113 protein-coding genes and 1 pseudogene (2 of these 114 running past the window's edge) are annotated in these 115,024 nt (G+C 57.1%); 65 read left to right on the top strand and 49 right to left on the bottom strand.

Annotation, left to right across the window (positions count from 1 at the left end):
• The 4 genes from VGR81_09080 to VGR81_09065 all read left to right on the top strand — a co-directional run.
• Nucleotides 1-36 carry the final stretch of a PilZ domain-containing protein gene (locus VGR81_09080; GenBank protein HEV2289092.1) on the top strand. Its footprint begins 294 nt before the window's first position, so only the last 36 of its 330 coding nucleotides appear in the window; the start codon falls outside the window, past its left edge; the stop codon is at nt 34-36.
• A gap of 43 nt (nt 37-79) precedes the next feature.
• On the top strand, nt 80-307 hold the full coding sequence (locus VGR81_09075; GenBank protein HEV2289091.1) for a hypothetical protein: 228 nt from the start codon (nt 80-82) through the stop codon (nt 305-307).
• A gap of 118 nt (nt 308-425) precedes the next feature.
• Nucleotides 426-1,112: an HAD family hydrolase gene (locus VGR81_09070; protein HEV2289090.1), complete on the top strand. Its 687-nt coding sequence runs from the start codon at nt 426-428 to the stop codon at nt 1,110-1,112.
• A gap of 34 nt (nt 1,113-1,146) precedes the next feature.
• Entirely contained in the window at nt 1,147-2,280 is a 1,134-nt protein-coding gene (locus VGR81_09065) for an aminotransferase class V-fold PLP-dependent enzyme (GenBank protein ID HEV2289089.1), read from the top strand.
• 276 nt (nt 2,281-2,556) lie between these two features.
• Here the strand turns inward: VGR81_09065 and rsmD are convergent, their stop codons facing one another.
• Both rsmD and recG read right to left on the bottom strand, forming a co-directional pair.
• The gene (gene rsmD, locus VGR81_09060) at nt 2,557-3,117 is read right to left on the bottom strand and encodes a 16S rRNA (guanine(966)-N(2))-methyltransferase RsmD (protein HEV2289088.1); all 561 of its coding nucleotides are present in this window, start codon (nt 3,115-3,117) and stop codon (nt 2,557-2,559) included.
• 3 nt (nt 3,118-3,120) lie between these two features.
• Entirely contained in the window at nt 3,121-5,229 is a 2,109-nt protein-coding gene (gene recG, locus VGR81_09055; GenBank protein ID HEV2289087.1) for an ATP-dependent DNA helicase RecG, read from the bottom strand.
• A gap of 153 nt (nt 5,230-5,382) precedes the next feature.
• On the opposite strand from recG, the gene VGR81_09050 reads away from it, so the two are divergent.
• The 6 genes from VGR81_09050 to VGR81_09025 all read left to right on the top strand — a co-directional run bounded on the left by VGR81_09050 (nt 5,383) and on the right by VGR81_09025 (nt 10,691).
• Nucleotides 5,383-5,598, top strand: coding sequence for a hypothetical protein (locus VGR81_09050; protein HEV2289086.1), 216 nt, complete (start codon nt 5,383-5,385; stop codon nt 5,596-5,598).
• A 148-nt stretch (nt 5,599-5,746) separates the two neighbouring features.
• Nucleotides 5,747-6,385 carry a sigma-70 family RNA polymerase sigma factor gene (locus VGR81_09045; protein ID HEV2289085.1) on the top strand — a complete coding sequence of 213 codons (639 nt, stop codon included), beginning with the start codon at nt 5,747-5,749 and terminating at the stop codon, nt 6,383-6,385.
• Between the two features lie 16 nt (nt 6,386-6,401).
• Nucleotides 6,402-7,421 (top strand): HEAT repeat domain-containing protein, encoded by a 1,020-nt coding sequence (locus VGR81_09040; protein ID HEV2289084.1) that lies wholly within the window; start codon nt 6,402-6,404, stop codon nt 7,419-7,421.
• Nucleotides 7,422-8,735 carry a hypothetical protein gene (locus tag VGR81_09035; protein ID HEV2289083.1) on the top strand — a complete coding sequence of 438 codons (1,314 nt, stop codon included), beginning with the start codon at nt 7,422-7,424 and terminating at the stop codon, nt 8,733-8,735.
• 25 nt (nt 8,736-8,760) lie between these two features.
• Complete coding sequence (locus VGR81_09030; GenBank protein HEV2289082.1) at nt 8,761-9,543, top strand: DUF4097 family beta strand repeat-containing protein; 783 nt, start codon at nt 8,761-8,763, stop codon at nt 9,541-9,543.
• Between the two features lie 203 nt (nt 9,544-9,746).
• Nucleotides 9,747-10,691 (top strand): PDZ domain-containing protein, encoded by a 945-nt coding sequence (locus VGR81_09025; GenBank protein HEV2289081.1) that lies wholly within the window; start codon nt 9,747-9,749, stop codon nt 10,689-10,691.
• A 73-nt stretch (nt 10,692-10,764) separates the two neighbouring features.
• Here the strand turns inward: VGR81_09025 and VGR81_09020 are convergent, their stop codons facing one another.
• The 6 genes from VGR81_09020 to VGR81_08995 all read right to left on the bottom strand — a co-directional run bounded on the left by VGR81_09020 (nt 10,765) and on the right by VGR81_08995 (nt 14,878).
• On the bottom strand, nt 10,765-11,409 hold the full coding sequence (locus tag VGR81_09020) for a hypothetical protein (protein HEV2289080.1): 645 nt from the start codon (nt 11,407-11,409) through the stop codon (nt 10,765-10,767).
• Nucleotides 11,410-11,504: 95 nt separating this feature from the next.
• Nucleotides 11,505-12,101, bottom strand: coding sequence for a shikimate kinase (locus VGR81_09015; protein ID HEV2289079.1), 597 nt, complete (start codon nt 12,099-12,101; stop codon nt 11,505-11,507).
• Nucleotides 12,094-12,978 carry a DUF4097 family beta strand repeat-containing protein gene (locus VGR81_09010; GenBank protein HEV2289078.1) on the bottom strand — a complete coding sequence of 295 codons (885 nt, stop codon included), beginning with the start codon at nt 12,976-12,978 and terminating at the stop codon, nt 12,094-12,096. Before VGR81_09010 ends, VGR81_09015 begins: the two co-directional genes overlap by 8 nt.
• Nucleotides 12,978-13,640, bottom strand: coding sequence for a hypothetical protein (locus VGR81_09005; protein HEV2289077.1), 663 nt, complete (start codon nt 13,638-13,640; stop codon nt 12,978-12,980). Before VGR81_09005 ends, VGR81_09010 begins: the two co-directional genes overlap by 1 nt.
• On the bottom strand, nt 13,637-14,281 hold the full coding sequence (locus VGR81_09000) for a sigma-70 family RNA polymerase sigma factor (protein HEV2289076.1): 645 nt from the start codon (nt 14,279-14,281) through the stop codon (nt 13,637-13,639). Before VGR81_09000 ends, VGR81_09005 begins: the two co-directional genes overlap by 4 nt.
• Before the next feature lie 177 nt (nt 14,282-14,458).
• A complete protein-coding gene (locus tag VGR81_08995) occupies nt 14,459-14,878 on the bottom strand; it encodes a hypothetical protein (GenBank protein ID HEV2289075.1) in 420 nt (139 codons plus the stop codon).
• Nucleotides 14,879-15,275: 397 nt separating this feature from the next.
• Here VGR81_08995 and lysS point away from each other — a divergent pair, with 397 nt between their 5' ends.
• The 13 genes from lysS to truB all read left to right on the top strand — a co-directional run bounded on the left by lysS (nt 15,276) and on the right by truB (nt 35,954).
• Nucleotides 15,276-16,868 (top strand): lysine--tRNA ligase, encoded by a 1,593-nt coding sequence (gene lysS / locus VGR81_08990; GenBank protein ID HEV2289074.1) that lies wholly within the window; start codon nt 15,276-15,278, stop codon nt 16,866-16,868.
• The gene (locus VGR81_08985) at nt 16,865-18,091 is read left to right on the top strand and encodes an ABC transporter permease (GenBank protein HEV2289073.1); all 1,227 of its coding nucleotides are present in this window, start codon (nt 16,865-16,867) and stop codon (nt 18,089-18,091) included. The genes lysS and VGR81_08985 overlap by 4 nt, the downstream gene beginning before the upstream one ends.
• Before the next feature lie 371 nt (nt 18,092-18,462).
• Nucleotides 18,463-19,251, top strand: a complete 789-nt coding sequence (locus VGR81_08980) for an ABC transporter ATP-binding protein (GenBank protein ID HEV2289072.1) — start codon at nt 18,463-18,465, stop codon at nt 19,249-19,251.
• Nucleotides 19,252-19,287: 36 nt separating this feature from the next.
• Complete coding sequence (locus tag VGR81_08975; GenBank protein ID HEV2289071.1) at nt 19,288-21,681, top strand: ATP-dependent Clp protease ATP-binding subunit; 2,394 nt, start codon at nt 19,288-19,290, stop codon at nt 21,679-21,681.
• Between the two features lie 77 nt (nt 21,682-21,758).
• A complete protein-coding gene (gene bamA / locus VGR81_08970) occupies nt 21,759-24,653 on the top strand; it encodes an outer membrane protein assembly factor BamA (GenBank protein ID HEV2289070.1) in 2,895 nt (964 codons plus the stop codon).
• An 87-nt stretch (nt 24,654-24,740) separates the two neighbouring features.
• On the top strand, nt 24,741-28,325 hold the full coding sequence (locus tag VGR81_08965) for a YncE family protein (protein HEV2289069.1): 3,585 nt from the start codon (nt 24,741-24,743) through the stop codon (nt 28,323-28,325).
• A gap of 177 nt (nt 28,326-28,502) precedes the next feature.
• A complete protein-coding gene (locus VGR81_08960) occupies nt 28,503-29,105 on the top strand; it encodes an OmpH family outer membrane protein (protein HEV2289068.1) in 603 nt (200 codons plus the stop codon).
• A 231-nt stretch (nt 29,106-29,336) separates the two neighbouring features.
• The gene (rimP, locus tag VGR81_08955) at nt 29,337-29,828 is read left to right on the top strand and encodes a ribosome maturation factor RimP (GenBank protein ID HEV2289067.1); all 492 of its coding nucleotides are present in this window, start codon (nt 29,337-29,339) and stop codon (nt 29,826-29,828) included.
• Nucleotides 29,829-29,841: 13 nt separating this feature from the next.
• Nucleotides 29,842-31,416 carry a transcription termination factor NusA gene (nusA, locus tag VGR81_08950; GenBank protein ID HEV2289066.1) on the top strand — a complete coding sequence of 525 codons (1,575 nt, stop codon included), beginning with the start codon at nt 29,842-29,844 and terminating at the stop codon, nt 31,414-31,416.
• Nucleotides 31,417-31,420: 4 nt separating this feature from the next.
• On the top strand, nt 31,421-34,216 hold the full coding sequence (infB, locus tag VGR81_08945) for a translation initiation factor IF-2 (GenBank protein HEV2289065.1): 2,796 nt from the start codon (nt 31,421-31,423) through the stop codon (nt 34,214-34,216).
• Between the two features lie 41 nt (nt 34,217-34,257).
• Nucleotides 34,258-34,539 (top strand): DUF503 domain-containing protein, encoded by a 282-nt coding sequence (locus VGR81_08940; GenBank protein HEV2289064.1) that lies wholly within the window; start codon nt 34,258-34,260, stop codon nt 34,537-34,539.
• 24 nt (nt 34,540-34,563) lie between these two features.
• Complete coding sequence (gene rbfA, locus VGR81_08935) at nt 34,564-34,926, top strand: 30S ribosome-binding factor RbfA (protein ID HEV2289063.1); 363 nt, start codon at nt 34,564-34,566, stop codon at nt 34,924-34,926.
• 53 nt (nt 34,927-34,979) lie between these two features.
• Nucleotides 34,980-35,954 (top strand): tRNA pseudouridine(55) synthase TruB, encoded by a 975-nt coding sequence (gene truB, locus VGR81_08930; protein ID HEV2289062.1) that lies wholly within the window; start codon nt 34,980-34,982, stop codon nt 35,952-35,954.
• Between the two features lie 51 nt (nt 35,955-36,005).
• Here the strand turns inward: truB and VGR81_08925 are convergent, their stop codons facing one another.
• Together VGR81_08925 and VGR81_08920 are read right to left on the bottom strand one after the other, a co-directional pair.
• Nucleotides 36,006-39,005, bottom strand: coding sequence for an FG-GAP-like repeat-containing protein (locus VGR81_08925; GenBank protein ID HEV2289061.1), 3,000 nt, complete (start codon nt 39,003-39,005; stop codon nt 36,006-36,008).
• A 247-nt stretch (nt 39,006-39,252) separates the two neighbouring features.
• Nucleotides 39,253-40,020 carry a dienelactone hydrolase family protein gene (locus tag VGR81_08920; GenBank protein HEV2289060.1) on the bottom strand — a complete coding sequence of 256 codons (768 nt, stop codon included), beginning with the start codon at nt 40,018-40,020 and terminating at the stop codon, nt 39,253-39,255.
• Between the two features lie 173 nt (nt 40,021-40,193).
• On the opposite strand from VGR81_08920, the gene VGR81_08915 reads away from it, so the two are divergent.
• The 5 genes from VGR81_08915 to VGR81_08895 are packed head-to-tail and all read left to right on the top strand — an operon-like array spanning nt 40,194 to nt 45,379.
• The gene (locus VGR81_08915; GenBank protein ID HEV2289059.1) at nt 40,194-41,456 is read left to right on the top strand and encodes a Fe-S-containing protein; all 1,263 of its coding nucleotides are present in this window, start codon (nt 40,194-40,196) and stop codon (nt 41,454-41,456) included.
• Between the two features lie 12 nt (nt 41,457-41,468).
• On the top strand, nt 41,469-42,761 hold the full coding sequence (locus VGR81_08910) for an ABC transporter permease (protein ID HEV2289058.1): 1,293 nt from the start codon (nt 41,469-41,471) through the stop codon (nt 42,759-42,761).
• Nucleotides 42,761-43,897, top strand: a complete 1,137-nt coding sequence (locus VGR81_08905) for an FtsX-like permease family protein (GenBank protein HEV2289057.1) — start codon at nt 42,761-42,763, stop codon at nt 43,895-43,897. Before VGR81_08910 ends, VGR81_08905 begins: the two co-directional genes overlap by 1 nt.
• A 4-nt stretch (nt 43,898-43,901) precedes the next feature.
• On the top strand, nt 43,902-44,993 hold the full coding sequence (locus VGR81_08900) for an ATP-binding cassette domain-containing protein (GenBank protein HEV2289056.1): 1,092 nt from the start codon (nt 43,902-43,904) through the stop codon (nt 44,991-44,993).
• A complete protein-coding gene (locus tag VGR81_08895; protein HEV2289055.1) occupies nt 44,993-45,379 on the top strand; it encodes a DUF971 domain-containing protein in 387 nt (128 codons plus the stop codon). The genes VGR81_08900 and VGR81_08895 overlap by 1 nt, the downstream gene beginning before the upstream one ends.
• Nucleotides 45,380-45,414: 35 nt before the next feature.
• On the opposite strand, the gene VGR81_08890 is transcribed toward VGR81_08895, so the two are convergent.
• Nucleotides 45,415-45,579: a hypothetical protein gene (locus VGR81_08890; GenBank protein HEV2289054.1), complete on the bottom strand. Its 165-nt coding sequence runs from the start codon at nt 45,577-45,579 to the stop codon at nt 45,415-45,417.
• Between VGR81_08890 and VGR81_08885 the strand changes: the two genes are divergently transcribed.
• Nucleotides 45,566-47,752, top strand: coding sequence for an APC family permease (locus VGR81_08885; GenBank protein ID HEV2289053.1), 2,187 nt, complete (start codon nt 45,566-45,568; stop codon nt 47,750-47,752). The two genes, VGR81_08890 and VGR81_08885, sit on opposite strands and share 14 nt — an antisense overlap.
• Nucleotides 47,753-47,762: 10 nt before the next feature.
• Here VGR81_08885 and mscL read toward each other — a convergent pair whose 3' ends face one another.
• Together mscL and VGR81_08875 are read right to left on the bottom strand one after the other, a co-directional pair.
• Nucleotides 47,763-48,200 carry a large conductance mechanosensitive channel protein MscL gene (gene mscL, locus VGR81_08880; GenBank protein ID HEV2289052.1) on the bottom strand — a complete coding sequence of 146 codons (438 nt, stop codon included), beginning with the start codon at nt 48,198-48,200 and terminating at the stop codon, nt 47,763-47,765.
• A 201-nt stretch (nt 48,201-48,401) separates the two neighbouring features.
• Nucleotides 48,402-49,451, bottom strand: a complete 1,050-nt coding sequence (locus VGR81_08875; GenBank protein ID HEV2289051.1) for an FHA domain-containing protein — start codon at nt 49,449-49,451, stop codon at nt 48,402-48,404.
• A gap of 227 nt (nt 49,452-49,678) precedes the next feature.
• On the opposite strand from VGR81_08875, the gene trxB reads away from it, so the two are divergent.
• Nucleotides 49,679-50,602: a thioredoxin-disulfide reductase gene (gene trxB / locus VGR81_08870; GenBank protein HEV2289050.1), complete on the top strand. Its 924-nt coding sequence runs from the start codon at nt 49,679-49,681 to the stop codon at nt 50,600-50,602.
• A gap of 81 nt (nt 50,603-50,683) precedes the next feature.
• Nucleotides 50,684-51,598: a proline dehydrogenase family protein gene (locus tag VGR81_08865; protein HEV2289049.1), complete on the top strand. Its 915-nt coding sequence runs from the start codon at nt 50,684-50,686 to the stop codon at nt 51,596-51,598.
• Between the two features lie 42 nt (nt 51,599-51,640).
• Here the strand turns inward: VGR81_08865 and VGR81_08860 are convergent, their stop codons facing one another.
• Nucleotides 51,641-52,270, bottom strand: a complete 630-nt coding sequence (locus VGR81_08860; protein ID HEV2289048.1) for an O-methyltransferase — start codon at nt 52,268-52,270, stop codon at nt 51,641-51,643.
• 171 nt (nt 52,271-52,441) lie between these two features.
• Between VGR81_08860 and VGR81_08855 the strand changes: the two genes are divergently transcribed.
• Entirely contained in the window at nt 52,442-52,972 is a 531-nt protein-coding gene (locus tag VGR81_08855; GenBank protein ID HEV2289047.1) for a DinB family protein, read from the top strand.
• 1 nt (nt 52,973) lies between these two features.
• Here the strand turns inward: VGR81_08855 and VGR81_08850 are convergent, their stop codons facing one another.
• The 6 genes from VGR81_08850 to VGR81_08825 all read right to left on the bottom strand — a co-directional run bounded on the left by VGR81_08850 (nt 52,974) and on the right by VGR81_08825 (nt 63,213).
• On the bottom strand, nt 52,974-53,705 hold the full coding sequence (locus VGR81_08850) for a metal-dependent hydrolase (protein HEV2289046.1): 732 nt from the start codon (nt 53,703-53,705) through the stop codon (nt 52,974-52,976).
• Between the two features lie 39 nt (nt 53,706-53,744).
• Complete coding sequence (locus tag VGR81_08845; GenBank protein HEV2289045.1) at nt 53,745-54,332, bottom strand: TlpA disulfide reductase family protein; 588 nt, start codon at nt 54,330-54,332, stop codon at nt 53,745-53,747.
• 480 nt (nt 54,333-54,812) lie between these two features.
• Nucleotides 54,813-57,473, bottom strand: coding sequence for an ABC transporter permease (locus VGR81_08840; protein HEV2289044.1), 2,661 nt, complete (start codon nt 57,471-57,473; stop codon nt 54,813-54,815).
• A gap of 16 nt (nt 57,474-57,489) precedes the next feature.
• Entirely contained in the window at nt 57,490-60,195 is a 2,706-nt protein-coding gene (locus VGR81_08835) for an ABC transporter permease (GenBank protein ID HEV2289043.1), read from the bottom strand.
• A 16-nt stretch (nt 60,196-60,211) separates the two neighbouring features.
• On the bottom strand, nt 60,212-62,875 hold the full coding sequence (locus VGR81_08830) for an ABC transporter permease (protein HEV2289042.1): 2,664 nt from the start codon (nt 62,873-62,875) through the stop codon (nt 60,212-60,214).
• Nucleotides 62,872-63,213: a PadR family transcriptional regulator gene (locus VGR81_08825; protein ID HEV2289041.1), complete on the bottom strand. Its 342-nt coding sequence runs from the start codon at nt 63,211-63,213 to the stop codon at nt 62,872-62,874. Before VGR81_08825 ends, VGR81_08830 begins: the two co-directional genes overlap by 4 nt.
• A 221-nt stretch (nt 63,214-63,434) precedes the next feature.
• Between VGR81_08825 and VGR81_08820 the strand changes: the two genes are divergently transcribed.
• From VGR81_08820 to VGR81_08810, 3 genes are all read left to right on the top strand, one after another.
• A complete protein-coding gene (locus VGR81_08820) occupies nt 63,435-63,704 on the top strand; it encodes a ferredoxin family protein (GenBank protein ID HEV2289040.1) in 270 nt (89 codons plus the stop codon).
• Nucleotides 63,705-63,877: 173 nt separating this feature from the next.
• Nucleotides 63,878-65,608, top strand: a complete 1,731-nt coding sequence (locus tag VGR81_08815) for a VWA domain-containing protein (GenBank protein HEV2289039.1) — start codon at nt 63,878-63,880, stop codon at nt 65,606-65,608.
• 45 nt (nt 65,609-65,653) lie between these two features.
• The gene (locus tag VGR81_08810) at nt 65,654-66,184 is read left to right on the top strand and encodes a DinB family protein (protein HEV2289038.1); all 531 of its coding nucleotides are present in this window, start codon (nt 65,654-65,656) and stop codon (nt 66,182-66,184) included.
• A gap of 9 nt (nt 66,185-66,193) precedes the next feature.
• Here the strand turns inward: VGR81_08810 and VGR81_08805 are convergent, their stop codons facing one another.
• Nucleotides 66,194-66,601: a DUF393 domain-containing protein gene (locus VGR81_08805; protein HEV2289037.1), complete on the bottom strand. Its 408-nt coding sequence runs from the start codon at nt 66,599-66,601 to the stop codon at nt 66,194-66,196.
• 357 nt (nt 66,602-66,958) lie between these two features.
• On the opposite strand from VGR81_08805, the gene VGR81_08800 reads away from it, so the two are divergent.
• A complete protein-coding gene (locus VGR81_08800; protein HEV2289036.1) occupies nt 66,959-67,681 on the top strand; it encodes a methyltransferase domain-containing protein in 723 nt (240 codons plus the stop codon).
• Here the strand turns inward: VGR81_08800 and VGR81_08795 are convergent.
• Nucleotides 67,678-68,136, bottom strand: a complete 459-nt coding sequence (locus VGR81_08795; protein ID HEV2289035.1) for an Rrf2 family transcriptional regulator — start codon at nt 68,134-68,136, stop codon at nt 67,678-67,680. The genes VGR81_08800 and VGR81_08795 overlap by 4 nt on opposite strands.
• Before the next feature lie 222 nt (nt 68,137-68,358).
• On the opposite strand from VGR81_08795, the gene VGR81_08790 reads away from it, so the two are divergent.
• Nucleotides 68,359-68,790, top strand: coding sequence for a cupredoxin domain-containing protein (locus tag VGR81_08790; GenBank protein HEV2289034.1), 432 nt, complete (start codon nt 68,359-68,361; stop codon nt 68,788-68,790).
• Here the strand turns inward: VGR81_08790 and VGR81_08785 are convergent.
• Entirely contained in the window at nt 68,787-69,230 is a 444-nt protein-coding gene (locus tag VGR81_08785) for a DUF309 domain-containing protein (GenBank protein ID HEV2289033.1), read from the bottom strand. The genes VGR81_08790 and VGR81_08785 overlap by 4 nt on opposite strands.
• A gap of 60 nt (nt 69,231-69,290) precedes the next feature.
• Here VGR81_08785 and VGR81_08780 point away from each other — a divergent pair, with 60 nt between their 5' ends.
• The 5 genes from VGR81_08780 (at nt 69,291) to VGR81_08760 (ending at nt 74,573) form a co-directional block, all read left to right on the top strand.
• Nucleotides 69,291-69,944, top strand: coding sequence for a phenylalanine--tRNA ligase beta subunit-related protein (locus VGR81_08780; protein ID HEV2289032.1), 654 nt, complete (start codon nt 69,291-69,293; stop codon nt 69,942-69,944).
• A 111-nt stretch (nt 69,945-70,055) separates the two neighbouring features.
• Complete coding sequence (locus tag VGR81_08775; GenBank protein ID HEV2289031.1) at nt 70,056-72,164, top strand: alpha-amylase/4-alpha-glucanotransferase domain-containing protein; 2,109 nt, start codon at nt 70,056-70,058, stop codon at nt 72,162-72,164.
• A gap of 67 nt (nt 72,165-72,231) precedes the next feature.
• Nucleotides 72,232-72,405 (top strand): Trm112 family protein, encoded by a 174-nt coding sequence (locus tag VGR81_08770; GenBank protein ID HEV2289030.1) that lies wholly within the window; start codon nt 72,232-72,234, stop codon nt 72,403-72,405.
• Nucleotides 72,392-73,501 carry a glycosyltransferase family 9 protein gene (locus VGR81_08765; protein ID HEV2289029.1) on the top strand — a complete coding sequence of 370 codons (1,110 nt, stop codon included), beginning with the start codon at nt 72,392-72,394 and terminating at the stop codon, nt 73,499-73,501. Before VGR81_08770 ends, VGR81_08765 begins: the two co-directional genes overlap by 14 nt.
• 22 nt (nt 73,502-73,523) lie before the next feature.
• The gene (locus VGR81_08760) at nt 73,524-74,573 is read left to right on the top strand and encodes a PfkB family carbohydrate kinase (GenBank protein HEV2289028.1); all 1,050 of its coding nucleotides are present in this window, start codon (nt 73,524-73,526) and stop codon (nt 74,571-74,573) included.
• Here the strand turns inward: VGR81_08760 and VGR81_08755 are convergent.
• The 8 genes from VGR81_08755 to rocF form a co-directional block, all read right to left on the bottom strand.
• Entirely contained in the window at nt 74,566-75,018 is a 453-nt protein-coding gene (locus VGR81_08755; GenBank protein ID HEV2289027.1) for a hypothetical protein, read from the bottom strand. The genes VGR81_08760 and VGR81_08755 overlap by 8 nt on opposite strands.
• An 11-nt stretch (nt 75,019-75,029) precedes the next feature.
• Nucleotides 75,030-76,202, bottom strand: a complete 1,173-nt coding sequence (locus tag VGR81_08750; GenBank protein ID HEV2289026.1) for an ABC transporter permease — start codon at nt 76,200-76,202, stop codon at nt 75,030-75,032.
• A gap of 31 nt (nt 76,203-76,233) precedes the next feature.
• Nucleotides 76,234-77,217 (bottom strand): ATP-binding cassette domain-containing protein, encoded by a 984-nt coding sequence (locus VGR81_08745; GenBank protein HEV2289025.1) that lies wholly within the window; start codon nt 77,215-77,217, stop codon nt 76,234-76,236.
• A gap of 18 nt (nt 77,218-77,235) precedes the next feature.
• Complete coding sequence (locus VGR81_08740; GenBank protein HEV2289024.1) at nt 77,236-78,312, bottom strand: efflux RND transporter periplasmic adaptor subunit; 1,077 nt, start codon at nt 78,310-78,312, stop codon at nt 77,236-77,238.
• Nucleotides 78,309-79,007: a TetR/AcrR family transcriptional regulator gene (locus VGR81_08735; protein HEV2289023.1), complete on the bottom strand. Its 699-nt coding sequence runs from the start codon at nt 79,005-79,007 to the stop codon at nt 78,309-78,311. The genes VGR81_08740 and VGR81_08735 overlap by 4 nt, the downstream gene beginning before the upstream one ends.
• 7 nt (nt 79,008-79,014) lie before the next feature.
• The gene (locus VGR81_08730; GenBank protein HEV2289022.1) at nt 79,015-80,001 is read right to left on the bottom strand and encodes an aldo/keto reductase; all 987 of its coding nucleotides are present in this window, start codon (nt 79,999-80,001) and stop codon (nt 79,015-79,017) included.
• Between the two features lie 122 nt (nt 80,002-80,123).
• Nucleotides 80,124-81,269 carry a D-alanine--D-alanine ligase family protein gene (locus tag VGR81_08725; protein ID HEV2289021.1) on the bottom strand — a complete coding sequence of 382 codons (1,146 nt, stop codon included), beginning with the start codon at nt 81,267-81,269 and terminating at the stop codon, nt 80,124-80,126.
• A complete protein-coding gene (gene rocF / locus VGR81_08720) occupies nt 81,269-82,180 on the bottom strand; it encodes an arginase (protein HEV2289020.1) in 912 nt (303 codons plus the stop codon). The genes VGR81_08725 and rocF overlap by 1 nt, the downstream gene beginning before the upstream one ends.
• A 129-nt stretch (nt 82,181-82,309) precedes the next feature.
• Here rocF and VGR81_08715 point away from each other — a divergent pair, with 129 nt between their 5' ends.
• From VGR81_08715 to VGR81_08685, 7 genes are all read left to right on the top strand, one after another.
• Complete coding sequence (locus VGR81_08715; GenBank protein HEV2289019.1) at nt 82,310-82,507, top strand: hypothetical protein; 198 nt, start codon at nt 82,310-82,312, stop codon at nt 82,505-82,507.
• Complete coding sequence (locus tag VGR81_08710) at nt 82,501-83,274, top strand: tyrosine-type recombinase/integrase (GenBank protein HEV2289018.1); 774 nt, start codon at nt 82,501-82,503, stop codon at nt 83,272-83,274. Before VGR81_08715 ends, VGR81_08710 begins: the two co-directional genes overlap by 7 nt.
• On the top strand, nt 83,271-83,540 hold the full coding sequence (locus tag VGR81_08705; GenBank protein ID HEV2289017.1) for a hypothetical protein: 270 nt from the start codon (nt 83,271-83,273) through the stop codon (nt 83,538-83,540). Before VGR81_08710 ends, VGR81_08705 begins: the two co-directional genes overlap by 4 nt.
• On the top strand, nt 83,537-83,722 hold the full coding sequence (locus tag VGR81_08700) for a hypothetical protein (protein ID HEV2289016.1): 186 nt from the start codon (nt 83,537-83,539) through the stop codon (nt 83,720-83,722). Before VGR81_08705 ends, VGR81_08700 begins: the two co-directional genes overlap by 4 nt.
• 93 nt (nt 83,723-83,815) lie before the next feature.
• On the top strand, nt 83,816-84,298 hold the full coding sequence (locus VGR81_08695; GenBank protein HEV2289015.1) for a hypothetical protein: 483 nt from the start codon (nt 83,816-83,818) through the stop codon (nt 84,296-84,298).
• Between the two features lie 89 nt (nt 84,299-84,387).
• Entirely contained in the window at nt 84,388-84,570 is a 183-nt protein-coding gene (locus VGR81_08690) for a hypothetical protein (protein HEV2289014.1), read from the top strand.
• Complete coding sequence (locus VGR81_08685) at nt 84,563-84,751, top strand: hypothetical protein (protein HEV2289013.1); 189 nt, start codon at nt 84,563-84,565, stop codon at nt 84,749-84,751. The genes VGR81_08690 and VGR81_08685 overlap by 8 nt, the downstream gene beginning before the upstream one ends.
• A 737-nt stretch (nt 84,752-85,488) precedes the next feature.
• Here VGR81_08685 and asnS read toward each other — a convergent pair.
• From asnS to VGR81_08650, 7 genes and pseudogenes are all read right to left on the bottom strand, one after another.
• A complete protein-coding gene (gene asnS / locus VGR81_08680; GenBank protein ID HEV2289012.1) occupies nt 85,489-86,790 on the bottom strand; it encodes an asparagine--tRNA ligase in 1,302 nt (433 codons plus the stop codon).
• A 38-nt stretch (nt 86,791-86,828) separates the two neighbouring features.
• Nucleotides 86,829-87,680, bottom strand: a complete 852-nt coding sequence (locus tag VGR81_08675; protein ID HEV2289011.1) for a sugar phosphate isomerase/epimerase family protein — start codon at nt 87,678-87,680, stop codon at nt 86,829-86,831.
• Nucleotides 87,681-87,780: 100 nt separating this feature from the next.
• Complete coding sequence (ggt, locus tag VGR81_08670) at nt 87,781-89,670, bottom strand: gamma-glutamyltransferase (protein ID HEV2289010.1); 1,890 nt, start codon at nt 89,668-89,670, stop codon at nt 87,781-87,783.
• Nucleotides 89,671-90,186: 516 nt separating this feature from the next.
• Nucleotides 90,187-90,492 (bottom strand): PQQ-binding-like beta-propeller repeat protein, encoded by a 306-nt coding sequence (locus VGR81_08665; GenBank protein HEV2289009.1) that lies wholly within the window; start codon nt 90,490-90,492, stop codon nt 90,187-90,189.
• A gap of 96 nt (nt 90,493-90,588) precedes the next feature.
• A pseudogene (locus VGR81_08660) lies at nt 90,589-91,176 on the bottom strand (PQQ-binding-like beta-propeller repeat protein).
• 12 nt (nt 91,177-91,188) lie between these two features.
• Nucleotides 91,189-91,350, bottom strand: coding sequence for a hypothetical protein (locus VGR81_08655; GenBank protein ID HEV2289008.1), 162 nt, complete (start codon nt 91,348-91,350; stop codon nt 91,189-91,191).
• A gap of 124 nt (nt 91,351-91,474) precedes the next feature.
• Nucleotides 91,475-92,362 carry an MqnA/MqnD/SBP family protein gene (locus VGR81_08650; protein ID HEV2289007.1) on the bottom strand — a complete coding sequence of 296 codons (888 nt, stop codon included), beginning with the start codon at nt 92,360-92,362 and terminating at the stop codon, nt 91,475-91,477.
• A 443-nt stretch (nt 92,363-92,805) separates the two neighbouring features.
• Between VGR81_08650 and ybgF the strand changes: the two genes are divergently transcribed.
• Entirely contained in the window at nt 92,806-93,834 is a 1,029-nt protein-coding gene (gene ybgF, locus VGR81_08645) for a tol-pal system protein YbgF (GenBank protein ID HEV2289006.1), read from the top strand.
• Between the two features lie 16 nt (nt 93,835-93,850).
• On the opposite strand, the gene VGR81_08640 is transcribed toward ybgF, so the two are convergent.
• On the bottom strand, nt 93,851-94,801 hold the full coding sequence (locus VGR81_08640; protein HEV2289005.1) for a hypothetical protein: 951 nt from the start codon (nt 94,799-94,801) through the stop codon (nt 93,851-93,853).
• Nucleotides 94,798-95,151 (bottom strand): hypothetical protein, encoded by a 354-nt coding sequence (locus tag VGR81_08635; GenBank protein ID HEV2289004.1) that lies wholly within the window; start codon nt 95,149-95,151, stop codon nt 94,798-94,800. Before VGR81_08635 ends, VGR81_08640 begins: the two co-directional genes overlap by 4 nt.
• A gap of 235 nt (nt 95,152-95,386) precedes the next feature.
• Here VGR81_08635 and VGR81_08630 point away from each other — a divergent pair, with 235 nt between their 5' ends.
• Entirely contained in the window at nt 95,387-95,920 is a 534-nt protein-coding gene (locus tag VGR81_08630) for a DinB family protein (protein ID HEV2289003.1), read from the top strand.
• Nucleotides 95,921-95,925: 5 nt separating this feature from the next.
• Entirely contained in the window at nt 95,926-96,399 is a 474-nt protein-coding gene (locus VGR81_08625; protein ID HEV2289002.1) for a glutaredoxin family protein, read from the top strand.
• A 31-nt stretch (nt 96,400-96,430) separates the two neighbouring features.
• Here the strand turns inward: VGR81_08625 and VGR81_08620 are convergent, their stop codons facing one another.
• The 3 genes from VGR81_08620 to VGR81_08610 form a co-directional block, all read right to left on the bottom strand.
• Nucleotides 96,431-97,273 carry an isocitrate lyase/phosphoenolpyruvate mutase family protein gene (locus VGR81_08620; GenBank protein ID HEV2289001.1) on the bottom strand — a complete coding sequence of 281 codons (843 nt, stop codon included), beginning with the start codon at nt 97,271-97,273 and terminating at the stop codon, nt 96,431-96,433.
• Nucleotides 97,274-97,672: a hypothetical protein gene (locus tag VGR81_08615; protein ID HEV2289000.1), complete on the bottom strand. Its 399-nt coding sequence runs from the start codon at nt 97,670-97,672 to the stop codon at nt 97,274-97,276.
• A 63-nt stretch (nt 97,673-97,735) separates the two neighbouring features.
• A complete protein-coding gene (locus VGR81_08610) occupies nt 97,736-98,179 on the bottom strand; it encodes a hypothetical protein (GenBank protein HEV2288999.1) in 444 nt (147 codons plus the stop codon).
• Nucleotides 98,180-98,437: 258 nt separating this feature from the next.
• On the opposite strand from VGR81_08610, the gene VGR81_08605 reads away from it, so the two are divergent.
• From VGR81_08605 to VGR81_08580, 6 genes are all read left to right on the top strand, one after another.
• The gene (locus tag VGR81_08605; GenBank protein HEV2288998.1) at nt 98,438-98,866 is read left to right on the top strand and encodes a M67 family metallopeptidase; all 429 of its coding nucleotides are present in this window, start codon (nt 98,438-98,440) and stop codon (nt 98,864-98,866) included.
• 42 nt (nt 98,867-98,908) lie between these two features.
• Nucleotides 98,909-99,193: a MoaD/ThiS family protein gene (locus VGR81_08600; GenBank protein ID HEV2288997.1), complete on the top strand. Its 285-nt coding sequence runs from the start codon at nt 98,909-98,911 to the stop codon at nt 99,191-99,193.
• Between the two features lie 17 nt (nt 99,194-99,210).
• A complete protein-coding gene (gene moeB / locus VGR81_08595) occupies nt 99,211-100,398 on the top strand; it encodes a molybdopterin-synthase adenylyltransferase MoeB (protein HEV2288996.1) in 1,188 nt (395 codons plus the stop codon).
• An 18-nt stretch (nt 100,399-100,416) separates the two neighbouring features.
• Nucleotides 100,417-100,650, top strand: coding sequence for a CDGSH iron-sulfur domain-containing protein (locus VGR81_08590; protein HEV2288995.1), 234 nt, complete (start codon nt 100,417-100,419; stop codon nt 100,648-100,650).
• Between the two features lie 313 nt (nt 100,651-100,963).
• On the top strand, nt 100,964-102,259 hold the full coding sequence (locus tag VGR81_08585; GenBank protein ID HEV2288994.1) for a GGDEF domain-containing protein: 1,296 nt from the start codon (nt 100,964-100,966) through the stop codon (nt 102,257-102,259).
• The gene (locus VGR81_08580) at nt 102,217-102,558 is read left to right on the top strand and encodes a PilZ domain-containing protein (protein HEV2288993.1); all 342 of its coding nucleotides are present in this window, start codon (nt 102,217-102,219) and stop codon (nt 102,556-102,558) included. Before VGR81_08585 ends, VGR81_08580 begins: the two co-directional genes overlap by 43 nt.
• Before the next feature lie 57 nt (nt 102,559-102,615).
• Here VGR81_08580 and VGR81_08575 read toward each other — a convergent pair whose 3' ends face one another.
• A complete protein-coding gene (locus VGR81_08575; protein HEV2288992.1) occupies nt 102,616-102,918 on the bottom strand; it encodes a DUF3467 domain-containing protein in 303 nt (100 codons plus the stop codon).
• Nucleotides 102,919-103,076: 158 nt separating this feature from the next.
• Here VGR81_08575 and VGR81_08570 point away from each other — a divergent pair, with 158 nt between their 5' ends.
• The 3 genes from VGR81_08570 (at nt 103,077) to VGR81_08560 (ending at nt 105,353) form a co-directional block, all read left to right on the top strand.
• Nucleotides 103,077-104,510, top strand: a complete 1,434-nt coding sequence (locus tag VGR81_08570) for a divalent metal cation transporter (protein ID HEV2288991.1) — start codon at nt 103,077-103,079, stop codon at nt 104,508-104,510.
• Between the two features lie 54 nt (nt 104,511-104,564).
• Nucleotides 104,565-104,834, top strand: coding sequence for a hypothetical protein (locus VGR81_08565; protein ID HEV2288990.1), 270 nt, complete (start codon nt 104,565-104,567; stop codon nt 104,832-104,834).
• An 81-nt stretch (nt 104,835-104,915) separates the two neighbouring features.
• Nucleotides 104,916-105,353: a cytochrome c gene (locus VGR81_08560; GenBank protein ID HEV2288989.1), complete on the top strand. Its 438-nt coding sequence runs from the start codon at nt 104,916-104,918 to the stop codon at nt 105,351-105,353.
• A 10-nt stretch (nt 105,354-105,363) separates the two neighbouring features.
• Here VGR81_08560 and VGR81_08555 read toward each other — a convergent pair whose 3' ends face one another.
• On the bottom strand, nt 105,364-105,825 hold the full coding sequence (locus VGR81_08555; protein ID HEV2288988.1) for a peroxiredoxin: 462 nt from the start codon (nt 105,823-105,825) through the stop codon (nt 105,364-105,366).
• Between the two features lie 147 nt (nt 105,826-105,972).
• Between VGR81_08555 and VGR81_08550 the strand changes: the two genes are divergently transcribed.
• The gene (locus VGR81_08550) at nt 105,973-106,590 is read left to right on the top strand and encodes a hypothetical protein (protein ID HEV2288987.1); all 618 of its coding nucleotides are present in this window, start codon (nt 105,973-105,975) and stop codon (nt 106,588-106,590) included.
• Here the strand turns inward: VGR81_08550 and VGR81_08545 are convergent.
• Both VGR81_08545 and VGR81_08540 read right to left on the bottom strand, forming a co-directional pair.
• Nucleotides 106,547-106,954, bottom strand: coding sequence for an MmcQ/YjbR family DNA-binding protein (locus VGR81_08545; protein ID HEV2288986.1), 408 nt, complete (start codon nt 106,952-106,954; stop codon nt 106,547-106,549). The genes VGR81_08550 and VGR81_08545 overlap by 44 nt on opposite strands.
• A 131-nt stretch (nt 106,955-107,085) precedes the next feature.
• Nucleotides 107,086-108,846: a phosphoenolpyruvate carboxykinase (GTP) gene (locus VGR81_08540; GenBank protein ID HEV2288985.1), complete on the bottom strand. Its 1,761-nt coding sequence runs from the start codon at nt 108,844-108,846 to the stop codon at nt 107,086-107,088.
• Nucleotides 108,847-109,713: 867 nt separating this feature from the next.
• Here VGR81_08540 and VGR81_08535 point away from each other — a divergent pair.
• The gene (locus VGR81_08535) at nt 109,714-110,571 is read left to right on the top strand and encodes an IS1 family transposase (GenBank protein HEV2288984.1); all 858 of its coding nucleotides are present in this window, start codon (nt 109,714-109,716) and stop codon (nt 110,569-110,571) included.
• Here VGR81_08535 and VGR81_08530 read toward each other — a convergent pair.
• Nucleotides 110,541-111,272 carry a hypothetical protein gene (locus VGR81_08530; protein ID HEV2288983.1) on the bottom strand — a complete coding sequence of 244 codons (732 nt, stop codon included), beginning with the start codon at nt 111,270-111,272 and terminating at the stop codon, nt 110,541-110,543. The two genes, VGR81_08535 and VGR81_08530, sit on opposite strands and share 31 nt — an antisense overlap.
• 296 nt (nt 111,273-111,568) lie before the next feature.
• Between VGR81_08530 and VGR81_08525 the strand changes: the two genes are divergently transcribed.
• A complete protein-coding gene (locus VGR81_08525) occupies nt 111,569-111,829 on the top strand; it encodes a hypothetical protein (GenBank protein ID HEV2288982.1) in 261 nt (86 codons plus the stop codon).
• Nucleotides 111,830-111,861: 32 nt separating this feature from the next.
• Here the strand turns inward: VGR81_08525 and VGR81_08520 are convergent, their stop codons facing one another.
• Complete coding sequence (locus tag VGR81_08520) at nt 111,862-112,767, bottom strand: patatin-like phospholipase family protein (GenBank protein HEV2288981.1); 906 nt, start codon at nt 112,765-112,767, stop codon at nt 111,862-111,864.
• A 126-nt stretch (nt 112,768-112,893) separates the two neighbouring features.
• Between VGR81_08520 and VGR81_08515 the strand changes: the two genes are divergently transcribed.
• Nucleotides 112,894-115,024 carry the 5' portion of a 3-hydroxyacyl-CoA dehydrogenase/enoyl-CoA hydratase family protein gene (locus VGR81_08515; GenBank protein HEV2288980.1) on the top strand. Its footprint extends 293 nt past the window's final position, so the window shows 2,131 of its 2,424 coding nt (coding positions 1-2,131); its start codon is at nt 112,894-112,896; its stop codon lies beyond the right edge, outside the window.

Here is a 115,024-nt window from a genome sequence, read left to right as displayed (position 1 = left end):
ATTGACCGCTACGAATTCCTCCCTGCCGCTGCTTGATTGCCCTCCGTCAGGTTAGAATATTCCTGCCAAAGGAGGGGATATGTATCATTACAACGCGGAGACGGCGCTCGAAGAGTTGCGTGACGACGCAATTCTGCCTCACCCGGTTCACCTGCGCGATATGATCCTGCGCACGAGACTGGATGCTTCCAAGGCGCTGGAGCTCAATCGAGATTTTCAAGAGTACCTGACGCAATTCGGCGAAATGCAGACGCTTGCGAAGGGGATTCTGGAACAGCTTGCTGCCGGCGTGCGCAAAGCATCCTGAACTTGGGCACAAGATTCAAATTAGAATAGCCAATCTGTGCTTGCTTGCGAACGGCGTGACGTTCGGCGGACGCGAACAGCTTTCGAGAAGCGGACAGTTTGAGCGAAAGAATTCGAAAATGGGTCGGCAAACAATTTTAATCGACGCGGACGACACGCTCTGGGAGAACAACATCTTCTTCGAGCAAACGATCGGCCGTTTTCTTTCTGGCCTGGCTCATTTGGGTTTTAGCGCCGAATATTGCCGGCGCATTCTCAACGAGACCGAGCGCCGCAATATTTTGCAGCATGGGTATGGCGTGAAGAGTTTTCGCCGTTCACTGGAAGACACGTATTTCAAACTCGCCGGCGGCATGGCGCGCAGGGAATTCGTCCAGGAAATCGAAAAAATGGCCGCCGAGCTTGAACGCACGCCCCCGCAAATCCTCGATGGTGTTCCGGAGACGCTTGCTTATCTGAGTGGGCGTCATCGCCTTATTCTTTTGACGAAGGGCGAAGCGGCGGAGCAAGCGGCAAAAGTCGAACGCTCGGGGCTAGCACGGTACTTTGATGCTGTTGAAATCGTCTCGGAAAAGGATCATGCGACGTATGAGCAAGTGGTGCATCAATTCAAGATCGTGAAATCGAATGGCTGGATGGTGGGCAATAGCCCGCGCAGCGATATCAATCCCGCGCTGCGCGCAGGGCTGAACGCCGTTTTCATTCCGCACCATGCCACCTGGGTGCTTGAGCATTCGGAATTAGAGAGCGGGGCTGGCAAACTGATTCTGGTCGCGAGTTTCCGAGAATTGCGAGGACATTTTTAGAAGCATTGAGCGCGGCGACGCTTCGGGAGACCAATTGGACTATCGCTCGGAATTTGCTGAGTTTGATGGAGTGACGTACCTGAACTGCGCGGGACAAGGGCCTTTGCCTCTCGTTTCCGCGCGCGCGGCACAGCTTTCGCTGGAATGGAAGAAGCTGCCACACCGCATACCGGATGGTGCGTATTTCGATTTGCCGGATCGCGTGCGGAATTTGCTGGCAAAACTGCTCGGCGGCGAACCGGAAGAGTTCGCAATTACGACAGGGGCCAGCAACGGCATGGCGGCAGTCGCGGCAAACTTCGACTGGAAGCCAGATGATGAAGTGCTGATCGGACAGGGTGAGTTCCCGGCGCATTTTTCGACTTTTATGCCGCTTGAGCACGCCAGACGCGCTCGCGTCCGAGTGATTGCTCCGCGCGAGCGTTTTCTCGGCGCCGCGGACTATATCGAACAGTTCACCCCGCGAACGCGCATGGTGTCCGTAAGCCTGGTGCGCTTTGACAATGGTTCGCGAATTGATGTCGCGCCGCTCGCCGAAGCTTGCCGGAAAGCGGGAGTGGCACTGCTGCTTGACTTGAGCCAATGTGCTTGCGCGATTCCGTTGAATTTACCCGAGTTGGGCGCGGATTTTGCAGTCAGCTCTGGCTACAAGTGGCTGCTCAGCCCCTATGGAACCGGTTTTTTTTGGGCGCGCCGTGAAGCGATGAAAAAACTCCAGCCGGCGCCCTTTTACTGGATGGCCATTGAGGGCGCGCGGAATTTCCATTCGCTTCCGCTCGACAATGTGAAGCCGACAGAAGGAGTGCGACGATGGGATGCGCCAGAGACAGCAAGTTTCACGAACCTGTCTGCGATGCAGGCATCGCTTGAACTCATCGAGAGAATCGGAGCGCAGAAGATCGCGGAACACAACCAGCGCCTGGTGGCACAACTTATCGAGCGCCTGCCGCGCGACACATGCGTTCTGACGAGTCCGAATGCCGAGGAGAGGCGTGGGTCTTACGTTTGTTTGGCTGCGCGGCGGCTGGAACGAACGCGAGATCTCTTCGCAAAATTGCAGGCGGCGCATGTAGTCGTCAGCTTGCGTGAAAATGCGCTGCGCGTTTCACCTCACATTTACAACACCGAACAAGACGTTGCTAGGCTGATTAATATTCTCTCTACGTAAAGATTAGAGAGACGCGGTGGTCGTCAGCACTTACTAGACTGGGGAGAGTTTCGCAATGACGAGGAAGATTCTTCTCGGGATCGTGAAATTTGTGATGGTCGTTGCAATCCTTGCATTCCTTCTTACACCGCGACTCCTCTCACTGCTAGGATTTTCGCTTTGGATCATTTCAGAAGCAGTTGCGTATTCTTGCTTGCGGATATTGACGTATTCGGACGAAAAGGAGATTCGTTTTGGCCAAAAAGATCAGGCCCATATTTTTAGCTTGACTGGAATTCATCCAACCGTCATGTGGTAGAAACTCAAAGCAGAATCACCCTGTTCAACGAGGCGCGAGCGTTCTAATTTTTCTAGCTTTTCTGGCAGCTCCATCTTGCGCGCATGCTCGGCGATAAGAAGTCCGCCGGGCGCGAGGAGATGTGACTCGGAGATGAACTCCAGCACGTGAAGATAATCCGCAGGCTGCGCATAGGGCGGGTCAAGGAATATGAGGTCTGCGAGAATCCTCTGAGCTGCCAGTTGCTTTAGCCCTCGAATGACTTCGAAAGGAAGCACCGCAACCCCTCCGACGATTCGCAGCGATTTCAGATTTTCGCGAATCAATTCCGCTGCACTTGTATTTTTTTCGATGAAAATCACCTGCTCGGCGCCACGACTGATGGCTTCGATACCTACAGCTCCAGTCCCAGCGAAGACATCGACGAAGAGCGAGCCTTCCACGGTTGGCCCCAGGATGTTAAATAGCGTTTCGCGCAAGCGATCGCTCGTGGGCCGCAGCGCTATCCCGCGCGGTGGGTGCAATCTGCGGCTTTTGAATTTGCCGGCAATGACGCGCATTTCTTATCCCACCGATGCCAGCAGAAACCGTTTTTCCCACGAGGGGCCGAGATACTGTTTGAGCCGTTCCAGTTCCGCGGAGCGCGAAGAAGACTCGACCAGAGCGAAAGCCTCGCCACGCGCCAAGTCGAGCAGCTTATGGTCGCGCAGAGGATGAGCGACATGAAAGCCGATGTCGCCATGTTGGCGAGTACCAAAAAACTGCCCGGGACCGCGCAGCTTCAAATCCTGTTCAGCAATCTGGAAGCCGTCGTTCGTGGTAACCATCGTTTCCAGCCGCTGCCGCGCATCATCGACGGCGTTCTTCGGCGCGACAAGAATGCAATAAGATTTCGCTGCGCCGCGTCCGATGCGCCCACGAAGCTGATGCAGTTGTGCGAGGCCAAAGCGATCGGCATGCTCGATCACCATCACTGTAGCGTTGCGCACGTCCACGCCGACCTCCACGACCGTCGTTGCAACGAGAATTTGCAGCTCTCCACGGCGAAACCTGTGCATGACATCATCCTTTTCGTCACTCCGGAGCCGGCCATGAAGCAAGCCGACCTTCCACTTTGAAAATACACCTCGTGAAAGCCGTTCATATTCTGCTGTCGCCGCTTTCAGTTCCTGCTGCGATTCTTCGACAACGGGGTAGATGATGTATGCTTGGCGCCCCGCAGCCACCTCCCGTCCCACGAATTCCCAGACGCCCGCGAGCTGCTCCTGCGGACTCCATCTTGTCGCGATGGGTGTGCGTCCGGGCGGCATTTCATCAATAATCGATAAATCGAGATCTCCGTAGATTGTTAGTGCCAGAGTCCGCGGGATGGGCGTAGCGGTCATTACGAGTGTATGCGGTGCTGCACCCTTATCCGCGAGCCGTTTGCGTTGTAGCACACCAAAGCGATGCTGCTCATCAATGATAGCCAGGCCCAGTTTTGCAAACTGCACAGCGTTTTCAATCAACGCATGCGTACCGACAATAAATTGCGCTTTTCCGGATGTGATGCGTTTCAGCGCTTCAGATTTCTTGCTCGGCTTCATTCCGCTAACAAGCAGCTCAACAGAATAACCTGCTGGTGCGAAGGCGCGGCGTGCAGACAAGAAGTGCTGAACGGCCAAAATTTCTGTCGGTGCCATCAATGCTACTTGATATCCGTTTTCGATCACGATTGTGGCCGCTTCGAGTGCGACGATGGTTTTTCCGCTCCCAACATCTCCTTCGAGGAGCCGGTTCATTGGTCTGGGTTTTTCGAGGTCCGCTGCAATCTCCGAAAGCACGCGCTTCTGCGCACTGGTCGGTTTGAATGGCAATATGCGCTTCAGGGCTTCGCGGACTTGTTCTTCGCGAACGAGCATCGGAAAGCCGGGCTGTCGCTGCTCTCGCTGGCGGCGAATCGCTAATCCAAGTTGATACAGGAAAAACTCTTCGAAGATCATTCGCGCTTGGGCCGGGCTGCGGAATTCATTCAGCGCATTGATGTCCGAATCGTGCGGTGGGAAATGAATTGAGGGAAGAGCTTCGCGGCGGGAAGGGAAGCCGTAGCGGCGCAGCATTTCAGGAGGGAGAGGATCGGGGATCTCATCGGGAAAATCCTGCAGGATGCGATAGATGATGCGGCGCAGCATGCGCGAAGTGATAGGGCCGATGGCTTCGTATATGGGCACAATGCGCCCCACTTCCGTTGAATCTGCGGGACCATCCCCAACGTGGAGGAGCTCGAACTCGGGATTAATCATTTCCATCCGCATGGGCCGGTTGGGATCAACGGTGACTTTGCCATGAAGTACAAGGGTTTGGCCTGGCTTTAGCCTTCCTTCGAGATATGTCCCGTGGAAAAAACGCGCGGTCAGACTGCTGCTCGCATCTTTCACGCGCAGATAAAACATCGCATTGCGGCGGCGCGCGAAGCGAACCAAACTTCCGCTGTCGACTTCTGCCTTGACTGTTGCGATTTGTCCCGGGATGAGCTCGACGATGGGCGTGAAACGAATGCGGTCTTCATAGCGAAACGGCAAATAGGAAAGCAGGTCGCCAACTGTGGTGATACCGCGCTCGGCGAGTATTGCAGTTCGCTGCGGCCCCAAACCCTTCAGATTTGTGACCGCCGTTTTGAGGTCAAAGGTCATTCGTGCGCCGAGGGCAAATTTAGTGCGTTCCTGGATTCTCACATCGCCAGAGTGTATCGGCCTTCTGTATCGCATAATATTTTACTAGGAGCTTCGCCCGTCCTATATTCATTAATTGCAAAGCATATTGCAGGATGATTGCGAACAAAGAAAATGGCGCGATTCCTGGGAACCGAACTGCGGCGATGGCTTGAATACTTGGCGGCGATTGTTATCGGCAACGCTATTTATTTTCTTTCGCTTTTCGCTTATCTCCCTATGGACCTGCGCCATCAGACCTACAAAATTGACTTGGGCACCGGTCTGGATTTCATCATTTGTGTGGTCGTTTACGGCCTGATCCGTTTAGGAGAGCGTATTTCGCGCTAGCGTCGCAGGCCACATTTGTGCTCACCTAAAGCGATAACCGCCGTCCAATTGGGTGTAGGGACGACAAAGTGGCCAAGTCAGCTGACTCGCCAAGAAACGAGTATGACGGCCGGGCCCTACGACAGGCAAGTCGCCCTCGGCTATGGCTATGAATTCGACGGGGATGGTTGTGGCGCTCGAAGGAGCGGCAAGACAGCGAGCGGTGCAAAAAACGGACGAACAGGTCCTGGTCCGTCAGGCTCAAGCCGGCAACCGGCCGGCTTTTGAGGAACTCGTCCGCCGGTACGATCGCGAGGTTCTTCGCCTGGCTTACAGTTTGGTTCGCGGCAACGAAGACGCACGCGACATTTACCAGGAAGTGTTTCTTCGCGCTTACCGGAATCTCAGTCGGTTCCGGTTCGAGTGCAGCTTTTACACTTGGATTTACCGGATTGCGACGAATGTGTGCCTCGACCATTTGCGGCGCAAGACCACGCGGCGGGAAGAGCAAGCGCCCGAAGCCGCAGAGAGCGACGGCACAGCGCCGGATTTCTTCGAGCAGCAAATGGAGCATCGGGCGGCGGCCAATCCGGAGCGCCATCTGCTGGGGCAGGAGCTCGGCCAACATATTGCGGCGGCGCTCAAGGAATTATCGCCGCGCGAGCGCATGGTTTTTGAATTGAAGCATTACGAGGGACTTCGGCTGCGTGTGATTGGCAACATGCTTGGCACGACCGAAGAGACGGTAAAGAATTCGCTGTTCAGGGCGACGCGCAAATTGCGCGCCAGCCTGGGCGGCATGAGATAAGCAAGGAGCGTATTTTATGCAGCAAGACTCTCTTCCAACCTCCGGCGCGCAAGCATGCCCGGAATTTGAAACGCAACTGATACTTTACGCCATTGACGAACTCGAAGGGGCGGAGCGAAATTCCTTTGAGGAGCATCTCGATCACTGCCATCCGTGCATGATGGCGCTGGAAGCGGAGCGGCGTATGCTGGCCGCTTTGACCCCGCACCAACGCCCGGAACCATCGGCTGCATTATTGGCGAGCTGCCGCAATCGTCTCGAAGACACTCTCGACGAAATGGATCATCGCAGCATTTTTGCTCGCTGGGCCGAGGCGATTTTTCCTGCGCACTGGCTGGCGCTGCATCCTGCCGCCAGCGCTGCAGCTCTGATTTTAATTGGATTTTCCGTTGGCATGTATGCGCCGCGCCATTTTCAGGGAGTATCGCCAGCCTCCGGTACGCCACGGGTTGCGACACTGAACTCAATGGGACTGGACAGTCAGGAGCTGCAGAATTCCAACGTTTCCGGCATCAGCTGGGTTCCTGCCGAAGGCAATCTGCCGCCGCGAATCGAGGTACAGATCACGACGCAGAAGCCAATGGTTGTGCAGGGCACAGTGGATGACAAAGAAGTGAAGCAAGTGTTGTTGTATGTTCTGCGCAACGGCCGCCGCTTTGGCCCAGATGTGCGCATCAATGCTGTGGACTTGCTGAAGGCGCGCGCCAGCGATGCCGAAGTCGAGCAGGCGCTTTGCCAGGTCGAGCGCGTTGACAACAATCCAGCCGTACGGCTAAAGGCTCTCGAGGCGCTGACTGATGCGCCGCCGAATCCGGCCTCGATTCAAACCATGCTCGATGCAGTGGTAAAGGATGCGAATATCGGCGTACGCGTTGAAGCCGTCAATTCTTTGCGGACATTGTCTGAGCGTGGCGCGCTGAAGTCGGACCCAGAGGCAATCAAGGTTCTGCGCGACCTTTCGCAAGGCGATTCAAATGTTTATATACGCTTGCAGAGCGCCGCGGCCATACAGCAAGCGACTCCGGGGCAAAACTAAATGAGATCGCGTCAGCACAGAGAATACTTATTCTTTGCAGTCGCGGTGGTTGCTTCAGCGCTGCTGTGTGCGCCTCCTGCGCAGGCGAATGACTCAGGACGTCTCACGGCGGATAAGACGGGTCAATTTTCTACAAGCCTGGGAATGCGCTTGCATCTGATGACCGATGAAGGTGATGTGCATATCACCACGCAAGATTCGCCCAACGTCAACTATCGCATTCACTTGGAGACGGATTCGAGTGACCTGGACGCACAAAGAATTCTCGATGCATTCGCCGTAGCTGCACGCAATACGCCTGACGGCGTGCTTCTGATTGGCCGCTCGCCGCATCTTCACTGGGGGCAACACCTCTGGGTAACCTTCGAAGTTGCCGTTCCCCGAAAGTACGATCTAGATATTTCCACGAATGGCGGCGGTATTCGCATTGGCGATATTGAAGGACAGGTTCTTGCGGCAACGGATGGCGGCGACATTTCCACTGGGCAGATCGGTCCAGCGCGGCTCATCACCGACGGCGGCAGCATCATCGTTAAGAGTGCATCAGGAAACTTGACCGCCCAGACTGGTGGCGGCGACGTCAGTGTGGGATCCGTGAACGGCACTGCCATCTTGCGCACGGGCGGCGGGCACATTCGTGTCGCGTCGATCACCGGCGCGGGAAGACTCGATACCGGCGGCGGAAATATTTATCTCGAGCATGCTGGCTCGGGATTGATTGTAAGCACTGGGGGTGGGGACATCGAGGTTGGCGATGCTTCAGGCGTGATCCACGCGCGGACCGGCGGAGGAGGAATTCGCGTTGTGCACGCGTCGGGGCCGACGGAGCTTGAGACAGGCGCGGGGAATGTTTCGCTGATGCAAATTGAGAGCGCGGTGCGCGCCTCGACAGGTTCTGGTGGCATTACGGCCTGGTTTGGCCCCGATGCAAAGTTGAGCACCCTGTGCAGTCTTGAGGCTGGCGAAGGCGACATCGTCGTCTATCTTCCGAAGGAACTGCCCATCACGATCGACGCTTTGGTTGAGCTCGGTGGCGATCATCGCGTGATTGTCGATCCCGCGTTTCCTTTGCATATGACTTACGGAGAGCCCGATGAAGGCAGCCAGGTGGTGCGCGCGGAAGGGCCATTGAACGGGGGAGGGCCCAGGCTCGTGCTGCGCACGGTATCTGGCAATATTCGACTGATTCTGAATGATGAACAGCGCGAGAAGCAACAGATAGACCTCTTAAATCAGCAAATGGAAAAACTACGCAAACAGCTGGAAATGAATTTGAGTGACCTGAAAAAAGCATTGCCACCGGATCAGCCATGACACGCGAAAGGAAAGGAGAAAGGGGATGAGGAGGTCAGTTGCCTGTAGAGTACTCGCAGACAGTTATTTTCTCTCCGTATTCTTGCTATTTTTCGCTTTCGCCGCTCTGCCAACCTTCGCCTCAACAGAGATTTTTGACCAAACCTATCCCTTGCCCGCTGGCGGAGTGTTCGCGCTGTCGAATACGAACGGTACCGTGCAAGTCGATGGCTGGGACCGCAATCAAGTGGAAGTTCGCGCGATCAAGACCGCGTTACATGATCCGCAGGATTTGCAGCGCGTGCAAATCGATGTAGAAACGGATGGCGACAGCGTAACTGTAGGTACTCGATATCCGCGAGGAAGCGGAGTCGAAGTGACGGTGGAGTATCACATTCGCGTTCCCTACAGAATCCAATTGGCCGCACTCGAAACTGTAAATGGCGATGTGAATGTACGGGGTGTTTCGGGAGCGGGAGTGCTGAATTCGATCAACGGCAGCGTGGAAGTGGTCGATAGCGACGGCCGGTTCAGTGCACGCACGACGAACGGAGATGTGCGGCTGCAATTGAGATCCCTTCCGCAAGGCGATCCGATGGAGCTCTCAACGGTCAACGGCTCGATCGTGCTTTCCGTTCCGATCGATGCCGCGGCAGAAATCGCCGTGGTCAACCGCAATGGTGATTTTCGGTCCGACTTTCCGCTGCGTACTCTCGGGGCATACAGTTCAACAGTGTTTCGAGGTCAGTTGGGGACTGGCGGCGGCGAAATTTCGATGCGCACAGTAAATGGTGGAATTCGGCTTGTGCAAGGAAGGCCCATCGTCTAACACGGTCTGAAAATCTTCTGCGACGGAGAACAATTATGCGCGTTTCAACGTACCTAGGATATATGGCTCTCGGGATATTTGCGGTTGGTCTGGCAGCTGCAAGGGCCCGTTCACAGTCTCGTCCAACGACCCCAGCGGCACAAACGTCTTCGAATAGCGAATCCATCCCGAGTTGTCCGAGCGTTGCTATCGGCACGGAACGATTGCAGCGCGATCTGCAAGACCTCCAGGGAAAACTCAAGATTAAGAGCAAAGACCTCGAAGATATGGTGCAGCATCTTCAGTCGGAGGTGGCGGCAAAAATGGCGGAGAATGGGATGAATCGCGAGGAATTGGAGGCTCTTACCGCCAGACTCGAAGCAAATGAGTCTGGAATCGCGCAACAGGCGCGAACCTCCGCGGAGCAAGCGCAACAACTTTTCGCACTGAATTCCGCTGAAGATACAGGCTGGCTCGGCATCGAAATCGGCGAGGTGTCTGCGGACCAGGCAAAGGAATTCAAACTGCCCGAAGCCACTGGGGTTCTGGTGTCCCAGGTTCTGCCCAACGGTCCCGCGGCAAAAGCTGGTCTGCAGCCGAATGACGTGATTTTGCAGTACGAAGGGACGAAAGTGGAAGGCACGGTCCAGTTTCGGCGCCTAGTGCGCGAAACGCCTCCCGGGCGCGCGGTGGGCGTCACCGTAATGCGTGATGGGCGTGAGGCAAAGTTATCGATTCAAGTGGGAAATCTATCCGATAACGCCGAGACGCGATTGCGTGAGGTTCTTCCACCACGCATGCTCAATTTTCATTTTGAAATGCCTGAAATGTTCCCGGGTATGACTCCTGTCCTCGGCATCGAGGCGGAAGACGTCAACGGGCAGCTTGGCAACTACTTTCGCGTTCCCGGTGATTCCGGGGTGTTAATTCGCTCTGTTACTCCCGGGACTCCAGCAGCCAAAGCAGGTTTGGAAGCCGGAGATGTGATCACGCATGTCGATGACGCACCCGTAAAAACTGTCAGTGATCTCCGCGACCAGCTTCGCAAGAAGCGCGATCAAAAAAATGTATCGCTGAAGATCGTTCGGCAAGGCGCAGAGAAATCAGTGACCGTATCGATCGAACCGCCTACTGTGCGGCCTGCTGCGACTCGCAGTGCTGCGCTTTAGACGCGCTTTTTTCAATTTCTGTGGTTGGACAAAAGGCTCCGTTTTGTGCGGATTTTTTCGGGCAGAACCCTTTCTACTCTCGATCAATCTCCGCATCAGAGCTCGGCACAGTGATCCGATACAGGCGGTCTTTGTCCAGATAAAGAGTCAGATCCAAGTCCGTCGTGTGCACGCGCAGGCGCTGCATGCTTTTTCCGTCCACATCTTCGGGATCTTCGGCTTGCACAACGATTGTACCCGGGGTCATTTCCTGCGGAATAAGTACAGGGAAGGTTTGTTGCCCCTTCTTATTCCAATCGTAGATTCGCGCTAAGATTGCGTATTGGTGATACATATTATCGTCGAGAATGATCACAATCGGAGTCTTAAAGAGAAACTGCTGTGTGAACGGCTTTCCTCCATTCACCACGAGCTGAATCGACGCTGTACCATTTGAAAAATCAATTGAGGAAGTTGCCTTCCTGTCTCCCGTCGTGGTTGTCCACTCGTAATGAATGGGCGAGCCGTCGGGGGTCAACCGAAGCAGGGAGGTGATGTGCGTCGAGGGCCCTTTCGCGGATTTCACTTCGGCCTCGCCGCGGGCCACCCACTCTCCCCCATCGGAAGAGATTTCATATTGCTCTGAACCAACTTGCTTTCCATCCACCATGTCGCGAAATTTTCCCTTTTCGGCACGAAACACTCCGCCGTCGGCAATTAGAGCAAAGTGTTTTTTCACGCCTTCCGCGGCAGGAACCCGCGCCGCGTTGGTGCAAAGTAAGAATCCCGCGGCCAGCAGGCCGCAAACTCGCCGAACAACCCTGGGCGTGCAAATCATGCAGGAACCCCTTCCAGAATGCCGAGTGCGATAATATTCTGCACCACGCGCAAGGGTTCCACGGCACTTTCTACGGAGTACTCCGCCTTTTGGTAAAACTGCAATCGCTGGGTGTAGAGCTCTCGAAAACTGGCTTCGTCGCGAAAAAGAGGCCGGTCGGTAATGTGCGAGCAGCGCCGCAGAAGCTCTTCCACGGGACAATTCAGCCACACTGTCGCGCAACCGGACTGGTGCAGCACTTCGAGATTTTGTGGCTGCACCAGCGTTCCTCCCCCGAGCGAAACAATGGTTGGCCGGCCACTTTCTTTTGCCTCTCCCAGGATGCGCGTTAGTTCTTCGTGCTCAATTTCACGAAAGGTCGGCTCGCCAAGGTTCGTAAAAATGGCGGGAATGGAAAGGTTGGTTCGCTCGACGATACGCTTATCAAGGTCGATGTGGAGCCAGCCGATCTGACGTGCAAGCAGCCGCGCTACAGTGGACTTCCCGCAGCCCATAAAACCAGTCAGGGCAATCAAGCGGCGATTGGGCCGAGTTCCTGTCGAGTGTGCGTTACTTGGTGAGAACTGATTGGTGGAATTGGATGCGTCACTCACGCTTTTGAATATTAATTGTACCATCGAACGACGACAGTTCCAGCTTGGCGCGGCCTTGATTGATACTGCCAAACAGGCTGCGCGAGTAGCGCGGGACGCGTTGATGGGGATGAGAAGGAGGGTTCAGCTTTGCCTCGTTGTTTACGGTACCGTGCAAGGATGTCGCGCTGACGTCAAAAGAATCCCCAGGCGAGAAGCGCACATTGATTTTGCCGCTGTAGTTCTTCAGCCGATAGCTGCCGTTAGGCAGGAAATCACCATCGAGAAGGATATCGCCTGTCGAAGTCTGGGCAAAAATGCTGGAACTGTGATCGTCAATGAGCTTCAAATCTCCACTGATCGAGCGTACCTCGAGACGTCCAGTGCAGCGCATGCACTCAAACATGCCCCCAACGGTTTGAACTACAAAGTAGCCGCCGATGTCTTCCGCATTGATCCCCGCCGCGACGGTCTCCACGTTCATATCGCCGAGGACCTTGGAGACTTCTACGGTTCCTGAATCATTGTGAATCTGAAGTTCGGAATCTTCGGGAACGGTAATGACATAGTTCGCTTGAAGTTCATCCGGGCCGATATCCTCGGCAAGCTGGTGAGTCATGATGTCGATGCGATTTCCAAATTGTTCCGCGTCCACTTCCACCTTGTCACTGTTATGATCGGCCGCCACTACGACTTCCGCTTTGTCCCACGATGAAATGGTCACATGGCCACTGGGATTATGCAGAGTGATTAGCGGGTGAACCTGGACGCTAAATTGTTTGTCCATGTGGTGTGCGTAGGCTGGAGATATGGCTCCGACCAGAAGAAACGCCGCGCAAGTGCTCGCCGCGCGCCACGTCGACGTGAAGTGCGCCTTTGCCATCCAGGAAGTTTCCATTACCGTCCCTCGCTCTCCGCCATCGTGGCCAACAGATCCGCTTTTTGCTGATAGGCAGTGTACAAATAATCGCGAGTCATTTCGTTTTGCGGATCCTCACGAACGCTCTTTTCACACATTGAAATCATCTTGTCAACAATTGCTAGGTTTCGATTCAACACAGTTGTCACGTCATCGGCTCTCGCAGGATTCGAAGTCGTTATCCCGACACTCGGTTGCTCCGAAAGCTCTGTCGCCAAAGGAGCCATTGCTGTCTGAGTGCGATTCAGCCATGCCTCATGGTTTCCAGCAGATCGATTCGTATTGGCTGGGATTCCCAAGAACATAGCGCCAGCAATAATCACCGCCAAATACGCACTCGCGAAGACTGGCCGCAGCACCCCAAACGAACCTAATCCCTCCCACCAATGTGCCTGGCGCTCACGAATTAGGCCTTCTTTTTCCAATTGGAACTTGATGGATCGCCAGAGGTGTGCGGGGGGCTCTTCATCAAGAGCCAGATCCGCGCTGGCATTACGGATCAATTCGAGATCTGCAACCAGGCTGCGGCATCGGCCGCAGGCAGATACATGTGCCACCGCCGCTGGGTGGCGGTTCCCTTCGATCCAATCTTCCGTCAATCCCCAAAACTCTTCACAATTCATAGATGCCATGACATTCAATCCTCGCCCGCCGCATCACGCTTGAAAGCCTGACGCTCTTCCCGGGCCTTATTTCTTTCCGCTTCATGGAGAAGATCTCGGAGACGCATCCGGGCCTTGTGCAATTGAGATTTCGAGTTCCCAATCGAGCAGCCCATGATCTCTGCAATTTCATTGTGCTCATAACCCTGTACATCATGCAGCACAAATACTGCTTTGTAACCCGCCGGCAACTGATCCACCGCGCGTTTCAGATTCACCCGGTCGATCGATCCACTCAGCCCCAGATCCGGTGCGCCAAAATCCCTTCGCGGTCCCCCGCCTTCCTCATCCGGCTGAGTGACTTCTTCGAGCGAAGTTTCGGAGCCGGTTTTCTTCCTCAACCGCATCAATACAACATTAACGGCGAGCCGGTGAAGCCACGTGGAAAACGCCGACTCTCCTCGAAACGTGCTGATTTTGCGGAACAGTTGCAGAAACGCTTCTTGTGTTAAATCCTCGGCCTCTGCCGTGTTTCCGACCATCCGCAAGCATAAAGAGTAAACCCGGCGATTGTGGAGCTGGTAGATCCGCTCGAATGCTGCCGCGTCACCCTGTTGTGCCAGCCGGATCGCATCCGCTTCTGGCAATTCGCCGTTTTCGATTCGCCTCGTTCGGGCCACGATTCCCGTCGCGGCGCACCTGATGTTCCGATGCACCGCCCACTCCAGAAGTTGTCCTTAAGTATTCCAGGGAAGCATCGGTTGGCAATGCTTGCGCCTGAGCCTTTGCGGCAGCCCACCCCCTGACTGGGGAAGGCCTACTCGCCAATCCATTGTCTTAGGAATTTGGCCGCGCGTCTAGATTGAAACACGCGCTGGCAGACGCGAGGGGGGCCGCATTCGCCCTTCCACCGCGCAAACATCCATTTCGTTTTGAAAGGACTCGAGGCGTGACTCCGGAAGGGCTCGAAGGAAAGATTTCAGAACCACGATCATCTCTCGCAGGCAAGTATTCAAGTCGTAGTGCAACTTATCTAGAGCTGCCCATGATTGTCCCGGTTGCTCTTCCACACCGGAGGCCAGCCCTTCGGCGATTTCAGCGAACTGATCGGCCGAGACACTCAGGGTCAACTCCAGCGCCCGGAGTTTGTGCAAATACCGTGATCGGCTCGCAAAGAGCACACGGTGAAGCATTTGATTCCATACGGCATTTTGCTTGGCGATTTCCCCGGCATAAAACTCCGGATCCAGCGGCGCGACCGGCGGAACTTCCGCCAATCGCCTTCCGTGGCTCGCGAGCGTTCTACATGCACTCACCAGCGGCCTGGCCAGCTTGTCGACCACTGCACCGGCAATTTCAACTTCAGCTCGAGCACATCCGAGTGCGCCTCGGGAACGATGCTCCAGGGCTTCGTTCAGGGCAATCGAGAGCATCGCATAGTCGGCCTCCCAATTACGCACGATCCTGGAAAATGCGCCGGACTTCTCTTTTGGGAGCCGGGCAATCCAGTCCTCCTGGACACTACGGTAGGCCTGCGATGTTTGCCTTTTTGCCCGAAGATGCATGACCCCGCACCTGTCCGCATTATATTATTACCCAAGGAAATGCGGCCCTTTCTTGACGCTGAGAGAATGCCACCGCTATACTGCCCATGGACCTCCGAAAGGATTTTGCTTGGAATCCGAACCATTGCAATTTGAGCCACGCGACCAGCTTCTTCAACGGCGCAAAAAGCTCCAAGAAATCATTGCCCTCGGCCTCGATCCTTATCCACACAAGTTCCAATGGGAGCAGACGCCCGCGGAAGTTATTGAAAAATATAGCCAGCTCACCGCGGATGACCTAAAGGCTTCGAATATTCAAGCAACCATCGCTGGGCGCATCATAACGATTCGCCTGCATGGCAAGGCTGGTTTCGCGCACATCCAAGGGCAGGGCCAGCGGCTGCAGATTTATGTCAAGCTCGACGTTGTTGGCGAGAAAACTTACCAACTCTTTCAACTTCTTGATATGGGCGACGTTATTGGAGTTTCAGGACATCTTTTTCGTACGAAAACAAACGAGCTGACTCTTTGGGTTGAGCAGTTAACTTTGCTCACCAAGTCTCTTTTACCACTTCCTGAGAAGTGGCACGGCCTCGCGGACGTCGAGATGCGCTATCGCCGTCGGTATCTGGACCTGATCGCCAACGAGCGCGCTCGGCATGTATTTTTGCGCCGCGCCCAGATCATCCGCTATATCCGTGATTTCTTCGATGGGCGCGGTTACTTGGAAGTCGAAACGCCAATGATGCATCCGATTCTTGGGGGGGCTACAGCGCGGCCATTCATCACTCACCACAACGCGTTTGATGTCGATTTCTATATGCGTATCGCGCCGGAGCTTTATCTCAAGAGGCTTGTCGTCGGCGGGTTCGATCGCGTTTACGAAATTAATCGCAACTTCCGGAACGAGGGAGTGGATGCGATTCACACACCGGAATTCACAATGCTGGAGTTCTACGAGGCCTATAGCGACTACCGCGACCTCATCAAGCTTACGGGGGAACTCTTTACGGGAGTCGTGAAGTCCATCTGCGGAGATACGAAAGTGAAATATGGCGAACATGAAATCGATTTTGCCCATTTCGAGTCCATGTCCATGCGCCAAGCCATCGGCAAATTCTGGCCCTCCGACGCTGGGCGCGCGCCAGATATGGGAGAACTTACGAGGTCGGACGGCCCGCGTGCCGTTGCTGAACGTTATAACGCTTTTGCGCGCGCGAAAGGGATCGATCTTCTGGAGGGTATTGAGAAGTCATCAGCCGGCGAATTGACTGGCGCACTTTTCGAAGCTGTCGCCGAAGCGCATCTCATTCAGCCCACATTTATCTGCGATTTCCCTACGGAGATTTCTCCGCTCTCGAAATGTAAGAGAGACGATCCCTCGGTCACGGAGCGCTTCGAACTGTTCATTAATGGCATGGAGTTGGCCAATGGCTTCTCCGAGCTGAACGATCCCATCGACCAGGAACGCCGTTTCCGCGCGCAAGTCGAGTCTGGCGGCGCGGAAATGCCAAAAGAAATTGATTGGGATTACATCCGCGCGCTGGCCCATGGCATGCCACCGACGGCTGGGGAAGGGATCGGCATCGATCGCTTGGTCATGCTCTTGACGGACTCCCATTCGATTCGTGAAGTGATTCTCTTTCCGACGCTTCGCCCGCAGAAGGACGCTGAGACGGATGCCGCCGCTGCCGCGGCAACCACGGGCGAGACAAACCCATGAGTTTTGAATGGATGGTCGCGCGGCGCTACCTGCGGTCGCAGTACAAGCCGCCTGTCTTGCGACTCGTGACGTTCCTCTCTGTCGTTGGCGTTGCCGCCGGCGTCGCCACGCTCGTGATTGCGCTTGCGATGAATACCGGATCGCGTCGCGCGATTCGTGATCGTTTGCTAGGCGTAACTGCGCATATCAATATCAAACCGAACGGTACAGACAGCATCCGAGGCTACCGGGAATTGATGGCTCGTCTGGCCTCCACTCCCGGTGTCGCCAAAATCACCCCGGCGGTTTATAACCAGGTTCTTCTTTCGGCAGGCAGCGGAGCGCAAGGTGTGGTGCTCAAAGGCATTGACGTTCCGCTCGAAAAGACCTGGGATTCAGCCCTCGATCACGTGATCTCAGGGAATGATAATTTCACGCCCGATTCCTACGGCATTCCCGGCATCCTGATCGGTCGTATTCTCGCTGACACATTGCGAATCAAGCTGGGTGACTACGTTACCGCGCTCACACCGCAAGGGAGCCTTACTCCCTTTGGATTGCAGCCGAATTCCCGCCGCTTCCGCGTAACGGGAATTTACAGTTCGGGCTTCTACGACTATGACGCCAACTGGGCCTTCATCACGCTCTCGCAAGCTCAGTCGCTGGCCGGAATCGGTGACGTCGTGAACATATTGGAAGTCCGCGTCAATAATCTCGACGACGCTGGAAAAATCGCTGACACTCTCTCGGGCGAAGCCGGTCCCGACTACCACGTAACGACATGGATGGAAGAAAATCAGGCTCTCTTTCGTGCCATGAGCCTCGAGAAACTTGTCACTGCAATATTCATCGGATTGATCACGTTCGTAGCCGGCCTCAATATTCTCGTTGTCCTCGCGATGACAGTTACGGAGAAGGTCCGCGACATTGCGGTCCTCATGACCCTTGGCGCGCGTCGTGTCCAAGTCCGCAACATTTTCGTGCTGCAGGGCTTTCTGGTTGGTGTTGCGGGAACGGCCGCGGGCCTTGCCATTGGATATTCCCTTTCGTGGATTGCGAATCGATGGGAACTTGTGCCCCTCAATCCTGAGATTTACTCGATTCCCTATGTTCCGTTTCACTCGAATGCCTGGGATGCCGTCTGGATCGCTGCCGCCGCATTGATCATCGCCACTGTTGCAACGATTTACCCCGCCGGTGCTGCGGCGCGAACCCTTCCCGTAGAAATTCTGCGTTCAGAATAACAACGAAAATTTAACTCGACACTTATCCCGCGACCTGCTTACGCGCATCTTAATGAGTGCAGGTGGCGTTAGAGTTCCATGACGGAAGTACTCGTCATCGGTGGCGAATTCGGAACCTCATGGACAGCAGAGAAGAAACGCAACATGCTACAATTGGAAGTGTAGCGAATTGGGTCATCATGAGTGGTTCGAGAGGCATAACGGAACTTTTGCACACAAAATGTGCAAGAACTTGGAGCCACGACTGAGAGATAGGAATCGACAGCCGATAAGAGATAGAAACTAAAGCGATAAACGGAGTAGGTTTCGGCCCAGGAATTGAACAGGAGATTGCAGAGCTTGCTGTCATGACGAGCGAAGCGACAAGTACGATGACGAGGCAAGGCGTACTAGAAATCGGGCACGGGGAGCAAAAGGCGCTGCTTCGCGTGGAAGGCTTGCGAAAGGTATTTCGCTCTGGCAGCGGGGAAGTGACGGCCCTCGACGGAGTCAGCCTCTCCATTTCGAGCGGCGAAATGGTCGCCCTCGTCGGCCCGTCCGGTTCGGGCAAAAGCACGCTGCTTCATCTGTTGGCTGCTCTAGACACGCCGACAAACGGTACAGTATACTTCGACGGAAATTTGCTGGAGACGCTTGGGGAGCGTGATCTGGAAAATTTCCGCAGTTCTGCTGTAGGGTTTGTCTGGCAGCGACATCAGCTTTTGACTGATTTCACCGCGGCCGAAAACGTCGCGATGCCGCTCCTGATACGGGGTGTGGCGGGACGGGCTGCACTGCAGACTGCGCAAGAGTGGCTTTCTGAGGTGGGACTGGGCGACCGTGCTGGACATCGCGCCAGCGAACTTTCAGGCGGTGAGCAACAACGCGCGGCGATTGCCAGAGCTCTGATAACTCGCCCGCGGGTGTTGCTTGCGGATGAGCCGACCGGCGATTTGGACGAGGCGAACACGGAGTCGATTTTCGGTCTCCTGCAACGCCTGCATCGGTCTCATCATCTGACTTCAGTTCTTGCGACTCATAATTTATCCCTTGCGGAACGCGCCGACCGCGTGTTGAGCTTGGAGCATGGTTTGTTGAAGCAAGGCGATGGAAATTTCGCGCGTCGCCCTTCGGGGCGCGTCGCGTCGGGGATTTCTTCGGCCTCGGAAGGGCTCGGGTGACCCGTGTTTGAACGCTATACAGAAAAGGCGCGGCGCGTGATTTTCTTTGCACGCTACGAGGCGAGTCAGTACGGCAGTCCCTATATTGAGACGGAGCATCTCCTTCTGGGGCTGCTGCGCGAGGATAAGGCGCTGGCCAATCGCTTTCTGCGCACTCATGGTTCCATCGAGTCCATTCGCAAGGAAATCGAGTCGCGCATCACGGTGCGCGAGCGCATTTCCACTTCTGTTGAAGTTCCCTTAAGCCAGGAATGCCGCCGCATTTTGAATTACGCGGCGGAAGAAGCGGAACGTCTCAATCACAAACATGTCGGTACCGAACATCTTCTTCTGGGCATTCTGCGCGAGGAGAAATCCTTCGGCGCGGAGATTTTGCAAGAACGTGGCTTGCGCCTTTCCGGGGTGCGCGAAGAAATGACGCGCAGTGCGGGGGAAAAAGTGCCTGTTAATCGTCCGAAGGAAACTTCTTTACTCGCGGAATTCAGCCGCGATTTGACGCAGGCGGCCATGGATGGTCAGCTCGATCCGCTGGTTGGGCGTGATCGCGAGCTTGAGCGCGCCATTCAGATTCTTTGCCGCCGGACGAAAAACAATCCTGTTCTGATCGGCGAGCCCGGCGTGGGCAAAACCGCTATCGTAGAAGGCTTGGCCCAGCGCATCGCGGACGGTGACGTTCCGCCATTTCTCGCTGACAAACGCATCCTATCCCTCGATCTCTCCTTGATTGTTGCCGGCACGAAGTATCGCGGCCAGTTTGAAGAACGCCTCAAGACCATCATGAAGGAGCTGATGGAGAATCAGAACGCGATCGTCTTCATTGACGAGCTTCATACACTTGTTGGCGCAGGCTCGGCGGAAGGATCTCTCGATGCCGCCAACATCCTGAAGCCCGCATTGAGCCGCGGGGAAATTCAGTGTATTGGTGCGACGACTCCGGGTGAATACCGCAAGTCCGTCGAGAAGGACCGTTCTCTGGAACGGCGCTTTCAGGCGGTGAAGGTGGGGGCTCCGAACGAAGAAGAGGCCATTCGCGTCCTCCAGGGCGTTCGCGACCGCTACGAAAAATTTCACGCTGTGACTTACACCGACGAAGCAATTCAATATGCCGTATATCTTTCGAATCGCTACATCCCGGACCGGTTCCTCCCCGATAAGGCCATCGATTTGATCGATGAAGCCGGCGCCCGCGTCAAGCTCCGCCAGGCCATGCTGCCCGAGGAAGTGTCCGAAGCGCAGAAGCGCGTGAAATTCATCACTCATCGCATGGAAACTGCCATCGCCAATCACGAATTCGAAAAGGCCCGCTTTTATTCTGAAGAAGAGCGCAAGGAAAAGGAAAATCTCCGGTCCCTCCGCGAAAAACTAAAGATTGACGACTCCTCCACGGGCACAGTCACGCGTGATGACGTCGAAGAAGTCGTGGCGCGTTGGACAGGCGTTGCCGTGACCGCCATCAAAGAGGACGAGCAGCAAAAGCTCCTGCGCATCGAAGAAGAACTGCACAAGCGCATCATCAGCCAAGACAAGGCGATCACCGCTCTCGCACGCGCCATTCGCCGCAGCCGTGCCGGCCTCAAAGCGCCAGGCCGTCCTGTCGGCTGCTTCCTGTTCCTTGGCCCGACTGGCGTTGGCAAGACGGAAGTTGCGCGCCGCCTCGCTGAATTCCTGTTTGGCAGCGAAAAATCGCTCGTGCGTTTCGATATGTCCGAATATATGGAGAAACATTCCGTATCCAAGCTGATTGGCGCACCTCCGGGATATGTGGGATACGAAGAGGGCGGGCAATTGACCGAACGCGTTCGCCGCACGCCCTATTCGATCATTCTCCTTGATGAAATCGAAAAAGCGCATCCCGACGTTTTCAATATTCTTTTGCAAGTTTTCGAAGACGGGCAGTTGACCGATGGCCTCGGGAATACGGTTGATTTCCGCAACACGATTCTGATATTGACTTCCAACATTGGCGCGCGCGTTCTTCAGAAGCAAGTCACGCTTGGTTTTGCTTCTGCGGAAGGCGATGCGCACGCGAAGAGTCTCGATGACCTGGTGATGAATGAGGTCAAGAGAGTTTTCAATCCCGAATTTTTGAATCGATTGGATGAAGTGATCTTGTTCAACGCGCTGACCGACGACGATTTGCTGCGCATCATTGACTTGCTCGTAAACCAAATCAACGATACGCTCGTCCACCGTCAAGTGCAGATTCAAATGACACCGGAAGCGCGGCAGTGGATTTTGGAAAAGACTTGCACTGATCGTAACTATGGTGCGCGTCCGCTCCGGCGGGCTCTTCAGAAGTATGTCGAGGATCCGCTTTCGGAGGCGCTGATTCAAGGCGGGCTTCAACGCCCGGCCATCATGGAGATTTATCTCACGGGTGATGGTTTGGGCTTCCGTCCGGTCGTCGAAGCAACCCCAGTGGCCAACTAGGGAATCCTACACGCGCAAGCCAGCTGAGGGGTCGGTCTGGCGGGGGAGTACGAAACATTGTATGGCGGAGCGCGGTCTTGACTTTGAGTCAAGCTGCAAGGAGAAAATCCTGTCTGCAATTCGCACCGCTCGCTCTGTTGGTGTGCGGATATTTCCTTGTTTTCTGCCCGTCTATTGCTCACGCACAGGAATCGAATGCGAACAATCCTCAGCAGCAGCTTGTAATCACGCGCATTGATTTCGTCGGCAACCTGCGTATCCAGCGGGAAACGCTGATGGCCAGGATTTTTTCCCGTGTGGGCGACCCTTATAACCCGGATGCTATTCGCCGGGACTTCCGCGCGTTATGGAACTCGCAATTCTTTGAGGACATCCGCGTTGAAGTCGAAAATGACCCGAAAAATCCCCTTGGTCGTGTGATTGTGTTTTACGTCACCGAGCGGCCCACCATTCGCAATATCACCTACAAGGGAAATAAATCGATCTCAGAATCCGACATTTTGGATGCGTACAAGGACCGCAAGGTGGACCTTACGGTTGAGAGCCGTTTTGATCCAACCAAAGTCAAGCGCGCGGAGGTCGTCATCCAGGAATTGCTGGCCGAACACGGGCACATGTTCGCCACGGTGAAGCCCGTATACGAGAAAATTCCCGCGACAAATTCCGTAAGCCTCACTTTCAATATCGACGAGGGGCCAAAAGTAAAAGTCGGCCACATCGAAATTACCGGAAATCATGTGTTTTCGGCCAACCGGATTATTCGCTCCATGCGCCACTCACGACCTATGGGAATTCCACTGGGGTTTGCCACCATCAATGTGTTTGGCAAGACTTATGACAAAGATAAGCTCGACGAGGACATGGGTGTCGGCATCGATGGTTTGTATCGCGACCACGGATATTTTCGTGTGGTCATCAAGGACCCGATCCTCAAGACGGTCAGGACAGAACATAATGGTCTGGGTTTGGATGGATTGCCTCTCGTAGGTCACCATCGAAGTATTCGCACGGATATTACTATCCCAATTGAAGAAGGCGCGCAGTACCGGATGGGCCGCCTCGTCATCCGCAGTGCAAACCCCGACGAGAATCTTTATTTCAAGCCGGAATTCCTGGAAACCATTTTCCCTGTCAAGAAGGGCCAGGTTTTTGACGTTTCAAAGATTCGCAAAGCGATCGACGAATACACCAAGCTTTACGGCGACTTTGGATATATTGATTTTACCGCGACCCCTAGCTTCGACGAGGACCCCGCCACCAAGACAATCAATCTGACGCTGGATTTCGACCAAGAAAAACAGTTTTACGTCCGCCGTATCGAATTTCAAGGAAACACCACCACTCGTGATAAAGTCATTCGCCGCGAAATCCTGCTCGATGAAGGCAGTTTGTTCAATGACCGTCTCTGGGAGATGAGTATTCTTCGCTTGAATCAACTGGGCTATTTCGACGAGATCAAGAAAGAAAACGCGGACCTGAAACGTGACGAAAAAGCGGGAACCGTCGACATCACCCTGAAGGTTCACGAAAAGGGCAAGCAATCCATCAGCTTCAACGGAGGTGTCAGCGGCTTGGCGGGCACATTTCTGGGATTGGCTTATCAGACCAACAACTTTCTCGGATTAGGCGAAACGCTAACTTTTTCGAGCAGTTTCGGCAGCATCGAAAGCAGCTTGCTATTTGGCTTCACAGAGCCTTATCTTTTTGACCGCCCGATTTCCACCGGTTTCACAATCTTCTCGAATAAATTCAATTTTAACCAGGAAAGAGAGCTATCCATCTTGGTCGGCCAGTCCGTCGCCATCAATCCCGCACTGGCGCAAGATTACAGCCAAAACAGCAAAGGCTTCACATTGTTTGCCAGCTATCCGATGCACCGCTTTGCCTTTACGCGCATCGGCATCAATTATGGTTGGACGAAGAGCAGCATAAGTACATTCAGCCAAGCCTCGCAGTTGTTGTTCGAATCCTTGCAGTACAGCAGCCTCGCAGGCCCGTCACAGTTGGCCGGAATCGTTTCCAGCACACTCACGCCCTCAATCACATATAACACTGTGAATAGCTCGATGAATCCCACGAGTGGAAAGAGTTTTTCGTATTCTGTGGGATTTACGGGCGGTCCTCTTCAGGGGAATGTTGATTCGATTTCCAATTCGTTTCAGATGGAGTACTTCCACCCGTCGTATCACAAGCGAAATGTCATCGGTATCAGATTCATGGCGGGATGGATTACTGGCTTTAATGGCAAGGTCGTTCCGCCTTTCAACCGCTTCTATTTGGGTGGTGAGGATGACATTCGCGGTTTTGAGTTTTTCAATATCTCGCCGTGGACTTACATTCCTGCTGCCATCAACCAGACGGTTACTTACATTGATCCAACGCAATTGGGCCCAACCGGTGCACCCGTAGCCAAGCAAGTCAGCATTCCCATGCTTCAATACTTCGCCACGCGGCCCGGTGGTGACGTCGAAGGCGTTTTCAACTTCGAATATCGGATACCTATCGCCGGACCTGTCAGCATGAATCTATTCACGGATGCAGGTTTGGATGGCATCCTGCGTCCCAGCCAGTTGCAAGTCGATCCTACGTCAGAACAGCAGCTGAACTCGGAGTTTCCGAATCCTCTTTTCCCGAACGCGGTCGTATCTCAGCGATTGACGATTGTGCCGGGAACAAATTTCCAACCGCGGACATCCTCGGGAATCGAATTTGTTGTCTTCTTACCCATTATCCATGCTCCATTTCGCTTTTACTATGCGTTCAATGCTTTGCGACTGAATCAAACGATAGAAGGGCCGCGCGGCGCGTATTACATCAGCCCGTCGCAGATGGCTGGCTTGCCGCCGGGCGTTCTGCAATCGCAGATCGTCCCTGTTCTGGATCAGTTGCTGGACCAGCAGGTTCAGAGATTTCCCACGGGCCTCGTCGAGCCCCATGGCACATTCCGATTCACGGTGGGTCGCACATTCTGATGACATAGCCTCGGCATTTGTGATGGTGTGCGACGCAGGAGATATACGGTATCGAATAACTGAGCAATTATTGGGGGAGGCGCTTGGATGAGATTGAGTAAGCTGGGAACAATCTTGATTGTGGCCGCGGCGATGGCTGGCTGTGGCACAAACCAGACGATTACCGTCTCGATCACGCCTACCGCCGCAACCGTAATCTTGGCGGGCTCTCAATCCTTCAGCGCAAGCGTGGCGGGGAATGCGAATACTCTTGTAACGTGGTATGTCTGCAATGTCGCACCCGCGAGTGAGGCCACAGGAGCTTCTACCGCCCCCAATATTACGATGCCGAGCGGCTGCGGTAATGCTGGTGGAAGTGCTGCGTTGGGCACGATTCTCACCAACGGTCTGTATACCGCGCCGGCCAAACTTCCCAACGCTTCGAGTGTCAGTATTGTCGCCGTCTCGCAAGCCGATACCGAAGTATTTGCCATTGTAAACATCACATTGGATTCTGGAATCCGAGTGACTGTCACGCCAGCGACCGCTACGATCGGGACCAGCGAACAGTTTCAAATTGACGCTACGGTGACAGGGTCGTCTAACACCAGTGTCACTTGGTCGGTCAATGGGATCGCCAGCGGCAACTCTCAAATTGGAACCGTCACACCAACACAATGTTCCGCCCCGATGCCGATTGTTCCAAATCAACCTCAGTTGCCACCCGGAACTAGCGTCGCGTGCTTCACAGCTCCTAGTTCAGGTCAGACGTCTAACGTGGCAGCTACTTCCGCAGCTGACACGACCCAAGCCGCCAGGGCAGCAATCACTGTTGTCACAGCCAACGACCCGACTTTTACCACGACTACAGCTCCCTTGGAGCCAAGCGTTGCCGATGAAGGGTCAGTCCAAGAAGACATATATCTCCTTGGCAGCGACTTCTTCTCAACAAGCCAGGTCTTGGTAAATGGCACATCCGTGCCCACCACGTTTGTGAGCGGCGTGGCGCTTCGCGCTACGATTCCATCCGGCTTTTTCACGACTCCTGCGGCGCTGCCGATCACCGTCGAACGTCAAAATGGGGATACCGCACCGCCGGTTTTTCTGAATGTACAGCCTGTGCGTCCGGCTGCGATTGCCTCCAGCCCTATTGGTTTTTCGGCCAGCACCAATTCAGGCACACTCGCGATTAATGGCGGATATTTTTCGCCTTCGGTTACAGCATCTATTCCGGGCGTCCAGTCTGTTCCGGTGACGCTTACCAATCCGCGTCAGTTGGGTGTTTCACTTTCCGGTGTTCCGTTCTCGACGCCTGGCCTGCTCCCCTTGTTGCTTCAAAGCAGCGACGCTCAACAGCAAGGTCTGCCTTCAATTGTTTCCACAAACTTCGCTATTACTCCATCGGCGGCGGATATCCCGTCAAGCGTGGGGGCGCCGATTGCGGCGGGGCCGTCTCCTGTTGCAGTCGCGATCGATTCGGCGCTCGGGGTGGCGGTGGTCGTAAGTCAAGGGACGAGCGGCAATCCGGGAAGCGTTTCGCTCCTGAATCTGGATGCGAGTCCCCCCTCTGTCGTAGGCACGCTGAATGTGGGGAATACCCCCACGGGCGTCGCTGTCGACGACATTCTGCATTTGGCCGTCGTGGTCAACAGTGCCGATAGCACGCTTTCCATCGTGAATCTGGTCAATCAGACGGTCTCAACTTTTGCATTGCCTGGTAACCCAACCGGGTCAACCCCGGTTCCTTTGCCCTTTTCTGTCGGCGTCAATCCAATCACTCATCGCGCATTCATCGCCTACTCTGACACGAACATCGGCACTGTCGTTGATCTCTCTGGCGGAGCAGCATCACTGGTTTGCGTGGTTGGCGGTTCCAATCCCAACACGCCGAACAATTGCGCGACCGCCCCCGGGGCAAATACACCTCCTGTTAGCACTGGCCCGAGTCCGCAGGTTGCGATAGAGCCGCAATTGAATTGGGCAGTTGTAACGCCTGGGGGGATCGGTTCAATTGCTATAGTTGATTTGGGTACATCCGCGACAGCTACGCAAGTTGCGCGTTTGCCGATTCCCGTTGCATCTCTCACTTTGTCAACAAGCGACCAAGGCATTGCCATAAACACAGTAACGGATCAGGTGATTTTCACAGATCCGAACCTTCCGAACTTGAGCCTTTTCAGTCTCGTTGATCAAACGACCAGTTCGGCCTCCGCTTCTCAGGGCAATACAGCAGTGGCAGTTAATTCTCTGACGAACATGGCAGTTATCCTCAATCCTAGCGCCGGTACTGCGCTCCCCTATGACATGACCCTGGATCAGCCGATAGGCAATGCCGTAAGTCTAGGAAACACCCCTACGGCTATAGCCATCGATCAAGGCAAGAATATTGCCGTCATCGCTGGTGTAAGTGGCGTTACGATTTTTCCTCTTGGCCCGATTTACTCTCCACAGATCACTCAGGTTAGTCCGAACTATACCTACACAGCGCCTTCCTCGGGATCCCTGACGGTTACACTCAATGGCTATGGATTCAACTCCGGTGCGCAGGTACGCCTGGATGGAGTGCCCGTCCCCACAACGATTTCTGCGAACGGGCGCCAGGCAGTCGCTACGATTCCAGGGAGCATGTTGGGATCGCCTCGGCGGTTTGCAATGGACGTGATGAATTCTGGAGGGACGACTTCAAACGAAGAGAATTTCACGGCGATCGGAGCAATCGCCGTCGGACTGAATCCGATAGGGGTGGCCGTTGACTCCGACCTCAACGAAGCCATTGTCAGCAGCCAGGGCCAGTTGACGCAGGCCGGAACATGCCTAGGTCCAGGCATGGTTTCTGTAGTAAATCTCAATACGCTGGCCGTTACGGAGACTTTTACCGTAGGCAATTGTCCTGAAGGTGTTGCCGTCCTACCGCGCCTCGGGCTGGGCATCGTAGCCAACTATGGCGTCGACAACGCGACGGTTTTTGACTACGTCAACGATGACGTAGTAGCTACCGTCCCCACGGGAAGCGAGCCCGCCGGTGTGGGAATTCAACAGGACACCGCCACAGCATTAGTTACGAACACGAATTCAAACAGCGTCACCTTGTTCAAGGTCAGTGCGAATTCCTCCGCCGTCAACCAAGGTATCGGCAACGTGCAGGTAGATCAGCGTCCTTTTGGGGTGGCTCTAGACCCAATCGATAACATCGCGGCGGTCACGACCACGAGCGGGCCGAATCAGGGAAGCAGTCTGCCCAGCACTTTGGATCTGATCGGTTTATTCGGTACGAACGCCGGCTCCATAATTGGGCGAGTAAGCAATTTTCAGAATCCGATGAGCGTCACGTACGACCCAGTCACCGACACATTCCTCCTTGCCGACAGTCTGGACAACAATATAGACGTCGTGGATCCTAGGTCATTTGTCTCCACGCCGATGCGTGCGGGTATCAATCCGACGGCGATCGCTTACAATTACCAGACCGGCAGTGGAGTCACGGTGAACAGTGCCAGTAACACAATCTCTGTGTTCAATTTCCTGGCTACAAATCCGAATTCTGTATTGACCATCCTTGCTGGGAATGTGCAGGCGGTGCTCCCGATTGAAGGTTCAGCGGAATTTGGGGTAGACATCAATCCGTTGACCAATATGGCAGCCATTGTTGATCAGGCCAATGGAAGGTTACTGCTTGTTCCGCTTCCGCGCTAGCAGGGCTCGGGGCGCGGCCAACGGGAAGGTTTTATCGTGCATCTCTATAAAGAGCTATTTGGGGGTCCGCATTGGCGCGCTGATTCCTTGGTTTTTCGACGTGACGGCGGTTTCCGATTGACCCTGGCGAGGGCGGGTCGCTATAATCATTGTTTCGGTTTTCATTGAGGAGCAAGTATGAAGATTAGAAAAGCTAGTTTAACAGCAATCGCCGCTCTCCTGATTCTCCCCGCTGCATGGGCGCAGGCCGGTTCCGGCGCGTCCGCTGCAGCGCCGGGAAAGATTGCCATTATCAGCTTGCAGCAGGCGATCATGAGCACTGCGGAAGGGAAGCAGGCAACTCAGCAGCTTCGCGCTGAGTTCTCCCCGCGGCAAACGGCCTTGGCGAATTTGAGCAAGCAAATCCAGGATCTTCAGCAACATCTGCAGGCCGGCGCTACGACTCTCAGTGAAGATGAGAAGGGTAAGCTAAACCGGCAAATCAGTGACCTGCAGCGTCGCGGCCAGCGCGATCAGCAGGCGCTCAGCGACGACAGCAACGAAGCCGAGCAGGATGCCGTCAACACCATTGGCCAGAAGATGATGACTGTCGTCGAGACCTACGCCAAGCAAAATGGTTTCGGCGTCGTCATTGATGATTCCATGCAAAATAGCCCTGTCATCTATCGTGCCGACCAGGTAGACATCACCGAGCAGATCGTTAAACTCTATGACCAGACGTACCCGGTGAAGCCTGCTGCGGCCGCCGCCCATCCGGCACCTTCCAAGCCGTCTCATTAGTGGTCTCTGTGTAAGTTTTCTCCGCCACCCGGCCATGCGAGAACAGTGGCCGGGTGGTTTTTTGCCTGATTTTCATGTCTGATTGCGCGCTTGCGTTTGCCAGTACCTCCGTCTATACTTGAAGTTGTTGGAAGCGGGACGAAAGGTCAAGTGGGCGCGAGCCCACTTTTTTGTTGGTAGCGAAAATCAGTCAGGCGCGTTTTTGGGGGATCTCAGCGCCGCTGGTTAGCGGTGGGTTTTCAGGTGTCGATAGACATCGACAGGATTCGCGAAGCTGCCGAGCGCGTTGCGCGCTCCGTGGGCGTTGAAATTGTTGACATTGAATGGAAAGTCGGAAAGCAGCGTCTGCTAAGGGTTTATATCGACAGGCCGCCCTCGCCGGAGCAGCGAATCGGATCAGGCGTCAGCCACAAGGATTGCGAAGCGCTCAGTGAGCAGTTAAGCGTCATCCTCGATGTCGAGGAATTGGTGCCCGGCCCCAGCTACGTGCTGGAGGTCAGTTCGCCGGGCTTGGATCGCAAGTTGGTGAAGCTTGGTGATTACGAGCGTTTCACCGGTCGTTTGGCCCGCATTTGGTTGAACGACCCGGTCGAGAATTCGAAGTACTTTGAAGGCCGATTGGCGGGTTGCACCGATGGCATGGTTCAGTTATTGCTTCGCGATCATACTGTCGCGCTGCCCTTTGCGAACATTCGCAACGCGCATTTAGTTGTCGAATTTTAGGGAGAAGTGACGCATGGCAAGTTTGCTCTACCAGACAATCGAGCAAATCAGCCGGGACAAGCATATCGAGCCCGAGGTTATTGTCGCGGCCATCGAAGAAGCTATTGTTGTCGCTGCGCGCAAATTTTATAAGACCGACGAGGATCTAAGAGCAAACTTCAATTCCGACACCGGCAACGTCGAGCTCTATGCTGTCCGCAAGGTTGTGGAAGAGGTCACAGATCCGGTCCGCGAGATCAGCGTCACAGATGCTCACAAGCTGCAGCCCGGCATTGAGGCGGGAGGCGAGATCCTTCAGGCCCGTGCGACCGATGTTCTTGGCCGCATTCAAGCGCAAACGGCCAAGCAGGTCATCTTGCAGAAAGTACGCGAGGCGGAACGCGATACGATTTACAACGAATTCCACACGCGTGTCGGCGAGTTGGTGAACTGCATCGTCAAACGACTCGATGGTCCTGACGTCATCGTTGATTTGGGCCGCACGGAAGCGCGTCTCCCAAAGCGCGAGCAGTCCCGGCTGGAAACTTATAACGTTGGCGATCGCCTGCGCGTTGCTATCCGCGCTGTCGAACGCGCGGCCAAGGGTCCTCAGGTGATCGTTTCGCGTGCTGACCCTGTATTGGTGCAACGGCTGTTCGAAATGGAAGTCCCTGAGATTTACGACGGTACCGTGCAGATTCGCGCCGTGGCTCGTGAGGCTGGCGAGCGCACAAAGATTGCTGTCGAGAGCCGCGACAAGGATGTCGATCCGGTTGGCGCTTGCGTGGGCATGAAAGGCATGCGTGTACAGTCGATCATTCGCGAGCTGCGTGGCGAGAAGATCGACATTATTCCTTACAACGAAGACATTCTGACGTTCGCGCAGAAGGCGCTCAGTCCCGCGAAGGTGACTCGTGTTCAGGCCGCGGATCTTGAAGAGAAGCGGCTCGAAGTCATCGTCGAAGATACACAACTCTCCCTGGCGATTGGCAAAAAGGGCCAGAATGTTCGCCTTGCCAGCAAGCTGATTGGCTGGAATATCGATATCAAGAGCGAAGAAGAGAAGCGCCGTGAAATCGAAGCTCAGATGGCCGAAATGACGGTCGCTTCCACGCCTCTCGTGGAACTCGCGGGTATCGGACCGAAGACCATCGAAAAGCTCGAAGCGCACGGCGTCACTTCCATCGAGAAACTTGCGGATATGACTCCAGAGCAGTTACTGGAGATTCCCGGCATCGGCGAAAAGATGGTCGAGAAGATTCGCGTCTCGGTCGAACAATATTTCCAGGCTCTCGAATCGCAGCAACCCGCGGGGGAGGGTGCGGCCGTTGAGGCCAGTGGCGAATTCGCGGAAACTTCGCCTGGCGCCGAAACTCCGATGGAGGGTGAAGGCGCTGTCGAAAACATAGCGGAAGCGGAAGCAGATGCACAGCTCAGCGCAGAAATATCTTCAGAGTCACAGCACTTTGAAGAGCCTCTCGTGGAGGCATCTGCAGATGCCTCGGGGTCGGCCACGGATTCACCCGTCAATGCAAATGAGCCCTTAAAAGAAGAAAAAGGTGAAACGGCAGGGACTCCCGGACCTGCTTCGCGGGAGGACAACTCCTAATTCAATGTCTGAATCGGGCCAAATTCGCATTAACGAGCTCGCCAGGGAACTCGAAATCAAGGCTAAGGTCTTGATCGAGCATCTGCCCCAACTTGGCGTCACGGAAAAAAAGACGCACTCCAGTTCACTTGAGCATGATCAGGCCGAACGCGTGCGCAAACATTTCCGCGACCTTGCTGCCGCGGAAGCAGCCGCAGAAGCGGAGAAAACGGCAAGAGCCGCCGCAGCAAAGGCCAAGCCCGCGGCTCGTCCAGCCGCACCTCTTGCACCAACTGTTCATGCACCAACAGCGGCATCTCGTCCTGCCGTGGCAGGGCCTCCGGCGGGAGTTGCCGGTGCACCGGGAGTGAAGCCTCCAGCGCGTCCGGGCGCTGCCCCGGCTCCGCCAGTTCGACCGAGCGCTCCGTCCGGTGCCACGACTGCACCATCTGGCACCCCTGCGCATCCCGCGGCACCTATCGCAGCGCGACCTGCGGTTGCGCAGGCACCTGCGTCTGCAGCGGCTTCATCCGTGCCTTCTGCGCCCAAAACGGCTGCACCTACGCCTCCCCAGAAGGCTCCTCTTGTAACTCGGCCCGCAGCAGCGGCCCTGGGAAGTTCACCTGTGCGTCAGGGTGGGATGCCCGTGCGCCCTGGTGGCGCCCCTTCCCAAGCGCAGCGGCCGGGAGTCGCCCCGCGGCCTGGTGGCGCGCCAATCGGTCAGAGAATGGGTGCTCCGGCAGGAGCGCGTCCTGCCGCTCAAGGTGCCCCGCGCCCCGGTGGTGCCCCGATGCGTCCCGGGCAGCGCCCTGGCGGGCGTCCCGTACAGCCTTTGGGACGGCCGAGTCCGGCCTCCGCGGTAGGCGCTCCTAAAGCTGAACCAGGCAAACCGATCTATGCCCGCAAGCCTTCCCCGCGCGCCAAGCCGACCATCGAAAAGCGCTTCGCCGAAGGCGAACGCAAGCTGCATCCCGTGCGTGCGCGCGCTGGAGCTGCGGCTGGCCGTGGCGTTGCGCATGCCGAACCCGCCATCGCACCGGTGGTTCGCGAGCCGCGTCCGGTCACGATTACAGAAGGAATCACCGTCCGTGAACTTTCTGAGAAGCTCGACGTGCGTGCCAAGGAATTGCTAAAGACACTCCTCGACCGCGGAGTTTTCGCCAGCATCAATCAGGCCCTCGACGTGAATACGGCCACGAGCCTCGCCGAAGCCTTTAATGGCATTGTTCAGGTCGTTTCCTTCGAAGAACAGATGGCGAAGGAGGAAGTCGGCCCCGAGGTCGACAAATCGGAAAAGCTCGTCCCGCGCGCGCCGGTTGTCACTGTCATGGGCCACGTTGATCACGGGAAAACGAGCTTGCTCGACGCCATTCGTTCCACCGACGTTGCCGCCGGTGAGTTCGGCGGCATCACCCAGCACATCGGCGCAAGCCACGTGGAAATCAATGGCCGCCGCATCGTGTTCATCGACACGCCTGGCCACGAGGCCTTTACGCGCATGCGCGCGCGCGGTGCCAAGGTTACCGATATCGTCGTTCTCGTTGTTGCCGCCGATGATGGCGTCATGCCGCAGACGGAAGAGGCCATTGATCATGCGCGCGCGGCGAAAGTGCCCATCGTCGTCGCCATCAACAAGATTGATATCCCCGATGCGCAACCTGAGCGCGTCAAGCGGCAGCTCTCCGATCGCGGCCTGATGCCCGAAGAATGGGGCGGCGACACCGTCATGGTCGAGGTTTCCGCCAAGACGCATAAAAACGTCGAGCGACTGCTGGAAATGATTTTGCTCGTTGGGGATCTGCGTGAACTCAAGGCTAACCCGGCGGCCTCTGCCAGCGGGACAGTTTTGGAATCGCGCGTGGACAAGGGGCGCGGTCCCGTTGCCACCGTTCTTGTGCAGAACGGAACGCTCCACGTCGGCGATGTTTTCATCTGCGGCGCGGTTTATGGCAAAGTCCGCGCTCTCTTTGATGATCGCGGTAATCCGGTGAAAAATGCCGGTCCTTCCTCTCCGGTTGAGGTTCTCGGCCTGCAAAGTGTGCCCGCTGCGGGAGATCAGTTTCAGGTTGCCGACGAAGCCAAGGCGCGCCACATCGTTGAGTATCGCCAGTCGAAGGCCCGCGAAGCCTCCCTTGCGAAGTCGAGCACTTCGCGTCTCACGCTCGATCAGTTGCATGAACAGCTTTTGGCCGGTGAAGTCAAGGATTTACCCATCGTCATCAAGGCCGACGTACAAGGTTCGGTCGAAGTCCTAAGCGAGATGCTGCCTAAACTTTCCACCGATCAGGTGAAGCTGAAAATCATTCACGCCAGCGTCGGCGCGGTTTCTGAAACCGACGTACTGCTTGCCTCTGCGTCGAATGCCATCATCATTGCTTTTAATGTCAGGCCAGAACGCAAGGCATCTGACCTGGCGCAACAGGAAAACGTAGAGATTCGCTTGCACACAATCATTTACGAAGTCGTGGACGAAATTAAGAAGGCCATGGCCGGCTTGCTCGCGCCTGTCATCAAGGAGCAATACCTGGGCCGCGCCGAGGTTCGCGACACGTTCCGCGTGAAGGGCGTCGGGGTGATTGCCGGCTGTTCGGTTCAAGATGGCATCATCAAGCGCGATGCCAGCGTACGCGTCCTGCGCGACAACGTTGTGATTTACACCGGGCGCGTCAGTTCGCTACGGCGATTTAAGGACGACGTCAATGAAGTTCGCGCCGGCTTCGAGTGCGGTATCGGTATTTCGAATTTTGCCGACGTCAAAATTGGCGACATCCTCGAGTGCTTCGCGATGGAGAAGCAGACCCCTGCGGGAGCATCTGGTTAATTGGATTTGTTCTGAGTCCTCCACGGTAGGGAGGGCAGGTAATGCCAGTCGGCCTCGTTACTCTGGAAATTCATATTCCGGACGCACGCTCCCTCAAGGACAAACGGCAGGTGCTGCGTAGCTTGAAAGACCGGTTGCGCGCGCATTTCAACGTCGCAGTCGCCGAATTGGATCATCAGGATTTGTGGCAGCGCGCGCTCGTCGGAGTCGTAAGCATTTCGGCCGACGACAGCCATCTGGCTGAATCCATGCAGGCTGCGCTCGAGGAATCCGAGCGCATTCTCGGGCGCAATTTGATTTCGCACGAAATCGAATATTTTTAGAGAAATTCATTCAGGAAGTTGTCCATGACCATCGCAGGGCATCGCCCGGAACGCATCGCGGAAGAGATTCGGCATGAAGTCACTCTCATGCTGGCTGGCGAACTGAAAGATCCGCGGCTCTCTGCAGCCATCAATGTGACCGAAGTCCGTATTTCGCCGGATTTGCGTACCGTGCGCGTGTACGTCGAGGTTCTTGGCTCCGATTCTGAGCGTGAAGCAACACTGAAGGGGCTCGCTGGCGCCTCCGGCTTCATTCGTCATGAGTTGGTCGAACGCCTTCAGCTACGCCGCGCGCCGGAGATTTTTTTCATTCCAGATCGCTCTGAGGAATACGGCCATCGCATTGAAGATCTTTTGAAGAAAACAAAAGAGCACGGCGAAGCGTAGAGTTCCGCTGCGGACTTCCGCGTATTTCTTTGCGAGCACGCGAGATCAAAACAATGCCCCGAACCGTAAAACCACCGCACCTCGACGGCGCGCTTGTCATTGACAAGCCGCGCGGCAAGACGTCGCATGACGTTGTCGAAGCCGTCCGCCATCTCGTCGGATTTCGTCAGATCGGCCATCTGGGCACGCTCGATCCCTTGGCTACTGGTGTTTTGGTGCTGCTCCTTGGCCGGGCGACCCGTCTCGCTCAGTTTTATGCAGGCCGGCGCAAGCGCTACAACTGCGGGGTGCGTTTTGGCTTTGCGACGGACACCTACGACTCTGACGGCGAGTCACAAGGTCCCGATCTCGCTCCTCGACTCGATGCGCAAGAAGTCGAACGCCTCGCTGCCGGCTTTGTTGGCCACATTCAACAGACCCCTCCCGCGTTTTCCGCCAAGAAAATTCGGGGCCATGCGGCGCATGAATTGGCGCGCAAGAAAAAGCTTGTGGAATTGAAACCTGTTGAAGTCGACGTCTACGAATTTCGTTTGACTGGTATTGAAGGTTCGCTGGCACGGTTTACGGTCGAATGCGGCTCAGGAACTTATATCCGCGCTCTCGCTCACGATCTTGGCAAACTTCAGGGTTCTGGCGCGCATCTCGCGGAAATCGTTCGCACGGCCGTCGGTGAATTTACTTTGGATCAGGCCATCTCGCTCGAAGAGTTGGCGGAAACCGCCCGCACGGGCCGTCTTGCCGAACGCGTGATCCGTCTCGAAGGTTTGCTGCCCGATCTTCCGTGCGCCACGGTTTTGCCGATCGTCGAGCGGCGCATCCGCAACGGCGCTAAATTCAATGTCCCAATCTCGCAAATTCGACCGGGGCACGCGACCCTGGCGCAGGGCGCTCCCGCTGAGCTCGATTCGGGTGACTGGAAGCCGTCGCGACTTCGCGTCCTCAATGCGCAGGGACAGCTCATTGCAATTGCGCAAGCCGTTGTTCCACAAACCTACCAACCTGTCGTCGTCCTCGAAGTCGCGCGATAAATTTGCCCGCAATCGTGGCGATGGAAATTTTCTGAGTTTCCAGAGCTTTGCTTATTGTGGCTGCGCGGGCACGGGCGCAGATCCGCCTTCGACTGGTTCGCGTCCTGCAAAAATTGGCTTGCCCATCCTGGGTGGGGGCTGGATAAGCCTCGGCGTCACCAGGATCAGCAACTCGGTGCTTTGATTTTGATCGTTTTGCGCGCTCGCGGACAGTCCAAGCGGTCCCAGCAACTCCGCCCCCGGTGTCCCGCTGATCGCTCGCATCACACTGGATTCGATAATCCCTGCCAGCGCAGTCGTCTGGCCATCCTTTGCAGTAATTGTCTGGCTAACGGATTCATTGCCGATGATTGGAATCTGATTCACTGTTGTGCCAGTCAGACTCGTCGACTCGAATTGCATATCGAGCGTCACCTCGCCTCCTGCGTGCATGTGCGGAGTCGCCTTCACTTTCAATCCGATATCCTGGTATTGCGAGTTTGGGTAGGGTATCGGCGCGGCGCCGGGTCCCGTCGAGCCAAAGGTCGCGTTGTCTAGGATAATCGTCAACGTGTTTGCGCCCGAATCCGCAATCGCCAGGCCCGGTGCGTGCGCTGTGCCCTCGAACGTGCCAGCCGTCAAGCCAACCGGCGATGTTCCTGTCGCAAAAAGCAGCGGTAGCTGAAACGTCCCGTCGCCATTGCCGATGAAGACACCAACCGTGTTGGCATCTTCATCCGTCACCGCCAAGTCCGTCAGGCCATCGACATTAAAATCGCCCGTGGTGATCGCTACTGGTTTGTTGCCCGAAGAAGATGCATCATTCAGTCCGAAGGTCGTGGTCAGCGTGAATGTCCCGTCTCCCGCTCCAAGGTAGACCGATATCGTGTTGTCCGTTTGATTCAACACGACCAGGTCGATATTTGTGTTGTTGTTCAGATCAAATTCTCCGGATACAACCGCCACGGGCGCGTTGCCTGTGGTTAGGATCCCGTTGGCAGTAAACGTTCCGTTTCCATTGCCCATGAAGGTCGAGAGCGTGTTGGCCGCCTGATTGGTCACCGCGAGATCCAAATTGCCATTATTGCTGAAATCTGCCGTCGTAATCGCTGAGGGTGTTTTCCCGGTCGCGAAAGTGCTTTGCGGCTGAAATGTTCCATCTCCATTTCCAAGCAGAATCGACACTGTGCTGTCGTTTTGATTTGCGACGGCTAGGTCCGTATGCCCATCGTTATTGAAATCTCCGGTGACCATCGCCACCGGATTTGCACCTGTCGCATAAGTTCCTTTCAGCGCAAACGTTCCGTCTCCATTTCCCAGAAAAATCGAGACAGTGTTATCCGTCTCGTTGAGGACCGCCAGATCCACGAAACCGTCGCCGTTGAAATCAGCTGTGGCAAGCGTGATTGGCCCGTTGCCTGTCGCAAGCGTCCCATTCGAACTGAATGTTCCGTCGCCATTACCCAGGTAGATGGAAACCGTGTTGTCCTTGAAATTCGCGACGGCCATATCCAGATTTCCGTCTCCGTTGAAATCCGCGGTTACCACGGCAACCGGATCGTTCCCCGTGGCGATTGTCGACTCCGGAAACATATTCGACGACACGCCAGGAACCAGCCCCGAAGGGACCACACTTGAGGAATATTGTGCCAGCGTAATTGGCACGCGGTCTCCCACGAAGAACGATACCGGCTGGTCGTCCTCTGCACGCAACACAATCCTCTGGCCGCTCTTCACTGTGCTCAGTGTGTCGGAGAACGCTGCCGCAGCGCCCGGTAAGGTAGCCAGAAATGTCGTCTTGCCACCGCCGAATGCCACCAGCGGTGGTATGAGCGAACCAAGCCCAACAGCTCCCGACCCCACCAGCGAGGAAATCTGCCCTGTGCTCAGGGCTCCGAGCGCGCTCGACGAACCGAAAACCTGCTCGATCGCGCTGATCAGCGACGAGCCTCCAGCCTGGGCCTCTTGAATTTCCTGCGGTGTCAGCGCGAAGGCCTGTGCCGTCGTCGGCGGTGTCACTCCGAATTGTGTCGCCGTTGTGCGATCGACTTCGAGTATCTCCATTTCGATCACCAGCTGACCGTGGGCTTGCTCCAATTGATCGAGCAATTGCGCCGCCACGGACGTGGCCTGTGGCGACGCGTGCATCGTGATCGTATGTGAGGCAAGATTCAGCTGCGCTCGTGTGATCCCAGCGATTTCACGCAACACGCGCAGGACTTCCGTCATATCGTTCGGAGTCTCGTCATCGGGCAGTTGCACGGTGCGCACAACGGAAAGGTCGTACTCCCGCCGTTTGGCAGGAGTGTCCTCGGCCACGAAAAAAAGTCGCTGTGTCAGCGGCCGCCAGAACGTTCCGGTCATGTCGCCGAGCGCGCGCATAGCGGTGTAAAAGTCCACATTGTTCAGCTGAAGGTGCACTTGTATCTGGCGCAGTCCCCCATCGAACGATGCATCCACTCCGAACCTTTGTGCAACTTCTTCGTAGGCGCCCTGCGTATCGCCGCGATAATCAAAATTTAACACGCCACGGAACGGCGCGAGCCTCACAACGCCGGCTGGTTCGATCATCAGTTGGCGCAGCGAATTCGCGGATGATGGAGAAAGTTGCGTCAGCCGCTCCCGCACCATTGTGTCGCTGGGGTCCAGAATGAGCGCCATTCGCAGCTCTTTTCGCGCTTCGGCCAAATTGCCCATTAGGGCGTCACGTTCGGCCCGATCCACTGCCTCGCCAACCAACCGGCTCCGTGCGATTTCGCGCCGCAGCAGATACTCTTGGTTCGCCGGATCCTGTCTGGTGGCTTCCGTATATGCCGCGAACGCGCTGTCCCAGTCTTTGGCCTTTTCTGTTTTCAGGCCGCGCTGAAAGGCCTCTCGTGCAAGTTTCGGATTTTGCACTTGGCTATGCGCTTTTTGCGCCGTCGTTCCGGATGTTTGTTTATCCGATCCCGTTTGTGCCGATTCTTGCTTTGAGACTTGAGCAGGAACCGTGTTCACGGACGATTGCCCTTCCGCCAGCGCGGCGCCCAGCAGAGCGCAAATGACGAGTCCTATGGGAGCCTTTACGTGCAATGGATGTCCCTTCTTGCCATTCTACAGAGATTAGCTCCCGGTTCGAGGCGTTGCCTCGCCGTGTGCCGCGAATGCTACGTTGTGGTGTGGTCCAAATGTATTGAAGCGGCGCGCAAATCGAATTCTGAATCGGTCAGCTTGACAACGCGATTGCCCCGCATTTTCAGCTTATGTTAAAACTTCGGTACGAGCGGGGTATCGGAAGAAAGTTGCCACGTCTGCGTAAATTTGACTTAGCCAACCAGTCTTATTGCTCCAGCATAGAATTGAAAAATGCTAGCATGCGGCTCCACGCATCCTTTGCCGCCTCAGGACGGTATCCGGCCACATCATCCGGGTTCTCAAACGCATGTCCCGCGCCATCGTAAATCTTCACGTCCACAGACTTCCCTTGCGCCTTCATCTCTGCCACGAAGGCATTTACGGCGGACTGCGGAATTCCGTGGTCTTCCGCGCCAAAGTTTCCGAGCACCGGCGCCTTGATCCTCGCGATGTTCGTGGGGTCAGTCGGCAGCGCTCCGTAATTCACCGCGCACGCCGCAAGTTTGGGCTCATTCTCCGCAAGCAGAATCGCATACCCGCCCCCCATGCACCACCCTACCACGCCAATTTTGTCCGCCTCCACGTCGTGCCGCGAGACTAAGTAATCGAAGGCAGCTTTCAAATCAGCAACGGCGCGATCTTGCGGCATGCCGCGCGACAATTCATGCGCCGTCTCCGGATCCGTTGCTATTTGGCCTCGGTAAAGGTCCACAGCCAGAGCTATATATCCCTGGTCTGCGAACTTGCCTGCTTGCTGCCGCACCCAATCATTCAATCCCCACCATTCGTGAATCACGATGATTGCTGGATGCTCTCCCTGCGAACGGGGGAGCGCCAGGTAGGCGGTCACTGTCGTATTTCCGCTTTGGTATTGCACTTGCGTCGAAGATTGTGCTCTGCTCCTCGCTGGCAAACCCATCCAAATGGCAATTGCTGCTGCGACCGCGAGCGTCCGCTTGCTTGCTTTCGTCATGCCCAACCTCCGCAAATCACAAGTCACCAGCGCCACTTTACTGCCCTCGCTAGGCAATCGCTGCAACGACGGAACGAAAGTCTATCGAATGTAGGGTATTTCTCTTGACGATTGCTAAGAAGAGAGATACACTCGAATTTCTAGTTGAAACAAGGTCTCAACTGGGATTCCTTATGATTCCTGCTCTTTTACTTGCGCTTCGCGAAGGTGTCGAAGCCGCTCTCGTCGTCGGCATCGTCCTAGTCTACCTCAATCGTATCGGTCGTCGCGAGCTGACTCGTTATGTTTGGACCGGCGTCGTTGCTGCCGTCGCTTGCAGCGTCGTCGCTGCCGTTATGCTTCAGCACTGGCAGATCAGCGAAGATGGTTTCGAAGGCCTCTTGATGCTTCTCGCTGCCGTTTTTGTCGTGACGATGATCATTTGGATGAACCGCATCGCCCGCCGCTTGCGCAAGGAAATCGAACAACGCGTTGATTCCTTCACGCAAAAAAGTGAGCTGGCCGCGGGCCTCGGGATCGGCCTTTTCGTTTTTTTGATGGTTCTTCGCGAGGGCGCCGAGCTGGTCGTCATTCTTCGCGCCGTGGAGCTTTCCGTCGCAGGAGTCCAGGTTTGGATCGGCGCAGGGTTGGGCATCGCTCTGGCCGTGGCCGTCGGTCTTTTCTTCTTCGAGGGAACATTGAAGATTCCCCTGGGGCGATTTTTCGCCGCCACCAGCGCCATCCTAATGGTCGTCGCTTTTCAGCTCGTCCTGACTGGCCTTCACGAGCTGAGCGAGGGAAGATGGATTCCTTCCAGCAAGCAGGAAATGGCCACCGTCGGCCCGATTGTCCGCAACGAATATTTCTTCTTCGTTGTCATCCTAGGTGTCGCCGCAGTCGTGGTCTTGCGCGAATGGTTTGCGCTTCGCGGCGCCGCTGTGGAGCAGGCCGCTAATTCAGCCGAAAAACGCTTGCGCCAGTATGAGCATCGCCGCCGGCGAATTTGGAGCCTGGCCGCCGCATTTGTTTGCGTTGTTGTAATTCTCTCGCTTACCGCGGAATTCGTTTATACGCGCGCATCTGCCGCGCCGCCGGAAGCGGAAAAGCTGCTTGCCGCGAACAGCGCCGTTCGCATTTCGCTTGCGGACATGAGTGGCGTCAGCGTACGTTTTTTTTCCGTCGATGTGCAAGGCGTTTCGTTCCGTTTCATCGTCGTCCGCAAGCCTAACGGAGATTACGTCGCTGCTCTCGATGCCTGCCAGATTTGTGGCGCGATCGGTTATCGCCAGCAGGGATCAATGTTGATTTGCCGCAATTGCGGTGCGCCCATTAACGCGTCGGAAATCGGCCAGCCCGGCGGCTGCAATCCGATTGCCTTCAAATCTCTGATCGAGGGCGCAAACATCGTCGTGAATCTCTCCGCCATCTCGGAAGCTGCCTCCGAGATAGGCAAATAGGCTAAAACCGCCATGTTCGTGCGCCTGCTCCGCGAATCCTTCACGCGCAATCCTCGCCGTAAGCTCCTCACGGGGATTGCGCTCGTCCTTGGCATGACTGTCGCCACCGCTACGTTCACTGTTGCCGTGGACGTTGGCGATCAGCTCGCGCGGGAATTCCGTAGTCTCGGCGCGAACCTGCTCATCACACCACAGGCAGACACACTTCCCGTTGAGATTGGAGGAGTCGACTATCGCCCGGTCGATCAAGGCGCGTACCTTCCCGTGTCAGATTTGCCCAAACTCAAGGAAATTTTTTGGCGGCACAATATTCTCGGTTTCACACCGTTTCTGGACGTGCCCGTTACGGGCGCTATCGCGCACAACGCCGGGCCTCCGCAGAATTTTCCCGCCATGCTCGTTGGCACGTGGTACAGCCACGCTGTGCCCCTCGCAGACGGCACAACCTTCACCACTGGCGCAAGCTTCACACATCCATGGTGGAAGATCAGCGGTCAGTGGTTCGCCGACGGTTCAAAGAATTGCGTTGTTGGCGCTTTACTCGCGAAGACGGAAGAAATCTCCATCGGTGACGTTCTTAATCTCAGTGCTTCGGGCCGCGCGTCGGCTTCCACCGTTACCGGAATCATCACGACTGGCGACGCGGAAGACAACGCTATCGTTTGCCCGCTCGTGGTTGCGCAGGATTTGGCCGCCAAGCCCGATGAGTTTCGCCAGGTCCTTGTCAGCGCCCTCACAAAGCCCGCCGACGCGCTCGCCATCAAAGATCCCAATTCGATGACGCCGACAGAGTTTGACCGCTGGTATTGTTCGCCTTATATCTCCTCGATTGGCCATCAGATTCAGCAGGTTCTCCCTGGAACGCAGGTGCAAACGATTCGCCGTGTTGCCGAAACCGAGGGCCGCATTCTCTCTCGTGTTAGCCTGCTCCTCTGGATCGTGACCATTGCTGCGTTGATTGCCGTCGCTTTGGCAGTTGGGGCCACTTCCGCGACCACGGCGATTGAGCGCCGCGCGGAAGTCGCATTGATGAAAGCCCTCGGCGCGACCAATTTTCTCGTCAGCGGTCTTTTTGTGAGTGAACAGTTGCTTCTTGCGATTGTCGGCGGAGGCATCGGTTTTTTGTTCGGTGCGGGGCTCGCGCGTCAACTCGGCGAAACCGTCTTCGGTGTCGCTACATCTCCGCGCTTGGTTGTATTGCCCGTAATCCTCATCGCCGCCGCTCTGGTTGCCTTGATCGGGAGCTGGATTCCCCTTCATCGCGCCGCGAACGTTTCTCCTGCGCCGATTCTGAGAGGCGAATAGTGTTCAAGCGGCTTTTATTTCATCTCCTCCGCGGCAATCGAGTTCGTTTCATTGTTGCGCTTCTCGCGCTCACCAGTGGCGGTGCGGTTATTTCCGCGCTCCTGAATCTCGATCTCGACATCAATCGTAAACTATCTCAGGAATTCCGTTCCCTCGGTGCGAATCTCATCATATCTGCATCGAACGCTGGCGCGTCCACCCTCGATAGTTCCGTTCTTTTCGGCGAATCTGCCATGCAAACGGTTGCACAGACGAAATTGCCGGGCCTCGTCGCTTCTCCGTATCTCTATCTTGTCGCAAATGCAAATTCGAAGACCGGCCAAAATGTCGTCGTCGCCGGCACATGGCTCGACGCTGTCACGCGGATCGAGCCGTGGTGGAAAATCGCGGGCGATTCGTCGCTTTCGCGCGGCGATCTTACGGACTGCTTCGTTGGGCGTAATGCCAGCCGGAGCCTCGGTCTTACTCCAGGAAGCTCAGTTCAACTGTTCTATCAAGGCCGCAGCGCGCGGTTCACTGTCGCTGGTGTCATTGACGCAGGAGGGTCGGAAGACAGCCAGATTTTTGTCAATCTTTCCGTCGCGCAGCAGCTTGCTTCGCTGGACAATAAAATCCAACTGATTCAGTTAAGCGTTCCTGGCTCTGCAAGTCAGGTTCGTGCCGCCGCCTTGCGTCTTCAATCGGCCTTTTCGTCGCTTGAGGTTAAGCCCATTCCGCAAATCACAGAGGCCGAGGGCAGGCTTCTTGCACGCATTCGCTTTCTAATTTTCTCCACCGGCTTGCTCATTCTCGTCCTCACCGCGCTCTGTGTGCTGGCTACGATGGCCGCTTTGGCGATGGAACGCCGCAAGGATGTCGGCCTGATGAAAGCCCTTGGGGGCTCGATTCAAAGAGTGGTGCGTTTGTTTCTTGCCGAAGTCGGCGTCCTTGCGTCCATCGGCGGAGTGGCCGGTTACGCGCTCGGAATGGCGCTCTCCGTTTGGATGGGGCATCGCGTTTTTGGTGCAAGTATTTCGCCGCGCTGGGAAGTTTTGCCCGTAACCGTTATCTTGATGTTGTTTGTCGCTCTCGCTGGCGCGCTGCCTCTGCGCTTGCTCGGCAATGTTCGTCCGGCCGTAATCTTAAGAGGAGACTGATTCCGTGGCACTCGTCGAAGTCGCAAACCTGAAAAAACGCTTTGGCGACGTACGTGCGCTTGACGACATTTCTTTCACCATCGAGTCCGGCGAGTGGATTGCCATTATGGGCCCATCCGGCTCTGGTAAGACCACGCTAATCAACATTCTCGGTGGCCTCGATACTCCTACCGAGGGCCGCGCCGTTGTTGATACAGTTGACGTCGGTCGCCTCGATGAGGCTGCCCTAACTCGATTCCGCTCCGAAAAAATTGGATTCGTCTTTCAGCAATTCCACCTCGTCCCCTATCTTACGGCCGTCGAGAATGTCATGCTGGCACAGTATTTTCACAGCACGACGGATGAAACTGAAGCCGCCGAGGCTCTCCGCCGCGTTGGCCTCGGCGAGCGCCTCGCGCATCTTCCATCCCAGCTCTCTGGAGGTGAACAGCAGCGCGTCGCCGTTGCTCGCGCGCTCATCAATCATCCCAAATTGATTCTCGCGGATGAACCCACTGGTAATCTTGATGAAACGAACGAAGAAACGGTCATTCGCCTCTTGCGAGATCTCCACAGTGAGGGCCATACGATTCTCATGGTCACCCATGATCCGTCCATCGGCGGTCTTGCCGATCGCCGCATCGAACTCGCTCATGGCCGCCTCGCGCAAATCACCGTATATTCCTCGGAAGATGAAGCGCGTTTCGATCATGTCCTCGAAGAGCTGTGGCTTTGTGCGGAGATTGGTAGGCGTGCCAAACTCACCCGTTTCCATTCGCTGGATGCCGACCCCGAGCGCACGATTCAGCGCCTCGCCGTTCTTGGTCTCGTCACCGTACAAGATTCTGAAGTTGATTTGACCGATCGTGGCACTCGCCGCGCCCGCGATGTCGTCCGTCGCCGTCGTCTCGCAGAGCGCCTCTTCACCGATACATTTTCCATCGCCAATGCAGAAGCCGATTCACAAGCCTGCAAATTCGAGCACATTATCAGTCCGGAGCTCGACGAGCGGATCTGCTCCTTCCTCGGCCATCCGAAGACGTGCCCTCACGGTCGCCCAATCCCCCCCGGCCCCTGCTGTGCTTCGGCGGGATCCACCGTAAACAAAAGCTCTTGATGCCCATTCCTCTCGACATTCGCAAGAAACCAATCGATGTGAAAGTTCATGTTTCCACAGGCACCGGAATAGACATCACTTGGTCCGACGCCCATTCAAGTCACTACGCTTTTGCCTATCTCAGGGAGCACTGTCCCTGCGCCACATGCAAGGAAGGCCACGGCGAACATGCCCGGGGCGGCTCGGGTACGGACTCTGTCTCGTCCGCCCTGCCCATGTTTAAGCCTAAGGTTTCTGCACGGTCTGCCGCCGCCGTGGGCAGTTACGCCGTGCAAATCGAATTCACCGACGGCCACGCTACAGGCATCTTCAGCTTTGAGCATCTCCGCGAGATTTGCCCGTGCGATGTCTGCGGCCACGAATTCCGCGCCGGACAGCGCGCGTGATTCTTGGAGTTGCTCCTAGTGCACATTTCGCAATCTCATCGCTCGCATCCGTCTTTATTTTTCGCACCACTCGACGTATAGTCGTTTTCCACATTTCTTTCGTTCATGTCTTCGAGTCCAACAGCCCCCGGAGCGCCTAGAACCTCTGCGCGGCCGGTCGTCAACGTGCTCGTCGCCACCACGGCGATGCTCAGTTTCATCTCCTTTTGGCGTGCTGGTGCCATCGTCCTCAACGACCTCGCTTCCTCCGCATATTACGCCGGCGGTGACGCCGAGCAGGTCATCGGCAAGTCCGCTCCCTGGTTCATACTTGCCGTAATGCTGCTTTCCTACTGCGTTTCGCTCATCTATGTCGAAAGTTGCAGCATGTTCGTCCGTGGCGGCGTGTATCGTGTCGTCAAGGAAGCGATGGGTGGCACGCTGGCCAAGTTCTCTGTCTCCGCGCTAATGTTCGATTACGTCCTCACAGGCCCGGTCAGCGCTGTCGCAGCGGGACAATACATCGTCGGTCTTGCCAACGATTTCTTTCAGTACCGCCACATGCACATCTTTCTGCCCGCCAACGCCACATCCATGCTCATCGGCATCATCGTAACGTTCTATTTCTGGTGGCAGAACATCAAGGGCATTCCCGAATCGAGCGAAAAAGCTCTGCGCATCATGTATCTGACCACGGTCATGGTTGTGGTCCTCATTGCGTGGTGCTGCTATACGATCTGGGTTCGCGGGGTGCATTTTCCGCCTGCCCCGTTGCCGCAAAATATGATTCTTGGCAAGGATGCGTTGGGCTGGCTTGCGAATTGGCGTTTCGCCCACACCGTGACTCTCATCGCCATCTTCGTCGGCTTGGGCCACTCCGTTTTGGCCATGAGCGGTGAGGAAACGCTCGCGCAGGTCTATCGCGAAATCGAGCATCCCAAGCTTGCCAATCTCAAGAAAACCGCGCTGCTCATCGTCGTGTATAGCTTGTTCTTTACCGCGCTCGTTTCCATCTTCGCGGTAATGATCATTCCCGATTCCGTCCGCCCGCACTTTTTCGAAAATTTGATTGGCGGCCTTGCCATGAATTTGCAGGGTCCATTCGCCTTGCGCCTCGCGTTCCATGCGTTCGTCGTCATCGTCGGCATGTTGATTCTTTCCGGTGCGGTCAACACCGCGATTGTCGGCTCCAACGGCGTGCTCAGCCGAGTTTCTGAGGACGGTGTCCTTACCGATTGGTTTCGCGCGCCGCATCGCCGTTACGGAACCACCCATCGCATCATCACCAGTGTCGCCGTTCTTCAGATCATCACCATTCTCATCAGTCGCGGAGATTTCGCTTTTCTCGGCAACCTTTATGCTTTCGGCGTCACGTGGAGTTTCGCCATGAAAGGCTTGGCCGTTCTCGTCCTCCGCTACACCCATCCTCAAGATCGCGAATATCGCGTCCCTCTCAACTTCACCATTGCCGGAAAAGAAATCCCTCTCGGTCTCGGTGTTATCACTCTCATCCTTTTCCTCATCGCGTTCATCAATCTCTTCACCAAGCCTGAAGCGACCATCGCCGGCGTCATTTTCTCAGTGATCCTCTATGTTGCTTTTGTGCTTTCCGAACGCAGCGTCCGCAAGCGGCAGGGAACTACCCACGCCGCCGAACTCGACCAGTTCAATCTCGCTCAGGAAAATGATCTCACTCCCGCCAACCTCGGCGTCCGTCCCACCAACGTCCTTGTCCCCGTCAGCAACTATTACGCTCTGTACCATCTTCATTCTCTTCTTACGCGCCTGAAAACCGATGAGCAGGATGTCGTCGTCCTGCATATTCGCCTGTTGCGTCGCGCAGCTTCCGGCGAATATGACCTCAAACCCGATCAGCTTTTCAGCACCATCGAGCAGTTGCTCTTCACCAAAGTGCTGGCGATCGCCGAAAAGGAAGGCAAGCCGGTGCGTCTCGCTGTTGCCGCTGCCAATGATTTGTGGGAAGGCATCCTGCGCAGCGCTTCAAACCTGCAATCCTCTTCAATCGTGGTCGGCAGTTCTTCGAAGATGACTCTGGCCGAGCAAGCGCGCGAAGTCGGCCTCGCCTGGGAGCACATGCCCGAGCCGCGCCCACGGCTCTCTCTCGACATCGTTACCGCCGCTGGAGACGAGCATGTTTTCTACCTTGGTCCGCACGCGCCTCACCTCACCCCCAAGGAAATCGATCTTCTCCACGATATATGGTTGCGCCTAAGTGACGAACTGAAAGGCCAGGAAATCCACCATCACGACATCGTTCATTTCGCCCTCACGGAACTCGAGCGCGAAGTCGCCGAAGGTCAGGGCGAAGCGGTCCTCGAGCGTCTTCGCCAGCATCTTCAGGAAATCAAGGACCGCCGTTCCACCATCTCCTAGCGCGATAACCTCATGCCGCCACTTGCGCCGTGCAATACGCGCATTTCGATGCTTTCACGGGAATCTTCGACAGGCAGTACGGGCAATCCTTCGTCGTTGGCGCCGCAGCGGGCTCTGGCTTCTTCGTCCAGCGGTTCACTTGCCGCACTAAGAGGAAAATCACGAATGCGACGACCAGAAAATCGATCACCGTATTCAAGAACATCCCATAATTGATCGTCGCCGCGCCTGCGGCCCTCGCAGCAGTCAGCGTCGGATAACTCGTCCCTGAAATGTTCAGGAACAGGCTGTTGAAATCCACTTTGCCCAGGATCAGCCCGATCGGCGGCATGATTACGTCACTCACCAGCGATGTCACAATCCTCCCAAACGCCGCGCCGATGATGATACCGATGGCCATGTCCAGCACGTTCCCCTTCATCGCGAATTCTTTGAATTCTTTCAGCATGCTGCCTCCTCTGCTATTCTTCGCAGCGATTCGCACCGCGAAATTTGTTTCCTTTTGCGGGCTGAGCGCCCGGGAGCATCCTTTGCGCGCGCATTATACAGACTCCACTCCCCGCGCACCACTCAAAGCGAAGGCGTGCATCTGGAGCTTATTTCGTTCGCGAACTTCTTCTGAGAGGACCTTGCTATGGATAAAAATATTTCAGCTTTTGCTCGTGTTTTTTTCCGTTGTTTGGCTGTTGTGCCCTCGGCTACGGTCAATCGCCAGGCCTGCCTGCACGGCAATCACGGCGAACGCGTTCAAATCATCCACCGTGAACATTCCCCGCCGCGAAAGATTGTCCACATACAGCAGCCCGCGCAGTTTCTTCCCGATTCCCAGCGGTGCGCACATCGCTGACTGGATTCCCGCGCGCACGATGCTCTTGCTCGCGGCAAATCGCGGATCTGCTTGTCCGTCGGAAACCAGCATCGGCAAACTCGCTTGCATCGCCTGCCGGATGACGCTCTGTGAAATCGTGAGCTGCGGCACGAGCTCTTCGCCTGCGTCCTTCGGCTTCATTCGGTAGCGGATTTGCGCTGGCTGGAAAGTGTATCCGCCTTGGCTGAAATCAATGTGCTTCCCGGGTTCCTCTTGCAGTAGCATCACGTACCCGCGCTCCGCGCCCTCGATTTCCAGCGCAAACTCCAGCGCCCGCCGTGTCACCCGTTCGACAGAGTTCAATTCCGCCAGTTCGTTTTTCACGCGCTCCAGCAGCTTTAGCAATCGATTTTCCTTATCGGATGCGTTCGCGCGCGCTCCGCCGCCCATCCGCCGTGCGCTCTCCGCGATACGCGCATCGCCTACTGCCTCTACCATCAGATTCGATCCCGTATATGCCGATCGTGCCTGCTCGCTGAGCGCTTTCGCTACTCGTTCCGGCAGTTTCGCCGTTCCGTAGGTGGTCAGTTTTCTTTCCGCCGAATCCTCGAACCGCAGCCGGAAAATACCCACCGTAATTTCGTCATTTCCGCGCAGGTTCGCTTCCTTTGTCAGCACGCCGTTCACTTTCACGCCGTTTGAGCTCTCGCGGTCAACGATTTGCCATTTCCCATCGATTGTCGTGCGCATCACGGCGTGGATCCGTGAAACGCTCGGATCATCGAGCATGATATTGCTCGATTTCGCCCGCCCGATCGTCACTGGTCGGTCGCCGGCGAGCTCAAACACTTGCGAGCTGTGTCCGCTCTTGTGAATCACGATGCGAGGCATGTGCGAACTCCGCCTTAATCTTCCTGGCCTCGCGTTCGTCATTCAAGTTCCACATTGCTGCCTTTGCCGCATGCATAACATCGGTGTCTCCTGTTTCGACTGTTCCAGGCTGGCAGTTTTTTCGCGAGTTCTAAACTCTGTCCTCCAACCGCCGCCGTGCTAAAATACCTTTCTTTGTTTTGAGTCGCGGCATGCCGTGGCGTAATCCAATGGCTGAGGAGTTTCGAGTGCACAAAGTTGTCATCATCGGAAGCGGCTGTGCAGGGCTCACCGCTGCCATTTACGCCGCGCGCGCCAATTTGAAGCCCGTCATCATCGACGGTTTCGAGCCCGGCGGCCAGCTCACTCTTACGACCATGGTGGAAAATTTCCCCGGCTTCCCCGACGGCATTCTCGGGCCCGAACTCGTCGAAGCAATGCGCAAGCAGTCTCAGCGTTTCGGTGCACATTTTCATTCCGGTGCCGTCTCGGCCGTCGCGTTGAAGAAGCATCCGTTCAAAATTGAAGCGGGCAAGGAAGTTTTTGAAACCGAGACACTCATCGTTGCTGCCGGAGCTTCCGCGCGACTCCTCGGCCTCGAATCCGAACGCCAGCTCATCGGCCACGGTGTTTCCACTTGCGCCACGTGCGACGGCTATTTTTTCCGCGACAAGGATATCGCCGTCGTTGGCGGCGGCGACACGGCTATGGAGGAAGCGAATTTCCTCACGCGTTTTGCCAGGAAGGTCACCATTCTTCACCGCCGCAAGGATTTTCGCGCTTCGAAAATCATGCTCGATCGCGCTCGAGCCAATCCCAAAATCCAATTCCTGACGCCCGTCGCCATCGAAGACATCTCCGATCCTGCCAAACAAAATGTCGAGGCTGTCGCTCTCCGCAACACCGAAACGAAAGAGAAGTCCGTTCTTCCGATCAGCGGCCTCTTCGTCGGCATCGGCCACGAACCCAATACAAAAATCTTTCGCGGCCTCCTCGACATGGACGAAAACGGTTATCTCAAGACGCATCACGGCAGCCGCACCAACATCGAGGGCGTTTTCGCCGCCGGTGACGTTCAGGACAAGGTTTACCGTCAGGCCGTCACGGCCGCAGGTTCCGGTTGCATGGCAGCGATAGACGCGGAAAAATTCCTCGAGGCCCAATCCCACTGATTTCCATCGGCCCAACTCGTGGCTAATGCCTGACGCTCGCTCCTGCTTCCACTTCGCGCCCTTGCCTCGGAGCTGTCACTGATGCTCCGCTCGATTCTCCTCAAGCTCTCGCAGAGTCCGCGCCTCGCCCGCTTCGTCATTCACAACGCCACCAGCCGCCGCATGGCCCGCCGCTTCGTCGCCGGAGAAACGCTCGACGACGCCGTCTCCGCCGCTCGCGCGCTGAATCAGGCTGGCCGCCTCGTCACGCTGGACTGCCTCGGCGAAAGCGTTTCCACCGAAGCCGAAGCGCGCCGCGCCTCCGAAACTTATATCGGAATGTTCGACCGCATCGCCGCAGAAAAACTCAACGCCAATGTCTCGCTCAAGCTCACGCAGCTTGGCCTTGACCTCAGCGAATCACTCTGCGAAGACCTCCTCGCTCAAATCGTTCAGCATGCTGCGGCGCAGGGCAATTTCGTTCGCATTGATATGGAAGCTTCCGCTTACACTGCGCGTACCATCGAAATCTGCAAGCGTACCCGCGCAAAAAGCGATTCCGTCGGCACAGTTCTCCAGTCTTATCTTTTCCGCACCGAGCAAGACGCGCGCGATCTCATCGCCGCGCGCTGCCGCATCCGCCTCGTCAAGGGTGCCTACAAGGAGCCGCCCTCGGTCGCCAATCCGAAAAAATCCGATGTCGATGCCAACTACGCCCGCGTCATGCAGTTGCTGCTTCCGAGCGGCATTTATCACGCTATCGCCACACACGATGAGCGTTTGCTCGACGCCACCAAGAAATTTGCTGTGCAGAAGGGAATTCGCAACGATCAATTCGAATTTCAGATGCTCTATGGCATCCGCACCGATTTGCAGGAGCAGCTCGTCCGCGAAGACTATCGCTTGCGCGTCTACGTTCCCTATGGCTCCGACTGGTTCCCGTATTTCATGCGCCGCCTCGCCGAGCGTCCCGCCAACCTCTGGTTTTTCCTCTCCAATCTCTTCCGCCGCAGCTGATTTCTCGTCGGCTCTGTGTATCTTTCATTTTCTGCTGTCTCGTCATGCCTTCCGGCATACCGTCACGCCGTCGCGCAGCGGAATCATCACCGGAAACAATTGTTTCGACGCGTATACTGCGCGATTGAATTCCTGCACGCCGCGCGTCGCCGCGTCCTTTGCGCGCCGCGTCACGCGCCCTGACCATAGCGTGTTATCCGTCACCAGCAGCCCCTTCGATTTCAGCCGCGGCAGCGCCTTCCGCAGTGCCGCCGGATACTGGTCCTTGTTTACGTCGATGAAAATCAAATCGAACAGTCCTTTCGTCCGGTCAATCATCTTCAGCGCGTCGCCGGTCATCACTGTAATTCGCCGCTCGACGCCCGCTCGCCGGAAATACTCCTTCGCCCGCTTCGCATTCGCCGGATCGCCGTCCGTGTAGTAAATCTCCGCCTTCGGCCCCGCCGCGCGCGCCAGCCAGATCGTCGAATAACCGATCGCCGACCCCATCTCGAAGATCCGCCGCGCGCCGGAAATCTGCGCCAGCAGATAAATCATTCGCGCCACCGCCGGCCCGATGATCGGCACGCTATGCTTCTCCGCATAACGCTCCATTTCTGCGATCACCGCATCGCGCTTCGGCAAAATCCCATACAAATATTTCTCCACTGCCGGATTCGTTATCCCTGCCATTCGCTTCTCCTCCTCCGAATGTCCGTCTTCGCTTCTTGCGTGATATCACGCCTCCGCGCTTCGTCCCGACATGTTCTTTTCGCTTTGCCGCGTTCCATTTCTTCGCACTGACTCTCCAGTTTGACGTATACGTCGTCCGCCTTCGTGTAAGATGATCGCATGGAACAAAACTTGACTCGTACTCTATCGCTTCTTGAACGTACTCCCGCTTCTCTCGACGCGCTTCTCCGTGGCCTGTCGGCGGAATGGACGTCGCAAAATGAAGGCGAAAATACCTGGAGCGCTTACGGCGTCGTCGGCCATCTTATCCATGGCGAGCGTACGGACTGGATGCCGCGTGCGCGCATGATTCTGAAATATGCCGAGACGCAGACATTCGTTCCCTTTGATCGTTTCGCACAGTCACGTGAAAGCCAGGGAAAATCGCTCGCGCAGCTCTTGGACGAATTTTCGCGTCTGCGCGCCGAGAATCTAGCCGAGCTTCGCGCGATGAATCTTCAGCCGGAGGATTTTGCGCGCCGCGGCCGCCATCCCGCGCTCGGCACGGTCACCATGTCGCAGTTGCTCGCTGCCTGGGTCGTTCACGACTTGACGCACCTGCACCAAATCTCGCGCATTCTCTCGCATCAATATCGCGATGCCGTCGGCCCGTGGGCGAAGTTCCTCGGCGTACTCCAATGTTCCGGCCATAGCGCATCTTGATTTATTTGCGCTGCGTCTCTTGCCCGACGCTCTCTCCCGGCTTCAGTGCGTGAATCTCCAGCCCTGAAATGTCCTGCGTCAATCTCTTCAACTCTTCCGGCGATCCTGTCAGCGCCGGAAACGTCGCGAAGTGCATCGGAATAACGTGCATCGCTCCGAGCAGTCGAATCGCCAGCGCCGCCTCGCGCGGCCCCATCGTATAAAAATCCCCGATCGGCAGCAGCGCCAGCTCCGGCTTGTAAAGTTCGCCGATCAATTTCATGTCGCTGAAGACCGCCGTATCGCCCGCGTGATAAATCGTCATTCCTCCCGGCAGCCGGATCACATATCCGCACGCTTCGCCCCCGTAAATAATCTTGCCATCGTCCTCGATTCCGCACGAATGTACCGCGTGCGTCATCGTCACTTCGATTTCGCCCGCCTTCTGCGTCCCGCCCTTGTTCATGCCCGACGTATTCTTCACGCCCTTCGACTCCAGCCACGCGCATGTCTCGTAAATTCCCACAATCTGCGGCGAAAACTTTTTCCCAAGTTCCACCGCGTCCGCGATGTGGTCGAAATGCCCGTGCGTGATCAGCATTGTATCGACGCGGTCGAGTTTCTTCAGTTCCGCCGGGCACCCTGGATTCGTCGCGATCCACGGATCGACCAGAATCACTTTCCCGCTCGCCGTCGTGATCTTGAACGCCGCATGTCCCAGCCAGGTCAGTCTATTTCCGCGAGTCTTCAGCATGATGGCCTCCTGGAATGTCCTCGTGTGAAATGATCTGGATTATTTGCCGCTCTTCGTTGCGAACGGATTCGCGTTTTTCAGCAAACTCTCGATTTCCTTTTCGAAATTCGCGCGCGTCTGCGGCCCGTAAAACTGCGCGTCCATCACGCCGTCCCGCCGGTAGAAAATCGTTGAAGGCAGCCCGCCGCTCCACGCGCGATCGATCACTGCATCGAGTGTTCCCGCCGGCGTCTTGGGATCTTTCTGGTAATTTGGAAACACCGGTCGGTAAATCGTCAGAAAATCCGCAATCGCGCCCGTCGTCGAGGCTTCGTCGAAGCTGATCCCTTCGAACACCACGCCCTTCGGCTGATATTCCTTCGCCACTTCGATCAGCAGCGGATATTCCTTCCGGCAGGGAACGCACCACGTCGCCCAGAAATTCACCACCAGTAATTTGCCTTTGTGCCTCGCGACCAGCCTTTGATACCCGGCGGCGTCAATCAGCGGCAGTGGCCCTTTTTTCGTCGCCGTTTTCGCCGTCGCATCTCTGGGCGCGATGCACACCGCGCACATAAGACCTAGCGCGATTGCAAGCGCGCCGCGCCCAAGCCAAATTCCCATCACGCGCATTTGCTTCGCATTCATCGCGCATCATTTTCTCTCGCCCGCGCTCTGCGCGCAACCGTGCTCGAATTCCTGCCGTGATGCCTTTCCGTGTGGTCCATTTTTTGCGTTTCGTGTGCGCACTGGCGCACACAGCAAAGGGCGTAGCCTTTGCCTTTTCTCGTAGGGGAGGGGCTTCAAACCCGTCCGGGCGAGGCTCCGTCTCGCCTCAGCTTGGTTCGCGCTCATCCAATTCGCAGATCGCGGCGATGGCATTCCGCTGGCCGTTAGCCATTCTTCGCTGCAATGTCACCGTAGACGATTTTCACGTACACAAGAAAAGACTTGCGCCAATTTCCGGCTTGCGCTTAGAATAGAAAGATTATTCTGGGATTGTGTGACCACCTGCATTGAAATCTCCCTCGTATCGAATTGATTTTATCCGTTTGCCAGCTTGAGCTAGGATTCCAGAAAGAATGGAAGGAAATCAGCCTTCGCGCGTCGCATCGCGCGTGCCGGAGCCTATTCGTACCGCAGCGCAACCATCGGATCGACTCTCATCGCGCGCCGCGCGGGGATATAGCAAGCCAGCAGCGCAACGCCAAGCAAGAGAATTGCCACCACAAAGAAGGTCAGCGGGTCCGTAGCGGAAATGCGATAGAGCATACTCGCCATCAGTCGTGTGAGCAGAAGTGCCGCGACGATGCCAATGCATAAGCCGAAAAGCGCGAGCTTTGCTCCTTGCCCCAGAATCAAGCACAGCACGTCGCGCGGCTGCGCGCCGAGCGCCATTCGGACTCCAATTTCGTGTGTGCGCTGTGCCGCCGAATAGGAAATCACGCCAAAAATTCCAACTGCCGCAAGCACAAGCGCAATCGCGCTGAACGAACCGAGCAGCAACGTGCGAAATCGCTCCTGCGCAATCGATTTGCCGATCATGTCCGGGAACGACGCGATGTCCGTGATCGGCAGGTCTTCGTCAATAGCGTGCGTTGCCTGCCGAATTCCCGCCGCCACGCTCGTTGCGTTCAGCGAGCTTCGCACCACGATTTCGCCTCCGTAAAGAGGTGCCTGCGCGAAAGGCACGTACATCATCGGCCCCGGTTTCTTTCCAAGCGATTCGTCGCGCACGTCGCCGGCGATGCCCACGATTTCGCGCGACACGTCGCCGTTTGGCGGAAATCCGAATTTCATTTGCCGTCCGACGGGATCTTCATTCGGGAAATAGCGCTGCGCCAGTGTTTCGCTGATGATCGCGATTTTCGGATTGGATGGCGAATCTTGGTCCGTAAAAAATCGCCCGCGCAGCAGCGGGATTCGCATCACGCGAAAATAATCCGGACTCACCGTCGCATAATCCGCAGTGTTCGATTTTCCCGGCGGCAGCGACGGATTCCCCGCAATGGTGAACGGGAAAGTAGCTTCGCCCTGGCGATCCATCGGCAGCGGTGCCGCCAGCGCGGAATCCTCCATGCCGGGCAGTGCATGAAGCCGCGCCAGCAGTTCGTTCGCGAAAGCGCTCCATTGTTGTGGAGTCGAGTATTGGAATTGCGGAAGCGAAATCTCCGCTTCGATGACATGGTTCGGATCGAAGCCCGGATTCACAGCTGTGACCAGCGCAAAGCTGCGAATCAGTAATCCGCCTGCGACCAGCAGCACCATCGCCAGAGAAATTTCCGCGACGGCCAGGAAGCTCCGCACGCGCTGTCCGCCACGCTGCCCGCCGCGTTCGCCGCCTTGTTTGATCTTCGTCTGCAAATTGGACGGCGTCGCCAGCAGTGCAGGCGCGAGCCCAAACGCCATCGCCGCAGCAAGCGACAGCACCAGCGCAAACGCCAGAACGGGTTCGCCAATATGAATCGAATTGATCTGCATAACTTCCGGTGGCAAGAAAGGCCGCAGGATCCAGACGCTCCACAGAGCAAGCAGCACGCCGGCGATTCCGCCAAGCAATCCCAGCAAAGCACTCTCCGTCAGCAATTGCCGGACAATCCGCGCTCGCCCTGCGCCAAGCGCAATGCGCACGGCAATCTCTCGGCTCCGCGAAGTCGCTCGCGATAGCAGCAGGTTCGCGATATTCGCGCAGGCGATCAGCAGCACCAGCCCGACCGCACCCAGCAAGATCAGCAGCGCGGATTTCATATTTCCGACGACCGCCTGCCGGTACGGCTGAACTCGAATCGTGAGTCCGGAATCTTGCGGGGGAAATTCTTTGGCCAGCCGCTCCGCGGCGGTCGTCATTTCGGCCTGCGCTTGTTCCATGCTAATCCCAGGTTTAAGCCGCGCAATCCCGCCCAGCGCGCGCACGCCCGGCTGCTTCAGAAAAGGTCCGATAAGCGGGTCCTGCGCGGCGGCAATCCATACATCCTGCCGCGCTGCACCGTCGGGATAGTGAAAGCTCGCCGGCAAAATTCCGACCACCACGAACGAACGCATGTCGAGATTGATGGACTTGCCGATGACGCCAGGATTTGCGCCGAACCGGCTGCGCCAGAGATTTTCGCTCACCATCGCCACTGGCGCCGCGCCTGGCTTGCCATCTTCGGGCGCGAGCGTCCGGCCCGCGAGAGGCTTTGCGCCAAGCAGAGAAAAAATCTCCGGCGTCACATCCGCTGCGTTTACAATCGAAGGCTCACCCGCTCCGGTCAGCGTGAGATCATGAAACGCATTGCCCGCCATCTCGCTGAACACGCGGTTCTGCTCCCGGCACTCGCGCAAATCTCTGTACGACAGCGCCGAAAGCGCATCCGGCTGTTTCACTGGCGCGTTGAACACGAAAACGAGCTGATCGGCGTCGGGATACGGAAACGCTCGCAAGAGCACGGCGTCCACGATGCTGAAAATCGCCGTGTTCGCGCCGATGCCTAGCGCCAGCGTCAACACTGCCACAGCCGTAAACCCCGGCGACTTCCGCAGCATGCGCACGCCATAGCGCAAATCCTGCAAGAGCGATTCGAGCAAGTTGATGCCCCGCGCTTCGCGGCATTCTTCTTTCGTTTTGTCCACGCCGCCGAACTCCATGCGCGCGCGGCGCAGCGCCTCTTCGCGCGAAATGCCTGTGCGAATCAAATCCTCGGCGCGCGCTTCGATATGAAAACGCAGCTCCGTCTCCATATCGCCCTCAGTGCGTGACCGATGCACGACGGCCCGCAGCCAGAATCGCAACCGCATCAGCGTCTTCATGTTTCCTCTCTGCGCGTTACTCGTATCGCAGCGCCACCATGGGCTCGACCCGCATCGCGCGCCGCGCAGGAATCCAGCATGCAGTCAACGCCACAGCCATCAGGAGAAGTGACACGCCGGCATACGTCGGCGGATCCGTCGCGCTCACGCCCACAAAAACATCTCCGAGCGCTCGCGCAACCACGAACGCGAGCAGCAATCCGATGCTCACGCCCGCGAGGATAATGACGATGCCTTGTCGCAAGACCATTTTCAGGATGTCGCCCGGCTGCGCGCCGAGCGCCATGCGAATGCCGATTTCGTGGGTGCGCTGGCTCGCCGAATACGAGATGACGCCATAGACCCCGACAATTGCAAGCGTCATTCCAAGCAAGCCGAGAACCCCAGCCAGCACAGCTCCGAACTGGAAGAGCAGGATGCCGTTCAGCGTATCCAGCGCTTCCTCCATTGTCTGCACGTCGAACAAGGGAAGACCCGGCGCCAGCGAATCAGTCACGCCTTCGATTGCAGAAACCATCGGTTCCGGCGCCACGGCGGTGCGCACCTGCAGCGTCCCAAACGGACAGACATCCTGCGTTATCGGCACGAAGAAATAAGGATCGACCGGTCCCGTAAGATTTATAAACCGCGCGTCTTTCGCGATGCCAACCACCTCCAGCGGCACTTCCTTTGCTCCGCTCGCAGATTTTGTTGTTTCGCTGGACGACTGAAATTTCCGGCCGATCGGGTCCTCATGCGGCCAGAACTTTTTCGCCATCGCTTCGTTGACAATGGCGACGCGCAGTGATGTTTTCGTGTCGGACTCATTGAAGTCGCGGCCCCGCAGCATCGGGATGTGCATCGTTTGAAAGTAGCTCGGCGAAATCATGCTCTCGTTGACCTGTGGAGCTGGTTGGTTCGGCGGCGGCTGATAACCCTCGACGCTCAGCGTCCCAGCCGTGGTGATATAGCCGAACGGAACCGCGAACGCCACGCTTGCGGACTGCACGCCCGGCATCGCGCGGACGCGGTCCAGCAGGTTCTTGTAGAACGTCACCGCCTGGTCATCTGTGTAATCCAAGTTGTGGGGGTCCATACTGAAATTCATGACGTGATTTGGATCAAACCCGAAATCGGTCTTCTGCACCGCTCCCAGGCTGCGCGCGAAAAGCGCGGCGATGACCAGCAGCGCCAGCGAGCCGCTGACTTGCGCGATGACCAGCGCGCTGCGCAGCCGTTGTTTGCCGGACGCAATTCCGCGGCCGCCCTCGCGCAGAATTTGGCTGATATCCGAACGGGAAGCTCGCAACGCCGGAATGATTCCGACAATTACGCCCGCGAATAATGCGACGCACAGAGAGAATGCGAAAACGCGCCAGTCAAAACCGAAATTGAGAAAGACCGGGATGGTGGACTTCAAATTGATGCCCGCCACGGCGCCGCTGGCCCAGATTCCCAGGAGAATGCCTGCTGCGCCGCCAAGCAGGGCCAGCAGAACGCTCTCTGTCAGCAGTTGGCTGATGAGCCGCTTTCGCGAAGCTCCCAACGCCGCGCGCATGGCCATCTCGTGCTGCCTCGTCGAGGCGCGCACGAGCAGTATGTTTGCCACATTCACGCACGCGAGCAGGAGAACAAGCAGTGTCAGTGCCAGAAATATTGTTCCCACTTGCACGATCTGCGAGCCGGACTCTGGGTCAGGGCGCGAACGAAGCTCAGGAAATGCGCTGAATCGAATGCCATCGTCCACTGTGGGATATTGGGCCGAGAGCCGTTGCCCGATCACGGCAAGTTCCGCATTGGCTCGCTTCAGGGAAACTCCCGGTCGGAGCCGAGCCACTGCGAACCCTCCATTCCGCGCACGATCGGTCATAAAGCCGGGGTTGCGGCCGGAGACGGCCAGCATCCCGTAGGGGATGTAACCCTGTACATCTAAGAGTGCTTGCACTCCATGAAACCCTTGGGGCGCAACGCCGACGATCGTGAACGGATGGCTGTTGATCGATACTTTTTCATGCACGACGCTAGGATCGCCGCCAAATCTCGATTGCCAGTAGGAATAACTGAGCACGAGAACAGGATCTGCGTCCACAACCTGCCCTTCGGAAGGAAGAATCAGCCGCCCCAGTGCGGGTTTCAGCCCCAGCATCGAAAAGAAATTTCCCGTAACGTAATTCGTCAGAATCCTTTCGCCTTTGCCATTCACCGCCAGCGAGTCGAGTCCAATTTCGGACCCAACCACACCGGAGAAAGCGTTCGTCCCCTGATTCTGTATATCCTGAAGATTCGGATACGACATCTGATTTTGCAGTGGTCCGCTCTTTTGTTGATACGCCAGAACCACAAGCTGGCCAGGCTGAGCAACGGGAAGCGGCCGCAGAAGCAGCGAATCGACGATGCTGAAAATCGCCGTGTTGGCGCCAATGCCCAGCGCCAGCGTGAGAACAGCAATTGCCGTAAATCCCGGCGATTTGCGCAGCATGCGCACGCCGTAACGCAAATCCTGTAGCAGCGATTCGAAGATGCTGATCCCGCGCGCCTCGCGGCATTCTTCCTTCGCTTTATCCATGCCGCCAAACTCCATCCGTGCTCGCCGCAGCGCTTCCTCGCGGGAAATGCCCGTGCGAATCAAATCCTCGGCGCGCGCTTCGATATGAAAACGCAGCTCCGTATCCATATCGCCTTCCGTGCGTGAGCGATGCAGGACAGTGCGCAGCCAAAACCGCAACCGCTTCAACGTCTTCATACAGCCTCCGTGAAAATCATTCGTACCTCAGCGCCACCATGGGGTCGACGCGCATGGCGCGGCGTGCGGGAACGTAGCAGGCGAGCAAGGCGACAATCGCCAGCAAAATTGTTACGCCAACGAATGTGAGCGGATCTTTGGCGGCGACGCCAAACAGCAGGCTTGCCATAAGCCAGGTGAGCGCTAACGCCGCGACAATGCCAGCGCCGATCCCCCACAACGCCATCCGCATGCCTTGCCCCAATACGAGTCGAAGAATATTCGTTCGCTGCGCGCCCAGCGCCATGCGAACACCAATCTCATTAGTGCTCTGGCTGACGACGTAGGATATGACTCCATACAACCCCAGCGCCGCCAGCAAAAGAGCGCCTAAAGAAAAAGCAGCCAAAAGTCGCAAGGAAAGGCTCCGCGTTGCTTGAGAGGCTTGAACCATCTCGTCCATGGTTTGCACGTGATATACGGGAGAGTCCGGCATGGCTCCATGAATGGCGGATTCCACGGAATGCGCGAGGCTGAGCGGAGCGACACTCGAACGAACGAGAAACGTCGCACCGCCAGTCGGCTGCTGGTCTTGCGGCTGATAAATATCATCTCCGAAGGCAGCGTCGAGGCCGCCAGCCTTCACCGTACCCACTACGCCGACGATTGTCACAGCCTTTACCGAGGGATCATTGAAATCCCGTACGGCAAGCTTGATTTGGCTGCCGATGGGGTTTTGGCCCGGCCAATAACGCTGCGCGATCTCTTGATCGATCACAGCTACGGGCAGCGAATTGTCATTGTCTGCCGGCGTGAAGGTTCGGCCCGCAATCAGCGGAACGCGTAGAGTGCGAAAGTAATCCGGGCTGACAGATACGGTGTGCACCACCCAAGGAGTTCCCGACGCGGGTGGCCGGCCTTTGATGGCAAAAAACGTCAAATTCCAGGACGGGAGCAGGGCGATGTCGGAGAAGGGAGCGGGAGATGCACATGCAACAGACTCAACGCCAGGAAGTTGCTGAATACGAGCGACTGCCTGGTCGAACAGCAGGGCAACCTGCGGGCGAGGAAGAATGGAAGCCCGTCCCAAGATGGCATCCATGGTGAGCAATTGATGAGTATCAAATCCGGGAGCGACGCGGAACAATTGCACCATGCTACGCATCATCAATCCCGCGCCAATCAAGAGTGCAGCCGCAAGGCCCACCTCCGTGATGACCAGAACTCTATGAGCGCGATTCCGGCCGCCGTGAACTTGATGAACGCCTGACTTCAGGGAGTTCTGGAGATTCATTTTCAAGCTCATCAGCGCGGGAGCGAGGCCGAAGAGCAATCCCGTGAGCAATGTCAGTGCCAGTGTGAAGAGCAACGCACTGCTATTGAGGGAAATAACTTTGGCGAAAGGAGAATTCGCCGGCATGAGCGCGGCAACCAGTTTTGTTCCCCACACTGCCAGCAATAGCCCCAGAATCGCACCGCCAAGGCTGAGGACCAAGCTTTCAACAATAAGCTGACGGAAAACCCTCCATTTGCCCGCGCCAAGTGCAAGTCGAACGGCGATTTCCTTTTGACGTCCTGCGGCTTTCACTAGCAGGAGACTCGCGATATTGGCGCAAGCGATCAGCAAGAGGAAAAGCACGGCCGCGGAGAGAATCAAAAGTGCGGGCCGGATATTCCCGACGATGCGTCGCTCCAGTGGAACCATAACGGCAATGCCGCCTGTGGTCTTCGGATATTGGTGTTCCAAGCGCAGAGAAATGGCGGACATATTGACGCGGGCTTTTTCGAAAGTGACGCCGGCTTTCAAACGGCCAACCGCATACATTCCCCAGCTGAACTGCCGCTCGGTCAAATTTTGCTTTGAAACGACCTGTTCAAACGGCAGCCAGATCTGGGTATGCGTAATTGCACCGAATCCTGCGGGCATTACTCCGACAATTGTCCAGCTTTTGTTATTGCGCTCGAGTGTCTGGCCAATCGCAGCAGGATTACCGGCAAAGTCATCCATCCAAAGACTGTGGGAAAGCACGGCGACTGGCGGCCCTCCCACGCTGTTTTCTTTCTGATCGAACGTCCGGCCAAGGAGTGGGTCTACACCCATAATGTCGAAATAACCGTCGGAAACAAAGCGCGCCGCAAGGAGATGTGGGTTGCTGGAATCTCTCTCGCCAAAGGCAATTTTGTAGTCGCTATATCCAGCTATTCCCGTGAACACATTGTTTTGGCTTTTCCAGTCCTGCATATCCAGCCAGGAAACATTGTTGTCGGGTACATCGAGTATTGATTCCGTGAACCATACCAGCCGATCCGGAGCTTTATATGGCAACGGATGGAGCAGAACAGCATCAACAACCGAAAAAATCGCTGTGTTCGCGCCGATGCCCAGCGCGAGCGTCAGCACCGCGACCGCCGTAAACCCCGGCGATTTGCGCAGCATGCGCAAGGCATAGCGCGAGTCCTGCATGAGCGATTCGAGCAAGTTGATGCCCCGCGCTTCGCGGCATTCTTCCTTCGTTTTATCCACGCCGCCGAACTCCATCCGTGCGCGGCGAAGGGCCTCTTCGCTCGAAACGCCCGCACGTATCAAATCCTCGGCGCGCGCTTCGATATGAAAACGCAGTTCCGTATCCATATCGCCTTCGGTGCGCGAGCGATGCGCGATAGCCCGCAGCCAGAATCGCAATCGTTTCAGCGTTTTCATACTTCCCCGGGTGACGTATGCAAAATGCCCGCAATCACGTCGGCCATGCGGTTCCATTTTTCCGCTTCGCTCAGCAATTGTCGTTTGCCGGCGGCCGTCAGGCGGTAATATTTCGCCTTGCGTTTGTTTTCCGATTCGCCCCATTCGCTGGCAATCCAGCCCTGTTGTTCGAGCCGATAAAGCGCGGGATAAAGAGAGCCTTGCAGAATCTCCAGACGGTTCTGCGAAATCTGCTGGATGCGTAGCAGAACGCCATACCCGTGCAGCGGCCCCAGCGAAACAGCCTTCAGAATCAGCAGGTCCAGAGTTCCTTGCAGCAGGTCGATTTGTTTGCTCACGGGCTTCTTCTCCTAGATAAACTAGGAAGCTACGACGATTCTCCTAGACTGTCAAGGAGAACTTTCGTCGTACGCCGGAAGGCCACGGAACTGCCCGCGCGTGCCTCTCGCCGCAACGCAAGATGGAATTTCTTTCGGATGGGATTTACTCAGCGCGGATTATTTGGCAGAATTGACACTGATTCATCGGAAGCGACGATCGCAATTACAGGGAGAGTTCAATGGCGTATGTGATTGCAGAGCCTTGCATCGGAACGAAGGATTCGGCATGCGTGGACGTTTGCCCGGTCGATTGCATCCACCCGCGCAAAGACGAAGCCAGTTTCGAAGCCGAAAAGCAGCTCTACATCAATCCCGACGAGTGCATCGATTGCGGCGCCTGCGTTCCCGTATGTCCGGTGACGGCCATCTTCGCCATGGAAGATTTGCCCGAGAAGTGGTCCAGCTACGCCGCAGCCAACGCCGACTGGTACAAAGCTAAGAAGGCATAACCTCTTTCGCACGGGATTTCACCGCAATGGAAATTCGCGGCGCCCGCGAAGGGGCTGCAATACATGCGGATTGGTGGTAAGTTAGTGACGTCTCTTACGGCTACCCAATGCCCCGTGCCTTCCGAGTCTTGGCTTTTGCCGCATCCTTGATTTTCAGTTTGTCCTTGGGGGCGATGTTCTCCCGCACTCCTCTTTTCGCGCAGGCAATTTCTCCGGGTGAAGTCACCGTGCATAGCTGGCCTTACAAGCCGCCGGCGCCCATTCTGAAAGTCGAGAGCAACACCGTCGAAGTCGGCACTGTGGTGCGCGATAGCAAAGGCCAGATTGTGCCTGGTCTGAAGCAGTCCGATTTCAAAATCTACGACGAGGGCAAGGAGCAGTCCATCTCCGCGTTTTCCGTAGAAACTCACCTCACGTTGGCGGAGGTGCGCCACGCAGCCGCATCCGCAAAGAGCGCACCCGCTGAGACTCCTCCGCCGCGCCCGCGTTTCGTTGCCTTGTTTTTCGACGATCTGAACACCACGTTCGGCGATATGCGCCACGTGCAGCTCGCCGCCGAGAACTTTGTCAAAACGGGCGTTGGCCCGAGCGACAAAGTCGCCTTGTTTACTTCCTCCGGTTCGCAGACGGTTGACTTCACGCCGAATGCGCCCGAAGTCATCAGTGCAATCGAGAATCTGAAGTTTCGCGGGCGCAGCATCGCAAGCCCCGGCTGTCCGCATATTTCGCCCTACGATGCCTATGAGATTGCCAATGAACCGCTTCCTCCAATTAGCGATCAAAACCCGCCAATGGGCTCTCCTACCTATGTGACAATTGTTGGCGAGGCCTATCAGTGCAATTGCTACGACGAGACAAACCTTGAGCCCATGTGTGTGAGCCAGCAAGAGCAGTTGGTTCAGACAGAATCGAAACAAATGTGGAGTTCCATCCGTGAGATGTCGCAAGACACGCTGAATAGTATCCAGGCGGTCGTCAATTACTTGACGAAAAGGCCGGGTGATCGTGTTTTGGTGCTGGCTTCCTCTGGTTTCATGACTCAGACACTGGAAACCGAAGTGGACACAATGGTGGATAACGCGCTCCGCGCCGGCGTGGTCATCAACGCGCTCGACGCCAAGGGCCTCTATACGGAGGTCCCAAACCAGTCTGAGATGGAAAGCCAATCCGTGGATATGGCCGACGCTGTGGCAGCGCATGAAACAGAAAGCCTCGCGCCAAGGCTGACCAGCCTGACCGGAGCCATGGTGGATTTCGCCGTCGGCACCGGCGGCCGTTTTTTTCACAATCGAAATGACCTGACCGCCGGATATTATTCTCTCGCCGCGGCTCCGCACATCGAATACCTGCTGGGTTTTGCGCCGGAAGAAGCGAAATTGAATGGTGCGTTTCATAAGTTGAAAGTGGAAGTCAATCTTCCCGGAAAGTTTGATGTCGAAACGCGCCCGGGCTATTTTGCCGTGAAAAGAGAAAAACCAATTCCTGCCGCGCCGACAACGCAGGAAATCATCGATCAGCAGGTCAAGGCCGCTGCTGACGTGGCTACCGCTCCCGCTACAGTGACCTACAGGCTTCAGCGCGCTGCCTCCGGATCGCAGGAACTCGTCGCCGAATTCCACGTGGATCTCAAAAATCTTCCCGTCGTGCAGCAGCAGGATCGCACGATGGGCGATATGGTGTTTGTCGCCGCGCTATTTGATTCGAATGGCGCGTTCGTCGAAGGCAAGGAAGCGCAGATGTCTCTCGCGCTCAAGGCCAATACGTTTGCGGACCTGTCGAAGACGGGCATAAAAGCCTCCATGGTTCTGCCCGCATCGCCCGGCACGTACCGCCTGCGCTTGGTCATGCGCGAAAGTGTGAAAGGCGAGCTACTTGCCCAGACGGACGCGGTCGCAGTCCATTAAATTCGAAGAGGCGGCAAAGAAATTCGATCCGTGAAGGGAAAACGAATGCCGGAAACTCCGCAGGAGTATTTGAAGCGCCTAAGCAACTACTTGGGCGATCAGGACCCAATCAAAGTCCAGCGAGCCACGGCGCAAAAGATCGCCGGCCTCATTCGCGGCATCCCAAGGAAAACATTGATGCATCGCCCTGCGCCCGGCAAGTGGAGCATCGCGGAAATCATCGCTCATTTGGCTGATGACGAGCTTGTCGGTGCCTATCGCATGCGCAAGATCCTCGAGCGGCCCGGTACGCCCATCGAAGCATTCGATCAAGACAAGTGGGCCGAAACAGGCAAGTACGCCAGGCGCGATGCCAAGAAATCGCTCGAATTATTTTGCACCATTCGCGAAGCGAACCTCGGCCTGCTGAAGCATCTCGATAGCGCGCAGTGGGATCTCTATGGCGTGCACTCGGAGCGTGGCGAAGAGGGAATTCGCACCATAGCCAGGCATTTCGCCTGTCACGACATCAACCACATGAAGCAAATCGAAGCGATTCTCGCCAAGGGCGGCGGCCGCGCGAAGCGGCGAGCCTAAGCCACGCGTTCATTTCTGCGCCGTTGGCGGTAGCGGACACTGCCGCGAAAATCGGTAGCGATTGCGGTTGAACCACCGGTAGCCTCGCCACAGCACCCAGTGGAATCCCGGTAGGCTAAAGATCGCATAGAATGGCCACGCCCACCAGATTCGCCGCGTCACGTAAAGATACGCATCCGCGCCCGATTCCACATGCCCGTCGCGCGTCTGCACGCGAATATCGTCAAGCAGTTTTTCGTCCGAAATCTTCAGCGTGCCATCGGCCGCTGCGCTTTGCAGATCTTTCAGCGCGAATCCGCGCTTGGCGATTGTCTTCTCCCAAACGTGAACCCACCAGTAGCAAAATCCGCAATCGCCGTCATAAAGAATCCAGCCGGATTCAGGAACCGTTGAAACGGATCTTAGATTCGATTGCATCACGAGATTCGCCCCAGTGAATGCAAGAATCGGTGCGCCTTTTGCGCTAAATGCTGAATTGGGCCGATGCCCCAAAATAGCAACAAACTGGTGACCACAGATAGCATCCACACCGCCCTCGAACACTGTATCGCAAGAAAGCTCGCACATCCCGCGAATCTTAATCGGCCTCATATTTTTCGCGCTTCGCCGAGTTTTTCCAGGAAGATTTTTTCACTCTATGCGCGCGAGTGGAACAGGCGTATAGTCAGAGCCGCTTTTGAAGGAAATGAGAAAATTCCGGTTAATTTCTTCGCTGGTTATCCGACATTGCCCATCTCCAAGGCAAATTCTTCTTAATGACTAAGCGAGAATTGAATGCCACGCCCGAAAGACCTTCTTCGACTTAACTTGGGCTGTGGGCTGCAGGTTGCGGATGAATGGGTCAATGTGGACGGGTCGTGGAATGCGAGGCTCGCCAGATATCCGGCGCTCCGACGCTTGCTTTCCTCGTTGCATATCATCGCGAGAGATAAGTCCGAGATTCCGTGGGACTCGAAAATCTTCATACACGATATTCGGAAGCCTCTGCCGTTCCCGGATGATTCGGTAAGTGCCGTATATGCTTCCCATGTTCTTGAGCATCTCTATGTTGAAGAGGGCAGAAGCTTGATTAGGGAGTCTTTCCGAGTTCTTGCCAGCTCGGGGATATTGCGTGTGGTGGTACCGGACCTGAATGCAATCGTGCGGGAGTATCTGGGAGAACGTCCGTTTGGACAACTGTCGGACGATCTCGCATCTCTGAATCCTGCGGATCGGCTCAACCAACGGTTATTGATGCGTTGGCCGACGCCGGGCAAGAACGGTTTGCTATATCGGATTTACAGCTCCTGGCAGGATTTCCATTCACACAAGTGGATGTATGACACCGATTCGCTCGTCGCTCTGTTTCAAACGGAAGGATTCGTGGAAGTTCAATCTAAGGACTGTCACAACAGCCGAATTGATGATATCGGGAAAGTGGAGAACCCGAGCCGGATTCTAAATGGCGGGGGAATTTGTGTAGAGGGCGTGAAGCCGCCATCGCAGCCGGTTGCCTAAATCTCGAACGCCACGTATTCGCCTTCGCGCGCCACTCCACCGAGCGTGCGCTTGCGGAGCTCATCGAACGTCGTTTCGAAAAGAATTTTTTCCACGGCCGAGTGCACGTCCTGCCACACTTGTTTTAGCCCGCACGAATTCACTTCCGGGCAGGAATGGTGGTTCTGCAAATCGATTTTCAGGCAGCTCGACCGCGAAAATTTGCCGTCCACCGCGCGCAGCACTTCGCCGATGGAAATTTCCTCGGGCCTCCGAGCCAGTGTGTAACCGCCGTGCACGCCGCGATGGCTTTCCAGCAGTTGCGCTCGCTTTAGAATCAGCAGGATTTGTTCCAGATATTTCAGCGGAATGTCGTGGTTCTCCGCGATCTCGTGGATGGTGACAACCTTAGGACGTTTCAAGCTGAGGTAGAGCACAGCCTTCGCTGCATACTCGCCCTTGGCGCTGATTCGCATCGCAAATGCCCGTTCGAAAGGATTCCACAGCGCATCCGCGGCTGTCAACTTACCCGGCTTCGGGTGGCGGTTCGTAAAACTTTTCCGTCGCGGCCGGTTCGCTCCGGCTCGATATTCTCCAACCCTCCTGTCTGCTTTATGTTAACGGAAATTCTCTTGCGCGCCGCAGGCGGATGCGGCATCGTATGGGATGCTTTTAGGTGTGAGGATAGGGGGCGGGCATTGAGCATACTCTCTCGCTTATTTCTGTGCGCGGCGGCCGTAGGTATCTTCGCCGCCGGAGCCGTTTCAAACGAGCAGCAACCTGCTCCCGCGCAGGCGCCTAACGTCCAGGTCATCGACATGACGGCGAGGAAATACAAATACACGCCGTCGACGATACACGTGAAAAGGGGAATGAAGGTCCAATTGCGCATCAAGGCGCTCGATCACATTCACGGATTTAAGATCAACGTCTATCCTGACGGCGCCGAAGCAAAGGGCGCACCCGGCCTGGAATTCTCCGACCCGGAGGATTGCTACCGCTTGCCGAAAGGCCAGGTGACCACTATCGAGTTTGTCGCCCACACCGCGGGCAGTTATTCCTTCAAATGTTGTGTTTTTTGTGGTCTCGGACACATGGGCATGAAGGGCGAGTTGATCGTCGACGACTAACGCCCGCGCCGCTCCGCTCCGCTTGTTGATTTGCGGCTATGGCGTCCGGCTCGTTTTGTTTCGCGCGCCAGTTGGATTTGAGGAAATCCGCGCCGCGTTTTCTTCTCGCCTCGTTGCAGGCTGGCGCTCCAGTTTCTTGCGTCGCGCCGCAATGCAGCAAGGCAAATCCCCTGGCAGGCGGCAGGAAATGTTTCGAGTTTGGCGAGTCCGGCTTCAAGCAGCGACTTCATCCCTGTGAAGTTCCCGCGATGGCAGTGATGAAATGCCGCCGCGAGCTGAATGAGCCCCTGAAGGAATGTTTTTTCAGGTTCAGCGGAGACCAGCCAGATTTCCTCCCAGGCTTCGTGCGCCTGGAAAAATTCGCCGGAATTGAACAGGGCAATTCCTCGCTGGAACTTTTCGAATTCGATTGCGCGTGAAATTGTGAAAATACCTGGCATGAAGTGCTGGCGCGCTTATAGTAGCAAATCGTTTTCTCCCGAAGGTGGTTTCCAGGAAAAATGACGGACATCGAAATTCAAATTCCCGCCGTGAAGCTCGGCATCGTGGAAGCGGATGGCGCCGCAGTCAGCCCCGCTGGCCCCGAGCTCGTTCGCGAAATCGGCGCCGTTTGCGAAAGCCTCCGCCGCAAATTCACGCTCGAATCGCTCGCCGAATCGGAATCCGTCGTTGCCGTGCGCGCCATGTTTCGTCGCTGGGGCGTCGATGCATCCAAATATCGTCCGTCTGCGGAAGCATTGCTGCGCCGCGTCGTGCAGGGCAAGGGGCTCTACAACGTTTCCAATATCGTGGATCTCAGCAATCTGGGCTCCATCGAAACGGGCTGGCCCTATAGCGTCTATAACCGCATAGCCATTCAGCCGCCTGTATGTTTGCGCCTCGGCGCAAATGGCGAAACGTACGAAGGCATTGGCCGCCGCGTTTGGCATCTCGCCGGACGTCCTGTGCTCGCCGATGCGGTGGGGCCATTCGGCAGCCCCATCAGTGACTCAACGCGCACTCAAGTCATCGAAGGAGTGAGCGAAATGCTCACGGTAATCTACGCGCCGGCCACTGCCTCGGACGCTGCAATTTCCGAGGCCGTCGCGAAGCAGGCGCAGCGTCTGAAGCTTTACGCGGGCGCGCGCGAGACGCGGTCGGGTCGCGCCGGCTGACTTTTGTACGTGGCGAGGCAGTCGCAATCTTAGCGCTCATGGTTCATCGCACGGTCGGTGGAAAGAGCCGCGCAAGCTGTGTATCCTGAAAGTTCTTTGTGGAGCGTCTTCGTGTCCCGTTTCAGTGTCGTTCTTCTCATCCATGCACATCAGCCCGTCGGAAATTTCGATGACGTCATCGAGCGCGCGTATCAATCCTCTTATCTTCCCTTCGTGCAATTGTTGTCCCAGCATCCCCTGATTCGCGTTGGTTTGCATTTTTCCGGCGGCTTGCTCGAATGGATCGAAGCGAAGCATCCCGAATATTTCGCCGACTTGAACAAGCTCGTCGCGCGCGGTCAGGTCGAAATGATCGGCGGCGGCTTTTACGAACCCATCCTCATCGCTGTTCCGGCGGAAGACGCGCGCGAACAGTTGGAGCGTCTGGCAGCGTATCTCGCGCAGCATTTCGGCAAACGTCCGCGCGGAGCGTGGCTCGCCGAACGCGTTTGGGAGCCGCAGTTGCCTTCTTTGCTCGCCTCTGCGGGGGTGAAATACACACTCGTTGACGATAATCACTTCCTCAGCGCCGGGTTCGATCCCGGCCAGTTGTTTGGAAGTTTTATCGCCGAAGATCAGGGCCACTCCGTGCAATTGATTCCCGGTCTGAAAGCGCTCCGTTATCTCATTCCGTATCGCGATCCCGAAGAGGTCATCGGCTTCTTCCGCCAGGCTGCCAGCGAACGCCCCGGCGGTTTTGCCGCCATGGGCGACGACATGGAAAAATTCGGAGTCTGGCCCGGCACGCACGATCATTGTTATAAAAACGGCTGGCTCGTTCGGTTTTTCAACGCTCTCGAAGCGAATCACGATTGGCTCGCCACCGTGCCGCCGGGCGAAGCGCTTTCCGCGCATGAGCCCATCGGTCGCGCCGATTTGCCCACATGTTCCTACGCCGAAATGATGGAATGGGCTTTGCCGACTTCTGCGCGCCTTCGTTATCAGGCCGTCGAGCGCGAATTCGCCTCGCGCCCCGACGTCAGCGCCTTCTTGCGCGGCGGCTTTTGGCGGGGCTTTCTGACGAAATATGCCGAAGCCAATCTGATGCAAAAAAAAGTCATCCTCGCGTCGCGCAAGTTGAAACAAGCGGAAGCGAAGCTCGGAGCAGCCGCTAAATCATCGATTCAGCTCCAGGACGCGAAGACCGATTTGCTTCGCGCGCAAGCCAATGACGCTTACTGGCACGGCGTTTTCGGTGGCCTTTACGCGCCGCATCTGCGTACCGCCGTGTGGCAGCCGCTCGTTCGCTCGGAAACTTTTGCCGATGCAGCTGCGCGTCCCAGTGGCGATTTTGCGGAGCTTGAGCATTTCGATCTCGATTGCGATGGCCGTGACGAGTTTTACATCACGACGAACCGTGCCGCCGTCCTGATTTCGCCCGCCGACGGAGCCACCGTCGAAGCCATTGATTTTCGCCCGCGTGGCGTCACCCTCATCAATTCTATGATGCGCCGTCCTGAGGCCTATCACACGCGCCTCGCGCAGGCGAGCGCCGCAAGCGGCCGCGTCGAATCGATTCACGATCAGGTGCGCGTCAAGGAGCCCGGCCTCGAAAAAAAATTGAAGTACGACCGCTGGCCCCGCCATTCGTTTCGCACCATGCTGTTTCCGCCGCAAAGATCGCAGGAGGATTACGAAAATCTGCGCCTGGGTGAAGACGCTGGCCTTGCTGGTGGCGCCTATCATGTAAAGGCCGCTACCGCCGCAAAATTGGCCTTGGAAGCCGCGACAAGTGACGGCCAATGGAAAGCGGAAAAATCGTTTTCATTTTCTGCGACGCCAGAAGGATTCTCCATCGCCTGCGATCTGGCGCTGCGTTATGCCGGAAAAATGCCGGTTACAATGGACGTCGGAATCGAGTCGGTCCTCAATCTCCTTGCTGCCGATGAACCGAACCGTTATATCGCCGCTGCCAACCGACGCTATCCTCTGCGCCATTCAGGTGTCGTGCCCGGGCCGCAGCTCTGCTTCGTGGATGAGTGGCAAAAAGTCGAAGTGCAGTTGCTCGCCGAAGGCGCCTCAGCGTTTTGGCTCGCACCCATTGAAACCATCTCCGATTCCGAAGAAGGATTCGAGCGCGTTTTTCAAGGCACACAAGCGCTCGCTGTCTGGCCGGTGGAATTTCAGCCCGGCGCGCTTTGGAGAGGTCGTCTAGTCCTCACCGTCTCGCCGCGCCGGTAAATTTGAATACGCGCGGTTGCCCCTCGCCGTGCCGCTCTGATAAAGTTGCTCGTAGTAGGAGGAACGAATGGCGGTCTCCAAGGAATTGCTGGATATTCTGGTTTGCCCGGTTTGCAAAGTCGATGTCAAGCTGACGTCCGATCAGAAGGGCCTGAAGTGCTCAAAGTGCCATCGCGTCTATCCGATTCGCGACGACATTCCCGTAATGCTTGTGGACGAAGCTCGCGTTGAGCCCTCGTGACATTTCTTCTCTCTTGCCCGCCTTGCCTTCTGGCGCCGAAGTTCTCATTATCCGGCTGCGCTCGCTGGGCGATGTTGTCCTGCTGACGCCTGCGCTCGCCGCGCTTCATGATTGGCGCGCGGATCTGCGCCTCTCCGTACTCGTCGAGCCCGTGTGGGCTCCGTTGCTCGAAGGGAATCCCGCCGTATCGGACATTTTGCTGATGCGCAATTTTTTCGCAGCCGCCCGCGCCTTGCGCCGCCGTCATTTCCCGATCGTCTATAACCAGCATGCCGGCCCGACGAGCGCATTCCTCACGGCCGCCATCGGCGCGCCACATCGCGTTTGCTGGACGCATCGCCAATTCTCGTTCGTTTACAACGTACTCATCGAAGATCCGCGCCAGAACATCCACACCGTCGAGCATCGCATGGGGCAATTCTATGCGACGGGCTTGCCTCGCGCTCCGATTCCGCCCGCTCGCCTTTATCCGTCGCCAAATGCTCGCGCTGCACTGGCCGCTCAATTGTCGCAGCGCGGAATCGCCGCCGGCGTGCCATACGCGGTGATTCGCCCGGGCGCGAAATATTTCACCAAGCGCTGGGCCATAGACCATTTCGCCGGTCTCGCCGCTTGGCTCCGCGAAAAGCATGGCATCGAGCCTGTGTTCAATATCGGCCGCGGCGATGAAGAAATCGCTGCTGAGACGCGCCGCGCTTGCGCCAATAAATTCGTCCTCCTCGACGCCCTCGATTTGCGCGAATTGATCGCGCTCATCGCTGGCGCGCGCATTTTCATCGGCAACGATAGCGGTCCCACGCACATCGCCGCTGCTCTTGCTCGTCCCACTGTGGCCATTTTCAGTTCCAGCAACTCCGTGCATTGGCGTCCGTGGCAAACGCCAAACCGCGTCGTGCAGCGTGATTTCGCCTGCAATCCTTGCAAAGGCGATCGCTGCTATGCATTTTCCGAGCCGCGCTGTATCTTGTCCCTCACGCCGGGAGAGGTGAAGGAAGCCTGCGCGGCGCTGCTCGCGGAGACTGTGAACGAAAAGCCGAGCGTGGCAAGCACAGCAGAATCGCGGCAGCCGAAAATCGCGGAACGCGGTGACAATTGAAGCAAGAATCGAGGCAGAACGAATGACCCATGACATCTCCCGCAAACGCGCGCTCCAGATCGTAAGTCGTATGCGTGGCCGCCGCCTGGCCGTTGTCGGCGATTGGATGCTCGATCGCTACGTCTGGGGCACCACCAGCCGCATCTCGCCCGAAGCTCCTGTCCCTGTCGTGGATTTCACCGAGCAGAGCGAATGCCTCGGCGGCGCGGGCAATGTCGCGGCGAATCTCGCGGCTCTCGGCGCACGCGTTGAAATTTTCGGCGCCGTTGGCAAAGACGAAGCCGGTGCCGGCCTGCGTCGCTGCCTGCGTGACCTGCGGCTCCCGGAGAAGGGAATTGTCGAGGTCGCCGGCCGTCCCACGACGCTGAAGACGCGCATCATCGCGCGCCAGCAGCAAGTCGTCCGCGTGGATCGTGAAGTGCGCGCGCATTTACCCGAGCAGGCCGAAGACCAACTCGTCAAGCGCATCCTGGCGAGTCTCAGCGGTCTCGATGCCCTTGTGATCTCGGATTACGACAAAGGCGTCGTCAGCGACACGCTCGCGGAAAAAATTCTCAGCTCATGCGCGAAGCGAAAAATTCCTTCATTCGTCAAGCCGAAATGGTCGCGTCTTCCGGTCTATCGCGGCGCGACAGTCGTCATCTGCAATCGCGCCGAAGCTGGCTTTCTCGTCGCTCACGCGCTCGATAGCAAGGAATCCGTGCACGACGCCGGCCGCAAACTCCTCGAGCATTTTGGCTGCGCCGCTGTCGTGATTACGCTCGGCGCGCAAGGTCTGCAATTATTCGAGCGCGATGACTCCGCTGGATTCCGCGTTCCGGCCATCAATCAGGAAATGCAAATCGTCATCGGCAAGCGCCCCGGCGCGAAAAGCGGACGCCAGGTTTTCGACGTCACCGGCGCGGGTGACACAGTGCTCGCCACCATGGCTCTCGCCAGCGCCAGCGGTGCATCGCTGCGTGAAGCTGCCATACTCGGAAATGCTGCCGCGGGAGTTGTCGTCGCCAAGCTGGGAACGGCGACGCTGACGCGCGAAGAATTGGCGGCTATTCTGCGCGAAGCCGCTACATAACGGGCGGCGGAAAACTCAGCGCGTGTGTCTGTGCGTTGACCCAAATCTCCACTTCGTGCGTCTTGAACTTGGCGTCCGAATCGTCCTTCGGAAACGGCGCCACGGGACTCAGCAAGATTCGTACGCTGATGCTGGTGCTGTTTTTCGGGCCATACGCTCCATCCATGCGATAGCTTTTCGTCACCCCGTAAAATCCGCCCGGACCCCAATCCTGCTGGAAATCGTGGAATGAATATCCCGGCATCGGCTTCCACAGTTCGTAAGCCTGTTGCAGATTGCCCGCCACGACGGCGTTGAGGAACGTCTCCACCGCTTTTTCTTCGGAATCGTAACGTACCCCGCGCCAGATCAGAAATGCGATGGCGAAAATGGCGAGCGCGCCAAGAAAAACATACCGTGGAGTTTTGGAAGGAGGCTTGTAATTTGCTGCGTCGAGGAGCGTCACCGTGTTCCCCCTTAAATCTGGCGCTTGAAGAGCGCAATGCTGCCGGCGATCATCACTGCCGAGAACCCTGCCAAAATTAGCACGTCTTGATAGATGCCTTCAATACCGCTGCCACGCAGCAAAAGGTTGCGCAGCGCGTCAACCGTGTATGTGAAGGGATCAACCACAGAGATCCATCGCAGCCAGAAGGGAAATCCGTACGTCGGATAGATCGACCCCGACGGGAAAAAGAGCAGCGTATTCAGCACGCCGAAGATCGCGCGCGGCACCAGCGGGTCGTCGATGCGCACCATGATCAAAAACATGAAGCTGATCATGCATAGTGAAGCCACCGAGACAACGATGATCAGATAAAAAAGTCGCACGGGATTCCAGAGTTGCGGAATTCCCGCGATCATTCCGCCGATGAACGTGATGACCAATCCGGCCATCAGCCCTTTCGCCGTGCCCGCCAGGTCGAGCCCCATCACCAGCTCGGCTTTGTGAATCGGCGTCACCAGATAGCCTTCGTGCAGTCCGCGCGATTTGTCGTCAATGAACGTGATGCCGCCCCCGATCATCGCCACGATGAACACCGCCATCGCGATCGAGCCCGGCAGCAGATATTTGATGTACTCGACGTACGGATACACCTCCACCGTATCGAGCGCGATCGCACCGGGCAGTCGCGACGCCAGCGGCCCCGAAGTGATCATCGGATTGGACCCCAAATTCAGTTGCGCCGCCATGTTCACATTCAGTTGATCGACGACGCTCTGCAATTCGCTTTCCAGTGAACTCGAAGTGATCTGATCGGAGTTGTCCACGACGAGTCCCAGCCGTGGCCGGTTTTCATTGTAGGCACGCCGCGAAAAGTTCTCAGGAATATTCACGATCGCGCCGATGCCACCCGTGCGCAGATCCTTCATCGCTTCCGGCATCGCGGGATAATGGATGATGTGAAACATCTTCGGCCCTGTTGCCACGCCCGCAAACGCTTCCTCCACTTGCCACGACATTTCCGTGTGGTCTTGGTCCACGATCCCCACGGTCACATCTCTGATTTTTCCGCCGAAGGCGTATCCCAGCACGATGAGCTGCATCATCGGAAAAATCATCGAGCTCATCATCAGCGCCGGGCTGCGGAAAAATTTCCGCAGGTCGCGTTCCACCAGCGCCCACATGCGATAGAACTTGATGTTCAAGAACTCTGCTCCTTACCGTGAACCTCAATCATCAGCGGTACAAATGCCCGATGCTGTATTTCGCGCCCTCATTCGCGCTGTCGCGCAGATCGCTGCCTGTATAGTGCAGGAACACATCGTCGAGCGTCGTTCCCTGCACGCTCACGCGTTTCACCGTCACGCTGCGCGCCTTCGCCAGTTCCATCAGCGCCGCCACTGTCGCTGGGCCATCGTTGGATGTGATATGCGCAGCGCCATCGCGCGTCTGCACGCTTTGCGCATGCGTCAGTTTCCGAAGTTGCTCTTCCCAGTCCGCTGGTGCGCCGGCGAATTCTGCTTCCACCACGTCCGTGCCGGGGATGCTGTCCTTCAGCTGCGTCGGCGAATCGAGCGCCGCGAGCTTTCCGTGGTCCACAATTGCAATGCGGTCGCAGAGTTTATCCGCCTCGTCCATGTAATGCGTGGTCAGCAGGATTGTCAGATGCCCTTCGTCTCGCATCCGCCGAATCATCTCCCAGACGTTCGTCCGCGAAACTGGATCGAGCCCGGTCGTCGGCTCGTCCAGGAACATGATCTTTGGCGAATGAACCAGCCCTCGCGCGATTTCCAGCCGGCGCCGCATGCCGCCGGAAAAAGTCCGCACCAGTTTGTCTTTGAATTTCAGCAGATCCACGGATTCGAGCAGCCGGTCAATCAACGGGCCGCGCTCTTTCGGCGGAATGCCGTAGAGCTTCGCGTGGATCAGCATGTTTTCATGCGCCGTCAATTCCGGATCGGACGTGAACGCCTGTGGAATCACGCCCAGCGTATGCCGCACTCCGTCGGCGTCCTTGACGATATCGTGCCCGCCCACGATCGCCGTCCCAGAAGTCGGCGGCGTGAGCGTCGTCAGCATGCGAATCAGCGTCGTTTTCCCTGCGCCGTTCGGCCCTAGCAATCCAAAAATCTCGTCTTCTTCCACAAAAAACGAAATGGCATTCACGGCGGTTAGGTCGCCGAATTGCTTCGTCAGTTTTTCGACTTCAATCGCATGCATTATGGTTCGCTCTTTCGCCTAGAGGCGCTCCCACCAGTGTTTTGCGCTGTTCGGCGGTTCGAGCAGCACCGTCGCGGTCATTCCCGTAAAGAATCGGTGCTCCGGATTCGGCAGCCGGACCTTGATCGCAAATGTCTGAATGTCGCGTTTTGTCCGGCTGACGTCGCGTTGCGTCGCAAAATCCCCCTCCACGCCTTTGAAGAAAACTTTTCCTTGTACCGTCCTCCCCGAAGGCAGCAGAACGGACATCATCTGCCCAAACTGCACAGAGTCGATATACGTCTCCGGCACATCCGCTCGCACCCACAGATCGTCCATATCGACGAGCACAACAATCGGGCTTCCTTCCTGCACCATTTCGCCCTGTTTCGCCACGCGCACAGACACAATCGCGTTGATCGGCGCATAGACCTTCGTATAGCCCAGCTGTGTCTCGTCCTGATCCCGCACCGCGATGGCCTGCTTCAATTGCGCCTGAATCGAAGCGATCTGGCTCCGCAGAACGGCGACTTGCTTGCGATTCGCGGTCGCCACTTCCAGCGCCGCGCGCTGTGATTTCACTTGGTCCGTCAGCGAACGAACATTGGCATCCGACGCCTTAAACGTCGCCACGGCGCTGTCGCGATCTTGCGCCGCCACCACGCCGGAGGTGTACAGGCTGACTTCGCGTTTCATATTGATGTCATTTAGTTCATTCGTTGCCTGTGCTTGCTGCAATTGCGCCTGGCTCGCGGTGTAGTTCGCCTGCGCGACGTTCAGCGCCGCCGCAGTCTGGCTGTCGGTGAGGCTCAAGTTCGCCTGTGCCTGCACCACTTGCGCGCGCAGGCTGTTGATGGCCGCGTCCTGCGCCGCCACTTGGGCTTGCAGTTCCGCCGGATCGAGATCCGCGATCAGGTCGCCTTTTTTCACTTCCGTTCCTTCGTCGACGTACAGCTTGATGATGCGGTCGCTGATCTGCGGGCTGACCACTACGTCGTTCCCATCCACCACGCCGATCAGCGGATACGCGCTCCCGTGCGGCGTGGTTGTCACGTAAATCACCACCGCAATCATGAAAAGCACGCCGAGCATTCCGAAAAATTTCTTGCCGGTCATGAAGTCCTCGCATCAGAAGTTCTTACGGAAACAATCCTCACGGGCCGCTTTTTCGCCGGCCGCATCCTCGCCGTTCGCCGGAACAGTCCGTGCTCCAGCAAATCCATCACCGCCCGTTTGTGTTCCGCGATGGCGCGCGGGTCCAGCGCATCGCGCCCCAGGAGCTCGCTGTGCATTGGCGCACCCGAGAAATAAAAGACGATCATGGCGAGGATGTTGATCACCGTGTGGTTCGCGTCAATCGCCTCAAATTCGCCGTTGGCGACGCCTTGCTGGATTAGCTTCGACAGTTGTTTGAATCTCGGCTCGAAATATTCGCGCGCCACCCAGCGATACTGCTTCGGATCTTCCATCACCATATGCTGCATGAGCCGCGCATAGTTCGGATGTTCGATACGAAACCGAAAATATCCTTCCATGAACGCCAGAATCGCCTGCCGCCCTGACGCTCCGGCCCGCGTCGCCATCTCAATCGTTCGCCCCGCCTGCCCGAACAGATTTTCGAAGACGGCGCGGTACAGTTTTTCCTTGCTGTCAAAATAGTAGTAGAGCATGGCCTTGTTGACGTGCGCCGCCCGCGCGATCTCTTCCGTTCGTGCGCCGGCCAGTCCTTCCGCCGCGAAAATTCGCTCTGCCGCGGACAAAATCCGCCGCGCCGTTTCCGGATTGTCGACTTTTTTTCGTCCTCGGTGCATTTGCGTTTTAGAGGTTCACGCGCGCCAGAGCGTCTGGCATATACCGTGGGCCAGTGGCCGCTCCGCGCGGCGCCGCTTCTTCGATACGCGCCAAATCGCTCGCCGAAAGCTCGATTTCAATCGCCTTAAGATTTTCTTCCAGATACGCGCGCCGCTTCGTCCCCGGAATCGGCACGATGTCGCGTCCTTGCGCCAGCACCCACGCCAGCGCCAGTTGCGACGGCTGGCAATGCTTCTCCTTCGCGATTTCGTGAATCCGCTCCACCAGCGTCATGTTTTTCCCGAAATTTTCGCCCTGAAATCGCGGGAAATTCCGCCGGTTGTCGTCCGCTGCCAGGTCCTCATATCGCCGGATTTTCCCCGTCAGAAATCCGCGCCCCAGCGGGCTGTACGCCACGAATCCGATCCCCAGCTCGCGGCACGTCCCGAGAATTTCATCCTCCGGTTCGCGCGACCACAGCGAGTATTCCGTTTGCAGCGCTGCAATCGGATGAACCGCATGCGCGCCCCGAATCGTTTTCGGTGCCGCTTCCGAAAGTCCTAGATACCGCACCTTTCCTTCTTCGATAAGCCGTGCCATCGCGCCCACCGTTTCCTCAATCGGCGTGTCCGGATCGACGCGGTGTTGATAGTAAAGATCAATCGCCGCGATCTTCAGCCGCTTCAGGCTGGCCTCGCACGCGCTCTTCACGTACTCCGGCCGCCCATTCGTACCGATGAACGGCCCGTCCGGTTTGCGCACGCTCCCGAATTTCGTCGCTATGATCACTTCGTTCCGTCGCCCGCGAATGGCTTTTCCGACGAGTTCCTCATTCCTTCCGCTGCCGTAAACATCCGCGGTATCCAGCAGCGTGACGCCCAGATCAATCGCGCGGTGCAGGGTAGCGATGGATTCGCCGTCGTCGCGTCCCGCGTAGAAATCCGACATCCCCATGCAGCCGAGTCCCAGTGCCGAAACCGCCAGGCTGCTTTTCCCCAATCGCCGGTAGTGCATGTTGCTCCTCGAAATGCGGGCAGGCTGGTTTCGCCTCGGTCGCTCTCTCGTATTTATTTAACTAACCGGTTAGTCTAATTAAATCGCGGTGAAAAAGTCAAGCCTGGAGTTGTGAAAAGAATTTAACCTTCGAGCGCCCCGCCGGCCCCGGCGGGCAGTTCGATGGAGTATTTCGTGCGCGCCTTTTCGCCGTGTTGCTCGATGGCCAGCTCGATCAGGCGCGAAATGAGTTCGGTGTAAGGCAGGCCTGTCGCTTCCCACATCTTCGGATACATGCTGATGCTCGTGAATCCGGGAATCGTATTCACTTCGTTCAGATAAATTTTTCCCGTGCCGCGTTCCAGGAAAAAATCCACGCGCGCCATCCCCGTGCATTCGATTGACTGAAACGCACGCACCGCGTAATCCTGAAATTGCGCCGCTTGTTTCTTGTTGAGCTTTGCCGGAATTTCCAGTCGTGTCCCTGATTCCAGGTATTTCGCCTGATAATCGTAAAATTCGCGGTGCGGAATGATTTCTCCCGGAATCGCCGCCTTTGGTTCTGCGTTTCCCAGCACCGCAACCTCGATTTCCCGTCCGCGAATCGCGCGCTCCACGATGATTTTCAGCGCGAATTCCGCCGCCAGGTCCATCGCCGCGGGCAGCTCCGCCGCATTGTGCACGCGCGTCATCCCGACCGACGAACCGAGCGTCGCTGGCTTGACGAACAGCGGAAACCGAAATTTCTTTTTGATCGCCACAAGCGTTTTCCCGCGGTTCTTTTCCCATTCATGCCGCGAAATCGCCAGAAACGGCACGATGGGCAGCTTCGCGTCGCGGAAAATTCGCTTCTGCATGTCCTTGTCCATGCCCACGGCTGAGCCAATCACGCCCGCGCCAACGTACGGAACGCCGGCAAGATCCAGCAGTCCTTGCACCGTCCCGTCTTCGCCAAACGTCCCGTGCAGCACGGGAAAAATCACATCGATCTTCACGCTCGGCTGCGATTGCCCTGTCAAAGGCACAAGTGCCGCTGCGCTCGGATCCGGCGGCAGCACGACGCGCTCGCCCGTCTTCAGCAATTCCGGCAGAATTTTCTGGTCCGTCATCTTTTGCGCCGCGGCTCCCACAAGCCAGCGCCCATCCTTCGCGATGCCGATAGGAACTGCTTCGTATTTTTCCGTATCCAGCGCGCGCATCACGGATGCCGCCGACGCCACCGAAACTTCGTGCTCGCCCGAGCGTCCGCCAAACAAAATTCCCACGCGCAAACGTTTTTTGTTTTCCATCAGAGGATTTTTTTGCCCAATCCCGAAAGCGTCAGTTCAACTCCCAGAATCGCGGTTTTGTTATGTAAATCCACCACCGGATTGATTTCCACCAGTTCAAACGAAACCAGCGCGCGGCTGTCCGCGATCATCTCTAGCGCCAGATGCGCTTCGCGGTACGTCACGCCGCCGCGCACGGGCGTCCCAACGCCTGGAGCTTCCGAAGGATCGAGAAAATCCATATCCAGGCTCACCGCCACGCCATTCGTATCGTCCGTCGCAAACCGCAGCGCTTCGGCCATCACGTCGCGCATCCCGCGCTCGTCGATTTCGCGCATCGTGAAAATGTGCACGCCCGATTTTTTCACCAGTTGCCGTTCTTTCGAATCCAGTTCGCGGATGCCGACCATCGCGATATTGCGCGGCTCGATTTTCGGTTTGAATCCGCAGATCTCCGTCAGTTCCGGCGCTCCGTAGCCCATGATCGACGCGAGCGGCATGCCGTGAACGTTTCCCGATGGGCTCGTCTCCGGCGTGTTCATATCGCCATGCGCGTCCAGCCAGATGAAGCCCACGCGCTTCGATTGTTTTTTGTAAAAAGAAGAAACTCCGGCGACTGATCCTGCGGCAATCGAATGATCGCCGCCCAGAATCATCGGCATCATCTCGTCGGCGAGCGCGCGCTCCACGGCTTCCGCCAATCCCTGGCAAGTCTCCGAAATTTCCTTCAGGTATTTCGCGCGCTTGTCGCCGTAATGCTGCTCTTCCGGCTGCTTGACGGCAATATTGCCGATGTCTTCCACCTGATAGCCGAGCTGCTTGAGCCGCGCTTGCAGTCCCGCCACACGCAGCGCGGACGGACCCATATCGACGCCGCGGCGGCTGGCGCCGAGGTCCATCGGCACACCGAGAATCCGTATTTTTTGCGCCATGTGTCGCTTGTCCCCCGGAAAAAACGGGCAGGCGAAGCAAACCTAAGGATAGACCCGGTACAACTCGAGCGCAAATCCAATCCCAAGGGCAAAGGCGAAAAGCAAAACAGGTGTCCGTCGCGGTGTCCAATGTTCAAAAAAGCAGGCAAGTGGTTTGCCGATTGGTATGAAGAAGGGAAGCGCAAGCGCAAGACGTTCGAGAAGCGCGAAGAAGCGAAAGCCTACGAAGAAGCAAGAAAAAAAGCGCAGCGCCGCTCACGCTCGCAGCATGGCTCGAAGAGCATCGGGCGGCGTGGAAGCCGCAAGACCCGCGCCGCCGCGTGCTGAAATATCTTCAGCGCGAAATCAATCCGCGCGATAGCTTCCGGCAAATCGCCGAGCCGGAAGCGTCGCGCACGCTGCTGCGCTTTGCGGAGAAGCGTTTCGCGCAAGCCACGCGAAGCCACTACGCCAGCGCCATGCAGCGCATTCAATCGCAAATCGCCGGGGAGTTGGGCGAGAAGCGAATCCCTCTGCCCACCGAAAGAAGGCCCGAGCAGAGAATCACGCGGCCCGCCGAGGACGAAGTGCAAAGCATCCTCGCGCGGGCCGAACCGGCTATGCGTGTGATTCTTCTGCTCTGCGCCGACTGCGGTTTAAGAACGGGGGAAGCGCGCGCCATCGCGCCGGAACATTTCGATGGCGCGAACATCACCTTCCGGCAGAAGGGCCACAGCACAAGAAGCACGCCGGTCACCGCGCGTCTCGCGCAAATGTTGCGCGAGGCGCCCGACGTCGGCGACCGCACCGTGCCGTACGCCCAGCTCTATTTCGGAGAGAAGCAGAAATTCTCCGAAGCCGTGATGCATAGCCGGTGGCGAGCCTTGCAGAAAGTCCTCGGCCTGAACAGCGGGCTGCGCATGCACGACTTCCGCAGAAGGCTCGCCACCAAACTCTACGAAGCCACCAAAGACCTTCGCGCCGCGCAAGCGGCGCTCGGCCATCAGAACCTCACCTCAACTCTGCGGTACATCGCTCCATTCGACCCCGCCAATCTGCGGGGCCTCATGGAGGATCTGAAAGCGCCCTTCAAACCGAAAGGAGAAAACAAGTGAGAGTCCCAACGAAAGTAACCGGCCACGTGCGGCACTTCGGGAAAGTTCTCAGGAGCATGTTTCCCCCGAGGCCAAAGCAAATCCCCGCCCAGCTCTGGAACGAATTGCTCTGGTTCAGCCGCAACACAATGCCCGCACCGGCCCGCTGGCGCGCCATCGCCATCGCTCTCGGCCAAGGCTACGGCATCACGGAGCGAGACCTCGAAAACGCAGGCATCATCCCGCGCAAGCCGGTCACCGAGGAACAAATCGTGAGGGGCAAATGAGCGGGTCGAGCATCGTGCTCGCAAAGCTCGCTCGCAGCATCGTGGACGATCTCGAAAGCGAGTGCCTCAAAGTCGAGGAGACCAACGGTTGGGAACCCTACGCGCTCGTCGACATGGTCGCCAGAATCATGGCGGCTCGATGCGCGGAACGCTGCGAGCCGCCACGGGAACGCTATAACTAGGGAGAAGCAGAGTGCGCGAAATCTACCACAGGTGGGGGTTGAAATCCAGGGCACCCCCAGATATTGTATCCCTCCGAGAGGAGGGCTAAAATCATGGGGACCCCCAAGCGTCAGCGTGTGCGCGCCAGCGCACACAAAGCTTCCCGGCAGCCGCCACCTTCGGCTGCCACCACCATCCGCAAGCTCCGTCAAAGATTGGACACCGGAGTGATCAGCGAAAGCGAATTCCGAATGCTGATGCGCATGGAAGAAAGAAGAAACGAGTGGGCTGCACAGGTAATGCTCAAGAGCCTCGCCAGAGAACTAATCGGCGATGCCGCCAAGCAGGCGCGAGCGGGACGCTCGCGCCTGCTCAATGTCGTCGGAAATATTTTGCTGGCCAGCGAATCAACAAGAATCAAATTAGCGCACAAAGAATTTTCCGCGGAAGAGCAGTATCAGATGGCTGCGCAGTGGCTCTCGAAACTTCCGCGTCCGTCGCAAACCAAAAGCATCATCGAACAAGTCGATGGACTCACGACGGCCGTTGCTGGAGTCGCGTCGAAAATCGACGAGCACGAAGACAAACTTGATTGACGCGCGGCAAGAAGCACGTCGACGAACTCGCTCGCGTAGAAGCGTCCAAGAAAGCAAAGCGCGCGTGGTACCGAAGGAACCAGTGTCATGTGCGCGCACAACAAGCAACGCATCGCAGGATGCTCGAAGGCTATTACCGCGCGCTGAAGAAAGCGCAGCGCAAGATCCATGGAATTCTTGCCGATGCCGGAATCTCCATCGTGAATGAACGCGAACTCAAAAACCCGTTGTTCAACGTGAACGGAAGAAAAGTGAGGTTGTCCGATGAGTGAAAAGCACGAGCGTCTGCACGAGAAGCACAGAAAGGAAAGAAGAGAGCAGAGCAAGCGTCATCGCGAGGAACACAGTGCCATGGCCGAGCGTCACGATCTCGAGAACGTGAAGCTCGAGCAGCGTCATCAGAACGAGCGCAATCAAGCCGAAGGCGGCGACGACGCGTTGCTGAACGGCTGAAGCAAAAGCAAAAGCAAAAGCAAAAGCACGGGCTGGCCCCTCCCGCTTCGCGGCCGCCGCGCGTCACCGCGCGGGCGCGTCACCGCGCCCCTTCGGGCGGTCGCCAATCGGCCAGCCCGCAAAACATTCGCAGGGGCAAGCGCATGAGCGGCAAAGACCGATGCGCTTGCCCCTGCTCACAAAAATCGGTTGCGGTGGTGCAGCAGGGGCTCGCCGCGCCGGTATATCCGTCGCGTCTCCGCGCCAGCGCACCACCGCGTCAAATCCTCGGCCCCCGCTGCGGGCTAGGCGTGCCAGCCCGCTGGCTGGCCCATCGCCCGCAGCACCCCCGCCCGTGCAGGCTGTAAAGCGCCTTCCCGGGCAGGGGTTAATCCGCAGCATCTTCAGTAAAGAAAATCCAGCAAACCCATCGAACGGCTGCGGCGAAAATCGTCCGCAGCCTCGTGCCGCAAGAACGGCCGGTCGATGCGCCCCTGCGCCGGTTGAGGGGTGGGTCATCGCCCAGCGGGTGGCCTGCTCCCGCGTGGGCGCGGCGCTCGCATGCTCGTCGCATGCCGCCCGCAAAAAACGCGGGCTGTCGCCGCCGCGCGACACGCTCCGCGCAGGCCACCCGCCGGTCTGCGCCGGACACCAGCCGGACACCACGGTGTCCGATTTCGCTGGACACCGGAGCGCAAACCATGATAGACACCACCACGGAAAGGGGCGGACACCAGCCGCAGCCACAACGGGAAGCGCTAAGGATAGACCCGGTACAACATGCGAGGGAACGGAATTACTTCGCGAATGTGTTCCGTTCCGCAAATCCACGCCACTGTGCGTTCCAGGCCCAGCCCAAATCCCGCGTGCGGAACGCTCCCGTAGCGCCGCAGGTCCAGATACCACTGGAACGATTCCTCCGGCAGATTGTGCTGGCGCAGCCGCTCGATCACCGTCTCGTAGCTCGACAGGCGCTCGCCGCCGCCAATGATTTCGCCGTAGCCTTCCGGCGCAATCATGTCGAAGCTTAGCGAAAGCTCCGGCCGCGCGGCGTCCGTCGCCATGTAGAAGGCTTTCATCGCTGCGGGATAACGGTGAATGATGACCGGCTTGTCGAAGTTTCTCGAAATGATCGTTTCTTCGTCGCCGCCGAAGTCGTCGCCAAATTTCGCTGCATTCCCGTTTTCGTTCAGAACTTTGATCGCCTCTTCATACAGGATGCGCGGAAAGGGCGGCTCGATTTTTTCAAGTTTGGCGACGTCGCGCTTCAGCATTTCCAGTTCGCGCGCGCGATTTTTCACGCACGCCTGCACCATCGCGCTCACAAGCCCTTCGCCCAGAATCATCATATCATCCAGATGCGCATAAGCCGCTTCCGGTTCGAGCATCCAGAATTCCGTCAGGTGTCGGCGCGTCTTCGATTTCTCCGCACGAAAGGTCGGCCCAAAGCAATAGACTTTCCCAAGCGCCGCCGCCGTCGCTTCCACGTAAAGCTGGCCGGACTGCGTGAGATACGCTTTCTGATCGTCAATGTAATCCACTTCGAAAAGCGTCGTCGTTCCTTCGCATGCCGCCGGCGTAAAAATCGGCGCATCCGTGAGCGTGTAGCCTTGCGAGTCCATGAAATTCCGCGCCGCGCGCTCCGCCTCCGCACGAATGCGCAAAATGGACGCCTGACGAGGCGTGCGAATCCACAAATGACGCTGGTCGAGCAGAAAATCGACGCCGTGCTCTTTGAGCTGAATCGGATACGGATTCGCTTCCGGCACACGCTGCAAAATTTCCACTGCACTGACGTGCAATTCGTATCCGCCCGGCGCGCGCGGCTCCGCGGCAACTTTGCCCGTCACGATGACGCTCGATTCCTGCGTCAAGCCTTTCGCTGCGTTGAACGCGTCCGCATGTTCCTTCAGTGAAATGACACCCTGAATGATTCCTGTGCCGTCGCGAAAAATGGGGAAAAGCAGTTTGCCGGATTCGCGCAGATTGTAGAGCCAGCCGCGGACGGTAATTTCCTGTCCCACGTGCTGTCCCGCATGTTCGATTGCCACAACCGGCATAAACACCCCTGCCTTTCTCGTTTCACTCCGCCGGAAATTCAATTATGCGCGGCGGAGCGTTTTGCCGCGAGAGCTTGTTCGAGTTTTTCGAAGGCCGCCGTCGCGTCAGCAAGCGACGGTGCTTGCGCGGACTGCTCGCGGAGTTCCAAGACAAACGGCAAAGAATTTTCCGGCGAAGCGACAGCCCCAAGCGCCGCGTCCCAGTCGATGTTTCCGCTATAGGGCGCGAGATGCTCGTCCTTTTCGCCGTGATTGTCGTGCACGTGAATCGTGGCCACCAGATCGCGCATCGTTTCGAAGCTGAGCTCAACGCCATCTTCGATGTGCGCATGGCCAATGTCGAAACAGAATTTCAAATCCAATCGCGTGTCGGCGACAAAATGCCGCAGCGTCGCCGGCGCGCTCAATTCGCCCAGCGTGTTTTCCAGCAAAATCGCCACGCCGCGCTGCTTCGCAAAAATCGTCAGATGCTCCAGCGAATTGAACGCCGCGTCGAGTTTTCGCGGGTCGTGCGCTTCGCGTCCGCCGCCGATGTGCTGCACCAGATATTTGAACGGAATTTGCTCCGCGATTTCCAGCGTGCGCTTCACTTCATCCACCGCATCGAGCCGCCGGACGCGTTCTGGATCGGAAATCGAAATCGGAATTCCGCTCTCGCGCTTGCCGGGAAGCAAATCGCGTTCCGTCGGCGAATGCAGAGAGTGAATCGTCAATCCGTGCTCGCCAATCCATTCCGATAAAGTGCGAATCGCCTGCGTCGAGCGGTAATTCAGGTGCACGGGCGTGCAATAGATTTCGACCTGGCTGATCCCCGCCTGCCCAATCTCAGCGAGCAGCGCGGAGGTCAGCGGCTGCGTGCAATAGCGATACGTTGAGAGGACGCGTTGCATGGCCAGGATTTATTTTTTCTCGCAAAAATACTTCAGCGCCATCCGCGCTTTACAAAATCAAAGGGCCGAATCTCTATGGTCTTTGGAAAACTCTCCGGCGTCAATAGCCGCGCGCAGCGCCCTGCCTGCGCGGGTCGGGCGCGCCAAGGCGCTCGCCCGTTTTCGGATCAACGCCAATCGCTTCAACTTCGCCGATCCATCCGCGCCGCGGCGCCAGATGATAGCCGTGCTGCACCAGTTGCTGCGCGACAGCGTCCGGAAATGTCGGCTCGATCAGAACGACGTCCGGCATCCATTGCTGATGGAAGCGCGGCGCGTTGATAGCCTGCTGCGCGTCCATGCCCAGCCAGCCCCAGTTGAGAACGCTGAGCAGCGTCGCGGAAATAATGCGCGGGCCGCCCGGAGAGCCAGTGACGAAGCTGAGCTGGCCATTGCGCAACACGATGGTCGGCACCATGGAACTCAGCGGGCGATGACCGGGCGCGATGGCGTTGGCTTCCGATTGCAGCAGGCCGAACATATTCGGCTTGCCCGGCGCGCTGGTGAAATCGTCCATTTCATCGTTGAGCAGAAAGCCGTCCGTCGAAGTCACGGCCGAGCCGTAGCTGTCATTCAGCGTATACGTATTGGAGGCCGCGTTGCCGTCCGCGTCGACGACGGAATAATGCGTCGTGTGATTTTTCTTTGCTTCGGCAGTAATCCACGCGGCGGCATCTTCGCGCGAAAGTTGTTCGATCGGCTCGAGGTTCGCGCTTCCCGCCGGCGTACTCGCAGCGCTGTCAAACGGCGCGGGATTTCCGGCGCCGATTTGCGCGCTCGATGTCGCTTCTTCGGGATCGATTGTCGCGCGGCGCTCGGCGGCGTATTTCTCGTTCAAAAGTCCGGCGATGGGGACGTGCGTGAAATCGGAATCGCCGAGAAACGTCGCGCGATCTGCGAAAACGCGGCGCATGGCCTCGACGACCAGATGCACGGACTGCGCGTCATCCCACGACTTCAGCTCATAGGGCGCGAGAATATTCAGCGCTTCGAGAATGGCGATCCCGCCGGAGCTTGGCGGCGGACTGGTGATGACCGTCCACTGATTTCCGCGCTCGTGATAGGAGCCGACAAGCGGATCGCGCAATTTCGCGTGATAGCTGGCGAGATCGGCCGTGCTGATCAAGCCGCCGTTCTCAGCCATTTGCGCCGTCAGATCTTTCGCCGTCTTGCCTTCGTAAAATTCGCTCGGGCCGTTTTTCGCGATGCGCTCGAGCGTCGCGGCAAGCACGGGCTGGCGGAAAATATCGCCCGCATGACAGAGCTGCCCGCCATTCAGGAAAATTTTCTTGCTCTCGGGAAATTGTCCGAGGCGGTCGGCGGAGCGGCTGAGCGAACCCGCGAGTTTCTCGCCGAGCGGAAAGCCTTCCCGCGCCAGCCGAATCGCCGGCGCCATATCTTCCGCGAGCGTCAACTTGCCGAAAGTTTTCACCGCGAGCGCCATGCCCGCGACCGTGCCCGGAACGCCGACGGAGAGATATCCGGTGGTCGAGCGGCCGGGAACGATATTGCCGTCAGCGCCAAGGTACATATCCCGCGTGGCGCGCTTCGGTGCTTCTTCGCGATAGTCGACGAATTTCGTGCGTCCATCGGCCATGCGCACGAGCATGAATCCACCGCCGCCGATATTGCCCGCTTCCGGCTCAACGACCGCGAGAGCGAAGCCCACGGCGACCGCCGCGTCCACGGCGTTGCCGCCTTTCTTCAAAATTTCCACGCCCGCCTCGGAGCCAAGCGCTTCGTCGCTGACGACCATGGCGTGCGCGCCGCGCACGGCGGTGGGAGGCCAGCTGGGATTCTGAATTTCGCCCGCGGGCGAAAATTCGCGCGGCTGCGGCTGCGTTTGCTGTTGCGCCTGCGCGGAGGCAATCGCCCCCGTGAGGCAGAAAATGGTCAGGCAAAAAATTGCGGCAGCGGCGCATGAAATTGCCGCAAAAACGAGTGACTTCATCAGTGTTCGCATGGCGAGATCGAATCTATGCGATTGGAGACAAGCCGTCAAGCCGCGGGAAGCCCCTGTAGGGGCGGGCTTCAGCCCCGCCCCCGCCCGTTCGACGTGTATGACCGCTGCCGCACCGGCGGCGCTTGCCTTCGCGATCTCCGCGAGCCTCTTTCCCAATTTGGGAACAGCCGTTTTGGCGCGAGTGTCCGAAATCGCAAAGTTTTTCAAAAAATCGAAAGAATCAGCGATTAGAACGACCTCCCGTTGTTTGTTTTGTGTGAGTTGCATCGAGTTCTAATAATTCATATCACTAGCGATTAGAATCCTCCAAAGCGTATAAAAAGCGAAAAGCCGCGTCTCCGCGGCTGACCTCACGTTCAATTGTGTGCAGACCAAAATTCGGCCCGCAAATACCTATGTACTATAAGGTTAACGGAAAGTCAAGGAGAAAAAACTAACCGGGATAGTGAGGAAAGGGCAGAGCCTCAAAAACGGAGGCTCCGCCACGCAATAAAACAGGACACGTTAGGGTTGTTCGGGCGGGCTGAAGGCATAGATCATGCCTTGCATGGTGCCGAGGTAGAGCATGTTTGGAGTGACGCCGATGCCGCGGACCATCTGCTTTGGAAAGTCGTGCGACCACGCAAGAGAGCCATCGGACTGTCGGTAAGCGTAGAGATGGCCGCTGTCGCTGGCAAGAACTTCGCCGTGCCAGAGATACGGCCAAGCCGTTCCCCATCCGTGTTCGTCGCTGACCTTCCAGTTGATACGCTGCGATGTCAGGTTCAGCGAGACAAGGTCTTCGCCACTGTTTGGGCCCAGGTCCGGCATTGCGAATAGATTGTTTCCCGCCGTAGTGACATTTCTCCACGGTTCACCCGAAAAGGCAATTGAGCCTAAGTTTGTGCCGTCCTTGATCCGCAAGCGGTAGAAATGGCCTGCGGTGGCGGCATAAATGCTGTCACCCATAACGATGGGTGAGGTCGTGACCGGCGAGTCGAGATTCGTTTTCCAAAGCAGCTTCCCTGAATCGGAGTCGAGTGCGTAGACAACGCCGTCGTGGCCGTCGAATATGACCGTGTTGCCTGCGAGTATGGGCGCATTGGCCCACTCAGGTTTTGTTCGGTCATAATTGCTGGCGAAATGCCAACGGAGCTGGCCGGTAGCAATGTCAAGACAGAGAAGGTCATCGCCCTGTGCGACGGTATAAAGGAATTCATCTTTTCGTACAATGTTTGTGGCTACGCCACAGTCAAGGTAAGCCGAGGTTGTAACCAGGTATTTCCAGCGGACTTTGCCCGTGGTGCGGTCAAATGCGTAGATGTGGCCTTGCTTGCCAATGTCTGTGCCAATGACGACTAAATCATCCGTGATAAGCGGGTCGCCATGAAAGCTGGTTTGGTCGCCGTCCTGATGGATGTTGTAGCTCCAGCGGACTTGACCGGTCTGTTTGTCGAGAGCATAGAAATTTCCAGAGCAGGAACCGATGTAAAGCGTGTCTCCCGCAACTGTGGGAGAGGAAAAGACTCAACCGTGGGTATTGAATTGCCACCGGACAGCTGGGTCAGAAGATTTCTCCGGCTGAGGCACAGGGTTATTGGTTTGAGCGAGGCAATTGACGGCAGCGAGCCCCACAGAGGCAATTACAAACGATACTGCGTAAGCAAGGGTAAAAAGGTGTTTCTTCATGGTGCCTCCTTGTTTCGAGATGGTAGGTCGAGGGCTCACCGAAAGCAAGATTAGCGATTTTATTCGCGATGTGAGGCGGTGATGCGATTCGCGGCTTCGAAATCCGACCAGACAAAAGGCCGCGCTAGTTTTCGCGCAGGAATTCGATGCGGGCGGAGGGGGGCATAAGGCCAGCGGATTTGGCGCGGGCGATGAGTTCGTCAACGGCTTTGCGGCCTTCGTCGCCGAAATTGAGCGTCCAGCGATTGACGTACATGCCGACGAATTTGTCGGCGAGCGCAGGATCCATGTCGCGAGCGAATTGCAGCGCGTAATTGAGCGCTTCTTCGCGATGATCGAGCGCGTAGGCGACGCTGCCGCGAATCGCGCCAGCGACCTGTCGAGCAAGATCCTCCCCCAGCGCACGGCGAATGGCGTTGGCGCCGAGCGGAAGCGGCAGGCCGGTCTGCTCCTGCCACCAGAGGCCGAGATCGACGACTTTGTGCGCGCCGGATTGCGCGTAGAGCAACTGGCCTTCGTGAATCAGCAGGCCGGCTTCGACTTCTTTGTTGTTCACGGCGTCGAGAATTTTGTCGAAAGGCATGGTGACGGTTTCGACGCCGGGCTCGAAGAGTTTCAGAACGAGATAAGACGTCGTGCGCGTGCCGGGAATGGCCACGCGGCAGCCCTTCAGTTCGTTTTTCTTCATGGCGCGTGAAGAAACGACGATCGGGCCATAGCCTTCGCCGAAACTGGCGCCGCAATCGAGCAAAATGTATTTGTCCGTGAGAAATGGATAGGCGTAAACGCTGACGGCGGTGACGTCGTACGTCTCGGATTGCGCGGCGCGATTGAGCGATTCGATGTCGGAGAGGATGTGCGTGAATTTGATGCCCGGGACGCGGAGCTTGCCCGTGGCAAGCGCATAGAACATGAAAGCATCGTCGCTATCGGGCGAATGGGCGATGCGGACTTCGGATGTTTGCGTCGTTGCCATGTGAGCAGACATCGGATTTACCTCTCCAGCAGCCATGGACGGACTCCTGCCGGCCCTCGTGCAGATGTCGGGCGGTATTCACAGAGCGGGAACTGGTGTGCTCGGAGTGAATTCCGGCCGGCTGGGGCGCCGTGTCAGACGAGCGATAGGATACCAGAGTGAGGCGCGAGAGGCCAGAGGCGAGCCAAGCCCCCGCGAGCCGCTGGAGCATGACGCGGGGGAGGATTGACGCATCCAAACTTGAAGAGGGCGGGCTGCGCGAGGGGCGTAGCAGCTTTTTGAGAAGAATGAGTGAGAGAATATGCGAGCTGCGCACAATGCGCGGCTCACGCGAGTGGTTGCGGACCAGCCGTGGTTCACAGGGCACAGCAAAATGCACGAATGCAGAATCCGCAGCGGGATTTTGTTATAAGCAAGGGTTACGCAGAGGCCGCTTGTTTCGGAAAAATACAGGCGCGGAGGATTGAGGAGGAAGGGAAATGCGCGCAAGAACGATTTTGATATCACTTGGGATTTTTCTCGCCGGGGCGCTCGTGACGGCGATGCTGACGCCGGCGCCGGCGAACGCCGTTTCGCGCGAGATTATCCAGATTCAGCAGAGCATCAGCCAGATCCTGCAAAACCAGCAGGACGCTCGCAGCGACGTCGATTCGAAACTGGCGTCGATGCAGACGCTGGTGCAGCAGTCGCTCGACGCCTCGGGCCGGCTGAGCCAGACGATGGGAGCGCTGCAGAAAACAGTGCAGGATGCGCAAGCAAACAGCGGCGCGAATAACAGCAACGTCGCGCAGCAGGTGCAGGGCGTCTCCGACAACTTGCAAGACCTGCAAGCGCGCGTCGCAAAACTCGCGCAGCAGATGAGCGACATGGAATCAACGCTGCAATCAATCAACGCGCGCGTGTCGACAGGAGCACCGGCGATGCCGGCGCAGACCAGCACGACTTCGAATATGGAGAGCGCGCCGAGCAGCACGGCTCCGGTGAGCGCTCCTTCCAATGCCGCGCCTCCGGCAGCTTCTCCGGCGCAGCAAACGGCGGCGACGCAGCCCGCAGCGACAACCACGGCGCCCGCAACGACAGCGCCCGCCGCAACGGCGCCCGCTTCGACATTGCCGCCGCCTCCGATTTCCGCGGACACGCTTTACGCCAATGCGCAGCGCGATCTGAACAGCGGCAACAACACGCTCTCACGCCAGGAGTTCAGCGATTACCTGAAGGATTTTCCGAACGGCCCTTTTGCGGCGGATGCGCAATTTTATCTCGGCGAGATTTGCTATGAACAGAGCGACTACAACGGCGCGATCGATGCGTATGACAATGTGATTATGGGTTATCCGAACAGTTTGCGCGTAGCTTCGGCGATGCTCGAAAAGGGGCGCGCCCTCCAGGAAACGGGGAAGAAAGCAAGCGCGCAGGCGGTGTTCCGCCAGTTGGTGCAAAAATTTCCCGGAACGGATGAGGCGAGAAAAGCGCAAGCAGAGCTAAGTCAGCCGCCGCAGCAACAGTAATCTTCCGCTCGGCGCTTCAGAGAGCTCCGGCGCCGGGAGAATTTCCCGAGTTTGCCGGCGTGACCGTGGGATCGTCAACGGTGGCAACGCCGCCGTGTTTGTCCGCCGCATGAATCTTGCCATTTTGATCCAGCAAAAAAGAGCGCTTCCCGGATTTGCCATATTCCGCCGGCATCGCGGCGATTTCGTAGACCGGCGAAGCGGCGTCAGGTGCGGAGACGATGCGATAGCGGAATGTGTAGCCGTTCTTGCTGCCTGAAGCGAGACCGGCATCAATCAATTTCGCCGCCGAAGGCGAAACACCATCCTTCGATGGGCCAAGCTGCACGAGAGATTGCGGCAGATCGCCAAATGCACGCTGATATGTGTCGATGGCCTGAGCCAAATTCTGCAGCGTTTGCATGGCGGACTGCTCGCGATTGAGCAAGTCCTGCACGCCCCATTGCTTCTGCAGCTGGGGAATATCGATCAGCAACAAGCCGATGGAGAGGAGCTTCCAGCTTCCGTCTTCGCGCACGAGGCCGAACTGAATGGAGCCGCCGCCGGTGACACTGATGGGAATGTAAGCGAGATTATCGTGGACGCGGGCTGCGCCGAACGTGAATTGCGCGTTGGCGTCGGAAGCGGCGCAGAGGAGAACCTGCTGGCCTTCTGCACTGGTGGAAAGCAGCGGCTGGCCGGGAACGTCGAGGAGAACGAAACGGCTCATCATTGCGGTGCGTTCGTCGGGAGAAAGTTTGAGGAAAGAATCGGCATTGGCGACGGTCAAATATTTCGCGAAGTTCGCGCCATTTTCGCGGCACGCGGCGGCGAGAGCGGCATTGAGCGCGTCAGCGGGGTCGGATGTGGATTGTGCCGCTGGCCCTGACGAAGATTGCGTTTGAGCCGGAGAGACCGGGCATGCAGATAGCAGCGCGAAGAAAAGCACGGTCGAAGCGGCGAGTATGCGCCCGGCTATGAGCCTCATGCTTTTGCCCTCGAAAAAATCTCCGCGAGGTCTTTCGTGAATTTCGAGCGTGGCATGACTTCGGAGCATCCGGCCTGGCGCGCACGCTGGGCCAGGTCGGTTTGCACGTGCGAAAAGAATGCGACGATGGGGATTTGCGCGTCGCGTGCGCGAAGCGCGGCGATCGCTTCCGTAGGAGACTGGCGCGCGTTCAAGTCCACGACGACGAGCGCGGGCGATTGCTTTGCAAGTTCCGCGAGGAGGGTGTCGCCTGCGGCGAAAGATTTCATTTCCACGCCGAGATGCTTGGCGGTTTCGAGCATTTTGGCTTGAAAGAAAATGTCGTCGACGAGAGCAAAGACTTGCGGCACGAAGCCTCCGGATTCAGAGTCTCACGAACCGAGCGCTCTGACAAACATGAGCGATTGAGCGGCAGATTGCGTCCTGCTTTGCAGGCCGACGGGCGGGGCAAGCCCCGCCCCTGCGAAAAATCCAAAATTTAAGATGCGCAAGGGCGCAAAAAAGCTTTGCAGGCGCGGAACGTTTCGCGGGCGCGGCGAAATGCGGTATAAAGGAACGGTCGCACCAATTCTACGGAGGACGGAGATGAAAGCCGCCATGAATCCCGCGCCGCTGCCCGGGCTTGCGGTGCTCGAGCAGACGCCGATCATTCTGGAAAAAATTGTCTCGCTGGCGAGCGAAGACCAGTTGCACTGGAAGCCGTCGATGGAGCGCTGGTCAATCAGCGAAGTGCTGGCGCATCTGACGGACGTGGAAGTGGCGGGATTTCGCGAGCGCATCGAGCGCATGGTGCAGGAAGAGATGCCGCAATTGGCGATGTACGATCAGGACGCGCAGTATAAGGCCGGGCGATACACCGGCGGAAAAGCGCGAGAGCACCTGAAGGTTTTCTGCCACGAGCGCGACCGCAGCGTTTCCTGGCTGCGCTACATGCCGGAGAGCATCGCGGGCCGCAAGGGACAGCACGAGAAATTCGGGCCGATCACCGTGGCGCAACTGATGAACGAGTGGGCGTTTCACGATCTGGGACACATCCGGCAGATCACGGAGCTCTTCCGCGCCCGCGCGTTCTATCCGGGGATGGGGCCTTTCCAGAAATTCTACAGCGTTAAACCCTGAATCGCATGGAACTCGAGGAAATTCCGCGCCGCGTTCTGGAAGTGTTTGACGAACTGGAACGCGAGGAGCTTGATCTCCACGCGCTGATGGAATTCGCCGCGGGAAACGATCCCGCGCGGCGCGACAACGTCGTGGAAGCTGTCGAGATGCTTACGCGCGAAGGATATCTTGCGCCGGCGGGCGGCGGAGATTTTTACCGGCGCACGGAAGAAGGACGGCTCGCTGTAGCTGGGCCGCACGACGCGACGCTTTATAGCCGTCCGCGATGCCGGCTCTGCGACGAAGCGCGCGTCACCATTGCGCCGATCCTGCGCGAGCATGGTGCGAAGCTGCGCGAAGTGAATATCGACGACGACGCGGAGCTTCTTGAGCTGTACACGAATGATGTGCCTGTGGTGTTTCTGGGCTCGCGCGAAGTTGCGCGGCATCATGTGGACACGGCGCGATTCCGAAAAGCGCTGGAAGACGCCAGCGAGTAAGACGAGTGGCGCCACGAACTGTAGATTTCCTTCAGTGTTTTTCGAAGAGGCGGTTGGCGTCGATGTAGGTCATCTGGCCTTCGAACATGGGATCGAAAGTGCCCGCATCGCGAAGATGCTTGGCGAGGCGCGAGGTAAAACCCATCACGGCGCGCATAGGGCCGGAGCCGACGCTGACGCGAGCGACGCCGAGTTTTTCGAGTTCGCGCGCGGAAGGACCGCCCTTCAGCGCGAGAATATTCAGCGGGCCATGGACGGCGCGAACGAGTTTTTCGATGGTGGGCGCGTCCTTCGGGCCGGGCGCGAAGAGCGATGAAGCGCCGGCGTCGCGATAGGCGTTGAGGCGCTTGGCCGTGGCTTCGACGCGCGAGGCTGGCTCGCCGATTTCTTCGAGATAGATGTCCGTTCGCGCGTTGATGACCAGCGGCACGCCGAGTTTCTTGCCTATTTCCACCATGGCGCGGATTTTTTCCTGCTGCCGAGGAATATCGTAGAGCTTGCCCGTGCCTTCGCCGATAGCGTCTTCCAGATTCAGTCCTACAGCACCGGCTTCGATGACGAGGCGCGCGGTTTCCGCCATTTCATCGGGCGTCGTGCCATAGCCGGCTTCCATATCCGCGGTGACGGGCACAGAAAGCGCGTGAGCGATGCGCGAAACGACTTCGAGCATTTCAGCGCGGGAGATTTTCTGGCCGTCGGGATAGCCGAGAGAGTTAGCGACACCGGCGCTGCTCGTGGCGACGGCGGGGAAACCGGCATCCTCGAAAATGCGCGCGCTCGAGACGTCCCAGGCGTTGGGAAGAAGCAGAATCTTCGGACCATGATGCAGCGAGAGAAAGCGCTGGGCTTTTTCTGATTGGGCTGAGGAGGTCATCTACGTTTGCACTCCGGATTCGTCAAATAAGAGGCCGCCGCAGACAAGCAACAATCCGCCCGCTCCGATTATTTCGTTGCCCAGGAAAAATCCCATCATGCTGGCGCCGGCTAGCGCCTCCACGAGCACGGCCAAACCGCAGAACAGAACAAGTATTCTGCGCAATCTTGTATGAGTGATACCTGCCAGCAGCGCGACCACCGCTGTCACAACCCACTGCCATGCAAGGGAGAGAAAAACGACCCGGAAGGCTGCTTGGAGGTGGGGGTCCAAGTTCGAAGCGCTCAATGCCGGGAAACCCGCTTTGTATCCGCCAACGCAATGAAGCGCAGCGTTAACGAACAGCACCACGCAGCCCAGGATGACGAAAAAGCGCGCAGCCTTGTCGCGGCCATTCATCGAAACCTGCCGAGGGGCGTGGTTCGAGCGAGCATATCTTAGGAAGTTCCTGTGAGCGGCTCGCTAGTGACCTTCTTCGGAGTGCGCGCCGACGGTTTCGTCGGGCACGTCGCCCTCGCGACCCTTCACGCGATCGTAAACGCTGTAATGGCACGTGGAGCCGAGTGCTTCGTTGTAATAGGTCGGCACGCCAAGAGCGTAACGCAATTCCTCGTTGAATTTGCGGAGGTCGGAAAGCTCGGTGACGATGGCGGGGAGTTTCTTGGCATCCTTGGTGATCAGGAATTTCTGGTAGCCGGCGTCCCAGAGTTGCGTGAACTGGCCATTTTTCATAATGGCGGGAAGTTCAGTCATCTGATATTTGCCGTCGGGGGATTTGCGGAACTCGGCGCCGCAATTGTATTTCTCGATGCGCGCTACGCCGCCGGAGCTGCGCACCGTGAAGCCGTGCTGCGGCAACTCCGCTTCGATTTTCTTCGCCGCAAACTTTTCGTTGACGTACCACATGGCTCCAACAGAGTAAGGATTTCGAGGCGGAGTTGTAAAGACAAAAATTCGGCACGCGATTTGGCGAGGAGCCGGTCAGAAGGTGTGGTCGGACGCTTGCGGACGCACCAAATTTCCGATTCCCTACTGAAAACAGGGTGTTTCTGCTAAAGTTTGAGTTATAAGCAAAATACGGTGAATACGGGAGAGGTGTTTCTGCATCCAATGCGGCATGCAGAGCGCGAAAATGTGGCGGGCAGGAGAGGCTGAGTGAGCGCAATGTTGAAGCTTGGACATTCGCTGATCGACAAAATTCACGCGCATGGCGCGCGCGATTATCCGAATGAGTGCTGCGGTGCGCTTCTCGGCCGCGATGAGGGCGCGGATCGCGTCGTCGTAGACCTTATGCCGCTTGCCAATCAGCGAAATGACTCGCCGAGGAATCGGTTTTCGATTGCGCCGCTGGATGTGCAAATGGCAGAGAACGAAGCGAAGGAGAAGGGCTGCAATTTGATCGGATGGTATCACTCGCATCCGGACGCTCCGGCGCGGCCGAGCGAATTCGATCGCGAGCATGCCTGGCCATGGTACAGCTACGTGATTTTTCAGGTGGAGAAAGGCGAGCCGCGGGAAATGCGCTCCTGGCGGCTTGAAGAAGATGGCGGCCAATACGCCGAAGAAGCCATCGAATACATCGCTAGCGCATGAGAAATCTTCGACGAGTCTGAATCGAACTGAAGGAGAGGAAAAATGGGTGTCAAGGTTGTGATTCCGACGCCGTTGCGGCAATTCACGGCGAAACAGGAAAGCGTGGATTTGGAAGCAACGACCGTGGGAGAAGCGCTAAACTCACTGACGTCGCGATATGCGGATCTGCGAAAACATTTGTATTCGGAGGACGGACGGCTGCGGAGTTTTGTCAACGTGTATGTAAACGACGAGGACATTCGTTTTCTGCAGAGGGAAAAAACGGCGCTGGCGCAAGGCGATACGATCAGCATCGTGCCTTCGATTGCCGGCGGCGCGGAACGATAAGCGAAAAGGAAGAGAAAATGGCGACGCGTTTGACAGATTCGGCGACGGCACCCGCAACGCAAGCGGGCCTGAGCAAACAGGAAGTGCTGCGGTACAGCCGGCATTTGATTATGCCGGAAGTGGGCATGGACGGGCAGCTCAAGCTGAAGAAGGCGAAAGTGCTGCTTATCGGTTCGGGCGGATTGGGCGCGCCGCTGGGGCTATATCTTGCGGCGGCGGGAGTCGGGCGGCTCGGCATCGTCGATTTTGACGCGGTGGATTTCACGAATTTGCAGCGGCAGGTCGTGTTTGGAACGAGCGACGTGGGGCGCAGGAAGCTCGAAGCTGCCAGCGCGCGGCTGCGCGATTTGAATCCGGAGATTCAGATCAAGACATTCGAGACGATGCTGACGAGCGAAAACGCGTTGGAGATTCTTCGCGATTACGACATCGTTGTCGATGGCACGGACAATTTCCCGACGCGCTATCTGGTGAATGACGCGTGCGTCCTCCTGGGCAAGCCGAATGTTTATGGCTCGATCTTCCGGTTCGAAGGACAGGCGAGCATTTTCGGGTATCGGGGAGGGCCATGCTATCGCTGCTTGTATCCGGAACCGCCTCCGCCGGGGCTGGTACCGTCGTGCGCCGAAGGCGGTGTGCTGGGCGTGCTGCCGGGAATCATCGGCTGTATTCAGGCCATGGAAACGCTGAAGCTGATTATGGGTAAAGGCGACACGCTCGTTGGCCGCTTGTTGCTCTTCGATGCGCTGGGAATGCGATTCCGGGAATTGAAGCTGCGGAAGAATCCGGAATGTCCGCTCTGCGGCGAACACCGCACGATTACGAAACTGATTGACTACGCCGAATTTTGCGGTATTCGCGGCGAGGAAGCGCCCGCGCCAGCAACGGCGGTTCCGGAAATTACGCCGAAGCAGCTCAAGGGAAGACTCGATCGCGGCGATGATTTGTTTGTTCTGGATGTTCGCGAACCGCACGAATATCAGATCTGCAACTTGCAGGGCTATTTGATTCCGCTCGGCGATCTGCCCAGGCGCGTGAGCGAACTCGACAGTTCGCGCGAGATTGTGGCACACTGCCGCAGCGGGAAGCGTTCTGCGGAAGCCGTCGAATTCCTGAAAAAAGCGGGCTTCCAGAAAATTTGGAATCTCAAGGGCGGAATTCTGGCTTGGTCGGATGAAGTCGATTCGTCCGTACCAAAATACTGAAAAACACACAGGAGCAAAATGGCAGGGACAAGAATTTTGGTCAAAGACAACGGGTCGATCCGAGTCGAAGGCGATTTTGAGATCGTGGATTCGCAAGGCCGCGTGTTCGGACTGGGGGGACGAACGGCGGTCTCGCTCTGCCGCTGCGGACAATCGACCAACAAGCCTTTTTGCGACGGGACGCATAATCAATGCGGGTTTCAAAGCGTGATTGTTGCCCGCGACCTGCCGCCCCCTGCGCCGAAAGTCTGAGATTTGCAGCCGTAGGCAACGTGGATTTCCACAGAAGCCTATGTTCTCCACACGGAATGCATCGCGTCACTTCGTAACATTTTCACCCGGCTAGAACATTCTTCCTTGACTAAATTAGAACAGCCCTCCGTCTGAAATCGAATAAACACTTTATAATAAGTATGATACATAGTACCAGGACTATTGTAAGAACGGCCTCTGGAGTGCTCCCCAATATAGTTTGCGGGCAGTGCAGGTGTGCCTTGGGGGGCCATTGGACAGGCCAGACCAGAAGAAGCCTTCAAACAGACTGTTACATCTGAAATGGGCATTCGTGTGGCTGATCGGAGGAGCGGTCACAGTTGGCCTCCTCTGGTCGCTGCGAACCTCGAGCTACATTCCAGACCCGCTGTTGAGCCGGTATATCCAACTGACAGGAAGCCTGCTGGCGTTCACGTTTGCTGCAAATGCACTGGTGCGCTTTCGCGGAATGCACGATCGCATCACGCTGATTCTGGCATTCGGATTCGGGCTTGCCGGACTGATTGAGATGGGCGCGAATCTGGCGCCGCACGCCGAGGGCGCAGCGCTGGCTGTTCCGCTCTCGTGGATGGTCAGCCGGACGCTACTTGCGGTCTTGCTCGTGGTGGCGCTGCTCGTGGAGCGAAGCCTGCCGCTTTCGCGGGAGCCGAACAAAGAAATCGCCTGGGCGCTGCTCGTTGTGGGACTGATTTCGTATCTGACGAGCGTGGTTTTTTTCGCCGCGCCGGTAGCGCCGGAGATTTACCCGCACGCACTTCTGGCGCGACCGTGGGATTTATTGCCGGCGTCCATTTATTTTGTTGCGACGCTGGGATTCTGGAAGCGGCTGAAGCGCACGGAGTCCGCGCTGGATCGGGCGCTGTTTCTGGCGGCGGCGGTGAATGTCGCGTGCCACCTGGCGATGACGCAAGCGGCGAGCCATTTCAATGCTGCGTCGGGCGCGGCGGAGGTATTGGAAGCGACAGGTTATGCGATCGTGCTGGCGGGAGCGCTGCTCGATAACGCGAATCTCTTCGATCAGGTCAGCCGGCTGGCGATCAGCGATCCTTTGACTGGACTTGCGAATTACCGCCGGCTGCTGGAAGTGATGGAAAGAGAACTGCTGCGCGCGCAGCGCACGGGTCGCGGATTTGCCGTGTTGCTGCTGGACCTCGACCACCTGAAGCAAATCAACGACGTTCATGGCCATTTGACCGGCAGCCAGGCGCTGAAGCGCCTGGGAAATGTGCTGCGCCAGCATTGCCGCGCGATGGATACGGCGGCGCGATACGGCGGAGATGAATTCGCGCTGGTGCTGCCAGAAGCGGAAGAAGCCGTTGCTGTGCAAGTGGCGCATCGAATTCGCAAGCGTTTGGCCGAGGACGGGCACGAGCCGAAAATCACCGTCAGCGCAGGGGTGGCCATTTATCCGCGCGACGGCTTGACGATCGAGAAATTGCTGCACTCGGCGGACAACGCTTTGTATGCGATGAAGGGCAGGCGGGCTCCATTGGGAAATGGGACAGGCATGGAAGGTAGTTATCTCGGTGAACAGGGGGCAGGGGAATGGGGATCCGAGGAAGGGCAAAGGCGAGGAATTACCAAATAGAACGACGCGAAGCACGCGTGCCGATGGAAGTCGGAGTGAAGATCTCGGGCAATACATTTTTGCCCGGGCAGGAAGCGACGTTCACGGAAAACGTCAGCTCGCGAGGTGCGCGAGTGCGCAGCGTGCGGCGCTGGCGAATCGGCGAAAGCATTTCCGTATCGTCGCTGACGGGGAATTTCCGGTCACTGGCGCGAGTGGCTTACTGCGAACCCACGCGAGGAACAGGATTCGCCGTTGGAGTCGAATTCCTGGAACTGGAAGGGCAGTGGGTGATCGCGTCGGGCGCTTCGGCAGCGTGAAAAAACGCTCGTTTGGGATCGGCGGGCGACGGTAGCTACCCGATTCCGCCTCGCGTCTTATTGCACGAAGCCGACGGTCGGTTCAGGAGTGGGGCCCGGACCTTCGGCGATGGGCCCGAACTGCGCTTCATAGCGAGTGATGTTCTCGCTCAGCGCGCGCATCAATCGCTTGGCGTGGCCGGGACTGACGATGACGCTGCTCACCAGCTTGCCCTGCGGCACACTCGGAAAAATATAGATGAAATTGAGCGTGAATTCCTCGGCATTGTGGTGAATCATCACGAGATTTGAGTACTGCCCGACCAGTTCTTTCTCGTCCGCTTTGATCTGCACCTGCTGCGGTTTTGGGCCTTCGGCCATGGAACCCTCCCGGAAGTCGCGACCACTATAGCAGAAGGTTTCGGCGGAATGCGCCGGGCCAAAGCGCATTTTGGTTTTCGGCATGAACGCGAACAACGCGGATTGACGCCCGCACGGGTTAAGTGTAGTTTATTCCATTAGTTCATTGGCATTAACTCATGCCGCACAAGAAAAATTCACACAAGACGGCTTCTTTCGAGACGGTGCAGCTCACAACGGAATCCGCTGTTGCATCTTCCCTCGCGCGAGACCTTGTCGGCCAGCTTACGCACGAAGATGTGGACCGTGCCCGCGATCGCTGGCGCGTGGCGCGAGCGCGGTGGTTCGGACGCGGATGGAAATCGCTGGGGGGGTTGCGCATTCTCTGGCTTCTTGTGGGGCCGGGCGTGCTGGTGTTCCTGGGCGAAAACGACGCGCCAAGCATGCTTTCGTATTCGGCGGATGGCGCGCGTTACGGAATCGGTTTTTTCATTCCCTTTGTCGTGCTGACATTCGCGATGGGATTTATCGTGCAGGAAATGACCGTGCGGCTGGGCGCCGTGACGCATCGCGGCCACGCCGAATTGATCTTCGACCGCTTCGGCAGGTTCTGGGGATTATTTTCGATGGCCGATCTGGTCTTCGGAAATTTTCTGACGCTCGTGGCGGAGTTCATCGGCGTGCGCGCGGGATTGAGTTTTTTCGGCATACGGCCGGGGATTGCGGTGGGCGGCGCGCTGCTGCTGGTCCTGGCGGTGATCACCACGGGACGCTATTGGACATGGGAACGCATCACCATGGGGCTGGCGATTTTCAACGGGCTTTTCATACCGGCGGCCCTGCTGGCGCATCCCAATTGGCCAGCCGTCGGCCATGCGCTGCTGACGTGGTCTCCGCTGCCCAGTGGCGACCGGTCGGAAATCGTGCTGCTGATTTTGTCGACGATTGGCGCCACCGTGACGCCGTGGATGCTTTTCTTCCAGCAAAGCGCAGTGGTCGACAAGGGAATGCAGCCACGCGACATCAAAGCCGGGCGCGCGGACACTCTGCTCGGCACGGTGCTGGCCACTGTATTCGCGATAGCCGCAATTCTCGCAACCGTGCCGCTGTTTCATCACGGAATTAACGCGGCGGATTTCGAGTATGCGCAATTCGCACAGGCGCTCGTGCCGTGGCTGGGCCATGTGGGTGGGGCGCTCGTTGCGCTGGGAATGTTCGAAGCGGGAATCGTGGCGGCGATCGCGATTTCGACTTCGTCGGCCTACGCATTCGGCGAAGTTTTCGGGACGGCGCACAGCTTGAACCGGCCGTTTCGCGAGGCGTGGCCGTTTTATTTGATTTTGCTTGGCTCCGCGTGCGCGGCAGCGGCTCTGGTATTGATTCCGCACGCGCCGCTGGAATTCATCGTGCTGATCGTCAATGTGATCGCGGTGCTGGCGATGCCGCCGGCTCTGGTGTTTCTGCTGATGCTGGTCAATGACCGCGAACTAATGGGCGAGCACGGCAACAATTTCGGCATGAATCTGGCGGGCGTCACGGTGACGGTGCTTCTCGTCATCGCAGGACTGGGATTCGCGATTGCGACGGTGATGCCAGGTTTGCTGGGCGGCTGAAACTGCGCGGCAGAAGAGCGAAACGATGACAAGAGCTAATCGAGGAATCGAGTGATGAATGACGAGGCGAAGTTTCGAAAGCAGGCGGCGGAAACAGAACCCGCAGTGGCAGCGGAAGCGCGGCCGGATCTCGGAGATCCGAACGTTGTCTTGTCGCTTCTTGAAGCGGACCAGGTCGTCGCGGCGAAAACTCATACGCGATTCGGGCCGCGAAAACTTTCCGTAGGAATGCGGGCGATGCTCTGGGGAATGCGCATCTACGTCTTCGTGATGCTCGTGATTGTGCTGATTTCCGTGCTGCGCGCGCTGCATCGCTCACCTTGAGCGGAAATCTCTCCCTCAGAAACGAGTCCTTCAGGCAATAATAACGAGGGAGTTCAAATTTCTACCGAAGCGGGAGCGGATTTGCGTATTTCGGAAATTATCCGGAAGTATCTTGCGATGGCGGGACTGGCGTTGGGCATTTCCGCGACGTGTTTGGGCTGCGGAGGATGGAACGTGCCACCGAACGCGAACGAGTTGAAGAATCCCGTGCCTGCGAATGCGGCGACGCTTGCGGACGCACGTGCGACGTACGTGCAATATTGCGAGAAGTGCCACGGAGCGAATGGTGACGGGAAGAAGCCGCCGGGCTCGATGTATTCTTACAACACGCCGCCGACGAACTTCACGAACGCGCGGCTGATGGACGGGATGAACGACGGCGAAATTTTTTGGAAGCTGACCAACGGACGAAAACCAATGCCGTCGTTCAAGAATCGGCTGACGGACGAGCAGCGCTGGGAGCTCGTGGACCTACTGCGCAATTTCGCACATCCGGCGAGCCCGTCCGCAGAGAAATGAACGCGCAGTGCTAACCGACTTTCGCGAGCGCTTCGGCGACTTCCTTTAGATCAGGGACCTGCAAGATTTCGTAATTCTTGAACCACGCTACTTTTCCATTGCGGTCGATAATCGCGATGGAGCGGCCAGTGATTCCTTTCTCCGGCAGATAGACGCCGAATTTTTCGGCCACGGCGCCGCGCGGGTGAAAATCGGCAAGCAGAGGATAGTGAATGCCCATTTTGTCGGCCCAGGCTTTGTGCGACCAGACGCTGTCAACGGAAAGGCCGAGAACCTGCGCGTTGAGCTTCTCGAAATTCTTCATGTCATTGACGAAGCAGATGTGCTCATTGGTGCAGACAGGACTCCAATCGAGCGGATAAAAAACGATGACGACGTTTTTCTTGCCTTTGAAATCGCTGAGTTTGATTTCCTTCTGGTCCTGATCCTTCAGCGTGAATTCCGGCGCGGGAGATCCCACGGCAATCGGCATGATGCCTCCTTGAATTTTTCTGCGATGATGGCGCTGGCGAATCGCTCCGCCTGAGAAGCGATTTATAATAACCGAAGCGTGCGACGAGACACAAACGTGGCATTCGTGCCCGGCCTGCGAGTGCGCTAACATAACGCCGTGGCGCGTTTGAGCTATGCAGCAGCGTATCCAGAGCTTTTTTTCCGGCGGCGGACGGCCAACTGGCTTTCGCGCTTGATCCGCATGCCCGCGGAATGTGTGCATCTAGAGGGGCATCCGCCGTGGATGGCCACGTTTCTGCCGGACAATCTTTTTCTGCAAGGCAAGAATGTGCGCGTGCGCGAGCCGCAGCGGCCGGAAGTGTCCCTGTGCCGCGAATGCCTATGCCGGACGCTGGAAAAAGGACTGGCATGCTACGTGGGCCGCGTGGTCGCGTTCGAACCGGACGGCGAGTCCATGACGCAATATTTTTTCGTGGCTGCGCCGGACTTGGACGCGGCAGGCGTCGAACCGGCAGTGGCGGAGGCGATTGGCGGAAGACTGGGTCGACTGGATGGCACGCAGCCGTGCCAGGAATGCACGCGAACTGCGACCTGGCTGTGGTTTTCGCGCGAGCAGGTTGCCAATCTCGATGAGACAGCGAAGATTGCTTCAGCCAGCGGAGAACATTTCTGCGCGGAGCACGGAACGAAGAAACTCTGCCAGGCCCTTGGGTCCACCGAGCATGCGAATCTGTTTTACGTCAACGCGGCTTACGGCGAGAGCGGAGCTTTTTTGTGGATTTGATTTTCGGTCTTGCAGTGGCCTGCGAAAGCGCTGCGCGAGTTTTTTGTGGCAATTTTTCAACGACCAAATCATAAGAAGTCTGTAAAAGGCGCTCGAGTTCCGCGGAACTCAATGCTTCTTGTGTTTGGAGAGCGATCCAGAAATAGCGCGCGGAATAAGGCGCGGGAATAATGCCCGGGCGCTCGGTCAATTCCGCGAATTCCTCCGGCGTGCATTTGAACGACAGCCAGACGGGCGCCGGTTCGAGCACCAGCACGGCAAACATTTTCCCGCCGACTTTGAAAACCAGATCGTCGCCCCACTGAATGGATTCGGTGGCGTGCGGCATCGCCATGCAAAATTTGCGTACCCAGTCGACGTTCACTTCACGACTCCCTATTTGTGGTTCTGGTTTCGCTGCTGATTCGATTCGCCGGTACCGACGCAAGAGAGCTTAAATGAAAATGCCGCAGAACGCGACCGGTTCTGCGGCACGAAGTTGGAGGCCGAGGCTCGTTATTTCTGCGCGACGGCGACTTGCTGCAGCCGCTGGCCAAGCTTTTCGTGCTGGTCGCGAAGAGCTTGCGGCAAACGCTTGCCAAATTTCTCGAAGAATTTGCCAATTCCTTCGTGCTCGTCCGCCCATGCAGCCGAATCAACGCTGAGAAGTTTTTCCAGGGCGTCGGAGGAGATATCCAGGCCATCGAGCGTCAGCGAACCGGTCGTGGGTACATTGCCAATGGGGGTTTCGCGCGCCTGAGCGCGGCCTTCGATGCGGTCCAGCATCCATTTGAGAACGCGCACGTTTTCACCATAGCCGGGCCAGAGGAATTTGCCATCGTCGCCTTTGCGGAACCAATTGACGTGGAAAATCTTGGGCGGATTTTTGACGCGCTTGCCCATTTCGAGCCAGTGGCCAAAATAATCCGCCATGTTGTAACCGCAGAAGGGAAGCATCGCCATGGGATCGCGGCGCGTCACGCCCACGGCGCCGGTTGCGGCGGCGGTCGTTTCTGAGGCCATCGCTGCGCCGACGAATACGCCGTGCTCCCAGTTGCGCGCTTCAAAAACGAGAGGCGCCACTTTGGCGCGGCGTCCGCCGAAGATAATGGCGGAAATCGGCACGCCTTCGGGGTCCTCGAAATGTTTAGAGATCGAAGGCGACTGCTTGGCGGCGACGGTGTAGCGGGAATTTGGATGAGCGGCGGGACCTTTGCTCGGAGTCCACTTCTCGCCTTTCCAGTCGGTCATGCTGGCTGGAATAGAGCCGTCCATGCCTTCCCACCAGGGTTCGCTGTCGGCGGTCATGGCAACGTTCGTGAAAATCGTGTCGTGGCGCAGAGCCGTCATGACGTTGGGATTGGTCTTTCCATTTGTGCCCGGCGCGACGCCGAAGAATCCGTTTTCGGGATTGATCGCTCGCAGCATGCCGTCGCCACCGACGTGCAGCCAGGCGATGTCGTCGCCAATCGTCCAGACGCGATACCCTTGCTTTTCGAGCGGCGAAACGAGCATGGCGAGATTGGTCTTGCCGCAGGCGCTGGGAAATGCGGCGCACATGTAGGTCACTTTGCCGGAGGGATCTTCGAGGCCAAGAATCAGCGTGTGCTCGGCCATCCAGGAATTCTGCCGCGCCATCCAGCTGGCGATGCGCAGAGCAAAACATTTCTTGCCGAGCAGCGCATTTCCGCCATAGCCCGAGCCGACGCTCCAGATCAATTTCTCTTCGGGGAAGTGAAGTACAAGGCGGTGCTGCGGATCCATGTCGCCAAGAGAGTGAAGGCCGGGAACAAAATCGTCGGAACTGCCGAGTCGGTCGAGGGCGGTCTTGCCCATTCGAGACATGATGCGCATGCTGGCTGCGACGTACGCGCTGTCCGTGATTTCGACGCCGATTTTGCTGTAGGGAGATTTTTCAGGGCCGAGGATGTAAGGCACGACGTACATCGTGCGGCCCTTCATCGAGCCGCGGAAAAAAACTTCGGCCTTTTGCTTGGCTTCTTCGGGGGCCATCCAGTTGTTCGTGGGGCCGGCGTCTGATTTTTCGCGTGTGCAGATGAACGTCACGCTCTCGGTGCGGGCTACATCATTTGGATTGCTGCGGTGAAGATAACATTTGGGATGAGTCGTAGCATTGAGGCTGACAAGGGAGCTGTCGCGCAACATTCCTTCGATAATTCCCTGATATTCGCTTGCCGAGCCGTCGCACCAGACGATTTGTTTCGGCGTCGTTAGGCGTGTTACGTCCTCAACCCACCGTTCCAGCGGAGTTGGCACATTCCCTCCTAATTTGGTTGGCGCGGGGAAAGTTGCCCGACCGTCCGGAGGGGCCTTCGCGCGTCGCGTCTGAAGAGCTAAAAATGCAAATATTCCAAGTAAAAGTCTATTCCGCCGAAGAATGAAATGCAATCAAAAGCAAGGTACTGGGTCAGTTTGAATTTCTTTCATATTGACGCCCTTTCTCCCGCGATGCTACCTTCTGCCTATGCCTGACCGGTCAAAGAAGAGACCACGTGACCCGAACCAGCTTGCCTACCAAGTCATGCTCGAATCCACAGGCCAAGCTCCGAAATATCAGCCGCCAGCAGAGAGGCCCAAGAACCCTGCCGCTGTCGCCCTGGGGCGTCTCGGCGGTCTCAAGGGCGGCCATGCTAGAGCGGCCAAACTCAGTCGCCGGAAACGCTCCCAGATCGCCGCTAAAGCAGCTAAGGCGAGATGGAACAAGTAAACATGGCCAAGTGCCCCAAATGCGGCAGTCCAATTAGCTTCGTCACCGCAGAATCCATCGAAATCATAGAACGCCACGTCAAGTCCTCCGGCGTAGCTTTCGTTTGCCCGCAGTGCCACTCAATTCTAAGCGTGATGGATGAGGATTCTTTAACGGATGCAATCGTTGCGAGGATACGTGACTTCTGGCAAACCGAGACTTAGACCTCTTCAAGTACACAGCGGCTTTGCGCGCAAAATGCTTCGACAGGGCCTCCGAGATATAGTCTCCCAAAGACACCCCCTTTAGCGTTGCCTGTCCTGAATCCCAATCGATGGTTATCACTGTTTGTCTCTTAAACCTTTTAGAACCCATGATTTACAACCATCCATTTTCTACTTGACATTATGCTTGACCGCTGCTAGAATATTCACATTATGAACAGACTGACAACGGAAAAGCGGCGTCAAGTGATTGCGAGCCTCGTTGAGGGAAACGGCATCCGCGCGACCGTTCGCATGACGGGCGTGTCCAAGAACACGATTGCGAAATTGCTTGTGGAGCTTGGGGCGGCGTGCTCGGATTACCTCAATAAGGCTCTGGTTAATTTGAACTGCAAGCGAATCCAGTGCGACGAAATCTGGTCGTTCTGTTATGCCAAAGAAAAGAATGTGCCAGAAGAAAAGCGCGGACTGTTCGGCTACGGTGACGTTTGGACATGGGTCGGAATGGACGCCGACAGCAAACTGATTGTCTCTTGGCTCGTTGCTGACCGCGATGCGGGAAGCGCCTATGGCTTTATGCAGGATTTGGCGAAGCGCCTTGCGAATCGCGTGCAACTGACCACCGACGGTCATCGCGCATATCTGAACGCTGTGGAAGATAGTTTTGGTAGCGAGATCGACTATGCAATGCTGGTAAAACTCTACGGAAATGATGCGACGAACGACACGCGATACAGCCCCGCAGAATGCATTGGATGCCGTGAAGTCGCTGTGAGCGGGAAGCCAGACCCCAAGCATATCTCTACCAGCTTTGTTGAGCGGCAGAACCTCACCATGCGAATGCACATGCGCCGATTCACTCGGCTTACCAACGCCCACTCCAAAAAAGTTGAGAACCATATCGCGTCCATCGCCATTCACTATATGCATTACAACTTCTGCCGGATTCACGAAACGCTGCGAGTTACCCCCGCAATGGAAGCGGGAGTCGCAGACCACGTTTGGTCTATCGAAGAGATGATAAGTTTGCTGGACGGTGTTCATGCTGTTAAACCGCTTGAGGCAGCGTAATCTTTGAGCCATGCAGGTACTTTCAAACGCTCTGCCCAGCAAGAATGAATGGCATCTTTCAAATCTGGAATGCCCGCCTGAATCTCGGCGATGGATTCTTTGGACAAGAACTTGAGCAATCCATTCGGGCAAATGAAAACCATGTCGTTTCCATGCCCTACTCCCGATGCATATTTTTCCGCTTCTTTCAAAATGAATGAGGCAAGTACCGCGAGATAATCGTCTTGCGCTCCATGCTTGTAGAGATAACTTGCGAAATAATCCGAAAGCAATTTCCCCGTTCCAACAGCGGCATAATAGCCTTCCTCAATCAAGGTGCTCCTATCTGTCCGGTAGAGAATCGGAATGCTGTTTTGCTTACGGAGCGCGACAACGATGAGTAGATACAGCGGAAAGTTCTTCAAATCATTTTTATGCTTCGCATGGATCGTTCTCAGGCTTGATTCAATAACGGAGCGATGTTCAACCTCAATGTCCCTCTTGTCGAGGTTGGCGGCCCTTTGCAGGTCGCGATTGATTTCCGCCCATGCGTCCATAACTGCTGTAGTAAGCCCAGCGCCAGCGATGAACAGCTCAAATTGATGGAATCCCGCCCGAAAAATCTTATCTACTTCCCTTTTTGTATAGCTGTCATCCTCTTCACGGTCAGCGCAGAGCAGGATTCCGGTATTCCGGCATCGGAAAGCGGCAACGAGGGTCATGGCCGTTGGCCTCCTCTGTAGCCGCTGTCTAGGTATCGGTCGCGGGAAGGAAAGCGGGAGCGGCTTAGCGAGCCTCATCTAAGCACACCCCCGTGCGGGAAGGCAATTCGGATGCCGAACATAGGAGTCGAGCAGAGCGGCGAAATTCAAACTGACCCAGTACCAAAAGCAAGGAAGCAGCGCGGTTCGTATGTGCCGTCGAGGTTAACAACTGTGAAGCGCGGTTTCGCGGGGAACGGCCGTCAAATCGCGGAGCCGGCGACGATTGCAAACAGCCGCGATGCTATACTGCGGACATGTACGCGCGAAAACTCCGCGTGGATGTGGTGATCGACGGCGAGCGCAAAGCATGTCCGCTCGACTGGCTGGACGCGTTTTGCATGCGCAATTTCACTGGCTCGGCGGAGTTTGACGATACGCTGCCGGCAGGCGACGGCCAAATCGAAGCGAGCCTGCGTGTGGAACCGGCGCGCTTCGCAGCGGAGTTTGGCGAGTGGCTAACGAAGCGCGGCAAAGCAAATGGCAAGCCGGTACGCGTGGAAGTCAAAGTCGAGTAACCCTGCCGCGGTTTGAAAAATCGAAAAACAAATCAGATGTCGGCGGAGAAGCTGCGAGATTTGTCTGGCGCAGAGCGGCTCATAGCCGCTGTGCGCTTGAGCGCGATGCGAATTTCGGGCAAGGCCTCCTCCGCGGCGGCGACACCGGCGGCAATCAGGTCCGGCGTGCGCTGAAAGTCATCCCAGTGGATTTGCTTCACCGCTGGTTTGAGGATGATGTCAGCGAAACGCAGCCAGCGGGGTGGCTGTTGCTGCTGGAGGATAGAGAAGGAACGGCTGATAATTTCGATGGTGTTCTTCGGTCGCTGGTCCGGCTGGCCGGGATCGAGATGCACGGCGATAACGACGTCGGCGCCCATGCGGCGGACTGCTTCGGCGGGGACAGCCTCTGTCAGGAAGCCATCGACGAGCATGCTGCCGTCGTACTCAATGGGCAAAAACATGCCAGGAAAAGCGCACGAGGCGCGCAGCGGCCGGGCGAGTTCGCCTTTGGTGAAATATACGGTTTCGCCGGAAACGATATTCGTGGCAACGATGGCAAAAGGAATTTTTAGCTCTTCGAAAGTCGTGCACGGTGTCAGGCGGTGCAAATAGCCTTCCAGGCGCTCGTTGATGGCCATGCCCATGCGCGAAATCGTCCAGCGGCCAAAATCGCGGAAATGCGTCAACGCACCTTGGCGTTCGAGTTCTTCGAGGGGCGTGCCGCTGGCGTAAGCCGCACCGACCAGAGCGCCGACGCTCGTTCCCGCCATCAGATCGATGGGGATGTCGTTCTCCTCGAATACGCGCAATACGCCGATGTGCGCAATGCCGCGAGCGAATCCACCGCCAAGAGCGACGCCGATCCTCGGACGATCGATATCTCCGTCGGGCCGCGCGTAGGCGAACGACCGCAAACCCTTGACGGCGGAGCCAAGCCATCGAATTACGTTGCCCATGCGGTTCTTCTTCCTGTTTTCAGGCCGGTACCTATAAGATTATTCTATCCCCGTTGGTGTTGCCGGGGGTTTTTGATTGACCCTGCGATACTAGTTCTGTAACCTCCGAGCTTCCCTTCTGGAAAGATGAGCATTCGCATTGAAAAAGCGGCAGTTCTCGGCGCGGGAACGATGGGATCGCGCATCGCGGCGCATCTGGCGAACGCGGGCGTGCCCTGTTTCTTGCTGGACATCGTGCCTCGCGAATTGAACGCCGAAGAAACCCGCAAGGGCCTGACGCTCGAATCGCCCGCGGCGAGGAATCGTTTTGCGCTCGCGGGAATCGAAGCGGCGAAAAAATCTCGTCCGGCGGCATTTTTTGTCTCTGATTTTGCGCGGCTGATTCGCGCCGGGAATTTCGAAGACAACCTCGATTGGTGCAAGGAAGCGGATTGGATCATCGAAGCCGTAACGGAAGATCTGGAGATCAAGCGCGATCTGCTGGCGCGCGTTGAGAAACACCGGCGGCCGGGAACGATTGTCACCACGAACACGTCCGGATTGCCGATTCATCTCGTCGCCGAAGGACGCTCAGAGGATTTTCAGGCGCACTGGGCGGGGACGCATTTCTTCAATCCTCCGCGCTACATGAAGCTTGTCGAGCTGATCGCCGGGCCCAAGACTAAGCCTGAAGTTCTCGCGGCGCTCGAAGAGTTCTGCGACCGGCGTCTGGGAAAAGGCGTGGTGGCAGGGAAAGACACGCCCAATTTCGTCGCCAATCGCATCGGAACATTTTCGATGCTGAACGCCATGCGCCTCATGGCCGAACTGGGCATGACCGTCGAAGAAGTGGACGCGTGCACCGGTCCGGCGATCGGCCAGCCGAAGTCGGCAACGTTCCGCACGGCCGATCTCGTCGGCCTCGACGTGCTGGCGCATGTGGTGAACAACATCTATGAAAGCGTCCCGGACGACGAATCGCGCGAGATTTACAAACTGCCGCCGCTGATCGAAGAAATGATGGACCGCGGCTGGCTGGGCGAAAAGACCGGCGGCGGTTTTTACAAACGCGTGAAAAAAGGCAGCGAGACGGAAATTCTGGCGCTCGATGCGAAGACGATGGAGTACCGACCGCGGCAGAAGGCGAAATTCGCATCCATCGAGGCAGGAAAATTGGTGGAAGACACGCGCGAACGGTTGCGCGCATTCGTTCAGCCGATTTTGGATGGCCAGGTCGGCGACAAGGCGATGCGCTTCTTGTGGGGCAGCCTTTCGCAGACATGCCTCTACGCCGCGCGTCGCATTCCGGAAATCGCCGAACGCATCGTGGAAGTGGATCGCGCGATGCGATGGGGATTCAACTGGGAACTCGGTCCGTTCGAAATCTGGGACGCCATCGGAGTCGAGCCCATGGCGCGAATCTTGAAGATGCTAGGCAAACCGCAGGCGCCAATTGTTGCCTCGCTTCTGTCATCGGGCAAAAAATCGTTCTACGAATCGGCGCAAGGTCGCACGAGTTATTTCGATCTCGGCGCGGCAGATTACAAACCGCTCGAAGAGCCGCGCGGCGTCATCCTGCTGAAATCGCTCAAGGAGCAATCGAATGTCGTGGAGGAAAATTCCGGCGCGAGCCTGATCGATTTGGGAGATGGCGTCCTTTGCTGCGAATTTCACGCCAAGATGAACGCCATCGGCGGAGACATCGTGGCCATGCTGCACGCGGGCGTGAAGCGCCTGCACAGCGATTTCGCCGCGATGGTGATCGCGAATCAATCCGTGAATTTTTCCGTCGGCGCGAATTTGATGCTGCTGCTCGTAAGCGCTCAAGAACAGGAATGGGACGATATTCATCTCGCTGTGCGGCAATTTCAGAATGTGAATATGGCTATCAAATACGCACCCGGGCCGGTGGTTGCCGCGCCGCAAGGAATGGCGCTCGGCGGCGGCTGCGAGATTAGTTTGCATGCCGCGAAAATCCACGCGGCGGCGGAGGCGTATATCGGATTGGTCGAAACGGGAGTGGGGCTGATTCCTGCGGGCGGCGGATCAAAGGAAATGCTGATTCGCGCGAATGAACACGCGGCGGGCGAAGAGGACTTGGATCTGTTCCACGCCATGAAGCCGGTCTTCGAAAATATCGCCATGGCGAAAGTGGGAACGAGCGCGGAAGAGTGCCGCGCGCTCGGCTATCTGCGCGCCTCGGATGCCGTCTCGATGAATCTCGACCGGCTCATTGCAGACGCGAAAGAGACCGCGCTGGCGACGGTGCGCGCTGGCT

It is taken from the genome of Candidatus Acidiferrales bacterium (assembly GCA_035934015.1).
GTDB lineage: Bacteria > Acidobacteriota > Terriglobia > Acidiferrales > UBA7541 > DAHUXN01.
This window is presented reverse-complemented; position numbering and strand designations above follow the sequence as displayed.

Excerpts from the sequence above, each read along its gene's own strand:
- VGR81_09075 (HEV2289091.1), top strand. The coding sequence starts at position 80 with ATGTATCATTACAACGCGGAGACGGCGCTCGAAGAGTTGCGTGACGAC.
- VGR81_09070 (HEV2289090.1), top strand. The coding sequence starts at position 426 with ATGGGTCGGCAAACAATTTTAATCGACGCGGACGACACGCTCTGGGAG.
- rsmD (HEV2289088.1), bottom strand. The coding sequence starts at position 3,117 with ATGCGCGTCATTGCCGGCAAATTCAAAAGCCGCAGATTGCACCCACCG.
- recG (HEV2289087.1), bottom strand. The coding sequence starts at position 5,229 with ATGACCTTTGACCTCAAAACGGCGGTCACAAATCTGAAGGGTTTGGGG.
- VGR81_09050 (HEV2289086.1), top strand. The coding sequence starts at position 5,383 with ATGGCGCGATTCCTGGGAACCGAACTGCGGCGATGGCTTGAATACTTG.
- VGR81_09045 (HEV2289085.1), top strand. The coding sequence starts at position 5,747 with ATGAATTCGACGGGGATGGTTGTGGCGCTCGAAGGAGCGGCAAGACAG.
- VGR81_09040 (HEV2289084.1), top strand. The coding sequence starts at position 6,402 with ATGCAGCAAGACTCTCTTCCAACCTCCGGCGCGCAAGCATGCCCGGAA.
- VGR81_09035 (HEV2289083.1), top strand. The coding sequence starts at position 7,422 with ATGAGATCGCGTCAGCACAGAGAATACTTATTCTTTGCAGTCGCGGTG.
- VGR81_09030 (HEV2289082.1), top strand. The coding sequence starts at position 8,761 with ATGAGGAGGTCAGTTGCCTGTAGAGTACTCGCAGACAGTTATTTTCTC.
- VGR81_09010 (HEV2289078.1), bottom strand. The coding sequence starts at position 12,978 with ATGGAAACTTCCTGGATGGCAAAGGCGCACTTCACGTCGACGTGGCGC.
- VGR81_08985 (HEV2289073.1), top strand. The coding sequence starts at position 16,865 with ATGAGTTTTGAATGGATGGTCGCGCGGCGCTACCTGCGGTCGCAGTAC.
- VGR81_08980 (HEV2289072.1), top strand. The coding sequence starts at position 18,463 with ATGACGAGGCAAGGCGTACTAGAAATCGGGCACGGGGAGCAAAAGGCG.
- VGR81_08965 (HEV2289069.1), top strand. The coding sequence starts at position 24,741 with ATGAGATTGAGTAAGCTGGGAACAATCTTGATTGTGGCCGCGGCGATG.
- VGR81_08960 (HEV2289068.1), top strand. The coding sequence starts at position 28,503 with ATGAAGATTAGAAAAGCTAGTTTAACAGCAATCGCCGCTCTCCTGATT.
- nusA (HEV2289066.1), top strand. The coding sequence starts at position 29,842 with ATGGCAAGTTTGCTCTACCAGACAATCGAGCAAATCAGCCGGGACAAG.
- infB (HEV2289065.1), top strand. The coding sequence starts at position 31,421 with ATGTCTGAATCGGGCCAAATTCGCATTAACGAGCTCGCCAGGGAACTC.
- VGR81_08940 (HEV2289064.1), top strand. The coding sequence starts at position 34,258 with ATGCCAGTCGGCCTCGTTACTCTGGAAATTCATATTCCGGACGCACGC.
- rbfA (HEV2289063.1), top strand. The coding sequence starts at position 34,564 with ATGACCATCGCAGGGCATCGCCCGGAACGCATCGCGGAAGAGATTCGG.
- truB (HEV2289062.1), top strand. The coding sequence starts at position 34,980 with ATGCCCCGAACCGTAAAACCACCGCACCTCGACGGCGCGCTTGTCATT.
- VGR81_08920 (HEV2289060.1), bottom strand. The coding sequence starts at position 40,020 with ATGACGAAAGCAAGCAAGCGGACGCTCGCGGTCGCAGCAGCAATTGCC.
- VGR81_08915 (HEV2289059.1), top strand. The coding sequence starts at position 40,194 with ATGATTCCTGCTCTTTTACTTGCGCTTCGCGAAGGTGTCGAAGCCGCT.
- VGR81_08910 (HEV2289058.1), top strand. The coding sequence starts at position 41,469 with ATGTTCGTGCGCCTGCTCCGCGAATCCTTCACGCGCAATCCTCGCCGT.
- VGR81_08895 (HEV2289055.1), top strand. The coding sequence starts at position 44,993 with ATGCCCATTCCTCTCGACATTCGCAAGAAACCAATCGATGTGAAAGTT.
- VGR81_08885 (HEV2289053.1), top strand. The coding sequence starts at position 45,566 with ATGCTCAGTTTCATCTCCTTTTGGCGTGCTGGTGCCATCGTCCTCAAC.
- VGR81_08890 (HEV2289054.1), bottom strand. The coding sequence starts at position 45,579 with ATGAAACTGAGCATCGCCGTGGTGGCGACGAGCACGTTGACGACCGGC.
- mscL (HEV2289052.1), bottom strand. The coding sequence starts at position 48,200 with ATGCTGAAAGAATTCAAAGAATTCGCGATGAAGGGGAACGTGCTGGAC.
- VGR81_08875 (HEV2289051.1), bottom strand. The coding sequence starts at position 49,451 with ATGCCTCGCATCGTGATTCACAAGAGCGGACACAGCTCGCAAGTGTTT.
- VGR81_08865 (HEV2289049.1), top strand. The coding sequence starts at position 50,684 with ATGCTCCGCTCGATTCTCCTCAAGCTCTCGCAGAGTCCGCGCCTCGCC.
- VGR81_08860 (HEV2289048.1), bottom strand. The coding sequence starts at position 52,270 with ATGGCAGGGATAACGAATCCGGCAGTGGAGAAATATTTGTATGGGATT.
- VGR81_08850 (HEV2289046.1), bottom strand. The coding sequence starts at position 53,705 with ATGCTGAAGACTCGCGGAAATAGACTGACCTGGCTGGGACATGCGGCG.
- VGR81_08845 (HEV2289045.1), bottom strand. The coding sequence starts at position 54,332 with ATGAATGCGAAGCAAATGCGCGTGATGGGAATTTGGCTTGGGCGCGGC.
- VGR81_08840 (HEV2289044.1), bottom strand. The coding sequence starts at position 57,473 with ATGAAGACGCTGATGCGGTTGCGATTCTGGCTGCGGGCCGTCGTGCAT.
- VGR81_08835 (HEV2289043.1), bottom strand. The coding sequence starts at position 60,195 with ATGAAGACGTTGAAGCGGTTGCGGTTTTGGCTGCGCACTGTCCTGCAT.
- VGR81_08830 (HEV2289042.1), bottom strand. The coding sequence starts at position 62,875 with ATGAAAACGCTGAAACGATTGCGATTCTGGCTGCGGGCTATCGCGCAT.
- VGR81_08820 (HEV2289040.1), top strand. The coding sequence starts at position 63,435 with ATGGCGTATGTGATTGCAGAGCCTTGCATCGGAACGAAGGATTCGGCA.
- VGR81_08815 (HEV2289039.1), top strand. The coding sequence starts at position 63,878 with ATGTTCTCCCGCACTCCTCTTTTCGCGCAGGCAATTTCTCCGGGTGAA.
- VGR81_08810 (HEV2289038.1), top strand. The coding sequence starts at position 65,654 with ATGCCGGAAACTCCGCAGGAGTATTTGAAGCGCCTAAGCAACTACTTG.
- VGR81_08805 (HEV2289037.1), bottom strand. The coding sequence starts at position 66,601 with ATGCAATCGAATCTAAGATCCGTTTCAACGGTTCCTGAATCCGGCTGG.
- VGR81_08800 (HEV2289036.1), top strand. The coding sequence starts at position 66,959 with ATGCCACGCCCGAAAGACCTTCTTCGACTTAACTTGGGCTGTGGGCTG.
- VGR81_08795 (HEV2289035.1), bottom strand. The coding sequence starts at position 68,136 with ATGCGAATCAGCGCCAAGGGCGAGTATGCAGCGAAGGCTGTGCTCTAC.
- VGR81_08785 (HEV2289033.1), bottom strand. The coding sequence starts at position 69,230 with ATGCCAGGTATTTTCACAATTTCACGCGCAATCGAATTCGAAAAGTTC.
- VGR81_08780 (HEV2289032.1), top strand. The coding sequence starts at position 69,291 with ATGACGGACATCGAAATTCAAATTCCCGCCGTGAAGCTCGGCATCGTG.
- VGR81_08770 (HEV2289030.1), top strand. The coding sequence starts at position 72,232 with ATGGCGGTCTCCAAGGAATTGCTGGATATTCTGGTTTGCCCGGTTTGC.
- VGR81_08760 (HEV2289028.1), top strand. The coding sequence starts at position 73,524 with ATGACCCATGACATCTCCCGCAAACGCGCGCTCCAGATCGTAAGTCGT.
- VGR81_08745 (HEV2289025.1), bottom strand. The coding sequence starts at position 77,217 with ATGCATGCGATTGAAGTCGAAAAACTGACGAAGCAATTCGGCGACCTA.
- VGR81_08740 (HEV2289024.1), bottom strand. The coding sequence starts at position 78,312 with ATGACCGGCAAGAAATTTTTCGGAATGCTCGGCGTGCTTTTCATGATT.
- VGR81_08735 (HEV2289023.1), bottom strand. The coding sequence starts at position 79,007 with ATGCACCGAGGACGAAAAAAAGTCGACAATCCGGAAACGGCGCGGCGG.
- VGR81_08730 (HEV2289022.1), bottom strand. The coding sequence starts at position 80,001 with ATGCACTACCGGCGATTGGGGAAAAGCAGCCTGGCGGTTTCGGCACTG.
- VGR81_08725 (HEV2289021.1), bottom strand. The coding sequence starts at position 81,269 with ATGGAAAACAAAAAACGTTTGCGCGTGGGAATTTTGTTTGGCGGACGC.
- rocF (HEV2289020.1), bottom strand. The coding sequence starts at position 82,180 with ATGGCGCAAAAAATACGGATTCTCGGTGTGCCGATGGACCTCGGCGCC.
- VGR81_08715 (HEV2289019.1), top strand. The coding sequence starts at position 82,310 with ATGTTCAAAAAAGCAGGCAAGTGGTTTGCCGATTGGTATGAAGAAGGG.
- VGR81_08700 (HEV2289016.1), top strand. The coding sequence starts at position 83,537 with ATGAGCGGGTCGAGCATCGTGCTCGCAAAGCTCGCTCGCAGCATCGTG.
- VGR81_08695 (HEV2289015.1), top strand. The coding sequence starts at position 83,816 with ATGGGGACCCCCAAGCGTCAGCGTGTGCGCGCCAGCGCACACAAAGCT.
- VGR81_08685 (HEV2289013.1), top strand. The coding sequence starts at position 84,563 with ATGAGTGAAAAGCACGAGCGTCTGCACGAGAAGCACAGAAAGGAAAGA.
- asnS (HEV2289012.1), bottom strand. The coding sequence starts at position 86,790 with ATGCCGGTTGTGGCAATCGAACATGCGGGACAGCACGTGGGACAGGAA.
- VGR81_08675 (HEV2289011.1), bottom strand. The coding sequence starts at position 87,680 with ATGCAACGCGTCCTCTCAACGTATCGCTATTGCACGCAGCCGCTGACC.
- ggt (HEV2289010.1), bottom strand. The coding sequence starts at position 89,670 with ATGAAGTCACTCGTTTTTGCGGCAATTTCATGCGCCGCTGCCGCAATT.
- VGR81_08665 (HEV2289009.1), bottom strand. The coding sequence starts at position 90,492 with ATGCCGGACCTGGGCCCAAACAGTGGCGAAGACCTTGTCTCGCTGAAC.
- VGR81_08655 (HEV2289008.1), bottom strand. The coding sequence starts at position 91,350 with ATGAAGAAACACCTTTTTACCCTTGCTTACGCAGTATCGTTTGTAATT.
- VGR81_08650 (HEV2289007.1), bottom strand. The coding sequence starts at position 92,362 with ATGGCTGCTGGAGAGGTAAATCCGATGTCTGCTCACATGGCAACGACG.
- ybgF (HEV2289006.1), top strand. The coding sequence starts at position 92,806 with ATGCGCGCAAGAACGATTTTGATATCACTTGGGATTTTTCTCGCCGGG.
- VGR81_08640 (HEV2289005.1), bottom strand. The coding sequence starts at position 94,801 with ATGAGGCTCATAGCCGGGCGCATACTCGCCGCTTCGACCGTGCTTTTC.
- VGR81_08630 (HEV2289003.1), top strand. The coding sequence starts at position 95,387 with ATGAAAGCCGCCATGAATCCCGCGCCGCTGCCCGGGCTTGCGGTGCTC.
- VGR81_08625 (HEV2289002.1), top strand. The coding sequence starts at position 95,926 with ATGGAACTCGAGGAAATTCCGCGCCGCGTTCTGGAAGTGTTTGACGAA.
- VGR81_08620 (HEV2289001.1), bottom strand. The coding sequence starts at position 97,273 with ATGACCTCCTCAGCCCAATCAGAAAAAGCCCAGCGCTTTCTCTCGCTG.
- VGR81_08615 (HEV2289000.1), bottom strand. The coding sequence starts at position 97,672 with ATGAATGGCCGCGACAAGGCTGCGCGCTTTTTCGTCATCCTGGGCTGC.
- VGR81_08610 (HEV2288999.1), bottom strand. The coding sequence starts at position 98,179 with ATGTGGTACGTCAACGAAAAGTTTGCGGCGAAGAAAATCGAAGCGGAG.
- VGR81_08605 (HEV2288998.1), top strand. The coding sequence starts at position 98,438 with ATGTTGAAGCTTGGACATTCGCTGATCGACAAAATTCACGCGCATGGC.
- VGR81_08600 (HEV2288997.1), top strand. The coding sequence starts at position 98,909 with ATGGGTGTCAAGGTTGTGATTCCGACGCCGTTGCGGCAATTCACGGCG.
- moeB (HEV2288996.1), top strand. The coding sequence starts at position 99,211 with ATGGCGACGCGTTTGACAGATTCGGCGACGGCACCCGCAACGCAAGCG.
- VGR81_08590 (HEV2288995.1), top strand. The coding sequence starts at position 100,417 with ATGGCAGGGACAAGAATTTTGGTCAAAGACAACGGGTCGATCCGAGTC.
- VGR81_08580 (HEV2288993.1), top strand. The coding sequence starts at position 102,217 with ATGGGGATCCGAGGAAGGGCAAAGGCGAGGAATTACCAAATAGAACGA.
- VGR81_08575 (HEV2288992.1), bottom strand. The coding sequence starts at position 102,918 with ATGGCCGAAGGCCCAAAACCGCAGCAGGTGCAGATCAAAGCGGACGAG.
- VGR81_08570 (HEV2288991.1), top strand. The coding sequence starts at position 103,077 with ATGCCGCACAAGAAAAATTCACACAAGACGGCTTCTTTCGAGACGGTG.
- VGR81_08565 (HEV2288990.1), top strand. The coding sequence starts at position 104,565 with ATGAATGACGAGGCGAAGTTTCGAAAGCAGGCGGCGGAAACAGAACCC.
- VGR81_08555 (HEV2288988.1), bottom strand. The coding sequence starts at position 105,825 with ATGCCGATTGCCGTGGGATCTCCCGCGCCGGAATTCACGCTGAAGGAT.
- VGR81_08535 (HEV2288984.1), top strand. The coding sequence starts at position 109,714 with ATGAACAGACTGACAACGGAAAAGCGGCGTCAAGTGATTGCGAGCCTC.
- VGR81_08530 (HEV2288983.1), bottom strand. The coding sequence starts at position 111,272 with ATGACCCTCGTTGCCGCTTTCCGATGCCGGAATACCGGAATCCTGCTC.
- VGR81_08525 (HEV2288982.1), top strand. The coding sequence starts at position 111,569 with ATGTACGCGCGAAAACTCCGCGTGGATGTGGTGATCGACGGCGAGCGC.
- VGR81_08520 (HEV2288981.1), bottom strand. The coding sequence starts at position 112,767 with ATGGGCAACGTAATTCGATGGCTTGGCTCCGCCGTCAAGGGTTTGCGG.